Source organism: Streptacidiphilus pinicola, from assembly GCF_003258295.1.
GTDB classification, from domain to species: Bacteria; Actinomycetota; Actinomycetes; order Streptomycetales; family Streptomycetaceae; genus Streptacidiphilus; species Streptacidiphilus pinicola.
The window spans coordinates 1-113,778 of sequence record NZ_QKYN01000061.1 but is presented as its reverse complement, the minus strand read 5'-3'; the positions used below and the strand labels follow the sequence as shown (position 1 = coordinate 113,778).

102 protein-coding genes and 2 pseudogenes (1 of these 104 only partly in view) are annotated in these 113,778 nt (G+C 71.6%); 49 read left to right on the top strand and 55 right to left on the bottom strand.

The window, feature by feature from the left end:
- Window positions 1–4, bottom strand: the 5' end (the start) of a protein-coding gene (locus tag DN069_RS16100) for an MGMT family protein (protein WP_424556288.1). Its footprint begins 356 nt before the window's first position; the window shows 4 of its 360 coding nt (coding positions 1–4); it begins with the start codon at window positions 2–4; the stop codon falls past the left edge of the window.
- Window positions 5–294: 290 nt separating this feature from the next.
- On the opposite strand from DN069_RS16100, the gene DN069_RS16095 reads away from it, so the two are divergent.
- Window positions 295–2,985, top strand: coding sequence for a lysylphosphatidylglycerol synthase transmembrane domain-containing protein (locus DN069_RS16095; RefSeq protein WP_243639288.1), 2,691 nt, complete (start codon window positions 295–297; stop codon window positions 2,983–2,985).
- A 102-nt stretch (window positions 2,986–3,087) separates the two neighbouring features.
- Here the strand turns inward: DN069_RS16095 and moeZ are convergent, their stop codons facing one another.
- The 5 genes from moeZ to DN069_RS16070 all read right to left on the bottom strand — a co-directional run bounded on the left by moeZ (window position 3,088) and on the right by DN069_RS16070 (window position 9,409).
- A complete protein-coding gene (moeZ, locus tag DN069_RS16090) occupies window positions 3,088–4,266 on the bottom strand; it encodes an adenylyltransferase/sulfurtransferase MoeZ (RefSeq protein ID WP_111501673.1) in 1,179 nt (392 codons plus the stop codon).
- 152 nt (window positions 4,267–4,418) lie between these two features.
- On the bottom strand, window positions 4,419–5,330 hold the full coding sequence (locus DN069_RS16085) for an NAD-dependent epimerase/dehydratase family protein (protein ID WP_111501672.1): 912 nt from the start codon (window positions 5,328–5,330) through the stop codon (window positions 4,419–4,421).
- Window positions 5,331–5,407: 77 nt separating this feature from the next.
- Window positions 5,408–6,580 (bottom strand): hypothetical protein, encoded by a 1,173-nt coding sequence (locus tag DN069_RS16080; protein ID WP_133259938.1) that lies wholly within the window; start codon window positions 6,578–6,580, stop codon window positions 5,408–5,410.
- Window positions 6,577–8,037, bottom strand: coding sequence for a DUF3492 domain-containing protein (locus DN069_RS16075; protein ID WP_111501670.1), 1,461 nt, complete (start codon window positions 8,035–8,037; stop codon window positions 6,577–6,579). The genes DN069_RS16080 and DN069_RS16075 overlap by 4 nt, the downstream gene beginning before the upstream one ends.
- Before the next feature lie 358 nt (window positions 8,038–8,395).
- Entirely contained in the window at window positions 8,396–9,409 is a 1,014-nt protein-coding gene (locus DN069_RS16070) for an alpha/beta fold hydrolase (protein WP_111501669.1), read from the bottom strand.
- Window positions 9,410–9,494: 85 nt separating this feature from the next.
- Here DN069_RS16070 and DN069_RS16065 point away from each other — a divergent pair, with 85 nt between their 5' ends.
- The 4 genes from DN069_RS16065 (at window position 9,495) to DN069_RS16050 (ending at window position 11,265) form a co-directional block, all read left to right on the top strand.
- On the top strand, window positions 9,495–9,695 hold the full coding sequence (locus DN069_RS16065; RefSeq protein WP_111501668.1) for a hypothetical protein: 201 nt from the start codon (window positions 9,495–9,497) through the stop codon (window positions 9,693–9,695).
- A gap of 146 nt (window positions 9,696–9,841) precedes the next feature.
- On the top strand, window positions 9,842–10,483 hold the full coding sequence (locus DN069_RS16060; RefSeq protein WP_111501667.1) for a TetR/AcrR family transcriptional regulator: 642 nt from the start codon (window positions 9,842–9,844) through the stop codon (window positions 10,481–10,483).
- A 122-nt stretch (window positions 10,484–10,605) separates the two neighbouring features.
- Complete coding sequence (locus DN069_RS16055) at window positions 10,606–10,830, top strand: DUF3107 domain-containing protein (protein ID WP_111501666.1); 225 nt, start codon at window positions 10,606–10,608, stop codon at window positions 10,828–10,830.
- Between the two features lie 162 nt (window positions 10,831–10,992).
- The gene (locus tag DN069_RS16050; RefSeq protein ID WP_111501665.1) at window positions 10,993–11,265 is read left to right on the top strand and encodes a hypothetical protein; all 273 of its coding nucleotides are present in this window, start codon (window positions 10,993–10,995) and stop codon (window positions 11,263–11,265) included.
- A 32-nt stretch (window positions 11,266–11,297) separates the two neighbouring features.
- Here the strand turns inward: DN069_RS16050 and DN069_RS16045 are convergent, their stop codons facing one another.
- The gene (locus DN069_RS16045) at window positions 11,298–12,041 is read right to left on the bottom strand and encodes a ferritin-like fold-containing protein (protein ID WP_111501664.1); all 744 of its coding nucleotides are present in this window, start codon (window positions 12,039–12,041) and stop codon (window positions 11,298–11,300) included.
- A gap of 562 nt (window positions 12,042–12,603) precedes the next feature.
- On the opposite strand from DN069_RS16045, the gene DN069_RS16040 reads away from it, so the two are divergent.
- The 6 genes from DN069_RS16040 to DN069_RS16020 all read left to right on the top strand — a co-directional run bounded on the left by DN069_RS16040 (window position 12,604) and on the right by DN069_RS16020 (window position 19,185).
- The gene (locus tag DN069_RS16040) at window positions 12,604–15,639 is read left to right on the top strand and encodes a DEAD/DEAH box helicase (RefSeq protein WP_243639287.1); all 3,036 of its coding nucleotides are present in this window, start codon (window positions 12,604–12,606) and stop codon (window positions 15,637–15,639) included.
- 150 nt (window positions 15,640–15,789) lie between these two features.
- On the top strand, window positions 15,790–16,674 hold the full coding sequence (locus DN069_RS16035; RefSeq protein ID WP_111501662.1) for an alpha/beta fold hydrolase: 885 nt from the start codon (window positions 15,790–15,792) through the stop codon (window positions 16,672–16,674).
- Window positions 16,675–16,796: 122 nt separating this feature from the next.
- Window positions 16,797–16,949 (top strand): hypothetical protein, encoded by a 153-nt coding sequence (locus tag DN069_RS40075; RefSeq protein ID WP_165845517.1) that lies wholly within the window; start codon window positions 16,797–16,799, stop codon window positions 16,947–16,949.
- Window positions 16,950–17,045: 96 nt separating this feature from the next.
- Window positions 17,046–17,684, top strand: a complete 639-nt coding sequence (locus DN069_RS16030) for a DUF6758 family protein (RefSeq protein WP_111501661.1) — start codon at window positions 17,046–17,048, stop codon at window positions 17,682–17,684.
- Between the two features lie 70 nt (window positions 17,685–17,754).
- On the top strand, window positions 17,755–18,603 hold the full coding sequence (locus DN069_RS16025; protein ID WP_111501660.1) for a PHP domain-containing protein: 849 nt from the start codon (window positions 17,755–17,757) through the stop codon (window positions 18,601–18,603).
- Window positions 18,604–18,714: 111 nt separating this feature from the next.
- Window positions 18,715–19,185 carry a hypothetical protein gene (locus DN069_RS16020; protein WP_111501659.1) on the top strand — a complete coding sequence of 157 codons (471 nt, stop codon included), beginning with the start codon at window positions 18,715–18,717 and terminating at the stop codon, window positions 19,183–19,185.
- A 21-nt stretch (window positions 19,186–19,206) separates the two neighbouring features.
- On the opposite strand, the gene DN069_RS16015 is transcribed toward DN069_RS16020, so the two are convergent.
- Together DN069_RS16015 and DN069_RS16010 are read right to left on the bottom strand one after the other, a co-directional pair.
- Window positions 19,207–19,827 carry a suppressor of fused domain protein gene (locus tag DN069_RS16015; protein WP_111501658.1) on the bottom strand — a complete coding sequence of 207 codons (621 nt, stop codon included), beginning with the start codon at window positions 19,825–19,827 and terminating at the stop codon, window positions 19,207–19,209.
- A 57-nt stretch (window positions 19,828–19,884) separates the two neighbouring features.
- Window positions 19,885–20,886: a DMT family transporter gene (locus DN069_RS16010; protein WP_111501657.1), complete on the bottom strand. Its 1,002-nt coding sequence runs from the start codon at window positions 20,884–20,886 to the stop codon at window positions 19,885–19,887.
- Between the two features lie 164 nt (window positions 20,887–21,050).
- On the opposite strand from DN069_RS16010, the gene DN069_RS16005 reads away from it, so the two are divergent.
- From DN069_RS16005 to DN069_RS15990, 4 genes are all read left to right on the top strand, one after another.
- Window positions 21,051–21,590 carry a hypothetical protein gene (locus DN069_RS16005; protein WP_111501656.1) on the top strand — a complete coding sequence of 180 codons (540 nt, stop codon included), beginning with the start codon at window positions 21,051–21,053 and terminating at the stop codon, window positions 21,588–21,590.
- Between the two features lie 185 nt (window positions 21,591–21,775).
- Window positions 21,776–23,095 carry a magnesium transporter MgtE N-terminal domain-containing protein gene (locus tag DN069_RS16000; protein WP_111501688.1) on the top strand — a complete coding sequence of 440 codons (1,320 nt, stop codon included), beginning with the start codon at window positions 21,776–21,778 and terminating at the stop codon, window positions 23,093–23,095.
- Entirely contained in the window at window positions 23,079–23,645 is a 567-nt protein-coding gene (locus tag DN069_RS15995; RefSeq protein ID WP_111501655.1) for a DUF1003 domain-containing protein, read from the top strand. Before DN069_RS16000 ends, DN069_RS15995 begins: the two co-directional genes overlap by 17 nt.
- Before the next feature lie 57 nt (window positions 23,646–23,702).
- Window positions 23,703–24,857, top strand: a complete 1,155-nt coding sequence (locus tag DN069_RS15990; RefSeq protein WP_111501654.1) for an Mrp/NBP35 family ATP-binding protein — start codon at window positions 23,703–23,705, stop codon at window positions 24,855–24,857.
- Window positions 24,858–24,945: 88 nt separating this feature from the next.
- On the opposite strand, the gene DN069_RS15985 is transcribed toward DN069_RS15990, so the two are convergent.
- The 5 genes from DN069_RS15985 to sigE form a co-directional block, all read right to left on the bottom strand.
- A complete protein-coding gene (locus DN069_RS15985; RefSeq protein WP_243639286.1) occupies window positions 24,946–25,599 on the bottom strand; it encodes a hypothetical protein in 654 nt (217 codons plus the stop codon).
- A gap of 105 nt (window positions 25,600–25,704) precedes the next feature.
- Window positions 25,705–26,154, bottom strand: a complete 450-nt coding sequence (locus DN069_RS15980) for a sec-independent translocase (RefSeq protein WP_111501653.1) — start codon at window positions 26,152–26,154, stop codon at window positions 25,705–25,707.
- Between the two features lie 111 nt (window positions 26,155–26,265).
- Window positions 26,266–27,624: a S1C family serine protease gene (locus DN069_RS15975; RefSeq protein ID WP_111501652.1), complete on the bottom strand. Its 1,359-nt coding sequence runs from the start codon at window positions 27,622–27,624 to the stop codon at window positions 26,266–26,268.
- 199 nt (window positions 27,625–27,823) lie between these two features.
- Window positions 27,824–28,753, bottom strand: coding sequence for an anti-sigma factor family protein (locus tag DN069_RS15970; protein ID WP_116513683.1), 930 nt, complete (start codon window positions 28,751–28,753; stop codon window positions 27,824–27,826).
- Window positions 28,750–29,589, bottom strand: a complete 840-nt coding sequence (gene sigE / locus DN069_RS15965) for an RNA polymerase sigma factor SigE (RefSeq protein ID WP_243639285.1) — start codon at window positions 29,587–29,589, stop codon at window positions 28,750–28,752. The genes DN069_RS15970 and sigE overlap by 4 nt, the downstream gene beginning before the upstream one ends.
- A 186-nt stretch (window positions 29,590–29,775) precedes the next feature.
- Here sigE and DN069_RS15960 point away from each other — a divergent pair, with 186 nt between their 5' ends.
- Window positions 29,776–30,432 (top strand): O-methyltransferase, encoded by a 657-nt coding sequence (locus DN069_RS15960; RefSeq protein ID WP_424556289.1) that lies wholly within the window; start codon window positions 29,776–29,778, stop codon window positions 30,430–30,432.
- Window positions 30,433–30,561: 129 nt separating this feature from the next.
- Here DN069_RS15960 and DN069_RS15955 read toward each other — a convergent pair whose 3' ends face one another.
- Window positions 30,562–30,729, bottom strand: coding sequence for a DUF3117 domain-containing protein (locus tag DN069_RS15955; protein WP_075003713.1), 168 nt, complete (start codon window positions 30,727–30,729; stop codon window positions 30,562–30,564).
- A 336-nt stretch (window positions 30,730–31,065) separates the two neighbouring features.
- Here DN069_RS15955 and DN069_RS15950 point away from each other — a divergent pair, with 336 nt between their 5' ends.
- Complete coding sequence (locus DN069_RS15950) at window positions 31,066–31,866, top strand: enoyl-CoA hydratase-related protein (RefSeq protein WP_111501685.1); 801 nt, start codon at window positions 31,066–31,068, stop codon at window positions 31,864–31,866.
- 117 nt (window positions 31,867–31,983) lie between these two features.
- Here DN069_RS15950 and DN069_RS15945 read toward each other — a convergent pair whose 3' ends face one another.
- Window positions 31,984–32,553, bottom strand: coding sequence for a DNA-3-methyladenine glycosylase I (locus tag DN069_RS15945; RefSeq protein ID WP_111501650.1), 570 nt, complete (start codon window positions 32,551–32,553; stop codon window positions 31,984–31,986).
- On the bottom strand, window positions 32,550–32,969 hold the full coding sequence (locus tag DN069_RS15940; protein ID WP_111501649.1) for a DivIVA domain-containing protein: 420 nt from the start codon (window positions 32,967–32,969) through the stop codon (window positions 32,550–32,552). The genes DN069_RS15945 and DN069_RS15940 overlap by 4 nt, the downstream gene beginning before the upstream one ends.
- An 88-nt stretch (window positions 32,970–33,057) precedes the next feature.
- Between DN069_RS15940 and folP the strand changes: the two genes are divergently transcribed.
- Window positions 33,058–33,933 (top strand): dihydropteroate synthase, encoded by an 876-nt coding sequence (gene folP / locus DN069_RS15935; RefSeq protein WP_111501648.1) that lies wholly within the window; start codon window positions 33,058–33,060, stop codon window positions 33,931–33,933.
- Between the two features lie 12 nt (window positions 33,934–33,945).
- Here folP and DN069_RS15930 read toward each other — a convergent pair whose 3' ends face one another.
- Entirely contained in the window at window positions 33,946–34,773 is an 828-nt protein-coding gene (locus DN069_RS15930; protein ID WP_111501647.1) for an LOG family protein, read from the bottom strand.
- A 55-nt stretch (window positions 34,774–34,828) separates the two neighbouring features.
- Complete coding sequence (gene dapE / locus DN069_RS15925) at window positions 34,829–35,941, bottom strand: succinyl-diaminopimelate desuccinylase (RefSeq protein ID WP_111501684.1); 1,113 nt, start codon at window positions 35,939–35,941, stop codon at window positions 34,829–34,831.
- A 200-nt stretch (window positions 35,942–36,141) separates the two neighbouring features.
- Between dapE and DN069_RS15920 the strand changes: the two genes are divergently transcribed.
- Window positions 36,142–37,140, top strand: coding sequence for a hypothetical protein (locus DN069_RS15920; RefSeq protein WP_111501646.1), 999 nt, complete (start codon window positions 36,142–36,144; stop codon window positions 37,138–37,140).
- A 291-nt stretch (window positions 37,141–37,431) separates the two neighbouring features.
- On the top strand, window positions 37,432–38,133 hold the full coding sequence (locus DN069_RS15915) for a hypothetical protein (RefSeq protein ID WP_111501645.1): 702 nt from the start codon (window positions 37,432–37,434) through the stop codon (window positions 38,131–38,133).
- Between the two features lie 683 nt (window positions 38,134–38,816).
- Here DN069_RS15915 and dapC read toward each other — a convergent pair.
- The gene (gene dapC / locus DN069_RS15910; RefSeq protein WP_111501644.1) at window positions 38,817–39,965 is read right to left on the bottom strand and encodes a succinyldiaminopimelate transaminase; all 1,149 of its coding nucleotides are present in this window, start codon (window positions 39,963–39,965) and stop codon (window positions 38,817–38,819) included.
- A gap of 1 nt (window position 39,966) precedes the next feature.
- Entirely contained in the window at window positions 39,967–40,293 is a 327-nt protein-coding gene (gene fdxA / locus DN069_RS15905; protein ID WP_111501643.1) for a ferredoxin, read from the bottom strand.
- Between the two features lie 110 nt (window positions 40,294–40,403).
- Here fdxA and DN069_RS15900 point away from each other — a divergent pair, with 110 nt between their 5' ends.
- Together DN069_RS15900 and DN069_RS15895 are read left to right on the top strand one after the other, a co-directional pair.
- Window positions 40,404–41,435, top strand: coding sequence for a GNAT family N-acetyltransferase (locus DN069_RS15900; RefSeq protein ID WP_111501642.1), 1,032 nt, complete (start codon window positions 40,404–40,406; stop codon window positions 41,433–41,435).
- A 40-nt stretch (window positions 41,436–41,475) separates the two neighbouring features.
- Window positions 41,476–42,339, top strand: coding sequence for a transglutaminase family protein (locus tag DN069_RS15895; RefSeq protein ID WP_243639284.1), 864 nt, complete (start codon window positions 41,476–41,478; stop codon window positions 42,337–42,339).
- A gap of 66 nt (window positions 42,340–42,405) precedes the next feature.
- Here DN069_RS15895 and DN069_RS15890 read toward each other — a convergent pair whose 3' ends face one another.
- The 5 genes from DN069_RS15890 to DN069_RS15870 form a co-directional block, all read right to left on the bottom strand.
- Window positions 42,406–43,011, bottom strand: a complete 606-nt coding sequence (locus DN069_RS15890) for a response regulator transcription factor (protein WP_111501641.1) — start codon at window positions 43,009–43,011, stop codon at window positions 42,406–42,408.
- Entirely contained in the window at window positions 43,008–44,267 is a 1,260-nt protein-coding gene (locus tag DN069_RS15885; protein ID WP_111501640.1) for a sensor histidine kinase, read from the bottom strand. Before DN069_RS15885 ends, DN069_RS15890 begins: the two co-directional genes overlap by 4 nt.
- Before the next feature lie 17 nt (window positions 44,268–44,284).
- Window positions 44,285–45,004 (bottom strand): ABC transporter permease, encoded by a 720-nt coding sequence (locus DN069_RS15880; protein ID WP_111501639.1) that lies wholly within the window; start codon window positions 45,002–45,004, stop codon window positions 44,285–44,287.
- Window positions 45,005–45,006: 2 nt separating this feature from the next.
- Window positions 45,007–45,918, bottom strand: coding sequence for an ABC transporter ATP-binding protein (locus DN069_RS15875; RefSeq protein WP_111501638.1), 912 nt, complete (start codon window positions 45,916–45,918; stop codon window positions 45,007–45,009).
- A gap of 144 nt (window positions 45,919–46,062) precedes the next feature.
- The gene (locus tag DN069_RS15870) at window positions 46,063–48,216 is read right to left on the bottom strand and encodes a S9 family peptidase (RefSeq protein WP_111501637.1); all 2,154 of its coding nucleotides are present in this window, start codon (window positions 48,214–48,216) and stop codon (window positions 46,063–46,065) included.
- A gap of 264 nt (window positions 48,217–48,480) precedes the next feature.
- Here DN069_RS15870 and DN069_RS15865 point away from each other — a divergent pair, with 264 nt between their 5' ends.
- The 4 genes from DN069_RS15865 to DN069_RS15850 all read left to right on the top strand — a co-directional run bounded on the left by DN069_RS15865 (window position 48,481) and on the right by DN069_RS15850 (window position 52,852).
- The gene (locus DN069_RS15865) at window positions 48,481–48,675 is read left to right on the top strand and encodes a hypothetical protein (RefSeq protein WP_042365063.1); all 195 of its coding nucleotides are present in this window, start codon (window positions 48,481–48,483) and stop codon (window positions 48,673–48,675) included.
- A 236-nt stretch (window positions 48,676–48,911) separates the two neighbouring features.
- Window positions 48,912–49,868 (top strand): N-acetyl-1-D-myo-inositol-2-amino-2-deoxy-alpha-D-glucopyranoside deacetylase, encoded by a 957-nt coding sequence (gene mshB, locus DN069_RS15860; RefSeq protein ID WP_111501636.1) that lies wholly within the window; start codon window positions 48,912–48,914, stop codon window positions 49,866–49,868.
- Window positions 49,865–50,416 carry a DUF6113 family protein gene (locus tag DN069_RS15855; RefSeq protein WP_133259937.1) on the top strand — a complete coding sequence of 184 codons (552 nt, stop codon included), beginning with the start codon at window positions 49,865–49,867 and terminating at the stop codon, window positions 50,414–50,416. Before mshB ends, DN069_RS15855 begins: the two co-directional genes overlap by 4 nt.
- Window positions 50,417–50,563: 147 nt before the next feature.
- Window positions 50,564–52,852, top strand: coding sequence for a peptidoglycan binding domain-containing protein (locus DN069_RS15850; RefSeq protein WP_111501634.1), 2,289 nt, complete (start codon window positions 50,564–50,566; stop codon window positions 52,850–52,852).
- Between the two features lie 89 nt (window positions 52,853–52,941).
- Here the strand turns inward: DN069_RS15850 and DN069_RS15845 are convergent, their stop codons facing one another.
- The 10 genes from DN069_RS15845 to typA form a co-directional block, all read right to left on the bottom strand.
- Window positions 52,942–54,645, bottom strand: a complete 1,704-nt coding sequence (locus DN069_RS15845; RefSeq protein ID WP_111501633.1) for an ABC transporter family substrate-binding protein — start codon at window positions 54,643–54,645, stop codon at window positions 52,942–52,944.
- Window positions 54,646–54,712: 67 nt separating this feature from the next.
- The gene (locus tag DN069_RS15840) at window positions 54,713–56,794 is read right to left on the bottom strand and encodes an ABC transporter ATP-binding protein (RefSeq protein ID WP_165845516.1); all 2,082 of its coding nucleotides are present in this window, start codon (window positions 56,792–56,794) and stop codon (window positions 54,713–54,715) included.
- On the bottom strand, window positions 56,791–57,810 hold the full coding sequence (locus tag DN069_RS15835) for an ABC transporter permease (RefSeq protein WP_111501632.1): 1,020 nt from the start codon (window positions 57,808–57,810) through the stop codon (window positions 56,791–56,793). Before DN069_RS15835 ends, DN069_RS15840 begins: the two co-directional genes overlap by 4 nt.
- 43 nt (window positions 57,811–57,853) lie before the next feature.
- Entirely contained in the window at window positions 57,854–58,819 is a 966-nt protein-coding gene (locus DN069_RS15830) for an ABC transporter permease (RefSeq protein ID WP_111501631.1), read from the bottom strand.
- A gap of 703 nt (window positions 58,820–59,522) precedes the next feature.
- The gene (locus DN069_RS15825; protein WP_111501630.1) at window positions 59,523–60,668 is read right to left on the bottom strand and encodes an ABC transporter ATP-binding protein; all 1,146 of its coding nucleotides are present in this window, start codon (window positions 60,666–60,668) and stop codon (window positions 59,523–59,525) included.
- Window positions 60,661–61,719, bottom strand: a complete 1,059-nt coding sequence (locus tag DN069_RS15820) for an ABC transporter ATP-binding protein (RefSeq protein WP_111501681.1) — start codon at window positions 61,717–61,719, stop codon at window positions 60,661–60,663. The genes DN069_RS15825 and DN069_RS15820 overlap by 8 nt, the downstream gene beginning before the upstream one ends.
- A gap of 19 nt (window positions 61,720–61,738) precedes the next feature.
- Window positions 61,739–62,767 carry an ABC transporter permease gene (locus DN069_RS15815; protein ID WP_111501629.1) on the bottom strand — a complete coding sequence of 343 codons (1,029 nt, stop codon included), beginning with the start codon at window positions 62,765–62,767 and terminating at the stop codon, window positions 61,739–61,741.
- Complete coding sequence (locus tag DN069_RS15810) at window positions 62,760–63,683, bottom strand: ABC transporter permease (RefSeq protein WP_111501628.1); 924 nt, start codon at window positions 63,681–63,683, stop codon at window positions 62,760–62,762. The genes DN069_RS15815 and DN069_RS15810 overlap by 8 nt, the downstream gene beginning before the upstream one ends.
- A 96-nt stretch (window positions 63,684–63,779) precedes the next feature.
- Window positions 63,780–65,420, bottom strand: a complete 1,641-nt coding sequence (locus DN069_RS15805) for a peptide ABC transporter substrate-binding protein (protein ID WP_111501627.1) — start codon at window positions 65,418–65,420, stop codon at window positions 63,780–63,782.
- A gap of 416 nt (window positions 65,421–65,836) precedes the next feature.
- Window positions 65,837–67,741 (bottom strand): translational GTPase TypA, encoded by a 1,905-nt coding sequence (typA, locus tag DN069_RS15800; protein WP_111501626.1) that lies wholly within the window; start codon window positions 67,739–67,741, stop codon window positions 65,837–65,839.
- A gap of 227 nt (window positions 67,742–67,968) precedes the next feature.
- On the opposite strand from typA, the gene DN069_RS15795 reads away from it, so the two are divergent.
- Window positions 67,969–69,180: a tetratricopeptide repeat protein gene (locus tag DN069_RS15795; protein ID WP_111501625.1), complete on the top strand. Its 1,212-nt coding sequence runs from the start codon at window positions 67,969–67,971 to the stop codon at window positions 69,178–69,180.
- A gap of 20 nt (window positions 69,181–69,200) precedes the next feature.
- On the opposite strand, the gene DN069_RS15790 is transcribed toward DN069_RS15795, so the two are convergent.
- Window positions 69,201–70,934 (bottom strand): ABC transporter family substrate-binding protein, encoded by a 1,734-nt coding sequence (locus DN069_RS15790; RefSeq protein WP_243639283.1) that lies wholly within the window; start codon window positions 70,932–70,934, stop codon window positions 69,201–69,203.
- Window positions 70,935–71,182: 248 nt separating this feature from the next.
- On the opposite strand from DN069_RS15790, the gene DN069_RS15785 reads away from it, so the two are divergent.
- The 4 genes from DN069_RS15785 to DN069_RS15770 are packed head-to-tail and all read left to right on the top strand — an operon-like array spanning window position 71,183 to window position 75,048.
- Window positions 71,183–71,416 carry a hypothetical protein gene (locus DN069_RS15785; protein ID WP_111501624.1) on the top strand — a complete coding sequence of 78 codons (234 nt, stop codon included), beginning with the start codon at window positions 71,183–71,185 and terminating at the stop codon, window positions 71,414–71,416.
- A gap of 45 nt (window positions 71,417–71,461) precedes the next feature.
- On the top strand, window positions 71,462–72,298 hold the full coding sequence (locus DN069_RS15780) for a hypothetical protein (protein WP_111501623.1): 837 nt from the start codon (window positions 71,462–71,464) through the stop codon (window positions 72,296–72,298).
- A 21-nt stretch (window positions 72,299–72,319) separates the two neighbouring features.
- Window positions 72,320–74,284: a fumarate reductase/succinate dehydrogenase flavoprotein subunit gene (locus DN069_RS15775; protein ID WP_111501622.1), complete on the top strand. Its 1,965-nt coding sequence runs from the start codon at window positions 72,320–72,322 to the stop codon at window positions 74,282–74,284.
- A complete protein-coding gene (locus tag DN069_RS15770) occupies window positions 74,281–75,048 on the top strand; it encodes a succinate dehydrogenase/fumarate reductase iron-sulfur subunit (protein WP_111501621.1) in 768 nt (255 codons plus the stop codon). The genes DN069_RS15775 and DN069_RS15770 overlap by 4 nt, the downstream gene beginning before the upstream one ends.
- Window positions 75,049–75,242: 194 nt before the next feature.
- Here the strand turns inward: DN069_RS15770 and DN069_RS15765 are convergent, their stop codons facing one another.
- The 5 genes from DN069_RS15765 to DN069_RS15745 all read right to left on the bottom strand — a co-directional run bounded on the left by DN069_RS15765 (window position 75,243) and on the right by DN069_RS15745 (window position 82,925).
- Entirely contained in the window at window positions 75,243–77,681 is a 2,439-nt protein-coding gene (locus DN069_RS15765) for a SpoIIE family protein phosphatase (RefSeq protein ID WP_243639291.1), read from the bottom strand.
- 234 nt (window positions 77,682–77,915) lie between these two features.
- Entirely contained in the window at window positions 77,916–80,510 is a 2,595-nt protein-coding gene (locus tag DN069_RS15760; protein ID WP_243639282.1) for a SpoIIE family protein phosphatase, read from the bottom strand.
- A gap of 237 nt (window positions 80,511–80,747) precedes the next feature.
- Window positions 80,748–81,155, bottom strand: a complete 408-nt coding sequence (locus DN069_RS15755) for a (deoxy)nucleoside triphosphate pyrophosphohydrolase (protein WP_111501678.1) — start codon at window positions 81,153–81,155, stop codon at window positions 80,748–80,750.
- A gap of 122 nt (window positions 81,156–81,277) precedes the next feature.
- Entirely contained in the window at window positions 81,278–81,721 is a 444-nt protein-coding gene (locus DN069_RS15750) for an RpiB/LacA/LacB family sugar-phosphate isomerase (protein ID WP_111501620.1), read from the bottom strand.
- Window positions 81,722–81,740: 19 nt separating this feature from the next.
- On the bottom strand, window positions 81,741–82,925 hold the full coding sequence (locus tag DN069_RS15745) for an acyltransferase family protein (RefSeq protein WP_207892167.1): 1,185 nt from the start codon (window positions 82,923–82,925) through the stop codon (window positions 81,741–81,743).
- 301 nt (window positions 82,926–83,226) lie between these two features.
- On the opposite strand from DN069_RS15745, the gene DN069_RS15740 reads away from it, so the two are divergent.
- Together DN069_RS15740 and DN069_RS15735 are read left to right on the top strand one after the other, a co-directional pair.
- Window positions 83,227–84,228 (top strand): glycosyltransferase family 2 protein, encoded by a 1,002-nt coding sequence (locus tag DN069_RS15740; protein WP_111501619.1) that lies wholly within the window; start codon window positions 83,227–83,229, stop codon window positions 84,226–84,228.
- A 10-nt stretch (window positions 84,229–84,238) separates the two neighbouring features.
- Window positions 84,239–86,611: a hypothetical protein gene (locus DN069_RS15735; RefSeq protein ID WP_111501618.1), complete on the top strand. Its 2,373-nt coding sequence runs from the start codon at window positions 84,239–84,241 to the stop codon at window positions 86,609–86,611.
- Window positions 86,612–86,652: 41 nt separating this feature from the next.
- Here DN069_RS15735 and DN069_RS15730 read toward each other — a convergent pair whose 3' ends face one another.
- Window positions 86,653–87,327, bottom strand: coding sequence for a TetR/AcrR family transcriptional regulator (locus tag DN069_RS15730; RefSeq protein ID WP_111501617.1), 675 nt, complete (start codon window positions 87,325–87,327; stop codon window positions 86,653–86,655).
- A 117-nt stretch (window positions 87,328–87,444) separates the two neighbouring features.
- On the opposite strand from DN069_RS15730, the gene DN069_RS15725 reads away from it, so the two are divergent.
- The 8 genes and pseudogenes from DN069_RS15725 (at window position 87,445) to DN069_RS15690 (ending at window position 96,001) form a co-directional block, all read left to right on the top strand.
- Window positions 87,445–89,685: an MMPL family transporter gene (locus DN069_RS15725; RefSeq protein WP_111501616.1), complete on the top strand. Its 2,241-nt coding sequence runs from the start codon at window positions 87,445–87,447 to the stop codon at window positions 89,683–89,685.
- Window positions 89,686–89,851: 166 nt separating this feature from the next.
- Window positions 89,852–90,397, top strand: coding sequence for a DUF6230 family protein (locus DN069_RS15720; protein ID WP_207892166.1), 546 nt, complete (start codon window positions 89,852–89,854; stop codon window positions 90,395–90,397).
- 225 nt (window positions 90,398–90,622) lie between these two features.
- The gene (locus tag DN069_RS15715; protein ID WP_111501614.1) at window positions 90,623–91,258 is read left to right on the top strand and encodes a DUF6230 family protein; all 636 of its coding nucleotides are present in this window, start codon (window positions 90,623–90,625) and stop codon (window positions 91,256–91,258) included.
- The gene (locus tag DN069_RS15710) at window positions 91,249–92,973 is read left to right on the top strand and encodes a DUF6114 domain-containing protein (RefSeq protein WP_111501613.1); all 1,725 of its coding nucleotides are present in this window, start codon (window positions 91,249–91,251) and stop codon (window positions 92,971–92,973) included. Before DN069_RS15715 ends, DN069_RS15710 begins: the two co-directional genes overlap by 10 nt.
- 56 nt (window positions 92,974–93,029) lie before the next feature.
- A pseudogene (locus DN069_RS15705) lies at window positions 93,030–93,233 on the top strand (DNA/RNA helicase domain-containing protein); the annotation flags it as partial.
- Between the two features lie 61 nt (window positions 93,234–93,294).
- Entirely contained in the window at window positions 93,295–93,564 is a 270-nt protein-coding gene (locus tag DN069_RS15700) for a type II toxin-antitoxin system Phd/YefM family antitoxin (protein ID WP_111501612.1), read from the top strand.
- A complete protein-coding gene (locus DN069_RS15695) occupies window positions 93,557–93,820 on the top strand; it encodes a type II toxin-antitoxin system RelE family toxin (protein WP_111501611.1) in 264 nt (87 codons plus the stop codon). Before DN069_RS15700 ends, DN069_RS15695 begins: the two co-directional genes overlap by 8 nt.
- 492 nt (window positions 93,821–94,312) lie before the next feature.
- Entirely contained in the window at window positions 94,313–96,001 is a 1,689-nt protein-coding gene (locus tag DN069_RS15690) for an APC family permease (RefSeq protein ID WP_165845515.1), read from the top strand.
- Here DN069_RS15690 and DN069_RS15685 read toward each other — a convergent pair.
- The 4 genes from DN069_RS15685 to DN069_RS40925 all read right to left on the bottom strand — a co-directional run bounded on the left by DN069_RS15685 (window position 95,998) and on the right by DN069_RS40925 (window position 99,828).
- Window positions 95,998–97,758 carry a hypothetical protein gene (locus DN069_RS15685; RefSeq protein WP_111501609.1) on the bottom strand — a complete coding sequence of 587 codons (1,761 nt, stop codon included), beginning with the start codon at window positions 97,756–97,758 and terminating at the stop codon, window positions 95,998–96,000. The two genes, DN069_RS15690 and DN069_RS15685, sit on opposite strands and share 4 nt — an antisense overlap.
- Window positions 97,755–98,780 carry a hypothetical protein gene (locus tag DN069_RS15680; RefSeq protein WP_111501608.1) on the bottom strand — a complete coding sequence of 342 codons (1,026 nt, stop codon included), beginning with the start codon at window positions 98,778–98,780 and terminating at the stop codon, window positions 97,755–97,757. The genes DN069_RS15685 and DN069_RS15680 overlap by 4 nt, the downstream gene beginning before the upstream one ends.
- A gap of 1 nt (window position 98,781) precedes the next feature.
- Complete coding sequence (locus DN069_RS15675) at window positions 98,782–99,168, bottom strand: hypothetical protein (protein WP_133259936.1); 387 nt, start codon at window positions 99,166–99,168, stop codon at window positions 98,782–98,784.
- A gap of 456 nt (window positions 99,169–99,624) precedes the next feature.
- A complete protein-coding gene (locus tag DN069_RS40925) occupies window positions 99,625–99,828 on the bottom strand; it encodes a hypothetical protein (protein ID WP_133259935.1) in 204 nt (67 codons plus the stop codon).
- A gap of 78 nt (window positions 99,829–99,906) precedes the next feature.
- Here DN069_RS40925 and DN069_RS15670 point away from each other — a divergent pair, with 78 nt between their 5' ends.
- Window positions 99,907–101,481: an FG-GAP repeat domain-containing protein gene (locus tag DN069_RS15670; protein ID WP_133259934.1), complete on the top strand. Its 1,575-nt coding sequence runs from the start codon at window positions 99,907–99,909 to the stop codon at window positions 101,479–101,481.
- A 529-nt stretch (window positions 101,482–102,010) separates the two neighbouring features.
- Here the strand turns inward: DN069_RS15670 and DN069_RS15665 are convergent.
- On the bottom strand, window positions 102,011–102,955 hold the full coding sequence (locus DN069_RS15665) for a hypothetical protein (RefSeq protein WP_111501605.1): 945 nt from the start codon (window positions 102,953–102,955) through the stop codon (window positions 102,011–102,013).
- A gap of 117 nt (window positions 102,956–103,072) precedes the next feature.
- On the bottom strand, window positions 103,073–103,453 hold the full coding sequence (locus DN069_RS15660; protein WP_111501604.1) for a DUF4328 domain-containing protein: 381 nt from the start codon (window positions 103,451–103,453) through the stop codon (window positions 103,073–103,075).
- A gap of 208 nt (window positions 103,454–103,661) precedes the next feature.
- Here DN069_RS15660 and DN069_RS15655 point away from each other — a divergent pair, with 208 nt between their 5' ends.
- Both DN069_RS15655 and DN069_RS15650 read left to right on the top strand, forming a co-directional pair.
- Complete coding sequence (locus DN069_RS15655; RefSeq protein ID WP_111501603.1) at window positions 103,662–103,853, top strand: hypothetical protein; 192 nt, start codon at window positions 103,662–103,664, stop codon at window positions 103,851–103,853.
- Between the two features lie 81 nt (window positions 103,854–103,934).
- On the top strand, window positions 103,935–104,255 hold the full coding sequence (locus DN069_RS15650) for a hypothetical protein (RefSeq protein WP_111501602.1): 321 nt from the start codon (window positions 103,935–103,937) through the stop codon (window positions 104,253–104,255).
- A 34-nt stretch (window positions 104,256–104,289) separates the two neighbouring features.
- Here the strand turns inward: DN069_RS15650 and DN069_RS15645 are convergent, their stop codons facing one another.
- Entirely contained in the window at window positions 104,290–105,504 is a 1,215-nt protein-coding gene (locus DN069_RS15645) for a Fic family protein (RefSeq protein ID WP_243639279.1), read from the bottom strand.
- A 223-nt stretch (window positions 105,505–105,727) separates the two neighbouring features.
- A complete protein-coding gene (gene ychF / locus DN069_RS15640; RefSeq protein WP_111501600.1) occupies window positions 105,728–106,801 on the bottom strand; it encodes a redox-regulated ATPase YchF in 1,074 nt (357 codons plus the stop codon).
- Window positions 106,802–106,958: 157 nt separating this feature from the next.
- Here ychF and DN069_RS15635 point away from each other — a divergent pair, with 157 nt between their 5' ends.
- Window positions 106,959–107,468, top strand: a complete 510-nt coding sequence (locus tag DN069_RS15635; RefSeq protein WP_133259933.1) for a DUF6542 domain-containing protein — start codon at window positions 106,959–106,961, stop codon at window positions 107,466–107,468.
- Window positions 107,469–107,489: 21 nt separating this feature from the next.
- On the opposite strand, the gene ppgK is transcribed toward DN069_RS15635, so the two are convergent.
- The 3 genes from ppgK to DN069_RS41580 form a co-directional block, all read right to left on the bottom strand.
- The gene (ppgK, locus tag DN069_RS15630) at window positions 107,490–108,242 is read right to left on the bottom strand and encodes a polyphosphate--glucose phosphotransferase (protein WP_111501676.1); all 753 of its coding nucleotides are present in this window, start codon (window positions 108,240–108,242) and stop codon (window positions 107,490–107,492) included.
- Between the two features lie 78 nt (window positions 108,243–108,320).
- Window positions 108,321–109,301, bottom strand: a complete 981-nt coding sequence (locus DN069_RS15625) for a 4-hydroxy-3-methylbut-2-enyl diphosphate reductase (RefSeq protein ID WP_111501598.1) — start codon at window positions 109,299–109,301, stop codon at window positions 108,321–108,323.
- Between the two features lie 100 nt (window positions 109,302–109,401).
- The gene (locus tag DN069_RS41580) at window positions 109,402–109,584 is read right to left on the bottom strand and encodes a hypothetical protein (protein ID WP_243639302.1); all 183 of its coding nucleotides are present in this window, start codon (window positions 109,582–109,584) and stop codon (window positions 109,402–109,404) included.
- Between DN069_RS41580 and DN069_RS15620 the strand changes: the two are divergent.
- Both DN069_RS15620 and xseA read left to right on the top strand, forming a co-directional pair.
- A pseudogene (locus tag DN069_RS15620) lies at window positions 109,508–110,765 on the top strand (APC family permease). The gene DN069_RS41580 and the pseudogene DN069_RS15620 overlap by 77 nt on opposite strands.
- Window positions 110,766–110,860: 95 nt before the next feature.
- Window positions 110,861–112,096 carry an exodeoxyribonuclease VII large subunit gene (gene xseA, locus DN069_RS15615; protein ID WP_111501597.1) on the top strand — a complete coding sequence of 412 codons (1,236 nt, stop codon included), beginning with the start codon at window positions 110,861–110,863 and terminating at the stop codon, window positions 112,094–112,096.
- Window positions 112,097–112,126: 30 nt separating this feature from the next.
- On the opposite strand, the gene DN069_RS15610 is transcribed toward xseA, so the two are convergent.
- Window positions 112,127–112,627, bottom strand: coding sequence for a GNAT family N-acetyltransferase (locus DN069_RS15610; RefSeq protein ID WP_111501596.1), 501 nt, complete (start codon window positions 112,625–112,627; stop codon window positions 112,127–112,129).
- 57 nt (window positions 112,628–112,684) lie between these two features.
- Here DN069_RS15610 and DN069_RS15605 point away from each other — a divergent pair, with 57 nt between their 5' ends.
- Window positions 112,685–112,960, top strand: a complete 276-nt coding sequence (locus DN069_RS15605; RefSeq protein ID WP_111501595.1) for an exodeoxyribonuclease VII small subunit — start codon at window positions 112,685–112,687, stop codon at window positions 112,958–112,960.
- A gap of 118 nt (window positions 112,961–113,078) precedes the next feature.
- On the top strand, window positions 113,079–113,675 hold the full coding sequence (locus tag DN069_RS15600; protein WP_111501594.1) for a malonic semialdehyde reductase: 597 nt from the start codon (window positions 113,079–113,081) through the stop codon (window positions 113,673–113,675).
- The last annotated feature ends 103 nt before the right edge of the window (window positions 113,676–113,778 follow it).

Below are 113,778 nucleotides of genomic sequence, written 5' to 3'. Positions count from 1 at the left end.
TCACAACCCGCATTCTGTCGCACGCCTCCGACAACGCGTGCGGAAGCGCGACACCCTCGGGGGACGACGGCGGGGAACGTCCTCGCTCACCCAGCCGGGGGAATGTAGCATCCGCCGAGGGTCGGCACGGGGACACCTCACCGCCGCGCGCTCGATCCGACCATGCCACCCTTGAATGACCTGAGGGGCCCTGATGACGGGACGACGGCAGGCGGACGGACAGAAAGCACACGGGGAGCGATGACCGGACCGAGGGCCACGAGCGCGGCGGGCTCTGCCGACGCGCCCCGAAGCATGCCCGAATCCGAGGGCGGCGACCCCGTGGACCTGTCCGAACCCGAGCCCGAACCGGCCGAGGAGGCCCCGAAGCCCCCACCCCCCGTCGATCTGGTGAAGCGTTCCTCCTCCGCCGTGGCGGCGACAGGAGAGGCGGAGGACAGGGCGGACGACGAGGCGAACGGCAAGCAGGACGAGCCGGGCGAGAAGAGCGACGCGTTCGAGGGACCGGGCCCGGACGAGGTGACCCTCGCGGTCAACGAACCGCTGCTGCCCGCCCGCGCCCACCGGCCCTCCGACCTGCTGCGCTTCCTGCTCGGCGTGCTCGGGATCGGCGCCGTGCTGGTGCTCGCCAGCATCGCCCAGTCCACCACCAACGGACTGACCACCGACATCAACTCCGGCGCCAACCGGCTGCCCAGCTTCCTGGTCACGCTGACCAGCTTCTTCTCCACCGCCGCCGTGCTGATCGTGCCGGTCGCGTTCGCCGTCGAGCGGCTGATCAAACGCGACGGACTGCGCGTGGCCGACGGCGTGCTCGCGGCCGTGCTGGCGCACGGCATCTCGCTGGGCGTGGACCTGTGGGTGCTGCGGGCCGCGTCGGCACCCATCCAGGGTGCGCTCATGGTGTCGCACAACGGCAGTCCGGCCTCGGACCCGGTGCACGGCTACCTCACGCCGGTGATCGCCTACATGACCGCCGTCGGCATGTCGAGCCGACCACGCTGGCGGGTGGCGCTCTGGGTGGTCGTCCTCCTGGACAGCCTCTCCGAGCTGGTGGGCGGGAACACCACCCCGCTCTCGATCGCGATCACCATCCTGCTCGGCCTGACCGTCGCCTACGGCACCCTCTACGCCGTCGGCAGCCCCAACGTGCGGCCCACCGGCGAGCACCTGCTGGCCGGACTGCGCAAGGTCGGCTTCGACCCGATCACCGCGCACCGCTCCCCCGACGGCCCCGAGGGCACCCGCCGCTACCTGGTGGTGCAGCAGGTCGGCCCGCCGCTCGACGTGCACGTCATCGACCGGGAGCAGCAGGCGTCCGGCTTCTTCTACCGGCTCTGGCGACGGCTGCGGCTGCGCGCCGTGGCGACCCGTTCCAGCCCGCAGTCGCTGCGCCAGGCACTGGAGCAGGAGGCGCTGATCGCCTACGCGGCGAACACGGCCGGCGCCCGTTCGCCGCACCTGATCGCCACCTCCGAGCTGGGTCCGGACGCGGTGATTCTCGTCTACGAGCGGATCGAGGGGCGCGGCTTCGCGGACCTGGCCGACGAGGAGATCACCGACAAGATCCTCGCCGACGCCTGGACCTCCGTCCGCGCGCTGCACGACCGCAGGATCGCCCACCGCCAGCTCACCGCCAAGGCGCTGCTGGTCACCGAGGACGGCGGCACCTGCCTGGTCAACCTGTCCGGCGGTGACATCGCCGCCGGCGACCTGGCGCTGCGCATGGACGTGGCGCAACTGCTCACCACTTTCGCGCTGCGCGTCGGCCCGGAGCGCGCGGTGGCGTCCGCGACGGAGGCGCTGGGCACCAACCGGACCGCCGCCTCGCTGCCGATGCTGCAGCCGGTGGGCCTGAGCCGCTCGACCCGGCAGGACCTGAAGGTCTACCACCGGCAGGCCAAGGCCGCGGTGCAGGCCCAGCGCGACGCGAAGATCGCCGCCGGGGTCAAGGTCGAGGAGGCGCTGGAGGCGCACCCGGACCCGACGGACCTGCTCTCGCTGATCCGCGAGCAGATCCTGGCCCTGGTGCCGGCCGCGCCGGTCGAGCCCGCCAAGCTGGAGCGTCTGCGGCCGAAGACCCTGATCAGTCTGGTGGCCGGCGCCTTCGCCGCCTATCTGCTGGTCGGCCAGCTCACCAACAACCCGCTGACCAAGCTCGCGCACGCGCAGTGGGGCTGGATCGCGATCGCGGTGGGCGCCTCGGTGGCCAGCTACGTCGGCGCCGCGATGAGCCTGGCCGGCTTCGTGCCGGAGCAGCTGCCGTTCTGGCGGACCTTCGCCGCGCAAGTCGCCGGGTCCTTCGTGAAGCTGGTCGCCCCGGCCGCGGTCGGCGGCGTGGCGCTGAACGCTCGGTTCCTGCAGCGCTGCGGGGTCCGCCCGGGGCAGGCCGTGGCGAGCGTCGGCGCCTCCCAGCTGGTGGGCCTGGGCATGCACATCCTGCTGCTGCTCGGCTTCGGTCTGATCGCCGGCTCGGCCAGCAGTTCCGACGTGCCCTCGGCGCGGACCGTGATCACGGTGCTGCTGGTGGCGGCCGTCGTGGTGCTGATCGTGACGGCGATCCCGCAGCTGCGCCGCTGGGTCTTCCACCAGCTGCGGACACTGTTCATCGGCGTGATCCCGCGCATGCTGGACCTGCTGCGCACCCCGTCCAAGCTGGCCACCGGCTTCGGCGGCATCATCCTCGTCTCGCTGGCGTTCATCGCCTGCCTCTACACCTGCGTGCTGGCCTTCGGCGGCTCGGCGGGGTTCGCCGCGGTCGCCGTGGTCTACCTGGCGGGCAACGCGGCCGGGTCCGCGGTCCCGGTGCCGGGCGGCATCGGCACCATCGACGGCGCGCTGATCCTGCTGCTCACCTCGGCGGCGGGCGTGCCGGGCGCGATCGCGGGCCCGGCTGTGCTGATGTTCCGTCTGCTCACCTTCTGGCTCCCGGTCCTCCCGGGCTGGGGCTGCTTCAGCCACCTGCAGCGCAAGGGCGCGCTGTAGCGCTGCAGCGCTGTCACGAGGCCCGCAACGACACGAGCGCCGATCATTCCCCGCGAGTGCGGGGAATGATCGGCGCTCGTGTCGCAGTCGGGTGACCCGCTGTCAGTAGACGGGCTTCTCCGGCTCGATCTGGTTGACCCAGCCGATGACGCCGCCGCCGACGTGGACCGCGTCGGCGAAGCCGGCGGAGTGCAGGACGGCCAGGACCTCGGCGGAGCGGACGCCGGTCTTGCAGTGCAGGACGATCTTCTTGTCCTGCGGCATCTTCTCGAGGGCGTTGCCGAGCAGGAACTCGTTCTTCGGGATCAGGGTGGCACCCGGGATGTTGACGATCTCGTACTCGCCCGGCTCGCGGACGTCGATGAGGAAGATGTCCTCACCGGTGTCCTGCCACTCCTTGAGCTGCTTCGGCGTGATCGTGTTGCCCGCGGCGGCCAGCTGGGCCTCCTCGGAGACGACGCCGCAGAAGGCCTCGTAGTCGATGAGGTCGGTGACCGTCGGGTTCTCGCCGCAGAGCGCGCAGTTCGGGTCCTTGCGGACCTTGACCTGGCGGTACTGCATCTCCAGGGCGTCATAGATCATCAGACGGCCGACCAGCGGCTCGCCGACGCCGGCCAACAGCTTGATGGCCTCGGTCACCTGGATGGAGCCGATGGACGCGCACAGCACGCCCAGCACGCCGCCCTCGGCGCAGGAGGGGACCATGCCCGGCGGCGGGGCCTCCGGGTAGAGGCAGCGGTAGCAGGGGCCGTGCTCGGCCCAGAAGACCGAGGCCTGACCGTCGAAGCGGTAGATCGAACCCCAGACGTACGGCTTGCCGAGCAGCACGGCCGCGTCGTTGACCAGGTAGCGGGTCGCGAAGTTGTCCGTGCCGTCGACGATCAGGTCGTACTGGGCGAAGATCTCCTTGACGTTGTCGACGTCGAGGCGCTGCTCGTGCAGGATCACGTTGACATAGGGGTTGATCTCCTTGACCGAGTCACGTGCGGACTCGGCCTTGGAGCGGCCCACGTCGGACTGGCCGTGGATGATCTGGCGCTGCAGGTTCGACTCGTCGACGGTGTCGAACTCGACGATGCCGAGCGTGCCGACACCCGCGGCGGCGAGGTACATCAGCGCGGGCGAGCCCAGGCCACCGGCGCCCACACAGAGCACCTTTGCGTTCTTCAACCGCTTCTGCCCGTCCATCCCGACATCCGGGATGATCAGGTGGCGGGAGTACCTGCGGACCTCGTCCACGGAGAGCTCGGCAGCGGGCTCGACCAGGGGTGGCAGCGACACGGGGGACTCCGGTGGTGGTCAGGCGATGTGTTTCCCTGGCCAACAGTGCCACGCGCGCGGCTATTCCGAAGCCCCCGGTCCAATGTGCGAGACATTTGGTGAGACGCTGGTGAGACACCTCACTCGCGCCCCTGGTCAGACGCCGACCCTGGTCAGACGCGGCAGGCGGTCTCCATCCAGATGTCGGCGAGCGACTCCTCCAGCGGCACGCGCGGACGCCAGCCCAGCCGCTCCCGGGCGGTGCGGATGTCGGCCTGGCGCCACAGCACCTCGAGCGGGCGGTCGGCGGCGTCGGCACCCGAGATCGGGCCGCGCGACTCCTCCATCAGCCGTCCCTCGAAGCCGGAGGCGCGCACCAGCAGCCCGGCCGCGTCGCGCATCCGCACGCCGGCGCCGCCGCCGATGTTGATCACGCCCGTCGCGGCGGAGACGGCGGCCGACTGGACGGCGCGGGCCACGTCGCGGACGTCGACGAAGTCTCGGAATGCGGACAGATCCGCGGTACGGACGTGGGCTTCGCCGCGCTCCAGCGCCCGCCGCAGCCCCTCCGACAGCCGCCCGAAGAGCGAGCCCGCGGGCACGCCGGGACCGACCACGTCGAAGATGCGGAGTACCACCGCGTCCAGCCCGGAGGAGAGCGCGAGCTCCGTCCCGGCCAGCTTGGTGACCCCGTAGGGACCGAGTGGTCGCGGCTCGGCGGTCTCCGCCGTCGCCGTCCCGATCGGGACCGGGCCGTACTCGGCCGCGGAGCCGACGTGGACCAGGCGGGCCGGGTCGTGGCTGCGGCGGATGGCCTCGCAGACGGTGGCGACGGCCTGGGTGTTGGCCCGCACCAGGTCGCGCGGGCTGCCGTAGGTGGCGCCCGCGCAGTTCACCACCACCCGCGGCATGACCGCGTCGAGGAACCGGGCCAGCGCACCGGGGCTGCCGGCGGCCAGGTCGAAGCGGATGTCCGCCGAGTCGCGCCGACCGAGGACAGTGACCTGGAGCTCCGGGTCGGCGAAGAGTCGATCGGCGACGCGACGGCCGATGAAGCCGTCGGCGCCCAGCAGCAGCACCCTCATCAGGTGGTCCTTCCGTACGTAGTGCGGTTCGTTGCTCGGTCGGGTGGACGGGCGCGGTAGACCTGGCGGCGCAGGCTCTAGGGGCCCGGCTCGGCCGCGTCCGTGACATCCGGACCGGCGGGCGGGGGGCGGTGGGCTGCCGGACTGAGGAGCGTGATCCAGGCGTAGGGCAGGAGGGATCCCGCCGTCAGGGCGCAGGCCCAGGTCGTCAGATCGGGGTGCGGCGGCACCACGCGGGCCAGCCCGACGCAGCCGCAGGCGGCCGCGAGGGCGGCGAGCCCGGTCGGGGTGCGGTCACCGTGGCGGAGCAGCAGGGTGAGCAGCAGCGCCACGCCCGCCCCGCCCTGGGCGGCCCAGACCGCCCCCTGGCTCCTCCAGCCGGCCTGCGCGGCGTAGCTCGCATGCGCCGCGTGAGCCACCTGGGCCGCCGCGCCGGGACCGGCCACTGCGGCTGGGAGGGCGAGCGCCGCGGCGGTGAGCCCGGCCAACACGGCCAGGTACACCAGGGCGACGGCGGGCAGCACCGGCCGCATCCGCGAGCGGAACTCGCGGGAGGACCGGGCCCGGACGTGGCCCGCGCCGAGGTGGCGGTACCAGCGGGCGCACCACTCGGCCGCGCCGACGCCGACCGCCAGCGCGAGCTGCGGCGGACCCGCGCCCTGGCCGAGGGCGAGCACCCCGCCGACGCCGAGGGCGAGCAGAGCGCGCTCGGGCAGCGGGAGGCCCCGGCCCACCGTGGGCACGGCGACGGCCGTGAACACCGCCACCTGCGCGCCCGGCGGGACCGGCAGGTCGAGCGCCCGCAGACCCCAGAGCAGCAGGGCCACCGCCGCGAACGCGGCCCCGGCGGCGACCGCGGGCGTGGCCCTGCGCTGCCAGGCGCCCACGACGGGCGGGGGCTCGACGGCGCGCCGCGGCACCCGAACGTGCAGCTCCTCGGCCAGCGAGAAGACGTCCCCGTGTCGGTAGCGGCCGGCGGTCTGCGGGCCCACGCCCGAACGCTCCAGGCCCTCGGCGATGTCCAGCGGGTCGACCGCGTCCGCGTAGAGCTCCTGGTGACGCTCCATCAGGGCCTGGACCGGATCCGCGGCGGTGCGCGGCCGGGCCGGCGGGGCGGAGCGTGCGGGCCGGGGCGACCCGGCGTGGCGGCCCGGCCCCGGCGTGGACCGGGTGGCGGACGCGTGCTGCCCGGCCGTGTTGCCGCCGTGGCGGGGCGGGTGACCGCCGCGCGAGGCATGACGAGGGCTCATCGGGCGGGCACCCCCTTCGGGAAGGCGCCGACCCAGTACTCGGCGGGACGGGCGAAGGGCTGACCGGTGCGCTCGGGCGCGGGGGCGGGCAGCTCGGCAGCGAGCTCCAGATAGAGCGTCCGGAAGGCGTCGACGGCCGGCTCGACGGCGTAGAGCTCCTGGGCGCGCAGCCGCCCGGCGTGGCCGAGGCGCTCGCGTCGCTCCTCGTCGCCGAGCAGCGCGCTGCAGGCCGCCGCGAGCGGCGCGGGCTCGCCGACCGGGACCAGCAGACCCGTGGGGCCCAGCACCTCGCGCGCCGCGCCGGCGTCGGCGGCCACCACGGGCCGACCGCTGAGCTGAGCCTGCGCCAGCAGCTGCGGCCGCACGCCCGCGCTGCCGGAGAAGACCAGGACGGTGGCGTGCTCGTAGACCGAGCGCAGCCGCGGCGGGCAGCCGTCGAAGGAGACGGCGGCGACGGCCTCGGCGCCGAAGAGGCGGCGGGCGAGCGCGCGGCAGTGCTCCTCGTAGGCGGCGGCCCCGGCCGGGGCCTCTCCGTGGACCCGCAGCACGGCGCTCGGCAGCTCCTCGTGGACCAGGGCGAAGGCCCTGATCATCGACTCCAGCCCGCCCGACGGCTCTATCGGCCCGAGCCAGGCGAGCGTCGGCCGCTCCGGCTCCGCGCCGACCGGCGCCTCCTCGGCGAGCGGCGTGGCCTCGTAGACCACCCGGATCCGCTCGCGCTCGGCGCCGCAGTACTCCTGCCAGCGCTGGTCGAAGGCGCTGCCCGGGGTGATCACCCCGGCCTGGGCGTAGCCCTCCTGCGCCAGCAGCCGGTGGAAGGCCAGCAGCAGCGAGCGGACCGGCCAGCGGTAGCGGGAGTCGCGGTAGCCCCGGTAGCGCTCGCGCAGGTGCAGGCTGTGCTCGGTGAGCAGCAGCGGCAGGCCGAGGCGTCGCTTGGCCACCAGGCCGGCGAGCAGGGCGGAGGGGCCGTCGACGACGTGGCACACGTCGGTGCCGGCCAGCGCGCCGCGCGCGCCGAACCAGGGCAGCGTGAGCGGCCGCAGCGCGCGTTCCAGCAGGTCGGTCGCCACCAGGGCGTCCTGCACGAGCGGGAGCCCCGCGTCCCCCGGCCCGGCCGCGACCGCGGCCGCCGTGGAGCCGAACCAGGTGTGTTCCAGGGTGCGCAGGGCCGCGCCGGAGCGCAGCAGGGCGGGGAGGCCGCCGCCGCGCACCTCGTCGACCAGGGCGCCCAGTGCCTCGCCGAAGCCACCCGCGGCGCGCGGCTCGACCAGGCACCGGACGAGCTCCCCGTAGGCGGCGAGGACGCGTCGTCTGCGCGCGGCCACCGGCGGGGCGGAGCGCGGACGCTCGGCCGAGGCCGGGGAGACCCGGACGAACTCGTGCTCGGGCAGGGACGCGATCAGTCGGTCGCTCCACGCGACGGAGGCGACACTCTCAGTGACCAGTGCGATGCGCATGGGACCTCCGTCCGGAAGCTGACGACGACAGGAACGACGACAATCGGGGAGGACCGTGCGCACACAGCCGCGGAGCGGCCCGTCCGGCCGCAGGCTCCCCCACCAGCACTCGCCGACCGCGGTTAACCCCGAAGCGGGGACGCGTGTTCGGCCGACGGAACGAAACTACGGCGCGCCACCGACACCCAGTCGGCCATCCGGCCCCCTACCACCCGAAGGAGTGAAGCCCCGGGAATCGCACACACGACGCGGCCGCGAGCCTGCTGCGCGCGCCGGGGGCGCGGGGCTCCGCCGCATGGGCGCGGCAACCACCCACGGGGTGCCTCGGGCCGAAGGCCGGGGTGGGCCACCTCCCGGACTAAGCCGGCGGCTGTCGCGTCCACGCGGCGGAGTCGCGCATCGGCGGAGCCTCGCGCTCCTGGAGGTGCAACCCGCCCGCGACCTCCGTCAGGAAGTCCTCGACGCGGGCCGCGACCAGGTCCGGGTACTCCATCATCGCGACGTGGCCGGCCTCGGGCAGGACCAGGAGGCGGGAGTCGGCGAAGGCCTGGGACGCGCGGCGGGCCATGCGGTAGCCGACGAGCCGGTCCTTCAGGCCGTAGACCAGCAGGGTCGGCGCGGTGACGCGTTCGGCCTGCCGCCACAGCGAGTGCGCGCCGCGCTCGGTGTAGGCCCGGACGATGCCGCGGGCGCTGCGGGAGAGGACGTCGAGCGCGTACGGGAGCTGCGCCCGCCTGCGGTACTCCGAGACCATGACCGCGCGCCGCTCCGGCGGGATGTTGCCGGGGTCGCCGTAGCAGAGCTCCAGCAGGGCCTGGGTCTGGGACTCGAAGCTGCTGCCCCGCGCGACGCGGCGGACGACGCCGGACGCGCCGGGCAGCGCCAGCATCGCGGTCGGCCAGGCGGTGGTCTGCGGTGGCAGCTCGGGCAGGGCGGGCGAGATGAGGGTGAGGGTGCGCACCAGGTCGGGCCGGAGCGCGGCGAGCCGGGTGACCACGGCGCCGCCGAGGGAGTTGCCGAAGAGGTGGACCGGGCCTCGACCGCTGCGTTCGAGGTGGTCGACGACGGCGCGCATGTGCGCGTCGAGGGAGAGGTCCGCGTCGTCCGGCGGCGGGGACTGGCCGAAGCCGGGCAGGTCGACGGCGTGGCCGTCGACCGCGTCGGCCAGCCCGCCCATCAGCAGTTCCCAGTTGCGCGTGGACCCGCCGAGGCCGTGGACGAACAGGGCCGGCGGCAGCCCCGACCGGCTCGGCGGCTGGGCCTCGGCGTAGAGCGGGCTGCCGGGAACCTGCACCGGGTGGAGGCCGTCGCCGTCCGGCGCGTCGCCGCCCCTGGCGATCTCGGCCTCGAATGTCTCGCGCAGTCCACTCATGGGGACGATGCTAAGAGGGCGATGCTCCGAGAGCACCGGAAGACTTACGCGGACCTCACAGAACCACGCTCAGGGAGGCCACACCATGTCCCAGGTCAACGACGCCGCGCTCGACTCCCTGGACGTCGCGGAGGCGGACGAGCGACCGGAGGTCGAGCCGGAGGGGAACGGCGAGGGGGAGGAACTGAAGAGCCTCACCGAGGACGATCTCGCGCTGGAGTCGCCGGAAGCGGACACGGCCGAGCAGAAGGTCGAGGTCCGAATCGACGAAGACGAGTACCGGTGACGGGATCCTTGTGGAATCCTCACAACCCTCGGCCAGGACTTTCGGGCCCGGACCTGCAGTCACCGGCATTACCCGAAAGTAGGATGGCCGCAAGCGCCGCCCCGATCGACGGCGCCCGCAAGACCAGACGTTGAGTGAGGAGCACCGTGACGGCTATCCAGGACACGGCCGAGCGCCCTCGCGGCACTCGCCTGCCGCGCAGTGCCCGCCGCAACCAGCTGCTCGGCGCCGCGCAGGAGGTCTTCGTCGCGCAGGGCTACCACGCCGCCGCGATGGACGACATCGCCGAGCGCGCCGGCGTCAGCAAGCCGGTGCTCTACCAGCACTTCCCGGGCAAGCTGGAGCTCTACCTCGCGCTGCTGGACAAGCACTGCGAGGCCCTGGTCGAGGCGATCCGCGCCGCGCTCGAGTCGACCACGGTCAACAAGAACCGTGTGCTGGCGACCACCGAGGCCTACTTCGACTACGTCTCCTCCGAGTCGGGCGCTTTCCGGCTGGTCTTCGAGTCGGACCTGACCAACGAGGAGGCGGTCCGGGAGCGCGTCGAGCGCGTCACCCGGGACACCGCCACCCTGGTCAGCAAGGTGATCGCCGAGGACACCGACCTGCCCGAGGAGGAGTCCATGCTCCTCGCCGTCGGCGTCTGCGGCCTGTGTCAGATCACCGCGCGGTTCTGGCTCGCCCAGGGCGCGACCATCCCGCAGGACGAGGCGGTGCGCATGGTCTCCAGCCTGTCGTGGCGGGGCCTGAAGGGCTTCCCGATGCACGGCGGCGACTCGGCGCACTGATCGCCCCTGGCTGACCGGCCCCGCTGACCGGCTCGGTAGCCGTATGGTGGGCCGTACGGCACGTGGTCGGTCGGCCACGTGTGAACGACAAACGCCTGTGATGGGCCCGGAGGGACGAAGCCGTGGAGGTCAAGATCGGCGTGCAGAACGCGGCTCGGGAGATCGTTCTCGAGAGCACGCAGACTGCCGACGAGGTCGAGAGCGCTGTCGCCGCTGCGGTGGACGGCGGCAAGCTGCTGAAGCTGACGGACGAGCACGGCCGCAAGATCCTGGTCCCGGCCGACCGCCTGGCGTACGTCGAGATCGGCGAGCCCGCCCGTCAGAAGGTCGGCTTCGGCACGCTCTGAGCGAACACCACGAACGCCCCGCTCACCCCGGTTGTCCGGGAGGAGCGGGGCGTTCCGCGTGTCCTGGTATGTCCCGGCCTCGTTGTGGGTAGGGCTTTCTCGACCGCGTTCCACACGCAGCTCACAGAGAAGCCGCAGCAACCCGCCAGGGAGGCCGTGACCATGACCGTCGAGCTGATCGCCTTCGCGATCGCCGGACTGGCCGTCGGGCTGGGCGCCGTCCTGTTGCTGGGCGACCTGTTCCCCGCGCCACGACCGGTGACGGTGCTGACCGGGCTCTGCTCAGCGCTGCTGCTGGGCGGGGTGGCCCATATCGCCTTCGGCGACGGGCACGGCCTGGAGACCGTCGTCTGCGCGGTGCTGGGCTCCGCGGCGATGGTCTCGCTGCTGGCCCGCCCCGACCAGCGGTCAGCGCACCATCCGCGGCACGCCTGACCGCGGTCACCACCGTTCCGGGGGCCCGCTCCTCAGGAAGCCAGGCCCAGCGCTGCCATGCGCTTGGTGTGCGCCTCGGTGATCCGGTTGAACATCTTGCCGACCTCGACCAGGTCGAAGCCGCGCACCTCGGTGCCGCCGATCAGCAGGTTGGACAGCGCGTCGCGCTCGGCGACGACCCGCTGGGCCTGGCTCAGCGCCTCGCCCATGAGCCGACGGCCCCACAGCGCCAGCCGTCCGCCGATGCGCGGGTCGGCGTCGATCGCCTCGCGGACCTTGCCGACGGCGAACTCGGCGTGCCCGGTGTCCGCCATCACGCCGAGCACCAGCTCGCGGGTGTCGTCGTCGAGCCGGACCGCGACCTCGCGGTAGAAGTCCGCGGCGATGGAGTCGCCGACGTAGGCCTTGACCAGGCCCTCCTCCCAGTCCGCGGGCGCGGTCATGCGGTGGAAGGACTCCAGCGCCTCGGCGAAGGGCTGCATCGCCTCGGCCGGGCTCTCACCGATCCCGGCGAGACGGTCCGACAGGACGCGGTAGTGACCGAACTCGGCGGCCGCCATGCCCGCCAGCGCCGCCTTGTCCTCCAGGCTGGGGGCCAGCTTCGCGTCCTCGGCCAGCCGCTCGAACGCGCTGAGCTCGCCGTAGGCGAGCGCGCCGAGCAGGTCGACGACAGCCGCGCGGTACTGCGGATCAGCCGAGCAGCTCGCCCAGTCGCCGATGGACGGGTACGCGGCCGTGTCCGTCTCGTCCTGCTTGGGTGCTTCAGGGGTCTCCATACGCGGCACCTTAGTGGGCCCAGGAGGGCGCGAGACGCACGAAAGCGGGCAGGAAGGAGCCCGATGTCGTCCGCGTCACATGTTCGATCTTCGACTTGACGGTATGGTGGTAGCGAGGCCCGGTGTGTTTCACGACCAACACGGTGGTGGATGAACGCCGCGCCTCACGCACGCGGATGCCCGGTCGGTCGCACGATCGGCTCCGACCGACCCCGCAGTGGCCGAGCGAGGGCCGCCGCAGACCGCGCCATCGCGGTCCCGCGCCGGGCCTCCCATGCAGTGCCGCTCTCTGCGCCCCGTCGAGTCCGCTCCCCGCGGACGCGTCCCGGACGAACACGTCCGCGGACGGTCACCCGACGAGCCGGCGCGTGAGCCGCCGCGAGGCAAACCGGTAGCGGTCAGCGTGCCCGTCCCAAGACGGGTACCCGGCCGCCCCGCGATCGGCCGCACCACATCCGGAAGAGGCACAGCCCTGACTACGTTCCGTGAACTCGGGATCCTTCCCGAGACCGCAGAGGCCCTCGAGGCCGTTGGCATCATCACTCCCTTCCCGATCCAGGAGATGACCCTCCCGGTGGCCATGACCGGCCACGACGTCATCGGCCAGGCCAAGACCGGCACTGGCAAGACCCTGGGCTTCGGACTCCCCATCATCGACTCCGTCCGCGTCGCGGCCGACGTGGACGCCGGTCGCCTCACCGCCGCCGAACTGCCGACCGCGCCGCAGGCGCTGGTCGTCGTCCCGACCCGAGAGCTGTGCACCCAGGTCACCAACGACCTGCTGGTCGCCGGCAAGGTCCGCAACGTGCGGGTCCTCTCGATCTACGGCGGTCGCGGCTACGAGACCCAGATCGAGGCGCTGGAGCGCGGCGTCGACGTCATCGTCGGCACCCCCGGCCGGCTGCTCGACCTGGCCCGCCAGAAGAAGCTCGACCTCTCCGCCGTGCGCACGCTCGTGCTGGACGAGGCCGACGAGATGCTCGACCTGGGCTTCCTGCCCGACGTCGAGAAGATCATCGACCTGCTGCCGGCGCAGCGGCAGACCATGCTGTTCTCGGCGACCATGCCGGGCGCGGTCATCGGTCTGGCCCGCCGCTACATGAGCCGCCCGACGCACATCCGCGCCACCGCGCCGGACGACGAGGGCGCGACGGTCGCGAACATCTCGCAGCACATCTTCCGCGCGCACTCGCTCGACAAGGTCGAGATGATCGCCCGCCTGCTGCAGGCCGAGGGCCGCAACCTGGCGATGATCTTCTGCCGCACCAAGCGCACCACTGCCGACGTCGCCGAGCAGCTGACCAAGCGCGGCTTCGCCGCCGGCGCCGTCCACGGCGACCTGGGCCAGGGCGCGCGTGAGCAGGCGCTGCGGGCGTTCCGCAACGGCAAGGTCGACGTGCTGGTCTGCACCGATGTCGCCGCCCGCGGCATCGACGTCGAGGGTGTCACCCACGTGGTGAACTACCAGTGCCCCGAGGACGAGAAGACCTACCTGCACCGCATCGGCCGTACCGGCCGCGCGGGCGCGTCGGGCACCGCCGTCACGCTGGTCGACTGGGACGACATCCCGCGCTGGCAGCTGATCAACAAGGCGCTGGACCTGAAGTTCAACGACCCGGAGGAGACGTACTCGTCCTCCGCGCACTTCTACGAGCAGCTGCACATCCCGGCCGGGACCAAGGGAGTGCTGCCGCGTACCGAGCGCACCCGCGCCGGTCTGGACGCGGAGGAGATCGAGGACCTGGGCGAGCCGGGCGGCGGTCGCCGTCGCGGCGCGACCAAGCCGGCGGGCCGCGGCGAGGGCCGGGGTCGCGATCGCGAGACCGAGCGCGAGACCGAGCGTCCGGCCGGACGCCGGGAGCGCGACCGCAAGCGTCGCCGCACGCGCGGCGGCGCGGACTCCGGCGCGGAGGCGACGGCCGAGCAGACGGCGCAGCCGACGCAGCCCGCACTCGACGACACCGCCGAGGGCACGGACGCGCCCGGGCGCCGTCGTCGGCGCCGCACGCGCGGCGCCGAGCAGGACGCTGCCGCGGTCGAGGCGACTCCGGTCGTCGAGGCCGTCGTCGCGGAGACGGCCCCGCCGGTCGTCGAGGCCGTGCCGGTCGAGACCGAGGCGGCTCCGGCCGAGCCGCGTCGTCGCCGCACCCGCGCCGCGAAGACCACCGCCGAGGCAGTGGTCGAGCCGGCCCAGGACGTCGTGGTCGAGCCGGCTCCGGCCGTCGAGCCCGTCGCGGTCGAGACCGTCGTCGAGGACGCCCCGGCGCCGCGCAAGCGGACCCGGGCCACCAAGAAGGCCGTGGCCGAGACCGCCGTCATCGAGGCGACCCCGGTCGCCGAGGGCGTCGTCGCGGAGATCCTCGCCGAGGAGACCCCCGCGCCGCGCACGCGGACGCGCGCCACCAAGAAGGCGGTCGAGGTCGTCGCGACCGAGGCCGTGGTCGAGGACGCCCCGGCGCCGCGCAAGCGTGCCTCCCGTGCGGCCAAGGCCGTCGCCGAGGTGGCCCCCGTGGCCGTCGTCACCCCGGAGGCCCCGGCCGCCGAGGAGACCCCGGCCCCACGCAAGCGCACCCGCACGGCCAAGCAGGCCGTCACCGAGACGCTGGTCGAGACCGTCCTGGCGGAGACTGTCGCCGAGGAGACCCCGGCCCCGCGCAAGCGGACCCGGGCGACCAAGAAGGCCGTCGCCGAGACCGCCGTCATCGAGGCGACCCCGGTCGTCGACACCGTCGCGGTCGACGCCGTCGCGGAGACCCCCGCGCCGCGCAAGCGCACCTCGCGTACCGCCAAGGCCGTCGCCGAGGTGGCCCCCGTGGCCGTCGTCACCCCGGAGGCCCCGGCCAGCGAGGAGACTGTCGCCGAGGAGACCCCGGCCCCGCGCAAGCGGACCCGGGCGACCAAGAAGGCCGTCGCCGAGACCGCCGTCATCGAGGCGACCCCGGTCGCCGAGACCGTCGCGGTCGACGCCGTCGCGGAGACCCCCGCGCCGCGCAAGCGCACCTCGCGTGCCGCCAAGGCCGTCGCCGAGACGCCCGTCGAGGCCGTCGTCACCCCGGAGGCCCCGGCCGCCGAGGAGACCCCGGCACCGCGCAAGCGCACCCGCACGGCCAAGCAGGCCGTCACCGAGACGCCGGTCCAGGCCGTCGTCGCGGAGACCGTCGTCGAGGTCGCCGCTCCGGTGCAGCCCGCCCCGGCCGCGCCCGTCGCTCCCACCGCTCCGGCGGTGGCGCCGCGCAAGCGGCGGCGGGCGACGTCGGGTGTGACCGACACCAGCGCCAAGGCCGCGGGCCTGCCCACGGAGAAGGCCGAGGAGGCTCCGGCCGCTCCGGTCGAGGCCACGTCGGTGCCCGCGCCGCGCAAGCGGCGGCGGGCGACGTCGGGTGTGACCGACGCCACCGTCAAGGCCGCCGAGCGGTCGGCGGCGAAGGCCGCCGAGCCGGAGGTCCCGACGCAGCGCGTGGAGGCGGCTCCGGCCGCCGCCGAGGAGGAGCGGCCGAAGCGCAAGCGGCGCAGCGTCCGCCTCGCCGAGGCCGCCGCCGCGTCCGCCGCGGCGGAGGCCGCCGAGACCCCGGCCAAGCGCACGCGCAGCCGCGCCTGACGCACGCAACGACGGCGCGGCGGGATCCCCCACGGGGCCCGCCGCGCCGTCGGCGTTTCCGGGGACACGGCACAGGCGCAGCGACATCTGCCGGACATCTCGTCTGGCTAGGCTCGACTCGCACGCCGTCCCGCCAGGAGGTCTCCCCGGATGAGCACGCCGCCGTTCCTCACGCTGCCCGCCTGTGCCCGCAGCGTCCGTCTGCGCACGGCCAGAGGCGAGTTCGCCGCGCTGCACGCGGTGCCGCAGGGACGGGACGCCACGGCGACGGCGCTGCTCGTGCCAGGGTTCACCGGCAGCAAGGAGGACTTCATCGCGCTGCTGGAGCCGCTGGCCGAGGACGGCCTCGAGGTGGTTGCCATCGACCAGCGCGGTCAGTACGAGACGGGCGGGCCGGACGACGTCGCCGCGTACGCGCTGGAGGAGTTGAGCCTCGACCTGCTCGCGGTCACCGCGGAACTGCGGGAACGCACCGCCGCGCGGCCGCTGCACCTGCTGGCGCACTCCTTCGCCGGGTACGTCGCCCGGGACGCGGTGCTGCGCGCGACGGGGACGCCGCTGCCGTGGTCCTCGCTGACGCTGCTGAGCACCGGCCCGGCCGCCGTCGGGCACGGGGAGACGGAGCGCGCAAAGCTGCTGCTGGCCGCCCTGCCGGCGATGACGCTGGAGGAGATCTGGCAGGCCATGCAGGAGATGGACGAGGCCGGCGGCGCCAAGGTCCGGCTGGAGCAGGACATCGCGGAGTTCCTGCACCGGCGCTGGCTGGCCAACGTCCCGGCCGCGCTGGCGGCGATGGCGCAGCGGCTGATCTCGGAGCCGGACCGGGTGGACGCCCTGGCCAAGGTGTCGCTGCCGAAGCTGGTCGTCTCCGGCGAGCAGGACTACGCCTGGCCGGTGGAACTGCAGGCGCAGATGGCGCTGCGGCTGTCCGCGGAGCACGTGGTCGTCCCCGGGGCCGGGCATTCGCCGAACGCGGAGCGGCCCGCGGGCACGGCGGTCTCGCTCTCGGCCTTCTGGAGCAACGTGCTCGCCTGACGTGGCGTCAGCCCGGTGAGCCGTACCGATACGTACGTTTAACAGAGCGCTAACGGGCGCGCAGCAGGCGACCCGCAGGATGGTGTCCGTAGCCGGGTTGGTCCAGCTGAAGGGAGAGGTCCATGCGCTTCGAGATCCTCCGCCTCGACGAGAGCGGAACGCCGGTCGGGGAGAGCCAGATCGCCGAGGCGGACGCGGTCCGTTCCATCGTCGACCACGCCGCCGCGACGGGCGATCGCCTCTATATCCGACCCCTCGCGAACACCACGGTCTGACCGCTCCGCAGGCCTCGGGGATCCCTCGAAAGAGGGGTCGCCCGCGCGGGTGATCGTCCTTGACGGACCGGGCGGGAGAGAGGACCGTGGTCCTCTATGAGGGGCGAGCCCAGTTGCCCGAGGTGCGGGGGCCGAGTCCGCGCCCCGGGGTTGTTCACCGACACGTGGCAGTGCGACAGACACGGGACGGTCTATCCCCTGCAGCCGATCGTCCCGCCCAGCGTCGAGGCGCTGGGCGTCGCTGTCGCGAGGGCCGAGGTGCCCGTCTGGCTGCCCTGGCCGCTGCCGGTGGGCTGGCTGTTCACGGGCATCGCACACGCTGGTGACGATGTCTCGGGAACGCGGGCGACGGCCGTCGCCTGCTCCGGGCCGGGTCCGCTGGGCGGGCCCGGAGAGCTGCTGCTGATCGCCGAGGAGCTCGGCGTCGGCCTGGGCGCGCGCTACGCCGGGCTGTCCGGGCCCGATCCGGGCGACGCGATCGCGGTGAACCGCCCGCCGCACGCGAAGGTCCTGGCGGCGGGGCGCCCGACGGCGCTCTGGCACGTCCCGGACGCCCCCGACGACCGCGCCGTCTTCGTCGGTGAGGCGCGCGGGCTGTGGCTGTGGGCGGTGGTCTGGCCGGAGCGCTCCGGCCTGCTGATGTACGACGAACTGGTGCTCACCGACCTCCGCGACGCGGGAGCGGAGCTGGAGCTGCTGCCCTGCGGGGCGCTGTCGCCCCGCATCCTGAAATAGCAGGGCGGCGAGAGGCAGCGCAGCGAGACAGCCGCCCCGGTTGTCGGGGCGCTCCCCTACGCTGGACGGCATGCGCATCGATCTCCACGCCCACAGCAACGCCTCCGACGGCACGGACTCCCCCGCGGAGCTGGTGCGGAACGCCGTGGCCGCCGGGCTGGACGTCGTCGCGCTGACCGACCACGACACCACGGCCGGCTGGGCCGAGGCCGCCGACGCGCTGCACGGGACGGCGTTGACGCTGGTGCCGGGCGCGGAGCTGTCGTGTCGCGTCGAGGGCATCTCGATGCACATGCTGGCCTACCTGTTCGACCCGGAGGAGCCGGCGTTCGCGCGGGAGCGCGAGCTGGTGCGGACGGACCGGGTGCGGCGGGCGCAGGCCGTCGTCGAGCGCTGCCGTGCCCTGGGCGCGCCCATCACCTGGGAGCAGGTGCTGCGGATCGCGGGCCGTGGCGCGGTGGGGCGGCCGCACGTCGCCTCGGCGCTGGTCGAGGCGGGGGTCGTGGCGGACGTGGACTCCGCCTTCAGCAAGGAGTGGCTCGCCAACGGCGGGCGGGCGGACGTGCCCAAGCGGGAGACCGACCCGGCCGAGGCGGTCGCGCTGGTCCGCGGGGCCGGCGGCGTGACGGTGTTCGCGCACCCGGGGGCGTCCAAGCGCGGCCGCACGGTCTCGGAGGCGACGATCGCGGATCTGGCCGCGGCGGGTCTGACGGGGCTGGAGGTCGACCACCTGGACCACGACGAGGAGACGCGCGCCCGGTTGCGCGGGCTCGCGGCCGAGCTGGGCCTGCTGGTGACGGGTTCCTCGGACTACCACGGCAGCCGAAAGACCGTCAGGCTCGGCGCGGACACCACGGATCCGGCCGCCTACGAGGCCCTGGTCGGGCTCGCCACGGGGGCCAAGCCGATCACCGGCTGAGGCGGTCGAACCCGGCCATACTCGCTGTCCTAAAACCTGCTAGCCTCTGGCGTCTCTCGACGGGCGCCGGGGAATCGCGCCCGTCCCTTTTCTTCCTCCCGGGGTGGGTACATGGCGATTCGCCGTGCAAAGCAGAAGCAGCAGGTCATCGAGAAGCTCTCGCAGGTGGCTCCTCCCGGTGAGCAGTTCATCGCGTGCGTGCACGTGGAGACCGGGCCGAGCCCGTGGCTGAACGCGGTCTTCGACGAGGTGCCGGTGCTCGGGCTGGTCGTCGCGCTGACCCGCAAGTTCTACTTCCTGACGCTGACCAACACCTCGATCGTGGTGAACTCCGCGAGCCGCTTCACCAACCGCCCGGGCGAGGTCGTCGCCGCCTACCCGATCCCGGCCTTCCCGGCCAGCCGGATCAAGCGGGCCACGGTGTGGAGCTCGATGTACGTCGAGATGACGCCGGGCACCAAGCCGACCCGTCTGAACATCCACCGCTACTGGCGGGGCGAGCTGGACCAGCTGCTGGCCGCGCTGCCGCAGGCGCAGGTCCCGGCCCAGGGCGGCGCGCCGGCCGGTCAGCCGCAGTACTGACCCCGATGGTCTGATCCGGCGTCACATGTCGCCGAGGGGCACGGACTTGCGCTGCTGATCACGCAGGTCCGTGCCGTGGCGCAGCCAGCGCTCCTGGAGCTCGGCGGCGCCGTGCACGCGCTTGTGGGCGGCCTCGTTGGGGGTCATCGGCAGCAGCGGCAGGAACCGGACCGGCTCGGCGGGCTCGGGGAGCTCCAAGTCCTCCACCAGTCCGCCCGGTTCGGCGACCAGGAAGCCCGTGAAGGGCGCATTCGGCCAGAGCGGTTCGCCGAGGTCCAGCGAGGCACCCGGAGCCACGACCAGCCCCTCCACCTGCGGTGCGGCGGCGAGCGTGGCCAGCGGGCGCAGCAGCCCGTCCTGACCGCCGCGGACGGTGACCACGAGCTCGACGCGCGGTCCGGCGACCGGGTCGGCCACCAGCGCCGTCGGGTCCGTCATCGGCGCGGCGGACATGCCGAGGGTGGCGTACCGGTACAGGCCCTCGGGCTGCGGGAAGCGCAGCACCTCGATCCGGTCGGTGCCGAGGAAGGTGATCGCGGCGCGGCCGTCGGGCTCACCGAAGGTGCTGATCAGACGCGCCTCGACGGCGGCGAGGACGGCGTCCGGCGCGGACGGGACGGACGAGTCGGCGGCGTGCGGCATACGCAGAGCCTACGTCCTGGTCACCGGGGCCCCGGTCGGGGCCGGCCCGGCAACAGCTCAAGCGCCCTGCCCGGAGCGGCTGCTGCTGCCACGGATGATGAGCAGCAGGCCGGCCAGGATCATCGCCACGGCCGGGTAGACCGCGACCGGCGGCAGCTGGCCGAGCCAGACGGCGGCGATCAGTGCCGCGCCCGGGGTCTCCAGCAGGATCGCGGTGGAGACGAACGACGGTCCCAGCGTGCGCACCACTCGGTTGCTCAGCGAGTGCCCGAGGAACTGCGCGGACGCGGTGAGCAGCACGATCTGCCACCAGGCGGTGGGGCTGTAGCCGGTCAGCGACTGCCCGGAGAGCAGGCAGGCCACCAGCAGCAGCACGGCCGTCGTCGCGTAGCAGACGAAGGTGTAGGCGGTGGTGCTGACGGTGCGTCGCACCTCGCTGCCGAGCAGGAAGTACCCGGACGCGGCCATGCCGGCGCCGAGGGCGAGCAGGTCGCCCAGGACCGCGCGCGAGGAGAGCGTCAGGTCGAAGCCGGTCAGCAGCACCACACCGGCGAAGGCGAGCCCGATGCCCACCCACACCACGCGCGGCGGACGGTGCCCGCGCAGCCGCAGGTAGAGCGTGGTCCACAGCGGGGTGGCGGTGCACAGCGCGGTCGAGGTCGCGACGGAGGTCAGCCGCAGGCTGGGCAGCCACATCGCGAAGTGCAGCGCGAGGAACGCGCCCGCGGCGAGCGAGAGCCCGACCGTGCGCCTGGTCATCGCCCGCAGCTCGCCGCGGTGCCGCAGCAGCGCGATCGGCGCGAGGATGCCGGTGGCCATGCAGTTGCGCCAGAACGCGATGGCGACGGCGGGCGCGGCGATGGCACTGATCAGCGGCGCGGACAGCGCGACACCGGCGACGGCGAGCGCGAGCAGCACGAAGTCGATGCGCGGCACGGCCGACAGGTCCGGATGCAGGCCGACGGCGGCCGGACCGGCGCCCGGCTGAGCGGCGCCCGCCTGCCGGGACGCGACCGCGGGCGCGGCGGGCGAGCTCGCGCTCTCGGCGGTGCTGGACACGGGCCACTCCTCGGCACGACCACGCGGGAACCGACGCAGAAGAGGTCGGTAAGGGGCGTTTCGATGGTAGGTGACTGACAGGCTCGGCTTCCACGGAGTTCCACGCCCTGGACGTTCCACGTCTCGGGGCCGAGACGCCGCCGGAGACCCAATACCCTGTGGGCATGACTGCTGAGCCGAGTGCCGAGCTGCTGGATCGCGCGCTGGTCGAGGAGGCCGCGAGGAAGTCCGGCCTGCTGTGGGTGCGACGCGACGGCGGACGCGACCGGGCGCTGTGGCACGCGTGGGTGGACGACGCGGTGGTGCTCGTCGGCGACGGCGGCGAGCAGCCGTTGGAAGGCCTCGCCGAGGGCCAGGACGTCGTCGTCACCCTGCGCAGCCGGGACAAGTGGGGCCGACTGGTCGCCTTCCGGGCACGGACCGAGCTGCTGGCCCCGCGCTCCGAGGCGTGGCAGGCAGCCGTGGACGAACTCAAGGGCAAGCGGCTCAACGCGCTGGACCACGACGGGGTCGAGGAGCGCTGGGCCCAGGACAGCCGGGTGCTGCGGCTGGCACCCCAGGGCCACAGCGTCGAGCACCCCGGCGCGATGCCGGACGGCGCCCACACGGCGCCGCCGGTGCCGACCGCCGCCACGACCCGGCGGCCCATCCCGGCCGCGCTGCCCAAGCTGCTCCTCGGCCGTAAGCGCCGCCGCCAGGCCTGACCGCCCAAGGGCTGCCCGCGCCCGCCGGAGGCCCGCTCGGCCGACCGCGCCCACGCGGGGCCCGTCCCGGTGACCCCTCGCGCGCACGCGGGGTGCAAAAGGGGGCAGACCTCTCATACCAGGTAGCCTGGCCCCCTGGAGCGGGTTGTCCGTCGGGCGGGGTCATTGGGAGGTATCGCGTGAGCGTGGGCGCCGGTGCCTCGCGGGTGTTCGTCTCGCATCTGGCGGGGGTGGCGGTCTTCGACCCCAACGCCGACAGCGTCGGGCGGGTCCGCGACCTGGTGGTGACCCTGCGGCTCGCCGGACGGCCGCCGCGGGTGCTCGGGTTCGTGGTCGAGGTGCCCGGCAAGCGCCGGGTCTTCCTGCCGATGAACCGCGTCACCAGCGTGGAGTCAGGCCAGGTGATCATGACCGGCGTGATCAACATGCGCCGCTTCGAGCAGCGCCCGACCGAGACGCTCTGCCTCGCCGAGCTGCTGGACCGCCGGGTCACCCTGCGCGAGTCCGGGCCGTACGGCGAGGAGGGCGAGACGGTCATCGTGCTCGACGTCGCCATGGTGCGCGCCAAGGCCCGCGACTGGGAGATCGACAAGGTCTTCGTCGAGAAGGGCCGCGGCGGCCGGCTGCGCCGCAAGGGTGAGACCTTGGTCGTCGAGTGGTCCGCCGTCACCGGCTTCGCGCTGCGCGAGGAGGACCAGGGCGCGGCCAACCTGCTCGCCACCTTCGACCGGCTCCGCCCGGCCGACCTGGCCAACGTGCTGCACCACCTCTCGCCCAAGCGCCGCGGCGAGGTCGCGGCCGCGCTGGACGACGAGCGTCTGGCCGACGTCATGGAGGAGCTGCCCGAGGACGACCAGGTGGCGATCCTGGCCGGGCTGCACCAGGAGCGCGCCGCCGACGTGCTGGAGGCGATGGACCCCGACGACGCGGCCGACCTGCTCTCCGAGCTGCCGGACGAGGAGGCGGAGCAGCTGCTCCAGCTGATGGAGCCGGACGAGGCCGAGCCGCTGCGCCGCCTGCTCACCTACGCGGAGCACACCGCCGGCGGTCTGATGACCACCGAGCCGGTCGTGCTGCCGCCGGACGGCACGGTCGCCGAGGCGCTGGCCCGGATCCGCCACGAGGACCTGAAGCCCGCACAGGCCTCCGTCGTCTACGTGTGCCGGCCGCCGCTGGAGACGCCGACGGGCAAGTACCTCGGGCTGGTCCACTTCCAGCGGCTGCTGCGCGAGCCGCCGTTCACGCTGGTCGGCTCGCTCGTCGACCGTGACCTCGACCCGCTCACCCCCGCGACCGAACTGCCGAGCATCACCAGCTTCCTGGCCACCTACAACATGGTGGCCGCGCCGGTGGTCGACGAGGCCGGCAACCTGCTGGGCTGTGTCACCGTCGACGACGTGCTCGACCACCTGCTGCCGGAGGACTGGCGCGAGTCCGCGCTCCACGGCGGCGCGCCCCGCACCCACCACGGCGAGGAGGTGACCTCCGATGGGTCCCACAGCTGAGCAGAAACCGAACCAGCCGCAGCCGCTGAAGCAGAAGCGGCTCCGGCTCGACCAGCCGCAGCGGCCTTCCCGGCTCGGTCTGCCGCAGCCCGACCCCGACGCGTTCGGGCGCTTGTCGGAGCGGTTCGCCCGCTTCATGGGCACCGGGCGCTTCCTGGTCTGGATGACGATGGTGATCCTGCTCTGGATCGCCTGGAACGTGGTCATGCCGTCGGCGGTTCGCTTCGACGAGTACCCGTTCATCTTCCTGACCCTGGCCCTGTCGCTGCAGGCCTCCTACGCCGCGCCGCTGATCCTGCTGGCGCAGAACCGGCAGGACGACCGCGACCGGGTCAACATGGAGCAGGACCGGGCCCGCGCCAGCCGCACCGTCGCGGACACCGAGTTCCTCACCCGCGAGGTCGCCGCGCTGCGGCACGGCCTCGGCGAGGTGGCCACCCGCGACTTCCTGCGCAGCGAACTGCAGCAGCTACTGAAGGAGATGGACGCCCGCGACGGCGACGGCCGGGGCCCGGAGGACCCGCGTGTCGTGGCGTCCGACCTGGTGTGATCTGCTCCACGCTACTGACGGGTCAGCGGGCCTCCCGGCCCGCCGTACCATTCGGGTATGGCAACCGACACTGAGGCGACCCCCATCGAGGAGTCCGTGCGCGCCGCGCTGGCGAAGGTGCAGGACCCGGAGATCAACCGGCCCATCACCGAGCTCGGCATGGTGAAATCCGTGGCGGTCGACGCCGCGGGCGGCGCGAAGGTCGCCGTCTGGCTGACGGTGTCCGGCTGCCCGATGCGCGACACCATCACCACCCGCGTCCGCGACGCGGTCTCCGCCGTCCCCGGCATCTCCTCGGTCGAGGTCGAGCTGGACGTGATGAGCGCCGAGCAGCGCAAGGAGCTGCAGACGACGCTGCGCGGCGGCCAGGCCGAGAAGGAGATCCCCTTCGCCAAGCCCGGCTCGCTCACCCGCGTCTACGCGGTCGCGTCCGGCAAGGGCGGCGTCGGCAAGTCCTCGGTGACGGTGAACCTCGCCGCCGCGCTGGCCGACCAGGGCCTGAAGGTCGCCGTCGTCGACGCCGACATCTACGGCCACAGCGTGCCGCGCATGCTGGGCGCGGAGGGCCGGCCGACGCAGGTCGAGAACATGATCATGCCGCCGTCCGCGAACGGCGTGAAGGTCATCTCGATCGGCATGTTCACCCCGGGCAACGCGCCCGTCGTGTGGCGCGGACCGATGCTGCACCGCGCGCTGCAGCAGTTCCTCGCGGACGTCTACTGGGGCGACCTCGACATCCTGCTGCTCGACCTGCCGCCGGGCACCGGCGACATCGCGATCTCGGTCGCCCAGCTGATCCCGAACGCGGAGATCCTGCTGGTCACCACCCCGCAGCAGGCCGCGGCGGAGGTCGCGGAGCGGGCCGGCACGATCGCGCTGCAGACGCACCAGACGATCGTCGGCGTCATCGAGAACATGTCCGGCATGCCGTGCCCGCACTGCGGCGAGATGGTCGACGTCTTCGGCACCGGCGGCGGCCAGACCGTCGCCGACGCCCTCACCCGCGCCACCGGCGCGAAGGTCCCGGTCCTCGGCAACATCCCCATCGACGTCCAGCTCCGCCAGGGCGGTGACGAGGGCAAGCCCATCGTCCTCTCCGACCCGGACTCCCCGGCCGGCAGCGCCCTCCGCGCCATCGCCACCAAGCTGGCCTCCCGCCAGCGCGGCCTCTCCGGCCTCTCCCTGGGGCTCACGCCGAAGAACAAGTTCTGACGACGACCGGCCCGACCGGCTGCCACACGAACGCCGACCGCTCCTCTCGACGGGGCGGTCGGCGTTCGTCGTCGGGAAGCCGCTGCGGCTAGCCCGCGTAGGGCGTGAAGTCCGTGATCACCGTGAAGCCCAGGCCGTAGGCGCTGACGCCGCGGCCGTAGGCGCCGAGGTGGGCGTCGTCGGCGTTGCCGGCGAGGACCCAGCCGTATTCGGACTCGCGGTAGCGGAAGGGCTGGGGGGTGCCGTTCACCGGGAGGGTGAGGGAGGACCAGGCGGGGCCGTCGAGGTCGTCGGCGAGGTCCCAGGCGAGGGCCGTCTGCTGGTCGAGCCAGTCCTGGCGGAGCGAGCGCTCCATCGGGGCGTGCTCGGTCGCGGTGAGCAGGCCGGAGCCGGCCAGCCAGGCGGCCGCGGAGACGGAGGTCGCCTCCAGCATGCCGGTGCCGTTCTCGAGGCGGCGGGCCTCGCGGCGGGCGACGGTCACCACGACGGCGAAGCGCCGGCCCTCGGCCGGGTCCTGGGCCAGGTAGGAGCGGACCGGCTCGTCGCCGTGGCCGAGGAAGCCGTAGTCGACGGTGCGGCCGTCCGGCGAGGTACCGGTGGTGCCGTACCAGCGGCGGCCGGTCCAGGCGTCGTCCAGGCCGTACCAGGGGAAGTCCACCCCGCCGAAGCCCGGTCCCGCGGGCTTCGCCTCCGCCCGCGGCTGCTGGTCCTGCTCGGCCACGGTGTCGCTCGTGGTGTCCATTTCGGCCCTCCTCTTGGTCCGCCCCGGCAGAAGATTACCGGGGCGGACGGGGACGACCGTGTAGGGAAGGGCTGACGCGCGCCTGAGCCTCCGTCAGAGCCTGCGTCAGGTGGCCTCGAGGTCGTAGGGAGGCCGCTCGTCGGGAGTGGCGGCAGTGGCCGGAGCCGCGGGCGCGGCCGGGGTGCCGTTGCCCTCGGCGGCGACCTGGCCGAGCGGGTCGTTGCGGACCGACTTCACCGCCGCGGCGGCGTCGCTCGCGTCGCGGGTGAAGCCGTTCTTCAGCTCCTGGATGTCGCCCAGGCCGAACTCGTCGCCGTGCCGCTGCATCTGCTTGCGCACGAAGGTCTTCGGGTTCAGGTCCTGGAACTCGAAGTCCTGGTACTCCGGGCCCAGCTCCTTGCGGATGTCCTCCTTGGCGCTGTCGGAGAACTCGCGGATCTTCCGGATGATGCCCATCGCGTCCTGGACCAGCTTGGGGAGCTTGTCGGGGCCGAAGATGACCACGGCGAGGACGACGAGCACCACCATCTCGAGCGGGCTGATGTCGAAGAACATGCGGTCGGCTCCCCTGCTGACGTGTGGACGGCTCCAGCGTAATCGCCCGGACGCCAAGACGTACCCGGTGCCCCGTGAACCGGGGGTGTGAAAAGGGGAACGGGGACGGCCTCAGGCCTTGGTCGAGGTGCTGTCGGTGGGTTCCGAGGTGAGCTTCGCCTCGATCTTCAGGCTCGCGCCGTCGCGCAGCACGGTGAGCTCGGTCGTGCCGTTCGGCTTGCGGCCGCGGATCAGTGCGATCAGGTCGTCCGCGTCGGTGACGGCGACCCCGTCGGCCGCCGTGATGACGTCGCCCGCCTCCAGCTTGGAGCCGCGCTGCTGCACGTCGGTGACCTTGGCGCCGCCGTCGAAGCCGCGGTCCAGGGTGACGCCGAGCATGGGCGGGGTGGCCCGGCCGACACCGATCAGCTGCGCGGCGACCTCGGTGGCCTGGTCGATCGGGATGGCGAAGCCGAGCCCGATGCTGCCGCTGGTGCTGTCGCTGCCGTAGGGGTCGGAGCTGTCCGGGTCGGAGGAGCGGATGACGGTGTTGATCCCGATCACCGTGCCGCTGGCGTCCAGCAGCGGGCCGCCCGAGTTGCCGGGGTTGATCGGCGCGTCGGTCTGCAGCGCGTCGAGGTAGGAGTGGCCCGCGGGCGAGTCCAGGCTGCCGGACATGATCGGCCGGTCGACGGCGCTGACGATGCCGGAGGTGACCGTGCCGCGCAGGCCGTAGGGTGCGCCGATCGCCATCACCGACTCGCCCACCTGCACGTTGTCGGAGTCGCCGAAGGTCGCGGGGGTGAGCCCGGAGACGCCCTCGACACGCAGCACGGCGAGGTCACTGCCCACGTCCCGCCCGACGAGAGTGGCCGGGTGGTGCTGACCGGTGCTGAAGGTGACCGTCACGGTGCCGACGGCGCCCTGCGGGGCGATGACGTGGTTGTTGGTGAGGATGTGCCCGTTGGCGTCCAGCAGGATGCCCGTGCCCGCGCTGCGCTGGCCGCCGGCGTCGACCTGGAGGTAGACCACGCCCGGCAGCACCGCGTGCAGCACCTTCGCGGTGCGGCTGGACTCGGCGGACGCGGCGCCCGACTGCTGGTGCAGGGTGAGCCGGCCGCCTTCCGCGGCCCCTTCGACCCCGACTCCGAGGCCGCCGCCTATCAGGCTGGCGACGACCACGACGAAGGCGATGATCAGCAGCCCCCTGGGCGAGCTGAGCGCGGGCGTGGTCCGGCGCCGCCGCGGCCCGGCAGGGCCGCCCCACGGCTCCTCGTTCGACCGCTGCGTCGGGATGCTCCCGCCGTCGGCCCCGCTGTCCGTCGCGCCACTCGTCGTGCCGCTCGACCCGCCGTCCTCGGCGCCCGTGGGCCCCCCGAAGATCGCGCCGCGCCGCGCTGCCGCGCCGCCGGGGTGGCTCCACCATGCGGGCGCGGGCCGCCCGGCACGCTGCGGCGCCTCCGGCTCCTCCACCTGGTGTTCCGCTGCCATGCCGAACTGCTCCTCCACGCCTGCTGCCCTGGCATTGAAACAGGTCGGGGGCGATCGAGGCTATGCCCGAGTGAATGTTCCCAGTTAACGAACAGGTGACTGAACAGCACACCGACAAAAAGCCGTCGGCCCGCACCGCGGCTGTCGCGGTACGGGCCGACCAGGCAAAAAAGCCTGCGGTGGCCGACTCACCACCAGGTCACTGGCGGAACTGGGAGGCCGGATAGAGGTTGGGCGCCGCGGTCGGGCGGGCCGGCGACGGGTGCGCGGCGGTGCCCGCGTGCTGGCGGGAGTCGTCGATGCGCGAGGCGTCATAGGCCAGCTGACCGGTGGAGGGCACGTAGTTGCCCGCCGGCGCGTAGTTGTTGCTGCCCGACAGCGGGGCGACACCGTGGGGCGCCTCCGAAGTGGCGGTGACCCCGGTGAGCGCGGTGCTCAGCGTGACCGCGGCGACGGAGAAGGCGCCGGCCGCGGCGAAGACCAACCGACGGCCGCGCGGCGCGGCGGGCGCGCTCGGCGCGACCGCGACCACGGGCTGGGCCGGGGCCATCGAGCCTGCGGGGTCGGACCCGGAGCGCAGCCGTGCGGCTATCGGACGCTCGGCACGCGGCTCACGGCCGCGCTCACGCCGGGCGCGCGGGTCGACGCCGGGCAGCGGACGGTCCGCGCCGAGCGCGCCGTTGCCGAAGCTGCTGCCGCGCAGACCGCCCCCGCCGAGCCCGCCGGTGGCGCCGAATCCGGGGCCCTGGGCGGCGGAGCCACCGAAGAGGGATCTGACGCGCGAGGGCGTGCCCTGGGGTGGGCCGCCCGCGTCACCCTCGTCGTCGGCGGCGGAGATGGACATCAGGCGACTGAGGAAGACGTCGCTGGGCGCGGGTGGCAGGACCTCGCGCAGTCGCGACTTGAGCCGGCGCTCCTCCTCCGCCTCGGCCAGGCAGTCGGGGCAGGTGGCCAGGTGCGCCTGGACGCGCTCACGGGCGCCGTGGTCGAGCTCGCCGTCGACGAACGCGGCGAGGCGGTCGCCGAGGTGGTGCTCCTGCGGAGCCGGGGCGTTGACGGCCACGGAGACCTGGGTCACCCGCAGCTCGCCGACCTCCGGCCGCGGGGCGCGGCGGGGCTGCTCGCTCACGAGGACCGCCCCCGATCGAGGGCGTCCGCGGCCAACAGCCGGGCCTCGGCCTCGACGTCCACGCCACCCCGGCGCTCACGGCCCTCGCCCGCGCCCGGGGCGCGGTGCTGCAGGGCGGCGCGCAGGTGCGCACGGCCGCGGTGGATGCGGCTGCGGACGGTGCCGAGCTTGACGCCGAGCGTCGCGGCGATCTCCTCGTAGGACAGGCCCTCGATGTCGCAGAGCACCACGGCGGCCCGGAACTCCGGCGCGAGGGAGTCCAGCGCGTGCTGGACGTCGGCGTCGAAGTGGGTGTCGTGGAACTGCTGCGCGGGCGACGGCTCCCGGCTGGGCAGCCGCTCGGCGGCGTCCTCGGCCAGGGCGTCGAAGCGGATCCGCTGCTTGCGGCGGACCATGTCCAGGAAGAGGTTGGTCGTGATCCGGTGCAGCCAGCCCTCGAAGGTGCCGGGCGTGTAGGTGGAGAGCGACCGGAAGACGCGGACGAAGACCTCCTGGGTGAGGTCCTCGGCGTCGTGCTGGTTGCCGGTCAGGCGGTAGGCGAGGCGGTAGACGCGGGCGGAGTGGGTCTGGACGATCTCCTCCCAGCTGGGCGGGGTCCAGGCAGCCGTCGCACCGGACTCGTCGAAGGACGCGGTCTGACCCTCGGCGACGCCCTCCAGGGCGGCCGGGAGACCGTTCGACTCCGTCGCGTCGACGGGCGCGTTCTCGGGCTGCGACTCACTCATCACGGGCTTCGGCCTGTGGGCCGGCGCGGGGCCGCGAAGATCGCGCGAACGGGCGCCCCCCTCAGCCACACCTCCTCGATCGGCTCTTCTGCCTAGCAGGGCCACCACCATATCCGCACCACCCGTTAGCACCGGATAAAAGCCAAACAACCAACGATCCACCTGCGGCGCTCCGTGCACAGCCGGTACAACGAAGGCGCCGACGGCCGGGACGAACCCGGCCCTCTTTCCAATCCAACGGCCGGGCCTTGATCCCGGTTCCGCCTCTCTCCACTAACCTGTGGCCAGAAATCGACACTGGTCAGTACGGATCGGTGGAGAGGCACACAACTCGGCTCGGCGCGGGAGGAAGGCATCAGCGGCTACGGGCAAGCGGACGCGGCCCTCGCCGACGCCTACGCCGTCGAGGACGCCGTGCTCGAGCGTGCCCGCGAACTCTCGCTGCTCTCCTCGGTCCGGCCGGTCTCCCCCGGCAGCGGCGCGGCGCTGCGGCTGCTGGCGGCCGCGACGGGCGCGCGGGCGGTCGTCGAGATCGGCACCGGCGCGGGCGTGTCGGGCATCTGCCTGCTGCGCGGGATGCGCGCGGACGGCATCCTCACCACCGTCGACGTCCAGCCGGGACTGCAGCGGCAGGCCCGCGAGGCCTTCGCCGCGGCCGGCTTCGCGCCGAGCCGGGCCCGGCTGATCCCCGGCCCAGCCCTGGAGGTGCTGCCGCGGCTGGCGGACGGACAGTACGACCTGGTCTTCTGCGACGGTGATCCGGCGGAGACCACCGGCTACCTTGCTGAATCGTTGCGCCTGCTGCGACCTGGGGGAACGGTCTGCTTCGAGGGCGCGCTCGGGGTCCGTACGGCGGCCGTGCGCGAGCTGATGCGGCAGGTGCGCGAGCACCCGGACCTGATACCCGCGCTGCTGCCGGTCGGCGACGGCCTGCTGGCCGCGGTCCGCCGCTGAGCCCGGCGGGGCCGGGCGGGACTCGGCGGGAGTGGGCCGGATCGGGCCGGATCGGGCCGGGGATGGCCGAAGGCCCCTCTCCCGCGAGCGGGACAGGGGCCTTCGATGGAGGATGTGAGCGGGGTGGGCTCAGCCGCACACCTTCTTGAGAGCGTCGCCGAGCGCCTCGGCCTCGTCGGGCGTCAGCTCGACGACCAGGCGGCCGCCGCCCTCAAGCGGAACGCGCATGACGATGCCCCGCCCCTCCTTGGTCACCTCAAGCGGGCCGTCGCCCGTCCGCGGCTTCATGGCCGCCATGCTCGTTCCCCTTCCTGCACCTGCTCCACCGGAACCTGCGGCCCGTCCACCGCAGGTTTCGAACGCACTGATCGGAGTACCAGTATCCCGCATTCAACCGTCCGATGACCAACGTCACGCATCTCGCCAGCCCCAGCGGCCTCCTCCGTGCACGTTCCGACAGGTTCGAACACGCTCGCCGACCGCACCTCAGTTCCCCTCCCCCACCGGGCACCTGCGGGTGCGTGAGCTCCCCTCGTGTTCCCCCGGTCGGACGCGCGAAAGTGGGCTACGTCACATCTTCTCAGAGGTACCGGATCCGTCATGCTGACCAGAACGAACAGTGAGGAGACCGACGTGTCCGACAGCGTCCTGTACGAGATCGAGGACGGGCTGGCGACCCTGACCATCAACCGCCCCGAGGCGATGAACGCCCTCGACACGGCGACCAAGGTGGCCCTGCGCGACGCCGCGACCGACGCGGCGGCCAACCCCGCGGTCCGTGCGGTGCTGCTGACGGGCGCCGGCGACCGCGCGTTCTGCGTCGGCCAGGACCTGAAGGAGCACGTCGGCAATCTCGCTGCCGCGAGGGAGGGCGGCGGCCCCGCGCTGTCGACCGTCCGCGAGCACTACAACCCGCTGGTCACCGCGCTGGCCACGATGCCCAAGCCGGTCGTCGCCGCGGTCAACGGCGTGGCCGCGGGCGCGGGCGCGGCGCTGGCGTGGGCCTGCGACTTCCGCTTCCTCGCCGCGCACGGCGGCTTCAACACGTCCTTCGCGGGCGTTGCGCTCAGCACGGACTCCGGCGCGTCGTGGACCCTTCCGCGCCTGGTCGGCCAGTCGCGGGCGATCGAGCTGCTGATGTTCCCTCAGACCGTCAAGGCGGAGGAGGCGTTGGCCCTCGGCCTCACGCACCGCGTGCTGCCGGGCCCGGAGCTGCTGGACGAGGCCCGCGCGTTCGCTCGCAAGCTCGCGCAGGGCCCGACGGTCGCCTACGGCGCGATCAAGTCCGCGGTGGCCTACGGCGCCGGCCACACCCTCGTGGAGACCCTCGCCAAGGAGGAGGAACTCCAGACCCTGGCGGGCGACTCGGCGGACCACACCATCGCCGTGGAGGCGTTCCTCGCGAAGGAGACCCCGCGCTTCACCGGCCGCTAGGCCCACCGGCGTGCGGATGGCCCTGAGCGTTGAGGACCATCCGCAGATGGGTGGCTTGTCGCGCAGTTCCCCGCGCCCCTGGAGAGTGCATGGTCCCCGCCGCCCGAAAGGCGAGCTTCAGCGGGCGAAGCAGTCCGTGAAGTGGTCGTTGACGAGGCCGCAGGCCTGCATCATGGCGTAGGCCGTGGTGGGGCCGACGAAGCGGAAGCCGTGGCGCTTGAGGGACTTGGCCAGGGCCGTGGATTCCGGGGTGACTGCCGGGACGTCCGAGAGGGACTTCGGGGCGGTGGGGGCCGGGTCCGGGGCGTGGCTCCAGATGAGGGCGTCGAGGGTGGTGCCGTCCAAGGCGAGGAGGGCGCGGGCGTTGGCGATGGTGGCGAGGATCTTCGCCCGGTTGCGGATGATGCCCTCGTCCGCGAGCAGGCGGGCGACGTCGGCGTCGCCGTACGCGGCGACCTTCACCGGGTCGAAGCCGTCGAAGGCCCTGCGGAAGCCTTCCCTGCGGCGCAGGATGGTGATCCAGGACAGGCCCGACTGGAACGCCTCCAGAGCGAGGCGCTCGTAGAGCGCGGTGTCGCCGTGGACCGGCTTGCCCCACTCGGTGTCGTGGTACTCGACGTAGTCGGGGGTCGACAGACCCCACGGGCAGCGCAGCCGGCCGTCCTCGCCGCGGATGGCCTCGGTCACGGCTCGTCGTCCTCGTGCGTCTCGTCCGCCCCGGGAGCGGCCTCCCGCGGCGCGGGCGGGAGCGCCTGCGTCGGCTCGTAGGCGACACGCCGCTCCGTGGCGAGCGAGCCGGCCGCGCCGGGGGAGGCGAGCGCCGCGGCCAGCGCGGTCTCGAGCTCGTGGACGCGGTGCTCGCGCTCGCTCAGCTCTGCGGCCATGCGGTCGAGGGCGTCGTCGACCTCGTCCATGCGGTAGCCGCGCAGCGCCATCGGGAAGCGCAGCTCGTCGACGTCCGCGCGGGCGAGCGGGCGGTCCTGCGGGAGCCGCGCGGCGAGGCGGTCGCGCTCGGCGTCGGGGAGCGAGCCGCCCGCGCCCAGCGCGGCCAGCGCGGCCGCGCCGACGACCAGCACCATCAGGACGAGGATCAACCAGAACACGGGCCCACTCCAGGCTGCCGGTGGGGGATCATGGACGAACCCCAAACGTAACGACAGCCATCATGGCAGCACCAGCCCGGGAGGACGCATGGCCCGCACGGCCTTGAAGCTCGGTCCGCGAACGTTCGGACCCGACGAGCTGGTGATCATGGCGATCGTGAACCGCACGCCGGACTCCTTCTTCGACCAGGGCGCCACCTTCGCCGACGAGCCGGCGTTCGCCGCGGCCGACCGCGCGGTCGCGGAGGGAGCGGCGATCCTCGACATCGGCGGGGTGAAGGCCGGGCCCGGCGAGGAGGTGACGGTCGAGGAGGAGCTGCGCCGCACCGTCCCCTTCGTCGCGGCGCTGCGCGAACGGCACCCGGACGTGGTGCTGAGCGTGGACACCTGGCGCCACGAGGTGGGCGAGGCCGTCTGCGCGGTGGGGGCGGACCTGCTCAACGACGCCTGGGGCGGCGTCGACCCGGAGCTCGCCGAGGTCGCCGCGAAGTTCAAGGTGGGGCTGGTCTGCACGCACGCGGGGGGCGCGGAGCCGCGCACCCGGCCGCACCGCGTGGAGTACCCGGACGTGATGGCCGACATCCTGGAGCGGACGGTGCACGGCGAGGCGGAGCGGGCGCTCGCCTTGGGCGTGCCCCGGGAGTCGATCATCATCGACCCCGGGCACGACTTCGGCAAGAACACCCGCCACTCGCTGGAGGCGACCAGGCGGCTGCCCGAGATGACCGAGACGGGCTGGCCGGTGCTGGTCTCGCTGTCCAACAAGGACTTCGTCGGCGAGACCCTGGACAAGCCCGTCGGCGAGCGGCTGCTCGGCACTCTCGCCACGACCGCGGTCTCGGCCTGGCTGGGTGCGCGGATCTACCGGGTGCACCAGGTGGCGGAGACCCGCCAGGTGCTCGACATGGTCGCCTCGATCCGCGGCACCCGCCCGCCGGCCGTCGCCCGCCGGGGCCTCGCCTGATCCGCGCCGCCGCTACTCCGGACTGTGGGCCGGCTGCGCGTGGCCGTTGGTGCGGCTCACCTCGAGGATCTTGATGGCCTCCTCGACGGAGTCCGTGCAACTGATCAGCTCCAGGTCGCCCAGGGAGGCCTTGCCCTCGGCGACCAGGGTGTTGCGCACCCAGTCCAGCAGGCCGGACCAGTACGCGGTGCCGAAGAGGACCACCGGGAACTTGGTGACCTTGTGCGTCTGGACCAGCGTGAGCGCCTCGAAGAGCTCGTCGAGCGTGCCGAAGCCGCCTGGCAGCACGATGAAGCCCTGGCTGTACTTGACGAACATGGTCTTCCGCACGAAGAAGTAGCGGAAGTTCAGGCCCAGGTGGATGTAGTCGTTCAGGCCCTGCTCGAAGGGGAGCTCGATGCCGAGCCCGACGGAGGTGCCGCCTGCCTCGAACGCGCCGCGGTTGGCCGACTCCATCGCCCCCGGGCCGCCGCCGGTGATCACCGCGTAGCCCGCGTCGACCAGCGCCCGGCCGATCTGCATGCCCGCCGCGTACTCCTCGGAGTCGACCGGGGTGCGGGCCGAACCGAAGACGCTGATCGCCGGGCCGAGTTCGGCGAGGGCGCCGAAGCCCTCGACGAACTCCGACTGGATCCGCATGACCCGCCAGGGGTCGGTGTGCAGCCAGTCGACCGGACCGGCCGAGTCCAGCAGGCGCTGGTCGGTGGTGCTGTTGTCCACCTGCGGACCGCGCAGCAGCACCGGGCCTCGGTGCTTGATCCGCGCCTTGCCGCGGAGGCGGTTGCCGTTACTGGCCCCGTTGGTGGGCTCGACTGGGTGGATGCTGCGGTCGTCTGTCATACCTCCGCAGCGTACGACGATCAATCGACGCATGGGGGTATGACAGACGGCGACTTCAGGACTGCAGCCAGGCCCGCAGGCGCTTCTCGGTCTCCTCGATGGCGGACAGCGAGCAGTGCTCGTCCCGCTTGTGCGCGTAGTTCGGGTCGCCGGGGCCGAAGTTCACCGCGGGGATGCCCAGCGCGGAGAAGCGGGCCACGTCGGTCCAGCCGAACTTCGGGTTCGGCGTGGTGGCCGTGGCCTCGACGAACGCCGCGGCCGCCGGCTGGGACAGGCCCGGCAGCGCGCCGGCGGCGAAGTCGGTGACGACGACGTCGAAGCCGTCGAAGACCTCGCGCACGTGCGCCTCGGCCTGCTCCGGGGTGCGGTTCGGGGCGAACCGGAAGTTCACCACGACCAGGCAGTCGTCCGGAATCACGTTGTTGGCGACGCCGCCCTCGATGCGGACCGCGTTCAGTCCCTCGTGGTACTCCAGGTCGTCGATGACCGGGCGCTCCGGCTCGTAGGCCGCCAGCCGCGCGAGGATCGGGGCGGCCTTGTGGATCGCGTTGTCGCCGAGCCAGGCGCGGGCCGAGTGGGCGCGCTGGCCGGTGGTGCGGATCTCGGCGCGCAGGGTGCCCTGGCAGCCGCCCTCGACCTGGGCGTTGGTGCCCTCCAGCAGCACCGCGAAGTCGGCCGCGAGCCACTCGGGGTGGTTGCGGGCCAGCCGGCCGAGGCCGTTGCGGCGCGCCTCGACCTCCTCGCAGTCGTAGAAGACGAAGGTGATGTCCCGGTTCGGCTCCGGCACGGTCGCCGCGATGCGCAGCTGGACCGCGACGCCCGACTTCATGTCCGAGGTGCCGCAGCCGTACAGCAGGTCGCCCTCGATGTGGGAGGGCACGTTGTCGGCGATCGGCACGGTGTCCAGGTGCCCCGCGAGCACGACCCGCTCGTCCCGGCCGAGGTTGGTCCGCGCGATCATCGCGTTGCCGTCCCGCTCCACCGTCAGGTGCGGCAGCTTGCGCAGCGCGGCCTCGACGGCGTCGGCGATCACCTGCTCCGACCCGCTCACGGAGGGGATGTCGACCAGGACTCGGGTCAACTCCCCACCGGTCATGTTCAGGTCGAGCTCGGGGACGACGGTCGCGGCGGCGGGCTCGGCGGACTCGGGGGCATCAGGACGGCTCATGAACATCCAGCCTACGTGGGATCCGCACAGGTTCGCCTCAGCTCCCGCTGGAGCGCGGTGCAGCTCACAGATACGCAGGCGAACCGTAGTCCCAGGTGGACCGTCCCAGTCGGTAGGGTGACCAGTCGGCCGGACCTGGCCGACTGTGCCGACCGGAACGGCGCACCGTACGACATGCGCCGTCGGAGAAAGGACGCCGGGTGAGTCTGAGCGAGATGATGGGCGCGGGTGACGACACCCCGACGCCGCGCCGGCGCCGGCGCCGCTGGCTGGGCTGTCTGCCCGTGCTGGTGCTGCTGGTCGTCGCGGCCGTCGTGGTGGGGCTGCTGATCGCCAAGGGCCGCAACTTCCTGCCCGGACCGATCTCGGAGGGCTGCGAGGTGGACACCACCGACGGCATCGTCCCGCTGAGTCTCGACCAGATGCAGAACGCCAGCACCATCGCCGCCGTCGCGACCGCGCGCAACCTCCCGGAGCGGGCGGTGCAGATCTCGCTGGCGACCGCGATGCAGGAGTCCCGGCTGACCAACCTGTCCGGCGGCGACCGCGACTCGATCGGCCTGTTCCAGCAGCGCCCCTCGCAGGGCTGGGGATCCCCGCAGCAGATCGCGGACCCGGTCTACGCGACCAACAAGTTCCTGGACAAGCTGGTCGCCATCCCCGGCTACGCCCAGCTCCCCCTCACCGAGGCGGCCCAGGACGTCCAGCACAGCGGCTTCCCCGACGCCTACGCCCAGCACGAGGCCGACGCGATGACCCTGTCGTCCGCGCTGACCGGCCGCGTCCCCGCGGCGATGAACTGCACCGTGGACGGCGTCGGCACCTCTCCCTCGGGCAGCGGCGGAACGACCCTGCAGGCGGAGCTGAAAAAGGACTTCGGCCGCGTCGTCTCCACGACGGACCTCGGCGCGAGCACGGACTCCGGCGGCTCGTCCTCCTCGTCCTCCTCGGCGTCGCCGCAGCACCTGCTGTCCGTGGCGGTCCACGGCAGCGCCTACGTCTCGGAGCGCGGCTGGGCCGTGGCGCAGTGGTCGGTGGCCCACGCCAAGTCCCTGCACATCACCGAGGTCGACTACGCCGGCAAGACGTGGAACAGCTCCGCGTCCGACAAGGGCTGGGTCTCGACCAGCTCCGCCTCCCCCGGCACCACCGCCGCCTCGTCGGACTCGACGAGCGGGCTCCGCATCACCGTGGCGTAGCGCGGCCACCCCTGCGGGGTGAACGGCCCCGCACAGGGTTGACGAATGCGGCCATTCGGGTCGAGACGGCCGAATTTTCTCGGATCACCCGGGCAATCCCTTGTCGGGCATACGGAGAAACCTTTTGCTGGCTGCGGCGACGTGGTTCGACATACCCGGCATCAGCGGACAAAAAGCCGCTCCGCTTGGGGAACTCTTTACCCGGCGGGCCCGCAACCTTCTTGCTCCTGGGGCGGTAATCACCACGTCCGCCCGGCGGACGGGTTCTGTCGTCCCATCTCAAGGAGCACCATGTCTCTCCCCATCTCGCGCCGGATCGTCCAGGCCGCGGTCGTTGTCGCCGCCGGTGCGGTCCCGGCGGTCGCGGCGGGCACGGCGATGGCCGCCCCCGCGCTGCCGGCGGTACCCGACCTGGGTGGGCTCAGCCAGGTCAACTCCGCTCCCGAGCTCGGTAGCTCCCTCCAGAGCACCGCGCACCAGACCGGCGAGCTCGCCGGCAACGGCGTCGGCCAGGCCGCGAGCACCGGCCTCCCGGTCGTCGCCGACGCAGCGGGCCGCGCGGCGAACGACGCCGTCCCGGTCGCCAACCGCTCGCTGGGCTCCTCCGCGCTGGGCCTGCTCGGCACGGCCGGTCAGGCCGTCAGCCTCGCGCACGGTGCGGGCGTGGCCCGCAGTGTCCCGGCCGCGGCGCAGGCCACCGGCGCGCTGCCCGGCGACGTCCCGGCCGCTCCGGCTGCCGCGCCGGCGGGTCCGCTGGGCTCGCTCCCGATCGCGGGCAGCCTGCCCGTCAACAGCCTGCCGCTGGGTGCGGCGCAGGGCGCGCTGGGCGGGGGCACCCGCAGCATCGAGGCTCCGTCGCAGCGCCTGGGCGGCCTCCCGGGCATGGGCGGCGCCGCCGCCGACCAGTCCCCCCTCAGCACCGTCACCAACACCGTCCCCGGCCTCAACGCCCTCCCCCTGGGCAACCTCCCCGTCGACGGCATCCCCCTGTAGGGAAGCTCCGCTTCGGACTCCCGCAGGTAGTTGCACGACCAAGGGGCGCGAGGCGCGCGGGCGCGACAAGCCCCGCTCCGAGCTCTCACAGGTCGATGCAACAACCAGGGGCGCGAGGAACTGCGCGACAAGCCACCGTGTGTGGTGAGTCGCTCAGCGAGCAGGGCCACCCTCACAGGGTGGTTGCTCGCGCAGTTCCCCGCGCCCCTTGGCGTGCTGCAACGTACCGTGGGCGCGAACCAGACCGGCTCGCGCCCACGCGGCGTAGCCGCACATCGTGCACAGCCCCGCGCCCCTTGGCGTGTTGCAACGTACCGTGGGCGCGAACCAAACCGGCTCGCGCCCACGCGGCGTAGCCGCACATCGTGCACAGCCCCGCGCCCCTTGGCGCGTTGCAACTGACCGTGGACGCGAACCAAGCCGGCTCGCGCCCACGCGGCGTAGCCGCACATCGTGCACAGCCCCGCGCCCCTTGGTGTGCTGCAACCGACCGTGGACGCGAACCAAACCGGCTCGCGCCCACGCGGCGTAGCCGCACATCCTGCACAACCTCGCGCCCCATGGCGTGCTGCAACTGACCGTGGACGCGAACCAAACCGGCTCGCGCCCACGCGGCGTAGCCGCACATCGTGCACAGCCCCGCGCCCCTTGGCATGCTGCAACCGACCGTGGACGCGAGGCCGTCAGGCCGTGAGGCGGGAGACGGCCGATGCCACGCGTTCGTCCGTGGCGGTGAAGGCGACGCGGACGAAGTTGGCGCCGGCGGTGCCGTAGAACTCGCCGGGGGCGGCGAGGATGCCGTGCTTGGCGAGGTCCGCGATGGTGTCCCAGCAGGGTTCGTCGCGGGTGGCCCAGAGGTAGAGGCTTGCCTCACTGTGCTCGATGCGGAAGCCCGAGGCCGTCAGCGCGCCCCGGAGGGCCTCGCGGCGCGCCGCGTAGCGGGCGCGCTGCTCGGTGACGTGCGCGGTGTCGCCCAGCGCGGCGACGGTCGCGGCCTGGACCGGAGCCGGGACTATGAAGCCGCTGTGCTTGCGGATCTCCAGCAGCTCGCCCAGGACCGCCGCGTCTCCCGCGGCGAACGCCGAGCGGTAACCGGCAAGGTTCGAGCGCTTGGAGAGCGAGTGGACCGCGATCAGGCCGTCCACGGACCCGTCGCAGACGTCCGGGTGCAGGACGGAGACCGGCTCGGCCTCCCAGCCCAGTTCGAGGTAGCACTCGTCGCTGACCACGAGGATCCCGTGCTGTCGCGCCCACGCGACGATCCGGCGCAGCTCGTCCACGCCCAGGACCCGACCCGTAGGGTTGGACGGGGAGTTGAGCCACAGCAGGCGCAGGCCCTCGGGGTCGAGCTCGGTCGGGTCGTCGTAGACGACGGCCTCCACGCGGGCGAGGCGCGCGCCCACCTCGTAGGTGGGGTACGCGAGGCGCGGGAAGGCGACGCGGTCGCCGGGGCCGAGGCCCAGCTGCCACGGGAGCAGGGCGACGAGCTCCTTGGAGCCGACCACCGGCAGGACGTTGCGGTGGGTCATGCCACGTGCGCCCAGACGCCCCTCGACCCAGCCGACGAGGGCGTCCTTGAGCGCGGTGGCGCCCCACACCGTGGGGTAGCCGGGGCTGTCCGAGGCGGCGGCCAGCGCGTCCTGGACCAACTGCGGCACGGAGTCGACGGGCGTGCCGACCGAGAGGTCGACGATGCCGTCGGGGTGGGCCGCCGCGATGGCCTTGTAGGGCTCCAGCCGGTCCCACGGGAACGGCGGAAGCAGGGCCGAGACGCGGCGCGCCGCCCCTCCGAGGAGGGACGGCGCGGCGGAGTTGTCCTGCGAGGAAGTCAACTCAGTGGTCCTGGTTCTGCGGCGGGAGCGCCGAGATGAACGGGTGGTCCTTGTCGATCACACCGAGCTTGGAGGCGCCACCGGGCGAACCGAGGTCGTCGAAGAACTCGACGTTCGCCTTGTAGTAGTCCTTCCACTCGTCCGGGGTGTCGTCCTCGTAGAAGATGGCCTCGACCGGGCAGACCGGCTCACAGGCGCCGCAGTCGACGCACTCGTCCGGGTGGATGTACAAGGACCGCTGGCCCTCGTAAATGCAGTCGACCGGGCACTCTTCGATGCACGCCTTGTCCTTCACGTCGACACAAGGCTGCGCGATGACGTAGGTCACGCTGTCATTCCTCCTAGTAAGGGCCTATCGCGCAAGGGAAGCGCGGCGTCGTCGATGCCCGCCTCTAGTATCGCCGGTCGAGGGCACCGAATGTAACGGAGGTAGGCATCATGGCGTCCCAAGCGACCGAAGTCGATCGGTCGGGATTCCGACTCACCCCCGCTGACCTGGGCCGACGGGTCATGGTACGGCGTGTTGTGGGGATCTTGGAAGGCCGTCCTCAGTTCTCCGACACGCTCGGCGTGCTCACATCCTGGGATTCCGAGCGCCAGAGCTTGACGGTGGTGAACCGCGCGGGGCAGGACGTCGAACTCCCGGTGGCGGCGCTGGTGGCAGGAAAGCCGGTGCCCCCGGCCCCGTTGCGCCGTTCGCTGGCCGCGCCGCCCGAGCCGACGCCGGCGGAGCTGCAGCGGACCGCGGCGCGCGGCTGGGCCGCGCTGGAGCAGGAGCCGCTGGGCGACTGGCTGCTGCGGTCCTCCTCCGGATTCACCCGACGCGGCAACTCGGCGCAGACGCTGGGCGATCCGGGCCTGCCGCCCGCAGAGGCGCTGGACCGGGTCCGGGACTGGTACGCGGCGCGCGGCCTGCCCGCCTACGTCGAGGTGACGTTGCCCGGGTCCACGCCGGGCCTGGAGGCCGCGCTGGCCGAGCGCGGCACGGTGGAGGCGTACACCGAGGTCCGCACCGCGCCGCTGGCCCGCCTGGCGGCGCCTGCGGCCGCCACCGCGGCAGCGGATGTCCGGCTCTCGCGGACCGCCGACGCGGCCTGGCGCTCGCGCTACCAGCGGGTCGACGCGGACGAGGCGCGGACCGCCGCCGCGCAGGCGCTGCTGCACAGCGGCCCTTCGGTCTGGTTCGCCTCCGTCTTCCTGCCGGAGGTGCCGGACGGCCCCGCGGCGATCGGCCGCTGCGTGGTGGACGGCGCGTGGGCGGGCTTCGGCGCGATCGAGGTGCTGCCCCAGGCGCGCAGGCGCGGCCTGGCGAGCGCGGTGATGTCGACGCTGGCGGCGCGCGCCGCCGAGGAGGGTGCGTCGGGCGCGTATCTGCAGGTCGAGGCGGAGAACGAGGTCGCCCGCGCCATGTACGACAAGCTCGGCTTCGAGGTGCGCTACCGGTACTGCTACGCCAGGCTCCACGTGTGAGACACGATCAGGTGGCGCGACACGCATAGAATCCTCGCCCGTGAGCGAGGAGAGCAGAGCGCGGTTCGCCGCCGAGGCGCGCGGGGAGCAGCCGAGCCTCGCGCTGCTGTGCCTGCTCATGGGCTTCGAGGTGGACCTCGAGGCCCGTCCGGGCCACCTCGACGAGGCGCTGGCGCCCGCGTTCGACGCGCTGGAGCGGCTGGCCTCGGTGGTGCGCGCGGCCCTGCGCGAGGCCTGCCCCGGCGGCGCGACGGGGCTGTCGCCCACCAGGACGGCGGCCGTGCTGGCCGGCGCGCTGGCCGGTTCGGCGGATCTGCGGGGCGGGCCCGGGGTCTACGGCCGCCTCGAGTCCTCGCTGCTGCACGAGGTGCTGCGGCGCGGACGGGGCCTGCCGATCACCGTGGCCACGGTCTGGATCGCGGTGGGCCGGATGGTCGGCCTGCCGGTCCACGGCGTGGCGCTCCCCGGCCACTTCGTGGTCGGCGTGGGCGATCCGGCGGGCGAGCACGTCCTGGTGGACGCCTTCCACAGCGGCCGGATCCTCTCCGACGAGGACGTCGAGTCGCTGGTCGCCCAGGCCGGTTACCGCCTCACTCCGGACCTGCTGCGTGCGGCGGAGCCGCAGGACGTCGTGCTGCGCACCCTCGCCAACATCCGCAACTGGGCCGCGGCGCGGCCCGAACACGCCCGCACCCAGCTGTGGGCGACGGAGCTCTCGCTCCTCCTCCCCCGCCACCCGGCCCAGCTCCGCCTGGAACGGGCGGAACTCCTGGTGAAGACCGGTCACTTCCTGGAGGGCGCGGCCCAGATGGAGGAGTACGCCACCATCCTCGACGCCTTCGACCCCGACTCCGCCAAACGCGTCCGCTCCGAGGCCAAGACCGCCCGGTTCCGCCTCAACTGACGTCCGGTTGCCACCCCTTGAAGGTGCGAGGGGCGCGAGAAACCCTCGCGCCCCTGGAGAGTGCGGCTACAGCCAGCCCTTTTCCATGGCGATGCGTACCGCTTCGGTGCGGTTGCGGGCACCTGTCTTCTGGATCGAGGCGGAGAGGTAGTTTCGGACCGTGCCCTCGGAGAGGTGGAGGCGGGCGCCGATGTCCGCGTTCGCGCTGCCGTCGGCCGCGGCGGAGAGGACGTCGCGTTCGCGGGAGGTCAGGGGGTTGGCGCCTTCCGCCAGCGCGGCCGCGGCCAGGGTCGGGTCGATGACGCGCTCGCCGCGCAGCACGCGGCGGACCGCCTCGGCGAGTTGGGCGGCCGGGGCGTCCTTCACCAGGAACGCGTCCGCGCCGGACTCCATCGCGCGGCGCAGGTAGCCGGGACGGCCGAACGTGGTGAGGACGACGATCTTGATGCCCGGACGGGCCTTGCGCAGCAGGCCCGCGGCCTCGATGCCGGTGAGGCCCGGCATCTCGATGTCCAGCAGGGCCACTTCGACCTCGTGGGCCTCGGCGGCGGCCACCACCTCGTCGCCGCGCGACACCTGCGCGACGACGTCGATGTCCCCCTCCAGCCCCAACAGGGCCGCCAACGCCTCACGGACCATGGCCTGATCCTCGGCCAGCAGAACTCTGATCACTCCTGCACGGTACCGGCCGCGGGCTGTTCCTCGGGATCCTTCGAGGTGAGCTCGGCGCGCAACGGGACCGTCGCGCGCAGGACGAAGCCGTGTCGGCCCGACGCCGGACCGGCGTCCAGCGTGCCGTCGGCGAGGGCCAGGCGCTCGGACAGGCCGGTGAGGCCGTTGCCGGGCGGCTGGTGGCGGGACTGCTTGCCGAGGTTGCCGTTGTCGGCGACCTCCAGGGTGAGCACCCGGCCGGGGCGGCCGTCGGGGGCGAGGTCCTCGATCAAGCGGATCCGGCACTCGGTCGCGCCGCTGTGGCGGACCACGTTGGTGACGGCCTCGCGCAGCGCCCAGCCCAACGCCCCCTCCTCCTCGGCGCCGAGACCCGGGCGCGGGTCGGCGAGCGAGAGGGGGGCGTCGATGGTGACGTCCGCCGCGGTCAGCGCGGTGCGCGCGGCGGCGATCTCGACGGCGAGCTTGGGGCGGCGGTAGCCGCCGATCGCCTCGCGGACGTCGACGAGGGCCTGGCGCGAGACCTTCTCGATGTCGTTGACCTGGGCCCGCGCCTCCTCGTAGCGCTCCTGGTCCATGAAGCGGGAGCTGAGCTCGCTCTTCAGGGTGATCAGGGAGAGCGAGTGACCGAGCAGGTCGTGCAGGTCGCGGGCGAGGCGCAGACGCTCGTCGGAGGCCGCGAGGGCGGCCACCGCCTGCCGCGCCTCGCGCAGTTCGGCCATGGTGCGCACCAGCTGCTGCAGGCCCGTCATCGCCAGGCCGCCGAGGAGGCCGCCGAGGGCCATCCCGGCCAGCCCGGTGCGGTCGATGTGTGTTGTCGTCAGGCCGAGTGCGACCTGGGTGGCGACGACCGCGACCACCCCGATCGCGGCGACCCGCTGCGGCAGGACGATGCCGGCCGCGACCGCGGTGTAGGTGAACAGCGCGAGCCAGTTGGCGTCCAGCACGACCGAGGTGGAGACGGCGGTCAGGAACATCGCCGCCAGCACGGCCCCCTGCCACCGGTCCCACTTGGAGGCCGCGCCGGTGACCTGGCGGCGCAGGACCAGCGAGACGTAACAGGCCAGGAAGAGAACGAGCAGGACCCAGCCGAACACGGTCTTCCCGAGGCCCACCCGACCGAACAGGTCGGAGATCGGATAGGCCAGGTAGAGCATCCAGACCAGCATCCAGCAGAGCTTCACGAACAGCTGCCGGCGGTTCTCGGGGGGCACCCCGACCCGGGGCGCCCTCGACCGGGCCTCGCTCTTCTCCGTCATTGTCCGTCCCCCGTGTCTCAGACTGCCTTGCGGTCGCGCTGGTACAGCCAGGCCGCGAGGGCCGCGAAGGCGGCGAGGTAGGCGGCGAGGCCGATCACCTGCGAGGCGCCCACCGAGACCCCGTTGACGGGGTACTTGGCGAGCTCGTTGTAAAGGTAGACCGGAGTGTACTGGCCGACCGACTTGAGGCCCCCGGACAGCGGGAACCAGGAGCCGCCGAGGAAGGCCAGGCCCATGTAGCTGACCATGGTGATCGGCTGCACGGTGTCCGGCGCGGCCGCGTAGCCGAGGGCCACGCCCGCCGCCGAGAAGACGAACCCGCCGGCCCAGACGGCCAGGCCCATGCCGAGCCAGGTGGTGACCGGGAAGTGCACGCCCTCGGCCATGCCGGCGGCGAAGACGGCGAGCACGGCGGGCAGGGTGACGGCGCCGGCCGCGGCGACCTTGGACAGCACGTAGGCCCAGCCGGGCAGGGCCGTCAGCCGCAGCTGCCGGGTCCAGCCGCTCTTGCGCTCCAGCGCGATGCGCATCGCGGTGTTCAGGGCGGCGCCGACGGTGCCGAAGGTGGCCATGGAGACCATGTAGTAGGTCTTCGGCGTGACACCGTTGAAGGTGGTGGTGCCGAAGTTGGTCGACGCGTAGAAGAAGAACATCATCACCGGGAAGATCACGGTGAAGAAGAGGTAGCGGCGGTTGCGCAGCACCCGCAGCACCTCGAGCCGGATCAGCGAAGACATGGTCAGTTCCCCTCGGCCGCAGTGGCTTCCGCAGTGATGGTGATGAAGGCCTGCTCCAGGCCGACCCCGGTGACCTCCAGGCCACGGGGGTAGAGACCGGCGCGGTAGACGGCGGCCATGGTGGCGTCGGCGTCCGACGTGGAGATGCGCACGGTCGAACCGCTCACGTCGAGCGCGGTGATCGCGGGCAGCGCGTTCAGCAGCGAGGCGTCGCCGCCGTCCTGCGGGTGCAGGTCGAAGGAGATGCGGCGCTGGCCGGCCCGGGCCTTGATCTCGGCGGCGGTGCCGTCCGCGATCAGGCGGCCCTTGTGCATCACCAGGACGCGGTCGGCGATCGCGTCCGCCTCCTCCAGGTAGTGCGTGGCGAAGAGGATGGTGCGGCCGGCGTCGGCCTGGGCCTTCATGACGGACCAGAAGGCCTGGCGGGCGTTGACGTCCATGCCGGTGGTCGGCTCGTCCAGGACGATGAGGTCGCTGTCGCCGGAGGTGGCGAGGGCGAAGCGGACGCGCTGCTCCTGGCCGCCGGAGAGGCGGTCGACCCGGCGGTCGGCCAGGTCCTGGATCTGCGCCGTCTTCAGCACGTCGTCGACGGCGTAGCCGCGCGGGTGCACCTTGCAGGAGAAGCCGACCAGCTCGCGGACGGTGACCTCGGGCAGCAGGCCGCCGCTCTGCAGCATGACGCCGACCCGGCCGTCCATGATCGCCTGACGCGGGGTGCCGCCGAAGAGCGTCACCTGGCCCTCGCTCGGGTCCTTCAGGCCCAGCAGCATGTCGATGCTGGTGGACTTGCCGGCGCCGTTGGGGCCGAGGAACGCGACCGTCTCGCCCGGGTGGAGCGTGAAGGAGCTGCCGCTGACCGCCTTGACGGCGCCGAAGTGCTTGCTGACGTTACGGAACGCCGCGACCTCGTGCATCGGGTGGCCGTTCGCCCCGCGGATCGCGGAACCCTTCCGGTCCGCCCCCGTGACTGTTTCGGTGGAAGTCGTCATGCAAGAAGAATCGCAGGTCAGGAAGGCCCGGCAGCAGTGCCGCGCCTCCATGACCAGGCATGACAGATGTCACGGCCGGGGCAGTGACCTCCGCAGGAAGTCGACCTGCAGGAGCAGCAGGTTCTCCGCCACCTCCTCCTGCGGCGTCATGTGGGTGACGCCGGAGAGCGGCAGCACCTCGTGCGGGCGTCCGGCCGCGAGCAGCGCGGAGGAGAGGCGCAGGCTGTGCGCGACGACCACGTTGTCGTCGGCCAGGCCGTGGATGATCTGCAGCGGCCGGGTCAGCCGGGACGCGTCGGTCAGCAGCGAGTGCGCGGCGTAGACCTGGGGTTCCTCGGCCGGGAGGCCGAGGTAGCGCTCGGTGTAGTGGGTGTCGTAGAGCTCCATGTCGGTGACCGGGGCGCCGGCGACGGCCGCGTGGAAGACGTCCGGTCGGCGCAGCACGGCGAGCGCGGCGAGGTAGCCGCCGTAGGACCAGCCGCGGATGCCCACCCTGCCGAGGTCGAGCGGGAAGTCGGCGGCGAGCGCCCGCAGCGCCTCGACCTGGTCGTCCAGGGTGACCCCGGCCATGTCCCGCATGATCGCCTTCTCCCAGGCGGGGCTGCGGCCGGGGGTGCCGCGCCCGTCGGCGACGACGACGGCGAAGCCCTGGTCGGCGAACCACTGCGCGGACAGGAAGATGTTCTGCGCCGCGACCACCTGCTGGCCGTGCGGACCTCCGTAGGGGGCCATCAGCACCGGCAGCAGGCCGTCGCGCTCCCGGTCGTAGCCGGTGGGCAGCAGCACCGCCGTCGGGATCCGGCGATGGCCGGCCAGGGTGAGCGTCGGACGGGCGGTGAGCACCGGCACCTCGGCGTGCGAGGCGATCCGGGCCACCTCGGCGCTCGCGCCGTCCTCGGTGCGCAGCACGCGGACGAGCGCGCCCGGCCGGTCGACGGCAGCGGAGCTCAGCACGGTGACGGGGCCGCCGCGGACCGCGGAGTGGTAGCCCGGGGCGTCGCTGATCCGCTGCACCGTGCCGTCCGCGCTGTCGACGCGGTAGACGTGCACCTCGCCGACCTCCGGCGCACCGGCCTCCTCGCCGGCCGAGGCGGTGAACAGCACGTCCTCGGCGGTGACGTCGACGACATGCCGCACGTGCAGCGAACGGTCCGTCAGCACCCGGTCGCCCACCACGAGGACGCGCGCGTCGGCGGCGCGGTCGTCCGCGACGCGGACCAGGCGGCCGTCGGGCGTCCACGCCGGCACGCCGGGGAAGAGCTCGACCCAGTCCGGGTCGCTCTCCTCGTGCAGCGGGCGGGTCCGGCCGGTCGACGGGTCGACGGTCAGGACGACCTGGCGGCGCTGGTCGCGGGTCTGCACCAGCAGCAGCGGGGCGCCACCGGCGGACCAGTGGACGCGGGCGAGATAGGGGAAGGCCGTGCGGTCCCAGCCGACGTCGACGCGGCCGCCGTCGAGGTCCAGCAGAGCGAGGGAGACCTCGGCGTTCGGGGTGCCGGCCTGCGGGTAGGCGATCTCCAGCGGCTGCTGGTCCGGGTTGGCCGGGTCGGCGATCCACCAGCGGCGGACGGGCCGGTTGTCGACGCGGGCGGCGAGCAGCCGGTCGCCGCCCGGGGACCACCAGAAGCCGCGGCTGCGGTCCATCTCCTCCTGGGCGATGAACTCGGCCTGGCCCCAGGTGACCTCGGGGTCGTTCTCGTGCGCCAGCACCCGGTCGCCGCCGCCGTCGGCGGCGATGACGCGCAGCGCGCCGTCGGTGGTGGCGTAGGCGATGTGCCGGCCGTCCGGCGCGGGTCGCGGGTCGAGCACGGTGCCGTGGCCGGGCAGCTCGGCGGCGTCCTCACCCGGGCCCGCCAGCAGGGAGGCCCGGAAGAGCCGGCCGGAGAGGCTGAAGGCCGCCATGGTCAGCGCGGCGTCGGTGGCGTACCCGATCACGCCCGCGGAGCCCTCACGGGCCCGCTCGCGGCGCGCCTGCTCCTCGGCGGACAGGTGCTCCTCGCCGCCGCCGAGCAGGGCGACCGGGTCGGCGGCGACTCGCTCGAACGGAGCAGCTTCGTTCGAAAGGTCGAGCACGAACAGCAGGTTCGCCCGTTCGGTCCCGCCGCGGCTCCGCAGGAAGGCCACCCTTCCGCCGTCCGGGGACACCGAGAAGGACCGCGGAGCGCCGAGCGAGAAGCGCTGCGTGCGCGAGAACTGACGGGGGAACGTGATCTCCTGGGCCATGTTCCGACCCTAGCGGCGAGGCCCCGGACAGAGCCGGATTCCCGGCAAACACCCCGCGCTCCCTCCTCGCCCGTTCGGCTCCCCCACGTACCCGCGCGCACCCGCGTGGGAGTCGCGCCCGCGCGCCGGGGTCGTGCATCGGAGCGACGGGCTAGGCATGATGACGGAAAGTGACCTACCCATCACCCCGCGGGTATCACCTGTGTGCGCCCGTCCTGTGGGGCGGCAGTCCCCGCCGCCCAAAACCGAGAGGTGTGAGACGCGATGGTTCTGCCCATTTCCGCAGCGGTGCTGATGCTGATCATCGTGGGAATCCTGGTCAAGCGGTCCGGCCTGAAGCTCTGGCATGCGTTCGCCTGCACGCTGCTCGGCTTCTACCTGGCGTCCAGCTCGATCGCCCCGTCGATCAAGACCGTGACCACGAGCGTCGCCGGCATGCTGACCGGCATCAAGCTGTAGATCCTCCGTTGTGGGGTGCTGTCGGCCCGACCGCAGGGCCTGTCTCACGGGTCAGGTCGGATCAGCCCGCGGCGTCAGGGTGCGTGGATCGCAAGGCGGAGGAGGGAGTCCATGCGGAGCATCGGCGACCGACGACAACGCAGCGGTGGGGGCACCTCCCGGCCGAAGGCTGGGGGAGCGTGCCCTGACGCCGCGGGCCCGGCCTGACCCGCGAGACAGGCCCTAGGCTGAGCGCCATGACGGATACTTCCCGGGCCGCCCGCGCCGAGAGGCGCCTGCTCCTCGTTCACGCCCACCCCGACGACGAGTCGATCGGCAACGGCGCGACGATGGCCCGCTACGCCGCGGAGGGCGTCGGCGTCACCCTCGTCACCTGCACGCTGGGTGAGGAGGGCGAGGTCATCGGCGACGACCACGCCCACCGCGTGGCCGAGCGGGAGGACAGCCTCGGTCCGCACCGGATCACCGAGCTCGCCGAGGCGATGCGCCGGCTCGGCGTCCTGGACCACCGCTTCCTCGGCGGCCCGGGCCGCTGGCGCGACTCCGGGATGATGGGCGTCGCCAGCAACGCCCGTCCCGACGTGTTCTGGCAGGCCGATCTGGACGAGGCCGCCGCCGAGCTGGTCGCCGTCGTGCGCGAGGTGCGCCCGCAGGTCCTGGTCACCTACGACCCGAACGGCGGCTACGGCCACCCCGACCACATCCAGGCGCACCGAGTGGCCATGCGCGGCGCCGAGCTCGCCGCCGACGCCGGCTTCCAGCCCGAGCTGGGCCCGGCGCACGCGATCGCCAAGGTCTACTGGAACGTGGTGCCGCGCTCGGTGGTCGAGGCCGGCTTCGCCGCCCTGCGCGCCGCCGGCCAGGACGCCCCGTTCCCCGGCGTCGCCTCCCTGGACGACGTGCCCGGCGTCGTCGACGACGCCGAGGTCACCGCGGTCGTCGACGGCACGGCCTACGCCGACGCCAAGACCGCGGCGATGCGCGCGCACGCCACCCAGATCGCGGTGGAGGAGCCCTTCTTCGCCCTCTCCAACGAGCTGGGCCAGCCGCTGCCCGCCGTCGAGTACTACCGGCTGGTCCGCGGCAAGCCCGGCCCCGTCGACGCGGACACGGGCTGGGAGGCCGACCTCTTCGCCGGCGTGGACACCGCGTCGGGGCGGGCGTCCGCGAGCCCGGCCGGGGCGGGCGCATGAGCGGCGGTCAGCCGCCGGGCACGGCGCCGGGCTCGGGAAGCTCCGGGCGCGGGCGCGCCGGAGGCTCGGGCGGCAGCGGTGGCGCGGCCCGGGTGCCCGCGCCGCGCAGCGGTTCGCCGCTGCCTCCCGCACGGTCCTACCCGCTGGGCCGCCCCGCGCGGATGACGGTCTATCTGCTGCTCGGCGTGCTCGGCGCGGCCGTCGGTCTGGCCGGGGCGCTGATCGTGGACCTGTGGAGCGGCGGCGGCCTGGTCCTCGGCACCGCCGGGATCATCGCGCTCAGCTACGGCGGCAGCACCGTGACCGGCACCAGGACGGGCGCGGTCGTGCCGACCGCCACCTGGCTCGGCGTCCTGCTCGTCGCCAGCGTCAGCACACCCAAGGGCGACCTGATCTGGGGCGGAAGCGCGACCAGCCTCGCGCTGCTCTTCCTCGGCCTGCTCGGTTCGGTGCTGTCGCTGGCCCGGCCGTCGCTCTCGCCCTTCCGCCACGGGCCTTCAGGCTCCGTTCTGCCTCCGGCAAGTCCGCGTCGGGACGGCTCCCAGTAAGGTGGTCCCCGCAACGCTGGAGACCGCGGTTCCACACACCGCAACCGCAACCCCACGGGACGCGGGGAACAACGATCCACAACCGCGCGCCGCCACTCAAACGGAGCGCGAACCGGAGCAGCAGTGAGTCGAGAATCCGACAATCCGATGTCGCCTCGTCAGGGCGGCGAGTCCTACCCCTCGGGTACGCCGCCCTACGGCGTCCCCGGTGACGCGGCGTTCTCCCGCTCGGGGCAGCCGCCACAGGCCGGTCGGCCGGGCCCCGGGGGTGCCGCGCAGCCGGAGAACGGGGCCGACGCCCCGCACCGCGACGAGCCTCGCACCGAGACCACGCTCACCACGCGCATCAAGATCAATATCCCCGGCGCGCGACCGATCCCCGAGGTCGTCGTCCGCAGCCCGCTGAACGAGGAGACGGGCGAGCAGCCCGCCCCGCGGCGGCGCCGCGCGGACACCTCGGGCTCCCCCGTGCTCGGCGTCATGGACTCGGGCGCGGGCACCACCACGCCCCCTGACCTGCCGCCGGAGTGGCTCGCCCCGGGCGCCTCGGAGCAGCCGACCTCGTCGGCGCAGGACGCACCCTCCGCCCCGGCCGGGGCGGACGGCGGCGGGACCCCGCCCAGCGAGTGGTTCGCGCCGCGCAAGAAGTCGGCGCCGCCGGCCGCCGCGTCGGCCCCGGCGTCCCCCGCGCCGCCGCCCGGCCAACCGCTCTTCCAGGAGCCTCCGGCCGCGCCGCCCGTCGCGCCGACGCCGGGCTTCGAGGCGCAGCAGCCGCAGTCGCCCCTGGCGCCGTCCCCGGACCGGTCCCCGCAGCCGCCGATGCCGAAGCGGCGGGGCAAGGCAGCGCCGACGCCGACCGGTCCGAGCGCCGACGGCAGCATGCCGCCCGGGTACGACCAGCCCTACGGCAGCGGCCGGGACGCACTGCCGGACGCCCAGCCCTGGTCGGGCGGGGCGCTGCCGCAGCGGCCCCAGCCGACGCCGGGCCAGCAGCCCCCGCAGGGCCAGCAGGCGCCCCCCGGGCCGACCCTGCCGCCGCGTCCGGTGCCGGGCTCCATCGCCGCGCGCCTGGGCGGTGCGACGGCCGAGGCGCCCGCGAGCACCACCGGTGTCCAGCCGACCCTTCAGTTCCGCTCCCCCGCAGACCAGCTGACGGACCCGCAGACCGGGTTCCCGCCGGCTCCCCCGATGCCGGGGGAGGCCGTCGGCGCCCCGATAGCCACCCCGACTCCGGCCGGCCCCGGCCCGCAGCCGGGCCAGCACCGCCAGCAGAAGGGCGGCAAGGGCGGTCAGCAGCAGGGCGCCAAGGCAGCGAAGGGCGGCAAGGCCGGCGGCGGGAACGCCGCGGGCCAGACCGCGACGCTGCCCCCCGTCCCGCGGCCGCAGCCCATCGCCGACGGCTTCGCGGGCGGGACCGGCGGCGTCAGTGCCGACCCGCGTCCCGAGCCCGCCGGTGGCGGCCAGGGCACGGGGGCCTCCACCGCGCCCTCCGGCAAGGCCGGCCGCGCCAAGCGTGGCGGCGGCAAGGCCCGCAAGCTGGCCGGCTACGCGGTCGGCGTGGTGGTCGTGGCCGGCGCGGGCGCCTACGGCGCCGGGCTGATGATGAACCAGGCCGACATCCCCAAGGGCACCACGGTGCTCGGACAGGCGATCGGCGGCGACACCCGGGACCAGGCCCTCGACGCGCTGGAGCACACCCTCGGCCCGCTCTCGGCGCGCCCGATCCAGGTCTCCATCGGGGGCAAGCCCGCGACGCTGAACCCGTCCGTGGCCGGTCTGACGATCGACGCGACCGCGACGGTCGACAGCGTGGCGCACCACGACTACAACCCGGTCACCGTGGTCCAGTCGCTGCTCGGCACGGGCAAGGCCGTCGCCCCGGTGGTCACCATCGACCCCGACAAGCTGCGCTCCGCGCTGCAGCAGCTGGCCGCGTCCAGCAGCGGCAACTCGGCCGGCGTGCACTTCGTCGCGGGCAAGGCCGTGGTGACGCCGCCCAAGGCCGGCAGCGGCCTCGACGTGGACGCCGCGATGCCGCTGGTCGAGCAGGCCTTCCGGGCCCGCGCCAACGGCGGCCAGGTCGGCGTGGTCGCGCTCTCGGTCACCACGGTGCAGCCCAAGGGCTCCGCGGCGGCCGCGGACGCGGCGGCGCGCACCATCGGCGCCTGGGCCATGAAGCAGCCGTTCCAGGTGACGGCGGGCGGCAAGACGGTGCTCTTCGGCAAGAACACCTTCAGCCAGGCGCTGACCCTGCGTCCGGACGCCTCCGGCGCCTTCGTCCCGGTCTTCAACCTGGCCAAGCTGAAGGCCGCCTACGGTCCCGCCTTCGACGGCGTCCAGACCAAGGACGGCCGCCCGGTCACCCCGCAGGACGTGGCGATCGCCCTGGTCTCCCTGCTGTCCAAGCCCGACGGCAGCACCAGCGTCGGCATCTGACGCCCGGCCCAGCGCGGGCCAACGAAGAACCCCCGAGCCGGAAGGCTCGGGGGTTCTTCGTTCGGCGTCAGCCGGACGGTTCAATCAGCTCACTTGGTGAAGCCGATCTTGGTCCAGTCGATGTCCTGGAAGCCGTTGGCACCGAAGTTGGCCAGCGTGCTCTTGGTGGCGACGATCTGCGGACGCTGGTACAGCGGCACGTGGATGGCCATCTGCCAGACCATGGCGTCGGCAGCGTTGACGTCGGCGAGGTACTGGGTCGGGTCGGTGTCCGAGCCGGCCTTGTTCATCGCGGCGTCCAGCGCGGGGCTGCCGATGCGCGAGTAGTTCGAGCCGATGCCCGCGGAGGTCGGGTTGAGGAAGTTCGGCTCGACGTTGCTGATCGGGAAGTACGGCAGCGAGCCGAGCTCCGAGAAGACGGTCAGGTCGAACTTGCCGGCCTGGACGTCGTTGAAGAACTGGTCACCCACACCCTGGGTGGTCTTCACGCTGATGCCGACGTCCTTCAGCATCGCGGTGAGCAGCTGCGCCTCGTTGGTCGCGACCGGGGTGCCGGCCGGGATCTCGAGGGTGAGGTCGAACTCCTTGCCGTCCTTGGTGCGGAAGCCGTTGGAGCCCATCTTCCAGCCCGCGGCGTCCAGCGCGGCCTTCGCGGCGGTCGGGTCGAACTGACCCAGGGCGCCCGCGTTGTCCTTGTAGCCGGACGCGTTGTTGACCAGGAAGTTGTTGTTCAGCAGCTGCACGTCCCAGGGCAGGCCGCTCAGGTCGGACTTGCCGATCGCGACGCGGTTGATCGCCTGCATGACGGCCTTACGGACGTTGACGTCCGTGAGGTTCGGGCTCTTGCCGTTCAGCCACATCTGGCGCAGGTTCGGCGCGCCGGCCACGCGGATGGAGGCGCCGGCGACCTGCTTGGCCTGCTTGTAGATGGACGGGGACGGGCCGATGTCCTCCCAGTCGATCTCACCGGAGGCGAAGGCGCCCGGGGTGGAGGAGGCGTCCAGGGTACGGAAGTTGATGCTGTCCAGGACCGGCTTGTTGCCCCACCAGTTGGGGTCGCGCACGACGGTCACGACCTTGGTGGTCGGGTCCATCTTGCCGATCTTGAACGGACCCGCGGTGACCGGGATCTTGTTCTTGTAGGAGTTGTTGAAGCCGTCGACCGTGCTGATCTGCGAGGCCGGGTAGAGCGGCGAGAAGAGCGCGGCCCAGTCGGAGAACGGGGTCGCGTAGGTCACGACGGCCTCGAACTGGTCCTTGCCCTGGACGACCGAGGCGATCTGGCTGTAGCCGGTCGTCTGGGTGTCGTTGAACTTGGGGTTCTTGCCGTTCTGGACGGACCAGTCGGCCTCGATGTCCTTCCAGGTGATCGGGGTGCCGTCCGACCACTTGGCCTTGGGGTTGATGTCGTACGTGGTGACCTGCTTGCCGCCGGTCATCGTGTTGGTGATGCTGCTGAAGTAGTCCGTGTCGACGGCCAGCTTGTTGTCGGCCGTGGTGTGGAACTCCTGCGGCATCACGGACTCCATGGTCCACACCGTGGACTGCTCGTTCTGGGAGTCCGCGTTCAGCACGTTCCACTGGCTGGAGTACTGGTCCACCGGGAAGTTGAAGGTGCCGCCCTGCTTGAGCTGCGAGGGGTCGACAGCGTTGATCTGGTTCAGGTTGGCGTTGATCGGCTTGGCCGACGGCGCGGCGCTGGAGCCGCTGCTGCTGGAGCAGGCAGTGGCGGACAGCACGAGACCGGCGGACAGCGCGACGGCTGTGGCCAGCTTGACGGTGTAGCGGGACAAGGCGGGTCCTCCCCTTGAATGGCTGAGTTGAACGTGCACGACTGCCTGTGGGCCAAGGCCCTGATGGTCAGACGACTTCGAGGGCCGCAGCGTAGTGGCAGGCGGCGGTGTGGTCGGCCCCCAGGGCCTGGACTGCCGGGTCCTCGGTGTGACACCTCTCGGCGTCAGCCGCGGAGAGCCCACCGATCTTCGGGCAGCGCGTCCGGAAACGGCAGCCCGAGGGGACGTCGGCGGGGCTCGGCAGGTCACCCGTCAGCAGGATCCGCCGACGCTCGCGCTCCTTGCGCGGGTCGGGCAGCGGAACCGCCGAGAGCAGGGCCTGGGTGTAGGGGTGCGAGGGCTGACCGAAGACCGAGTCCGCATCCCCGAGCTCGACGATCCGTCCCAGGTACATGACCGCGACGCGGTCAGCGATGTGACGGATCACCGAGAGATCGTGAGCGACGAAGAGGTAGCTCAGGCCGAGCTTGACCTTCAGTTCGTCGAGGAGGTTGATGACACCCGCCTGGATCGACACGTCGAGCGCGGAGACCGGCTCGTCGAGGACGATCAGCTTGGGGTCGAGGGCCAGCGCGCGGGCGATGCCGATGCGCTGACGCTGGCCGCCGGAGAACTCCGTCGGGTAGCGCTCCGCGTGCTCGGGCAGCAGACCGACGAGGCTGAGCAGCTCGGGGACGCGGGCCGCGATGCGGTCCTTGCTCCAGCCGTGCGTCTTCATCGGCTCCGCCAGGATGTCGCCGATCGGCATGCGCGAGTCGAGCGAGGCCATCGGGTCCTGGAAGACCACCTGCATGTCACGACGCAGCTCGCGGCGGCCCTTGCCGTTCAGCGACTTGGTCTCCTTGCCGAGCACGACGACCGAGCCGGCCTGCGCCTTCGGCAGCTCCAGGATCTGCAGCAGCGTGGTGGTCTTGCCGCAGCCGGACTCGCCGACCAGGGCGAAGGTCTCCCCCTCGCGGATGTCGAAGTCCAGGCCGTCGACGGCGCGGACGGTGCCCACGCGGCGCTTGAAGACCGAGCCCTTCATCAGCGGGAAGTGCTTGATCAGGCCGTCGACCTTCAGCACCGCCGGGCGGCTCTCGCGGGGCGAGCGGTCGTGCGCGGGAACGTCCGGGGTCGGGAACATCTCCTCGCGCGGCACCGAGTCGCCGATCTCCGTCGACCGGTGACAGGCGCTCAGCAGACCGTCGGCGGAGGCCTTCAGCTCCGGCTCGACCTCACGGCAGACGTCGACCGCGATCGGGCAGCGCGCCGCGAAGGGGCAGCCCTGCGGCAGCGACACCATGGACGGCGGGTTGCCCTCCAGCGGGGTGAGCGCCTTCTTCTCGCCGCCCTCGTCCATCCGCGGCACCGCGCTGAGCAGGCCGATGGTGTAGGGCATGTGCGGGGTGTAGAAGACGTCGTCGGCGAGGCCGGACTCCACCGGGCGGCCGGCGTACATGACCTGGACCCGGTCGGCCATCCCGGCCACCACGCCCAGGTCGTGCGTGATCATCAGGATCGCGGCGCCGGTGACCTCCTGGGCCTTCTTGAGGACCTCGAGCACCTGGGCCTGGATCGTCACGTCGAGGGCCGTGGTCGGCTCGTCGGCGATGATCACCTTGGGGTCGTTGGCGATCGCCATGGCGATCACCGCACGCTGCCGCATACCGCCGGAGAACTCGTGCGGGAAGGCGTCGATCCGGCGCTTCGGGTCCGGGATGCCGACGAGGTCGAGCAGCTCCAGGGCCCGCGCACGGGCGGCCTTGTCGTTCAGGTCCTGGTGCACCTGGAGCGCCTCGACCAGCTGGGTGCCGATGGAGAAGACGGGCGTGAGCGCGGACAGCGGGTCCTGGAAGACCATGCCCATCTCCTTGCCGCGGATCTTGGACATCTCCCCGTCGCTCAGGTGGAGCAGCTCGCGGCCCTCCAGCCGGACGGAGCCCGAGACCTGCGCGCCCTCCGGCAGCAGGCCGAGGACGGAGGTCGCGGTCACGGACTTGCCGGAGCCGGACTCGCCCACCAGGGCCAGGGTCTCGCCGCGACGCAGCGAGAAGTCGATCCCGCGCACGGCCTGGACCAGGCCGGCCTCGCTGGGGAACGAGACGCGCAGGTCGCGGACGGCGAGCACCGCGTCGGAGGCGAGGAGAGAAGAGGCGGGGGTGGTCACGAGGCGAGTCCTTCCTCGGCACGAGCGGTGTTGCTGACGACGTCCTGGGCCGGCGAGCCGGCGATCGGGCCCTTGGCCCGCTTGATGCTCTTCACGACGGCCTTGGCACCGGCCGCGGTCGGGTCGAAGGCGTCGCGGAGGCCGTCGCCGATGAAGGCGACGCACAGGCCCATGAGCACCAGGAAGCCGGCGGGGAAGAAGAACATCCAGGGCGAGGTGGTGGCGTCCGGCTGACCGTCGGCGATCAGGGTGCCGAGGGAGATGTCGGGGGCCTGGATGCCGAAGCCGAAGTAGGACAGACCGCTCTCGGAGAGGACGACCGCGCCGACCTGGATGGTGGCGTCGACGATGAGGATCGAGGCCACGTTGGGCAGGATGTGGCGGAAGATGATGACCAGCGGGTTGACGCCCATGTAGCGGGCGGCGAGCACGTACTCGCGGTCCTTGAGGGTCTGGGTCATGCTGCGCACCACACGTGCGGTGATCATCCAGCCGAAGGCGGAGAGCAGCACCACGAAGTAGAGCCAGGTGCCGCCGGCCAGGCGCGGCGCGATCAGCGCCAGCAGCAGGAAGCTCGGCACGACGAGCATGAGCTCGAGCACCCACATCAGGATCCGGTCGATCCAGCCGCCGAAGTAGCCGGCCGAGGCGCCGACCAGGGCCGCGATCAGCGTGGTCAGCGGACCGCCGATGAGGCCGATGACCAGCGACTTCTGCAGGCCGCGCATGGTCAGCGCGAGCATGTCGACACCGGGGTGGTTGGTGCCGAACCAGTGGGTGGCGTCCGGCGCGGTGCCGAGCGCGTTCCAGTCGTTGTCGGTGTAACTGAACTTCAGGAAGTACGGCAGCACGTAGGCGCCGACCAGCAGCACCGCCAGGATCCCCACGCCCACCATGGCGAGCCGGTTGCGGCGGAAGCGGCGGCGGACGAGCGCGCCACGGCTGAGGGTCCTGGTCTTCTTCTGCTTCTCTTCGGGCAGGACGTCTGCGGGCACGTCGGGAACGAGCTGGGTCATCGGGTCATCTCCTCTTGGTCGTCGTGGTCTCTGCGCTGCGGGGTCAGCTACGGACCCGCGGGTCGAGCGCGGCGTAGACCAGGTCGGACAGGAGGCCCGCGATCAGGACGAGGACCGCGGTGAAGACGGCGATGGCACCCACCGCGTTGACGTCGTTCTGGGTGATGGAGTCGACCAGCCACTCACCCATGCCGTGCCAGCCGAAGATCTTCTCGGTGAAGGTGGCACCGGTGAAGAGCAGCACGATGTTGTAGACCAGCAGCGGCATCACCGGGATGACCGCCGTGCGCAGACCGTGCTTGAGGACGGCCTGGCGACGGGTGAGGCCCTTGGCGCGGGCAGTGCGCAGGAAGTCAGAGCCGAGCACGTCCAGCATGGTGCCGCGCTGGTAGCGGCTGAAGAGCGTGGCCTGGATGAGGAAGAGCGTGATCGTCGGCAGGATCAGGTGTTGCATGTTGCTCGTGATCACGGACCAGGTGCCCTGCGCTCCCGGGTCGTACATGCCGGTGTACTGCACCGGCACGCCCATCCACTGGTCGACGGTCTCCAGCGAGATGGCGATGACCGGGGTCGGCGTGGCCAGCAGCAGGTAGGACACGACGGTCGAGATCCGGTCCGAGGGCCGGTACTGCCGCAGCGCGTTCCAGGCGCCCCAGGCGACACCGGAGACGGTGCTGACCAGGGTGGCGACGAGCAGCAGCTCGGTGGAGACGAAGATCCGGCGGCCCATCTCGGAGTTGACCGAGTTGCCGTCGAAGGTCTGACCGAAGTTCCCGTGGAACAGGATGTTGGTGATCCAGGTCCAGTAACGCTGGACCAGCGGGGTGTTCGGGTCGAGGTTGCGCGACCGCAGGATGTTGTGGATCGAGCTCAGCGGTGGCTGTGGGTGCTTGCTGAGGAAGTTGACGATGGGTTCGAGATAGCTGGATGCCAAGAAGTAGGTAAAGGAGGCTGCGATGAAGACGAGGATCACGTAGTTGACCGCTCGCCTCAGTAGAAACCGCCCCATGCCGCGCCCCATCGTCGTTTGGCCGCGACGCCGGGGGGCGCTCGCGGCAATCCTTACTTGAGCCCCCCGCCCGGCCGCCGTCGGGTGACGACAACTTTGCGCTTGTCGGGCCTGTCGACCTGTGGATCGACCTGGCATCAAATCATGGCGTCGTCCGGGCTTCGTGACTACGGCCCATTGGTGAAGTTTCAGTAACGCACGCTAATGAGCCACCTCGGCAAGTCCCCCGAGCCGGTGCGATCTGACGACCAATCTGATGTCGTATGTCCACTTACGTCCCCCCTGGCCAGCACACTGAGTCGCCTCCGGTAGTGAAGACATCACCAGCCGTGAATGTTCCTCCGTAAGCGGTGCGAGAGGCTGCACCCCTGTCAGTGGTGCCACAAAGGCGCGAATTAGATCACGCCTTCAACAATCCGAGTGGAACGCATCGGGGAAAAGTCTCGGAATGACAACGCGCAAGAATCCCCCATTCAGGGGGAGGCTGTACCGACGTTCGGGGGTGGCGGTCGCGGCCCGGGCAGGCTGCAGCGTCGCCGCAGCTGGGGCGGGAGTCAATCGGCGGGGCGGCCGAGGCTCCGGGCGGTCGGCTCCAGTTTGGCATGAACGCATCGGGCAGCGGGGTGAATTCCGGGACCCGGAAAACGACGGCAGGGCCGCCCCCTCCTCGGGGCGGCCCTGCTCTGTGCCGTCGGTCCGGCGGTCAGGCCTCCGGCGTCTCGCCGCCGTCGCCGTTGGCGTCGCTGCCGTTGGCGCCGTTGCCCTTGGCGCCGACGACGTCGACGTCCTCGGCGAAGTGGCACGCGGACTCGTGCGCGGCCGGGGTGTCCTGGCCGCGGAACCACTCCGGGATCGCCAGCAGCGGCTCCTCGACGGCGCACCTCTCCTGCGCCTTGAAGCAGCGCGTACGGAAGCGGCAGCCCGAGGGCGGATTGGCCGGCGAGGGGATGTCACCGGCCAGGATGATCCGCTCGCGGCCCTCACGGCCCTCCGGGTCCGGCACCGGCACCGCCGAGAGCAGCGCCTGGGTGTAGGGGTGCGTCGGGTGCTCGTAGATCTCCTCGTCCGTGCCGATCTCGACGAGCTTGCCGAGGTACATCACGCCGACGCGGTCGGAGATGTGCCGCACGATCGAGAGGTCATGGGCGATGAACATGTACGAGAGGTTGAACTCGTTCTGCAGCTGCTCCAGCAGGTTGATGACCTGCGCCTGCACGGAGACGTCCAGCGCCGAGACCGGCTCGTCGCAGATGATGATCTCGGGCTTGAGCGCCAGGCCGCGCGCGATGCCGATGCGCTGACGCTGGCCGCCGGAGAACTGGTGCGGGTACCGGTTGATGTACTCCGGGTTCAGACCCACGACGTCCAGCAGGTCCTGGACCGCCTTGCGGCGGTCGCCCTTGGGAGCCACCTCGGGGTGGATCTCGAAGGGCTCCCCGATGATGTCGCCGACCGTCATGCGCGGGTTCAGCGAGGTGTACGGGTCCTGGAAGACCATCTGGATGTTCCGGCGGATCGCCTTGAGCGCCCGGCCGGACACCCCGGCGATGTCCTCGCCCTTGTAGAGCACCTGGCCGGCGGTGGCCGGCTCCAGGTTCATCAGCACCTTGGCCAGCGTGGACTTGCCACAGCCGGACTCGCCGACGATGCCGAGGGTCTCGCCCTGGTGCAGGTCGAAGCTGACGCCGTCGACGGCCTTGACCGCTCCGATCTGCCGCTTGATCAGGATGCCCTGGGTCAGCGGGAAGTACTTCTCCAGATTCCGGACCTGCAGGATCGGCTCGCCGCGCTCGACCGGCTTCTCCATCACGGCCTCGATGGCCACCTCGGCGGCGGTCGGCTCAGCCATGGATGGTCTCCTTCCAGAAGTGGCAGGCGCTGCCGCGACCCTCGATCGGGGCACCGTCGGCCTCCGTCACCGCGTGCAGCGGCGGGACCTCCGAGCGGCAGATCTCCTGGGCCATCGGGCACCGCGGGTTGAACGCACAGCCGGAGGGGATGCGCAGCAGGTTGGGCGGCAGGCCCTTGATCGCGTAGAGCTCCTGGCCCTTCTGGTCCAGGCGCGGGATCGAGTCCAGCAGACCGCGCGTGTACGGGTGCGCGGGGCGCTTGTAGAGCTCGTGCACGGGGGCGGTCTCGACGATCCGCCCGGCGTACATGACCGCGATCTTGTCCGCGACGTCGGCGACCACGCCCAGGTCGTGGGTGATCAGGATCAGGCCCATGTTGTACTCGCGCTGCAGATCCGCCAGCAGCTCCATCACCTGGGCCTGCACGGTCACGTCCAGGGCCGTGGTGGGCTCGTCGGCGATGATCAGGTCGGGCTCCAGGGCCAGCGCCATGGCGATCATGATGCGCTGGCGCATACCGCCGGAGAACTGGTGCGGGTACTGGTTGACCCGCTCCTTGGCGGCCGGGATGCCGACCCGCTCCATCAGCTCGACGGCCTTCTTCTTGGCCTCGGCCTTGGAGGTGCCGCGATGGACCCGGAACATCTCGCCCAGCTGCGTGCCCACGGTGTGCACCGGGTTCAGCGAGGAGAGCGCGTCCTGGAAGATCATGGCCATCTGGGTGCCACGGATCTTGCGGCGCTGCTCGCTCGAGAGCTTCAGCAGGTCCTGGTCCTTGAAGACGATCTCGCCGCCGGTGACGAAGCCGGGCGGGCTGTCCAGGATGCCCATGACGGCCTGCGAGGAGACCGACTTGCCGGAGCCGGACTCGCCGAGGATGGCGAGCGTCTCACCGGCGCGGACGCTGTAGTTGACGCCGTTGACGGCCTTGGCCAGACCGTCGCGGGTGCGGAACTCCACGTGGAGGTCCTTCACCTGCAGCAGCGGGGCGTCCTCGCTGTCCGCGGTGCGGCCGCGCCCGTGTTCGGCGGTGACTTCGGTTGCATGAATACCCACGGTTCCGCCTCTCTCAGCGCAGCTTGGGGTCGAGAGCGTCGCGGACCGCGTCGCCGAGCATGATGAACGCCAGGATGGTGATGCAGAGCGCACCGGCCGGGAAGAGCAGCATGTGCGGCGCGTTGCGGAACGTGTCCGCGGCGGCCGAGATGTCGATGCCCCACGAGACCGTCGGCGGCTTCAAGCCCACACCCAGGTAGGAGAGCGTCGCCTCCAGCGAGATGTACGTGCCGAGCGCGATGGTCGCCACGACGATGATCGGCGCCAGCGAGTTCGGCAGGATGTGACGCAGCATCAGTCGCGGGTTGCCGGCGCCCAGGGCGCGGGCCGCGGTGACGTAGTCCTGCTGGCGGGCGGTGATCACCGCACCACGGGCGATACGCGCGATCTGCGGCCAGCCCAGCACCACGATGAACGCGACCACGATCCAGATCGACCGGCTCGGGATGACCGAGAGGAAGACCAGACCGCCGAGCAGGATCGGGATACCGAAGAAGATGTCCGCGATGCGCGAGATGACCGCGTCGAGCGGGCCGCCGAAGAAGCCGGCGAGGCCGCCCATGATCGTGCCGAGCAGCGCGGTGCCCAGGGTCGCGAAGACACCCACGGTGATCGACGCCCGGGCACCGTAGATGGTGCGCGCGTAGACGTCGCAGCCCTGGGTGTCGAAGCCGAACGGGTGGCCGGAGGTCGGGCCGTTCTGGGACTTCGACAGGTCGCACTTGAGCGGGCTGGTCGAGTCGAAGAGCCCGGGAAAGAACGCCACGATGATCAGGAAGATGATCAGGATGCCCGAGATGATGAAGATCGGGTTGTGCCGCAGCTCACGCCAGGCGTCCTGCCACAGGCTGCGCGGCACCTCGCGGTCGGCCACGGCCACCGTCTCGGTGGACTGCTCCGGCGCGTGGGTGAGGTCTTCCTTCTCCAGCATGCCCTCCACCTCCATGGCGCCCAGGGTGGGCGTCTGCGGGAAGGCGCTGGACAGCTCGGTGTTCGCGTCGTCGGGGACGCCGTTCGGCTTGTTCGGCTGCTGGTCAGGCATAACGGATCCTCGGGTCCAGGACCGCGTAGAGCAGGTCGACGAGCAGGTTGGCGAGGAGGAAGACGATGACGAGGACGGTCACGAAGCCGACGACGGTCGGCGTGTTCTGACGCAGGATGCCCTGGTACAGGTAGTAGCCCACGCCGTGGATGTTGAAGATGCGCTCGGTCACCAGCGCGCCACCCATCAGGGCGCCGAGGTCGGTGCCCAGGAAGGTGATGACCGGGATCAGCGAGTTGCGCAGCAGGTGGTGGGTGACCACGCGGCGGCGCGGCAGGCCCTTGGCGACGGCCGTGCGCACGTAGTCGGCCTTGCTGTTCTCCGCGATGGTGGTGCGGGTCAGACGGGCGACGTAGGCGAGTGAGACCGAGGCGAGCACGATGCCCGGCAGGATCAGCGACTGGATCGGCGCGCCCTCGGGGACGGTGGCATCCGCGATGCCCCACTTCACACCGAACAGGTACTGCAGCACGTAGCCGATGACGAAGGTCGGGATGGAGATGACGATCAGGGTCATCACCATCACGCCGGTGTCGGCCAGCTTGCCGCGACGCATGCCGCTGATCACGCCCAGGCCGATGCCGATGATCACCTCGAAGGTGAAGGCCACCAGGGTGAGCTTCAGCGTGGTCGGGTAGGCGGTCTTCAGCAGCTCGGTGACGGGCTGGCCGCTGAAGGTGGTCCCGAGATCCCCGGTGAAGATCCCCTTCATGTAGTTGCCGTACTGCACGATCAGCGGGTCGTTCAGCCCGAGCTGCTGCCGGATCTGCGCGGCAACGGCCGGGTCGGGAGCCTTGTCGCCGAAGAGTGCGGCAACCGGGTCACCGAGCGCGTGCACCATCGCGAAGATGATGAACGTGGTCCCGATGAACACCGGGATCATTTGGAGCAGTCGTCGGATGACGTAGCGCCCCATGGAACCTCCAGGGATTCGTCGCGGCGGCGGCCGGGAATCGCGTGGATTCCCGGCCGCCGTCCGGCTCGCGCGGCGATCGGCCGGCGGACCGACGACTTACTTGTTGACGGTGATGTCGGTGTAGACCGGGACGCTGAAGACGTCCAGCGACACGTTCGACACCTTCGAGGACCAGCCGACCGTGCCGTTCTGGTACCACAGCGGGATCGACGGCAGGTCGGTGACCAGGAGCTTCTCGGCGTTCTGGAAGTCCGAGACGGCCGCGGACTTGCTGCTGGCGGCGTTGGCCTGGTTGACCATGCTGTCGAACTGCGGGTTGCTGTAGTGCGAGTCGTTCGACGCGGCGTTGGTGTAGAAGATCGGCTGCAGGAAGTCCTGGATCAGCGGGTAGTCCATCTGCCAGCCGGTGCGGAAGGCGGAGGTCATCTGCTTGTTCTGGATCTGGTTGCGGAAGTCCGCGAAGGTGCCGACCGGCTTGCCGACGCAGGCGTTGGTGTTGCCCAGCGCGTTGTTGATGCTGTTGCAGACCGCGTCGACCCACTCCTTGTGCGGGCCGTCGGCGTTGTAGCTGATGGTCATCTGGCCGTGGGGGATGCCACCGCCCTGCTGGATCAGCTGCTTGGCCTTGGTCGGGTTGTAGGTGCAGACGTCGCCGCAGAGCGTGCTGCTGTAGCCGCCCTCGGCGCCGAGGACCGGCGAGGTCCAGTCGGTGGCCGGGGTGCGGGTGCTCTGGAAGATCACCTTGGTGATGGTCGGGCGGTCGATGGCCATCGAGATGCCCTCGCGGACCAGCTTGGCGCCGGCGGTGTTCCAGGCCGGGTCGTACAGCGGGAAGGCGACGGTCTGGTTGATACCCGCCGGCTGGTTCAGGTAGCGACCGTTGAGGTCGGACTGGACCGTCTTCAGCGCGGTGTTGGACAGACCGTTGTCGATGTCCAGGTTGCCGGCCTGCAGGTCGGCGTAGGCGGCGTTCGGGTCGGTGTAGACCTTGAGGTTGATGCCGCCGTTCTTCGGCTTGTAGTTGCCGGAGTACGTCGAGTTGGGGGTGAGCTGCATGCCCGTGCCCTTGGTCCACGACTTGATGACGTACGGGCCGTTGCCGACCGGGTGCGCCTCCCAGGCGGCCTGGTTGGTGAAGAACGACTGCGGCAGCGGGTAGAAGGCCGAGTAGCCGAGGGTGTCCGGCCACAGCGAGAACTTCTGGGTCAGCGCGACGGTGAAGGTGGTGTCGTTGACGACCTTCAGGCCGGACATGGTCTGCGCCGTCGCCGAGCCGCTGGCCGGGTGGACCGCGTCGTAACCCTGGATGGAGGTGAAGAACGGGTCCGTGTTGTTCTGCGCGTGCGGCAGGTACGCTCCCCAGTTCCAGGCGTCCACGTAGGAGTGGGCGGTCACCGGGGTGCCGTCGGAGAACTTCCAGCCCGGCTTCAGCGTGATGGTGAAGTGCTGCTGGTCGGTGGTCGTGATCGACTGCGCGTTGGCCAGCTCGGCCACACCCGTCTTCGGGTTGTAGTGCTGCAGGCCGTCGAAGATCATGTTCAGCACCGCGCCGCCGTTCACCTCGTTGGTGTCCGTCGGGATCAGCGGGTTCTGCGGGTCACCCCACCATGCGGTCACCACGCCGTTGGCGTTGCTGCCGGAGCCGGAGCTGCTGGAACTCGAGCTGCTGCAGGCCGTGGCGGCCAGGGCGATGGCGATGGCCCCGGCGGCGAACTTCGCTTGCGTGGCTCCACGCATGGACGTGCCTCCTCTGACGTGCTGTTTGCACTCGTTCAGTGGCGCCCTCGCCCACCCCTGGGCGACGGCACCGAGCTCGCGAGCCCGGTGGCCGTGGTAGGCAGCGGGCCCGGTGACCCGAGCGTCGTGGTCTCTACTATCCGTCACTCTCGGCGATGCTTCCGACCAAACGACATTGCGGTTTGATCACACGCCCCTGAGCTGCGTCTCGCAACTTGGGCATCCCCAGGTGGGTGCAACAGATGTCGAATCGGACATGGAATACCGCCAACAGTCATCGTGTCACCGATATCCGTACAGTCCGGCACTGACACTCGGCCGGAATGTCATCACAATGAGTGACGGTCATACGGCGTAAGAAAACCGCCGGAGGGAGTACCCTCCGGCGGCTCTCTTCGCTCGGGCGAAGCTGCGGGTCAGCCCTTCGAGGCGCGACCGCGGGTGCGCGCGCGGGTCTGCGCGTCCAGCACCACCTTGCGGATGCGCACCGTCTCCGGCGTCACCTCGATGCACTCGTCCTCGCGGCAGAACTCCAGCGACTGCTCCAGCGAGAGCTTGCGCGGCGGGACGATCGACTCGGCCACGTCAGCGTTCGAGGAACGCATGTTGGTGAGCTTCTTCTCCTTGGTGATGTTCACGTCCATGTCGTCGGCGCGCGAGTTCTCGCCGACGATCATGCCCTCGTACACCTCGGTGCCGGGGTCGGTGAACAGCACGCCGCGCTCCTGCAGGTTGGTCATCGCGAAGGCGGTGACCACGCCGGAGCGGTCGGCGACCAGGGAACCGTTGTTACGCGTCGTCAGCGTGCCGAACCACGGCTCGTGGCCCTCGTGGATCGAGTGCGCGATGCCGGTGCCGCGGGTGGAGGTGAGGAACTCCGTGCGGAATCCGATCAGACCACGCGACGGGACGACGAACTCCATGCGGACCCAGCCGGAGCCGTGGTTCGACATGTTGTCCATCCGGCCCTTGCGGACACCCATGAGCTGGGTGACGGCGCCCATGTGCTCCTCGGGCACGTCGACCGTGAGGCGCTCGACCGGCTCGTGGGTCTTGCCGTCGACCTCCTTGGTGACGACCTGCGGCTTGCCGACGGTGAGCTCGAAGCCCTCGCGGCGCATGGTCTCGATGAGGATGGCCAGCGCCAGCTCACCGCGGCCCTGCACCTCCCAGGCGTCCGGGCGCTCGGTGTCCAGGACGCGCAGCGAGACGTTACCGATCAGCTCGCGGTCCAGCCGGTCCTTGACCTGACGGGCGGTGACCTTGCGGTCGACCTTGGCGCCCGACTTGGCGTCCGCGCCCTTGCCGGAGCCGCCCCTGCCGACCAGCGGCGAGGTGTTGGTGCCGATGGTCATCGAGATGGCCGGCTCGTCGACCGTGATCAGCGGCAGCGCGATCGGGTTCTCCGGGTCCGCCAGGGTCTCACCGATCATGATCTCGCCGATGCCCGCGACGGCGCAGATGTCGCCCGGACCGGCCTGCTCGGCCGGCTTGCGGGTGAGCGCCTCGGTCATCAGCAGCTCGCTGATGCGGACGTTGGAGATGGTGCCGTCACGCTTGATCCACGCGACGGTCTGCCCCTTCTTCAGGTAGCCCTGCTCGACGCGGAGCAGCGCGATACGGCCGAGGAAGTTGTCGGCGTCCAGGTTGGTGACGTGGGCCTGGAGCGGCGCGTCCTCGTCGTAGGTCGGGGCCGGGACGTGGTCCAGGATGGTGGAGAAGAACGGCTCCAGGCTGTCGCTGTCCGCCGGCACGGTGCCGTTCTCCGGCTTGGTCAGCGAGGCGATGCCGTCACGCGCGCAGGCGTAGACGATCGGGAACTCGATCTGGTCCTCGTCCGCGTCCAGGTCCAGGAAGAGGTCGTACGTCTCGTTGACGACCTCGTCGATCCGGGAGTCCGGACGGTCGGTCTTGTTGATGCAGAGGATGACCGGCAGCTTGGCCTGCAGCGCCTTGCGCAGCACGAAGCGGGTCTGCGGCAGCGGGCCCTCGGAGGCGTCCACGAGGAGCACGACGGCGTCGACCATGGACAGACCGCGCTCGACCTCGCCACCGAAGTCGGCGTGGCCGGGGGTGTCGATGATGTTGATCGTGATCGGGTCGCCACCACCCTTGGGGTGGTACTTGACCGCGGTGTTCTTCGCGAGAATGGTGATGCCCTTCTCGCGCTCCAGGTCGTTGGAGTCCATCATGCGGTCGTCCAGGTGCTGATGCGCCGCGAAGGCGCCCGCCTGCTTCAGCATGGCGTCCACCAGCGTGGTCTTGCCGTGGTCGACGTGCGCGACGATGGCGACGTTCCGGATGTCATTGCGCGTGGGCATACGGAGTACAGTTCTCCCGAATCGACTGGGCGTGGCACCCGCCGAGCACGGTTCAAAGTGCCGCCGGTCCACCCACCGGGCATCTGAACATGCCACGGCTTTGTCCTATGGTACGTGGTTGGGCCCGGGCCCTCGCGCGCTGCCCGGCGAACGGCGGATGGCCGCGGGCCGAACGGGCCGTGCAAAGCCGTGGTACGGCCGGCCAGGAGCTGGCATGATCGCCCGCCGTGACCCAGTCCTCCCAGACCCCTGCACCCCACGCGGCACGACGGGCCAGACGGACACGCCTGATCTTCGTCGTCCTGATCTGGCTCCTGATCGGCCTGGAATCCGCCGCCGGCCCAGGACCGCTCTCCCACTCGCCCGGCGCCGCCGGCCTCGGCGCCTTCGTCGGCATGCTGGCCGCCATCCAGCTCCAGCAGCTCGTCACCCTGGCCCTCGGCCGGTCGGGCGGCATCGCCCCGACGATGTTCTTCCTCGGTAGCGGCCGCTGGCTGGCCGCGCGCCGCCTCGGAGCCCTGACGCTGGTGCTCCGTACCGTCCCGCTGATCCCGCTGCAGGCCGGGCAGGCCATCGTCGCCGGCCCCGCGCTGCGGCTGCGGCTGCTCCTCGGCGGGCTGTGCCGGATCGGATCCGTCATCGCCCTGGGCGTGCTGCTGATCATGCAGGGCGACTTCGCCGTGGTCTTCGCGGGCCTCGGCGCCCTTTTCTACGCGTTCCTGCTGCTGATCGGCGGGCCGAGGAAGCCGGGGACGCTCTCCTGGATGATCTTCAGTGCGCCCTTCGCCGACCCCCTCCTGCTGCAGGGCCTCGCCCGGGGCCGCGCCGAGGTCCGCGCCGAGCGCGCGCTGCTGGGCGCGCGATACGCCGAAGCGCGTGAGGCCCTCTCCGCCGATCCGCTCCCGGTTCCGCTGACGCCGGACCGGGTGGTCGCGGCGCGTGCCTGGGCGGCCGTCGAGATCGGCGAGGGCCGCTACGAGGACGCCCGGCGAACCCTCGACGCGGTCCGCGAGAGCGGCCCGAGCGAACAGGTTCCCGCCGGCGAGCTGCTGCTCGCCCGCACGATGCTGTTCAGCCTCGAGGACGGCACGACCGCCCGGGAGGAAGCCCTCCCCGCCGCGCAGGCGGCGATCGCCACGGCCCAGCAGCGCATGCCGCGGCTCTTCGCCGCGACGGAGGTGCTGGCCACGCTCGCCCTCCTGAACGGGCGCGGCCAGGAGGCGCTCGAGATGGCCCGCGAGGGCCTGCGCCGGGCCACCGACCTGCAGATCCGCGCCCACACCCTCTGCACGCTCGCCGGCGCGCAGGCCGTCACCGGCGACTTCCCCGCGGCCCGCGCGACCCTCGCCGAGGCCCGCGCCCTGGCCCCGGAACTGGCCCGCGTCGCCACGGTGGAACGTCTGGTGGGCGAGCTGCCGCTGACCCGCGACCGGGTCTGAACACTCCCCTGCTTCCGCGCCTACTTCTGAGCCGCGAACCCGATGTCCTGGAAGCGCGGGACGGCGAAGCCGAAGGCGCCCGCGTTGCGGACGTTCGAGCGGATGCCGACCAGCTGCGGTGACTGGAAGAGGGGGAGGGACGGCGCCGCCTGCCAGATGCGGACGTCGGCCTCGTTGGTGAGGCGGGTGGCGTCGGAGGGGTTGGTCGCGGCGACGGCCTGGCCGAGCAGGGAGTCGATCTCGTCCGTGCCGGTGCCGGAGAGGTTCTGCCCTACCGTGAGCGAGCCGTCGGAGTTGACCTGCGGCTTGGCAAAGAGCGCGCGCTCGTCCGCGACGGGGAAGCGCGAGGCCGGCCAGGTGACCAGGGCCAGGTCGAAGTCGCCGGCGGCGACGTGCTTGGTGAAGAAGTCCGCCTCAGGGACCGGCTTGGTCGTGAGGCCGACGCCGACCTTGGCCAGCTGCGCGGTGAGCAGCTTGGCCAGGGCGGCGTCCCGCGCGGAGCCCGCGCGGGTGAGGAGGGTGAGCGCCAGCGGCTTCGTGCCGTTGATCCGCGTCGCCCCCGACGCGGCGTCGCTGTGGGCGCCGAGGCGCCAGCCCGCCGCGTCGAGGAGCTTGGCGGCGGTGGCCGCGCTCGCGCCGAGGGCCGCCGCGTCGTCCTGGTAGCCCTGCTGGTCCTCCATCAGCAGGTGGTTGCCGAGCGGCACGGCCGGCAGGTTCAGCGGCTTGAGGACCGCGTCCGCCAGCGCCTGGCGGTCCACGGCGTCGGCGACGGCGCGCCGCACCTGCGGGTCGGCCAGCAGGCCGGTGCCGCCGTTGAAGGCGAGGGCGAGGTAGCCCGGCGCGGAGGCGCGCAGCACCTCGGTGCCCGAGGTGGCGTCGGGGGTGTTGCCGGAGTCGTCCGCCGCGCGGCTCAGGTCGGCCACGTCGACCCGGTGCGAGGCGAGCGCCGACGCGGCGTCCCCTGGGGCGACCGCGGTGAACGCGATGGCGTCGAGCTTGGCGCGGTCGCCCCACCAGCGCGGGTTGCGGGCGACGGTCAGCGTGTTCTGGCCGTCCACGCCGGGCGCGCCCTTGAGGGTGAACGGGCCGGCGTCGGCGGCGAGAGTGCTCTTCAGCCCGTCGGTGAACGCCTGTGGTGAGGCGGTCGCGGCGGCGGGGTAGAGCGGGGCGAACAGCGAGCGCCAGGGCGCGTAGGGGTGTGCGAAGACGACCTTGACCTGGTTCGGCTTGGCGCCCGCCGCGACCGAGGCGATGCTGTCGTAGCCGTCGGCGTGCGCCGCGCCCGCCGCTCCGAACGCCGGGTCGGCGCCGCTCAGCGCGTGCCACTGGCCGGCGAAGTCGGCGACGCCGAGCGGCTTGCCGTCGCTCCAGACCGCCTTGGGGTTGAGCGTGTAGACGACCGTCTGGGGGGAGGCGGAGACCTGGTCGGCGCTCTGCAGGTAGTCCTGGTCCACGGACGCCTTGCCGGCCGCGTCCAAGGTGAAGAGCGTCGGCAGCAGCGCCTCGTCGGCGAGTGTCGTCGCCGGGCTCGCGTCGGCGGCGAAGGCGTTGAGGGTGGTGGGCACCGCGTCGACCGCCCAGTGCAGGGTGCCGCCCTGGGCGACGGCGGAGCGGTCGGCGTGGGCCATGTCGTCGGCGCGGACGGCGGGGGCGCCCGAGCCCGAGCAGGCGGCGAGCACCAGGGCCGCCGCCGCGACCAGCACCGCCGCGGAGGTCTCGCGGGGCGCACGGAGGTTTGCGTTGCGGTACACCACGGTGCCACTCAAGGGCTCAGGGACGCAGTTCGCCTGACGACACGTCGGAAAGGGCTCCGGAGCCACTCGATCGGGCCAGCGGATTGCGCCGGGCGGGGGCGCGCAGCGCGCGGGTGTAATCCGCCAATCGTGAGCAAAGCCTTTTCAGGTGAGGGTGATCGGGGCCACACTCGCTTCCGCGCGTTCCTGACAGGACATCAGGAATCGAATACCCATGCGCGTCGAGGCGCGTGGAGGGGAGCTGACTCATGCCCTCGAACACCATCGATCCCACCGCCCTGGCGGAGGCCCACCGACGGCTCGCGGAACTCGACCGCGCGGTCGACGAGACCCGGCTCGCCCTGGCCAAGCTGCGGGACTGCCTGCCTTCCTGCGGCACGCCCGAGCAGTGCGGCAGCCCGATCGAGATCCCGGACAGCCAGTACGACCCCGCGATGTGGCACGGCGCCGAGGACGAAGGCATCGGCGGACACCGCCACTGACCCGGAGAGAACTCCGGACCCGCCCAGGAGAGGACGAGAACAGCAGTGACGACGGAGACGAGGCCCCCCGAGGCCGCGGAGACAGCCGCCCGGGGGGTCCACTCCCCCGGGCGCGCGGCGATCGCACAACGGCATCTGCGGCTGGACCGCTGGTGGCTCCCCCAGGTGATGACCGCAGCGGGCCTGCTGCTCTTCATCGGCTACTCGACCTGGCGGGCCTTCTTCGGCCTGCACACCTCCTACGCCGCGCCGTACGTCTCGCCGTTCTACTCGCCCTGCCTGGCCGCCAACTGCCCGACCATGAAGGGCGGCGCGGACTGGGCGCTGTTCGGCAGCTGGTGGCAGCTCTCCCCGGCGCTGATCGTGCTGATCTTCCCGCTCGGCTTCCGGCTGACCTGCTACTACTACCGCAAGGCCTACTACCGGTCCTTCTGGTCCTCCCCGCCGGCCTGCGCGGTCGCCGAACCGCACGCCAAGTACACCGGTGAGACGCGGCTGCCGCTGATCCTGCAGAACGTGCACCGGTACTTCTTCTACTTCGCCATCCCGGTCGCCGGCATCCTCACCTGGGACGCGATCCTGGGCTTCCGCGACGCGCAGGGGCGCTGGGGGCACATGGGCCTCGGCACGCTGGTGCTGCTCGTCAACATCGTGCTGATCTGGGGGTACACCGCCTCCTGCCACTCCTGCCGGCACATCGTCGGCGGCCGGCTGCGGCACTTCTCCAAGCACCCCGTGCGGTACCGGATGTGGACCTGGGTCAGCAAGCTGAACGCCCGCCACATGCAGCTGGCCTGGGCCTCCCTGTTCAGCGTGGGCCTGACCGACCTCTACGTGTACCTGCTGGCGAGCGGCGCCTTCAGCGACCCGCGCTTCTTCTAGACGAGCTAAGGGAACAACTTCATGACCGAGGTGGAGCGCCACGGCTTCGACGTGGTGGTGGTGGGCGCCGGCGGCGCCGGGTTGCGGGCGGCGATCGAGGCCCGCGAGCACGGCAAGCGGACCGCCATCATCTGCAAGTCGCTCTTCGGCAAGGCCCACACCGTGATGGCCGAGGGCGGCATCGCGGCCAGCATGGGCAACGTCAACGACCAGGACAACTGGCAGGTGCACTTCCGCGACACCATGCGCGGCGGCAAGTTCCTCAACCACTGGCGGATGGCCGAGCTGCACGCCAAGGAGGCTCCCGAGCGGGTCTGGGAGCTGGAGACCTGGGGTGCGCTCTTCGACCGCACCAAGGACGGCCGGATCTCGCAGCGCAACTTCGGCGGCCACGAGTACCCGCGTCTGGCCCACGTAGGGGACCGCACGGGCCTGGAGCTGATCCGCACGCTGCAGCAGAAGATCGTCAGCCTGCAGCAGGAGGACTTCCGCGAGTTCGGCGACTACGAGGCGCGGATCAAGGTCTTCCAGGAGTACACCGTCACGCGCGTGTTGAAGGGCGGAGACCGCGTCAGCGGCGTCTTCGGCTACCAGCGCGAGTCGGGCCGCTTCTTCGTCATCGATGCCCCCGCCGTCGTGCTGGCCACCGGGGGCATCGGCAAGTCGTTCAAGGTGACTTCCAACTCCTGGGAGTACACCGGCGACGGCCACGCGCTGGCGCTGCTGGCCGGCGCCAACCTGATCAACATGGAGTTCGTCCAGTTCCACCCCACCGGCATGGTCTGGCCGCCGTCGGTCAAGGGCATCCTGGTCACCGAGTCCGTGCGCGGCGACGGCGGCGTGCTGCGCAACAGCGACGGCAAGCGGTTCATGTTCGACTACATCCCCGACGTCTTCCGCGAGAAGTACGCGCAGACGGAGGAGGAGGGCGACCGCTGGTACCAGGACCAGGCCAACAACCGTCGCCCGCCGGAGCTGCTCCCCCGCGACGAGGTGGCCCGCGCCATCAACAGCGAAGTCAAGGCCGGTCGCGGCACCCCCCACGGCGGGGTCTTCCTGGACGTCTCCACCCGCCTGCCGGCCGAGGAGATCCGGCGCCGGCTGCCGTCGATGCACCACCAGTTCAAGGAGCTGGCCGACGTCGACATCACGGCCGAGCCGATGGAGGTCGGCCCGACCTGCCACTACGTCATGGGCGGCGTCGAGGTCGACCCGGACACCGCGTCGTCCAGCGTCCCCGGGCTGTTCGCCGCCGGTGAGGTCGCGGGCGGCATGCACGGCTCCAACCGGCTGGGCGGCAACTCCCTCTCCGACCTGCTGGTCTTCGGCCGCCGCGCGGGCCTGCACGCCGCGCAGTACGCGGACGAGGCCGCCGAGGACCGGCCGACCGTGGACCAGGAGCAGATCGACGCGGCGGCGGAGGAGGCGCTCGCGCCCTTCTCGGCCGACGGCGGCGAGAACCCCTACGGCCTGCACCAGGAACTGCAGCAGTCGATGAACGACCTGGTCGGCATCATCCGCCGCGAGGGCGAGATGGCGGAGGCCCTGGAGCGGCTCTCCGCCCTGCGGGAGCGGGCGGAGAACGCGGCCGTCGAGGGCCACCGGCAGTTCAACCCCGGCTGGCACCTGGCCCTGGACCTGCGGAACATGCTGCTGGTCTCCGAGTGCGTGGCCCGCGCGGCACTGGAACGCCAGGAGAGCCGCGGCGGCCACACCCGTGAGGACCACCCGGCGATGGCCGCCGAGTGGCGGCGCGTCCTGCTCGCCTGCTCGCTCGCCGACAAGCCCGCCCCCGGCGACGGCGCGATCACGCTGCAGCGCAAGGCCAACCCGCCGATCCGGGAGGACCTGCTGGCCCTCTTCGGCGTCGACGAGCTGAAGAAGTACCTGACCGAGGACGAGCTGCCCGGCGCGGAGGCGGACCTGCCGCCGCAGCGCGCGGACGCGGACGCCGAGAAGAAGACTGAGAACGGAGCGGAGCATTGAGCTACGAGGCCACGTTCCGCGTCTGGCGCGGCGACGCCGAGGGCGGGGAACTGACGGACTTCCAGGTGGAGGTCAACGACGGCGAGGTGGTCCTCGACGTCGTCCACCGCATCCAGGCGACGCAGGCGCCGGACCTCGCGGTGCGGTGGAACTGCAAGGCCGGCAAGTGCGGCTCCTGCAGCGCGGAGATCAACGGCCGCCCGCGGCTGATGTGCATGACCCGCATGTCGACCCTGCCGGCCGGGGAGACGGTCACGATCACCCCGATGCGCACCTTCCCGGTGCTGCGCGACCTGGTCACGGACGTGGGCTTCAACTACCAGAAGGCCCGCGAGATCCCTGCCTTCGTCCCCCCGCAGGGCGTGAAGCCGGGCGAGTACCGGATGCAGCAGGCGGACGTGAACCGCTCGCAGGAGTTCCGCAAGTGCATCGAGTGCTTCCTGTGCCAGGACACCTGCCACGTGGTCCGCGACCACGAGGAGAACAAGCCGGCTTTCGCCGGGCCGCGCTTCCTGATGCGGATCGCCGAACTCGACATGCACCCGTTGGACGCCGCCGCGGACTCCGGCCTGGACCGCAAGGCCACCGCCCAGGACGAGCACGGCCTCGGCTACTGCAACATCACCAAGTGCTGCACGGAGGTCTGCCCGGAGGGCATCAAGATCACGGACAACGCGCTGATTCCGTTGAAGGAACGGGCGGTTGACCGAAAGTACGACCCGCTGGTCTGGCTGGGCAGCAAGATCGGCCTGAGGCGAGGTTAGGCACGACCTCAGGGGCGCGAGGCTCTGCCGATATGCGGCTCCGCCGCGTGAGCGCGAGCAGTCGGATTCCCGCCCGCAGCCAGTTGCACCATCAGGGGCGCGAGGAACTGCGCGACAAGCCACCCACGTGGTGAGTCGCCGAGCGCACAGGGCCATCCGCACAGGGTGGTTTCTCGCGCAGTTCCCCGCGCCCCTCAGGAAGTTGCAGGGATCCCCAGTTCGAACCAGACGGCCTTGCCGTTGGGAGTCCGCCGACTCCCCCAGCGGTCGGCGAGCAGGCTGACCAGTTGCAGGCCGCGGCCGCCCTCGTCCGTGTCGCGGGCGCGGCGCTGCCTGGGTTGGGCGTAGCCGTTGTCCCAGACCTCGCAGACCAGGACGGAGTCGCGCAGGAGGCGGACGCGGATGTCGCCGCGGCCGTGGCGCAGGGCGTTCGTGGCGAGCTCGCTGACGAGCAGTTCGACGGTGTCGACCAACTCGTCGAGGCCGCAGGCGAGGAGCCAGCCGCAGGCGAGTTCGCGGGCGCGGGCCACCGACGTGGGCTCGGAGGGCAGGACCCAGTCCCCCACCGAGTTGCTGGGCAGGGCCCGGACACGGGCCATCAGCAGGGCGATGTCGTCCTCGCCGTGGTGCGGGTCGAGCTCGGTCAGCAGCTGGTCGCAGAGGGCTTCCAGCGGGCGCTGCGGGCCGCTCAGCGCCGCGCGCAGCGCGGAGAGGCCGTCTTCGAGCTGGTGCTTACGGGATTCGACCAGCCCGTCCGTGTAGAGCCCGAACAGCGCGCCGTCCGGGAGTTCGACGGTGACCTCCTCGAACGGCTCGCCGCCCACGCCCAGCGGGAGGCCCTCCGGGACCTCCAGCATCAGGGCCGGGCTGTCACCGCCGGCCGGGTCCACCACCACCGGGGGAAGGTGGCCCGCGTTGGCGATCGTGCAGCGACGGGTGACCGCGTCGAAGACGGCGTAGACGCAGGTGGCGAGGTAGAGCTCGCCGGACTCGCCGCCGTCGGACTCCGGGTCGGCGGACAACCCGCGGGCGATCTCGTCGAGTTGGGTCAGCACGTCGGCCGGGTCCAGGTCAAGCAGGGCCAGGGTGCGCACCGCGGTGCGCAGTTGGCCCATGGCGACAGCGGCGCGCAGGCCGCGGCCCATGACGTCGCCGACCACGAGCGCGGTGCGGTTGCCGGGCAGGGGGATGACGTCGAACCAGTCACCGCCGACCTCGGTGCCGCTGCCGGCGGGACGGTAGCGGCAGGCGATCTCCAGGCCGGAGGCCTCGGGGTTGCCCGGGGGCAGCAGCGAGCGCTGCAGGATCAGCGCGCGCTCGTGCTCGCGCCGGTACAGGCGCGCGTTGTCGATACAGACCGCCGCGCGCGCCACCAGCTCCGTGGCGATGGCGACGTCGCGGGCGTCGAAGGGCTCGCTGCCCTTGGCGCGGGAGAGCTGGACCAGGCCGAGCACCTTCTCGCGGGCGACCATCGGCACCACGACCGCGCTGTGGATCAGCGGGTTCGGGTCCGGGTTGCCCGGGCCGATCAGGGTGAGGCTGCGGCCGGTGCGCAGCGCCTTCGCGTACGGGGAGCGCGGCGGGTAGCAGAACGCGCCGCCCACCTCCGCGACGGGCACGGGCGCGCCCTCGTGGGTGGGCGCGTCGTGGTGGACGGTGCTCGCGGAGGCGACGCGGCGCAGCTCGCCGGTGCCGTCGCCGTCGTCGACCCGGCGGCCCTCGGCGTCGGCGGTGAGCACGGCGTTGTAGAGGTCCACGGTGGCCACGTCGCAGAAGCCGGGGACGGTGATGTCCAGCAGCTCGCGGGCGGTGGTCTCCAGGTCGAGGGTGGAGCCGATGTGGCCGCTGGCCTCGTTGAGCAGGGCCAGGCTACGGCGGGCGCTGGCGGCCTCGCGCTCGGCGCGGGCGCGGCCGGTGACGTCGACGACCTGCCCGGCCACGCCCATCGGCCGGTCGCCGGTGCTGAGCAGCCGGTAGAGCGAGATGGACCAGCGCCGTCTGCCGCGGGTCGGCAGCTCGCCGGTGAAGGTCAGGTCGACCACGGGCTCGCCGCCGGCCAGCACGTCGGCGACGGCCCGGCCGAGCCGGGCGGCGTCGCGCGGGGCCATCAGGTCGTCGGGGAGCAGCCCGACCAGATCCTCGGCCGGCAGGCCGAGGACCTCGGCGAAGCTGTCGTTGACGCGGCGGATCCGGCACTCACGGTCGAAGAGCACGAAACCGGTCGGCGCCTGGCCGAACACGGCCTCGGAGGCCGCGAGTTCGGTCTCGATCGCGCGCAGCTTGCGCAGGTCCACGGCCAGGCAGACGACGCCGGAGCGGCCGTCGCGGCCCCGGGTCGGCATCAGGTAGAGCTCGGCGGCGCGTTCCTGCCCGTCCTTGTCGCGGTAGGGCGCGGTGCCGACCCACTCCTTTCCGGCCAGGATCTCCTGGATCCGCTCGCGCCCGCTGCGCCACAGCTCACGGGGGGCGAAGGTGGTCACCGGGTCGGTGCCGACCACCTCTTCGGCGCGCAGGCCGAAGAACTGGGCGGCCCGTTCGCTCCACTGCGAGATCAGGCCGTCTCCGTCGAGCGCGAACGCGGCCACCTGTATGTAGTCGTAGACGGAGCCCGGTTCGCCGTGGTGTCCCCACAGGCTCCGCGCCTGGTCTTGTGGGAGATCAGTCTGCGGCCGCTGCTCCCCGGCCGGATGCGGGATGACGGCGTCCGCACCGACCCCGGGCGTGAACGCGGCCGCCTCGGCGGCCTCACGTGACGGCGTGTCGCTCAACTACCGACTCCTGTGGCGATCTGCGCTGCGCTGGTGTCCGGAATCGGAACCTTACGCCTCGCTCCGGCCGAACGGGAGGTGTCGGAGGTGTCCAGTTGATCAAGAAGTGGTGGAAACACCACTCTCACCTGGAACATCGGACCGCATTTGTTCGAACCAGACGACTTTTCCCTCGCCTTCGGCCCGAGTCCCCCAACGGTGCGCGAGCCGGTGCACCAGCTGCAGTCCGCGGCCGCCCTCGTCGGTCCCGGCCGCCTCGCGCTCCCGCGGCGGGTCCGGCAGCGGGTCGGCGACCTCGACCAGCAGCGTCTCCTCGCGCAGCGCCAGACGCAGCCCGATCGGCGCGCTCGCGTACCGGACGGCGTTCGTCACCAGCTCGCTGACCAGCAGTTCCGTGGTGTCGAGCAGCGACTCCTGCCCCCAGTCGTGCAGGGCCCGGCGCACCAGCCGGCGGGCGTACGCGGGGGCGGACGGCTCGGCGCTGAGTGTCCAGCGCTCCTCGCGCAGCGCGGTCGGCTCGGGCACGCCGCCGAGGCGGGCCAGCAGCAGCGCGACGTCGTCCGGCTCCTGCCCCTGGTCGAGGGTCCGCACAACCGCTTCGCACGCCTCCTCGACGGAGGCGTGCGGAAGCTCCAGGACGGCGCTCAGACGACGCGTGCCCACATCGATGTCCTCCGTGCGCGACTCGACCAGCCCGTCGGTGTACAGCGCGAGCAGGCTTCCCTCCGGCACCACGAGCTCGGTCACCTCGAACGGGACCCCACCCACGCCGAGCGGCGCGCCCGAGGGCAGCGTCAGCACGTTCGCCGCGCCGCCGGCCAGCCGGCCCGTGGGTTCCTCCGGGGTGGCGGGGGTGATCAGCAGCGGCTCGGTGTGGCCGGCCTTGGAGAGCACCAGTTTGCGGGTCGCCGGGTCGTAGACCGCGTACACGCAGGTGGCGATCAGCGCCTCGTCCGGCCCCTGGGCCAGGTCGTCGGCGAGGTCGTGCACCTTCTGCAACAGCCGGTGCGGCGGCAGGTCCAGCCCGGCCAGGGTGCGCACCGCGGTGCGCAGCCGTCCCATCGTCGCCGCCGCGCGCAGGCCGTGGCCCATGACGTCGCCGACCACCAGCGCGGTGCGGCCGCGCGGCAGCGGGATCACGTCGAACCAGTCCCCGCCCACCTCGGCGCCGCTGCTGCCCGGCACGTACCGGTAGCCGACCTCCATGCCCGGCGGCTGCACCACGGTCTGCGGCAGCAGGCTGCGCTGCAGCATCAGCGCGGCGGCGCGCTCGCGGGCGTAGAGGCGGGCGTTGTCGAGCGAGGCCCCGGCCCGGTCGGCCAGCTCGGTGGCGAAGACGACGTCGTCGTGGTCGAAGCCCTCCCGCCGCCCGGCACGGTCCAGGATCAGCAGGCCGAGCACGATGCCGCGCGCCCGCAGCGGCACCACCAGCATCGAGTGCACGCCCAGCCGGTAGGCGGCGCGGACCCGCGGGTCGCCCTGCCCCGAGACCTCCTCCAGCTGCGTCGCCGCGTCCATCGTCTCCGGCATGCCGGTGCGCAGCACCCGGCCGAACAGGGAGTCGTCGGTCATCTCGATCGGCGCGCCCGGCGTCTGCATCGCCTCCGCGTCGGGCCCCGGGACGACGGCGGCGGTCGCCGCCATGATCAGCGGGGTGAGCCGCGAGTGCGTGTGCCGCGGCAGCTCCGCGCCCTCCAGCACGGCCTCCAGCAGGGCGACCCCCGAGTGGTCGCCCAGCCGAGGCACGAGTGCGTCGGCCAGCTCCTGCGCGATCAGCTCGCCGTCCAGCAGGTCGCCGATCCGGCTGCCCACCTCGTTCAGCAGCGCGAGCCGCTGCCGGGCGCGCTCGACCTTGGCGACCGCGCGGTAACGGTCCGTCACATCCATGATCATGCCGGTCAGCCCGAGGATCCGCCCCGCGCGGTCGTGCAGCCGTGAGTAGGAGACGGATCGGTAGCCCGGATCCCCCGGGTCGGCGCTGTTGACCGTCACGTCGATCACCGGCTCGCCGCTGGCCAGCACCTGCCGCTGCACCGCCATCACCTCGTCCGCGGCGAGCTGCGGCAGCGCCTCGCCGGCGGTCCGCCCCAGATGCTCCTCGGCCGGCAGGCCGTTCATCCGCGCGAGCGTCTCGTTGACCCGCACGTAGCGCAGGTCGCGATCGAAGATCGCCAGCCCGAGCGGCGACTGCTCGAACAGCGCCTCCTGCACGGCGAGCCCCTGCTCCAGCCCGAGCAGTGCGGTCGCGTCCGCGAAGCGGCAGAGCAGAAACGGTACGCCATCTCCGTTCTCCAGCAGCGAGAGCCGCGCCTCCAGCCGCACGCGCGGCCCCTCGCGGTGCCGCAGCCGGACGATCCCCGACCAGGAGTCACCATCGCGCAGCACGCGCGCGATCGCCTCGTGGGCCACCTTGAACGCCTCGGCGTCGTCGCCGATCAGCACGTCGATCTCCCGGCCGACCAGGGTGTCGCTCGGCCAGCCCAGCAGTTCTTCCGCGGCCTGGCTCCAGAGCATCACCCGCCCCTGCTCGTCCAGCAGGGCGATCGCGACCCGCACCACGTCCAGCAGGCTGCCGGACCGGCCGCCGAGCCCCTCGTCCAGCTCCGCGCCGACGCCGAGCGCGTCCGGAAAACGCGCGGGCGTGGCCGCCCGCGACCCGGCACGACGGACGATCCCCCCGACACCACCCGCCACCGGCCTCCGCCGCAGGCGCGCACGCGCGTCAGCTCGCCTCACGTCTCCCCAGTCCCGGCCGCCGCTCCGCTGGGCAGCCGGATACTGACATACCCACCTGAAACATCCCGTACCCCGCCGGATGGGTCATCTTCGAGCAGGCGAGCAGGTGCACTCTCCAGGGGCGCGAGGAACTGCGCGAGCGCCCGCGCGGCGGAGCCGCACATCAGCAGACCCTCGCACCCCTGGGTGGTGCAACTACAGCATCTGCTCGACGTGCGGCAGCGCGAAGCGGTCCTGGGGGAGCCAGTCCACCGAATCCAGCGTCGTGGCGTCGAGCCAGCGGAGCTGGTCGTGGTCCTCCAGGGGGTGGGGGTCACCCGCCAGTAGGGACGCAGTCCAGATCTGGAGCTCCAGCCCCGGGCGGACCTCGCATGCGCCCGGGAGGCGTTCGCCGGCGCGGGCGACGACGCCCAACTCCTCGCGGAGCTCCCGCTCCAGCGCCGCCGGCACGGTCTCACCGGGTTCGACCTTGCCGCCAGGGAACTCCCACCGGCCCGCCAGGGCCTCCGGCGCCGAACGGCGGGCCGCGAGGACGTGACGCCCCGAGGCGTCGAAGAGGGCCGCGCCCACCACCACCCGAACCGCGGGGGTCACCCAGTACATCTGCTTGTGCCCCCGCGCCTCGAACTCCGTCGCAGCAGCCTCCGCCTCCGCGCGGGCGTCGAAGCGCGCCATCTCGACACGGTTGCCGTTGTCGTCCTGGCGCATCAGGATCCATCCGCCGCTCATCCCAGGCCGATCCGGCCGAGATGGGCGATGTTCTCCTGGTCGTCCGGTTCCTGGCTGGGCGCGGCGTCGAACCAGGCGTCGAGGATCTCCGAGAGCAGCGCCGCCGAGGTCAGCCGCAGGCTCAGCGCAAGGACGTTGGCGTCGTTCCAGCGGCGGGCTCCGCCCGCGGTGTAGCCGTCGGTGCAGAGCGCGGCGCGGACGCCGGGGAGCTTGTTGGCGGCGATGGACGCGCCCGTGCCGGTCCAGCAGCAGACGACGGCCTGGTCGGCGCGGCCCTCGACGACGTCGCGCGCGGCGGCCTCACTGCAGAAGGCCCAGTCGGCCTTCTCCTCGGGCTGGAGCGCGCCGTGCCGCAGCACGGAGTGCCCGCGTCGCTGGAGCTCCGCGACCAGCAGGTGCGCGACGCCCTCGTCCATGTCGGAGGAAACCGAGATCCGCATACGGGAAGCGTAACTTCAGTCAGCCGGCCTGGGCCGGTTCCCCGTTCCGCCGGACCGCGGCGAACGACGCGGCCAGGCCGCGCTTGAGCAACGGTGCGAAGGGCCGCTCCACGAGCCGGTGCAGCGCGTACGCGACGGTCAGCATGATCGCCAGCGAGACGGCGACGGTCGGGTACGGCGGCAGGTACCGGCTGAGCCGGGTGATGAGCTCGAAGCCGATCTCCTGGTGGATCAGGTAGAGCGGGTAGGTGAGCGCGCCCGCGACGGTGAGCCAGCGCCAGTTGATCCGGTTGAACGCGCCCACCGCGGCCAGGCCGACCAGCGCGAAGGAGAGGGTGACGACGCCGGCCGCGAGCTTCCACGACAGGGGGTGGCCCGCGCCGTACTCGTTCGTGTGCAGCATGATCGTGATCCGGTTCAGCGCCATCAGCCAGCAGAAGCCGACGATGCCCCACAGCAGCAGGTTCTGGCCGAAGCGGTACATCAGGAAGAACGCCATCCCGGCGATGAAGTACCAGGAGTACTGCGACTGCACCACGGCGTCGAGCAGCGGGAAGTTCACCGAGGCCGAGATCAGCGAGAGGAATCCCCAGACACCGCAGAACGCCAGCACCCGGCGGTAGGTGAGGCCCATGGCCACCACCACGCCGAAGATGATGTAGAAGCGCAGCTCGATCCAGAGCGTCCAGTAGACCGCGTCGATGTCGTTGACACCCAGGGGCGCGTGGGCCATCGAGAGGTTGGTCAGCACCCGCATGAGCGAGGGCCTGCTGGTGTCGTTGCCCCAGCGGTGCGGCGCGAAGTACAGCACCGCCGAGGTCAGCAGCACGGCGACCCAGTAGGCGGGGAAGAGCCGGGTGACCCGGGAGGTCACGAAGTCCCCGACGGAGCGGCCCCAGCAGCTCATGCAGATGACGAATCCGCTGATCAGGAAGAACAGTTCGACACCGAGCCAGCCGTAGGAGCCGAGCGCGTGGCCGGCCGGCATCAGGTGCGCGGTGGTGCCGTGCCAGATGTCCGGCCACCGCTGGACGCCCATCCAGTGCCAGGAGAGCACCCCGAGCGCCGCGACCAGCCGCAGCCCGTCCAGGACGTAGAGGCGCGGACGGCGCGTCGACTGCGCCGGCCGTTCCGGACGCTGGGGGGTCGCCCGCACGTCGACGTTCCGGTCGGCGGCGAACGCCTGCTGAGGGATGGTGGTCACAACTGTCTCGCATCCGACCGTAGGCGAAGGGAGTTCGACCTCCCTCGTGAGCCCCAGAGGATACGACAGTCGGACGAACGCATCGAGTGGCCGAACCGTGCAGCCTGTACCGGAACGGCCTGTGTCACACCTGGCGACCCGGTAAGAATTCGGGAAGAGGTATTCGAACCAGTCATCACCAATCGGTCAAACGCAGTGATTTCGCGGCCGTTCCGTTCACGGAGGGAGTGCTCGGAACTGGTATTTTGACGCCCCCTCGCCCGCCGGGCGCCCCTCGAAGACGGAACGGGTCTCCTCACTCATGTCCGGTCCAGCCCCGCTGCTCTCCGTCGTCATACCGATCTACAACGAGCAGGACGCGCTGCCGCTGACCGCAGCGCGGCTGCGCCCGATCCTGGACGGCATCGGGGGCAGCTACGAGGTCGTCGGCGTGGACGACGGCAGCGGCGACGACACCGCGCAGGTCCTCGACCGGCTGCAGCTGGAGTGGCCCGAGCTCCGCGTGGTGCGGCTGCGCCGCAACTCCGGCCACCAGGCCGCGCTCACCGCGGGCCTGCACCGCGCGCTGGGCCAGTACGTGGTCAGCATCGACGCCGATCTCCAGGACCCGCCAGAGAAGATCGTCGACATGCTGGCTCTGGCCCGCGACGAGGGCTTCGACATCGTCCAGGGCGTCCGCGACGACCGCAGCTCGGACACCTTCTTCAAGCGCAGCACCGCCGCCGGCTACTACTCGGTCATGCGCCGCCTGGTCGGCCGCGAGATACCCAAGCACGCCGGGGACTACCGCCTGCTCAGCCGCGCCGCCGTCGACGCGCTGAAGTCGCTGCCGGAGACGCAGCCGGTCTACCGGCTGCTGGTGCCCTGGCTCGGCTTCCGCAGCACCTCGGTGACCTTCCAGCGCGAGGAGCGCGTCGCGGGCACCACCAAGTACCCGCTGTCCAAGATGGTCCGGCTGGCCGTGGACAGCATCACCAACTTCTCCGCCGCCCCGCTGCGGCTGGCGACCTGGCTCGGCCTCGGCAGCTTCCTGCTGGCCGCCGTGCTCGGCGTCTACACCGCCGTCGAGCAGATCCGCGGCGCCACCGTGCCCGGCTGGGCCTCGCTCTTCATCGCCGTCGTCTTCTTCGGCGGCGTGCAGTTGGTCTGCGTGGGCCTGCTCGGCGAGTACGTCGGACGCATCTACTCCGCCGTGCAGGGACGGCCCGGCTACTTCGTCGGCTCCGACTCCGCGGACGTCAGACCGTCGGCGGTCGACGAGGCGCCGCAGGCCCAGGTGCACATCCCCACCCAGGTCGGCTGACGAGACCCCGATGGCCACACCACAGGTGGACGCACCCGTCCCGACGACCGTCGACGAACCCGCACCCGCGGCGGTCCGCTCCGGCGGCGTGTCCCGCTGGCTGCCGGCGGGCACCGCCCTCGCACTGCTCTACGCGGCGCTGCTGGCGAGTCACACGGCTCCGCTCGACCTCGCCAAGTACACCTTCTACGCGGGCTGGGCGGTGCTGCTGCCCGGCACCCTGGTCTACCGGGCGCTGCGCCGGACCCCGCACACGCTCGTCGAGGACCTCGGCCTCGGGGCCGTGACCGGCCTGGTGCTGGAGCTGGCGGCGTGGGCGGTGTTCACCGGGCTCGGCATCCAGTCGGCCGCCGTCGTCTGGCCGCTGGCCGTCATCGGCCCGTTCGCGCTCGTTCCGCGCCTGCGCCGGCACTGGCGGCCACGGAGCTGGGCGGCGACGCCGTCGCTCGGCTGGTCCTGGGCCGTGGCCGGCACGGTCACTTTCACCACCGTCTACGTGTACCGGGTCTTCCTCGCGGTGAACCCGGTGCTCCCCGACCCGGCCGCCGGGGAGCACAACCGCCAGTTCATCGACCTCTCCTACCTGCTCTCGCTCGCGGGCAACGCCAAGCACCACGTCCCGCTGACGCTCCCCCAGGTCGCCGGCGAACCGCTGGCCTACCACTGGTTCACCTTCGCGCACATGGCGATGAGCAGCAGCATCGGGCACATCGACCTGCCGGTCGTCGAGATGCGGCTCATGGTCCCGGCGTTCACCGCGCTCACGATGATCGTGACCGCCGTCGTCGCGTGGCGGCTCAGCGGCCGCCCGTGGGCGGGTCCGGTCGCCGGGCTGCTCTTCTTCGCCATCGGCGAGTTCAACGCCGTAGGCGGCCCGGGCAGTTACCCGTTCGGCTCCCCCGAGACCTCGGTGATGGTCTGGGCGAGCCTGTCCTTCACCTACTGCCAACCGCTGCTGCTGGCCCTGGCGGTGGCGATCGGCGACGGCCTGACCGGCGCGGGCTCCCCCCAGCCCGGCCAGCGCTCGGTCCCGGCCTACGGCCGTGGCGGACGCTACGCGCTGGTGGCCCTGTTCGCGCTCGCATCGAGCGCCGCGAAGGCCACCTCGCTCCCGGTCACCCTCGGCGGTCTGGCGCTGGTCGGCCTGGTGCTGCTGGTCCGCAACCGCCGCGTCCCGTGGGACGTGGTGATCCTCGGTGCGATCGTCGCGGCCGCCCAACTCCTGGCCACCGCCGTGATCTTCGACTTCCAGAGCTACGGCCTGGCCGTCCGGCCCTTCGCCAACCTCGACTTCTACTGGTCGAACCCGCACCAGCTGCGGTCGACGGCCGGTCAGGCCGTGGTCGCGGCCGGGGTGTGCCTGGCCTTCCTGCTCAACACCCAGCTCCGCGTCGCGGGCATGCTGCCGCTGCTGACACGCCGTCGGCTGCGCCTGGAGCCCGTGCAGTGGCTGCTGGTGGGCAGCGCGGTGGCGGGTCCCGCCGCCTACGTCGCGCTGAACGGCTGGAACGCGAGCTACTTCACCCACGCCGGGCTCGCCTTCGGGGTGATCGCCTCGGCCTGGGGCTACTGCGAGGCCTTCGAGCGGGCCGCCTACTCGCCCCGCGCCAAGGCCCTGCTCGCGACCGCCTCGGTCGCCGGCGTCGTCGCGCTGACGGTGCTGCTCGACCTCGGCGCGCACCGCTGGCAGGTGGTCACCGCCGACCTGCTGGCGGGCGGCCAGAAGCCGCGCTCCTACAGCGCCCTGCTCCCGATGCTGGGCCTGGCCGCGTCCCTGGCCCTCCTCGCGCTGGCGGGCGGGCTGCTCTGGCGGCTCGCGTCCCGGCGCTTCGCCTGCCTCCGCGGGCGCGGTGGCGTCGTCCTGCTGACCGGCGCGCTGCTGGCGGGGTCACCGACCCTGCTGCTCGACCTGGCCCACCCGACGGACGGGCTCTCCTCCTTCGGCGCCTACCCGCTCCCCGCCTCCCGCGTGGACACGGCCCGCTGGATCCGCGACCACAGCTCGCCGGACGACGTCCTGGCCACCAACTCCCACTGCGTCACCCGGGACGACTTCGCCCGCCCCGACGAGCCCTGCGCCACGATGGAGTCGTTCTGGCTGAGCGGCTACTCGGAGCGCTCGGTCCTCGTCGAGGGCTGGGCCTTCGCCCCGCGCGTCCAGGGCGGTTCACCCGACCCGGCGTTCTGGGACCCGGCGCTGCTCGCCCTCAACGACCAGGCGGTCACGGCTCCGACGGCGTCCCTGCTGCAGCAGCTGCACACCCGGTACCACGTGCGGTTCGTCGTCGTGGACCGGCGGATCGGGCACGAGTCCGCGGCGCTCGGGAGGCTGGCGGCCCGGGTGTACGACAACGGCCGCATGGCGGTCTACCGGATCGGCTGACGCCTCCCGCCGAGGCCCGCGCTCGCCGCTTCGGCGTCGGCTCAGGCCTCCGCGTCGAGGCAGGCGAAGGCCTCCCGGACCAGCTCGGCGGGGTCGACGGACGAGCGCTCCGCCTCCGGCAGCCGCCCGTAGGCCAGCCGCACCGCCCGCAGCACGCCGACGCCGGCCCGGCTGAGCACCGAGGCCCGCAGGGACGCGGCCTCCGCCGTCGCGTCCGCGCCCTCCCTCACCAAGCGGTCGGTGAGGGCTGCGGCCACCGCCTCCTCCATGTCGAAGAGCAGGTGCCGGTCACCGCTTCCATCGGTCGGTGTGACCACGCGCAGCGGGCCGGAGGCAGCGAGCAGTACCGCGGGGTTGGCGCCGTTGCGCCGGGCGACCTCCAGCACGGCGTTGCGCAGCGCGGCCAGCGGCGGCTCGGCGGCGGGCCGCCGGCGGATCTCGGCGGCAAGCAGCGGCACCAGGTCCCGGACCTGCTGCAGGACCAGGCTCTCCTTGCTGGGGAAGTAGCGGAAGAAGGTGCGCTCCCCCACCCCGGCCGCGGCGGCGATGTCCCGCACGGTCGTCGACTCGAAGCCGCGTTCCTGGAAGAGCTGTCCGGCCGCCTCGATCAGCGCCTCGTGCGTGCGGCGCTTGTTCCGTTCCCGCCGCCCCTCGGTCTGCTCGGTCTGCTCGGTCTGCCCGCTCAGGGGCGGGACTCCTCCTGCGGTCGTGTCCACACGGCGAGTATCTCAGCCTTGAGGATGAAACTGGCAGTTCTGCCACTTTGCTAGCGTGGCAGAACTGCCAGTTTTTTCGCGAGACTCCTGTCTTCCGGATCCCCGAGCGGAGCCCCCATGCCCACCCTTCTCCACCGCCTCGGCAGGTTCGCCTACCGCCACCGACGCAGCGTGCTCGCGCTCTGGCTGGCCGTGGTGGCCGCCGTGGTCGCCTGCACCGTCGCCTTCGGCGGCAGCGGCAAGTTCGACAACACCTTCTCGATCCCCGGCTCCGAGTCCCAGCAGGCCCTGGACCGGATGAAGACCGACTTCCCGACCTCCTCCGGCACCAGCGCGCAGATCGTCTTCACCGCGCCGGCCGGCCGGCAGCTGACCGACCCGGCGGACGCGGCCGCGATCCGCTCCGCCCTCGCCGCCGCCTCCTCCGCGCCGCAGGTGGCGCGGGTGATCAGCCCGTTCGACGCGCACACCGTCTCCCCCGACGGCAGCACCGCCGTCGCGCAGGTCCAGTACGAGGTGCCGAGCAGCGGTCTCGGCTCCGGCTCGCTGGACGCGCTGCAGTCCGCCGTCTCGGTCGCGGGCACCGACCGGCCGGGCCTGACGACGGAGGTCGGCGGCGCCGCGTACGGCAACGCGCCGGGCAAGTCGAACAGCGATCTGATCGGCATCGGGATCGCGCTGGTCATCCTGGTCATCACCTTCGGCTCGCTGCTCAGCGCGGGCATACCGCTGGCGACCGCGGCCTTCGGGGTGGCCACGGCGATCTTCGGGCTGCTGTCGCTGACCGGGGTCGTCGCCATCTCCTCGACCGCGCAGAGCCTGGCCCTGATGATCGGGCTGGCCGTGGGCATCGACTACGCACTCTTCATCGTCACCCGTCACCGCTCCCAACTCGCCCACGGCATGGACCCGGAGGAGTCCGCGGCGCTGGCCGTCGGCACGGCCGGCAGCGCGGTGGTCTTCGCCGGGCTCACCGTCGTCATCGCCATGGCGGGCCTCACCGTCGTCGGCATTCCGTTCCTCACGGCGATGGGCCTGGCGGCGGCGGGCGCGGTGCTCACCGCCGTCCTGGTCGCGACCACCCTGCTGCCCGCGATCCTCGGCTTCGCCGGCGCCCGCCTGACACCCCGTCCTGGCTCCCGTGCAGCCCGCCGGGAGGCCGCGGCGGACGGCCACGCCCCCGCCGCGCGCCAGGGCAGGGCCGCCAACGCCGCCGAGGGCTGGTTCCGCCTGGTCACCGGCCGCCCGCTGCTCACCCTCGTCGCCGTCGCGTTCGCGCTGGGCGCGCTGGCCTGGCCGGCGCACTCGACCAAGCTCGCCCTGCCCGACAACGGCACCGCCCCGTCAGGGAGTTCGCAGCGCGTCGCCTACGACGAGATCAGCAAGGAGTTCGGGCCCGGCTTCAACGGCCCGCTGCTCGTCCTCGCCGACACCGGCGCGAGCGCCGACCCGCGTCAGGCCGCCGGGCAACTCGCCTCGACCCTGCGCGCCCTGCCGGACGTCGCGGCCGTCGGCAAGCCCGTCCTCAACCCGGCCACCCACTCGGCGCTGATCCAGGTGGTCCCCAGGACCGGCCCCAGCGACGACGCGACCAAGACCCTGGTCACCACCATCCGCGACGACCGCGCCGCGATCCAGCGCCAGACCGGCGCGACGATCCAGGTCACCGGCAGCACGGCCGTCCAGATCGACGTCGCCGCCAAGCTGAACGCGGCGCTGCTGCCCTTCGCCTCGGTCGTGGTCGGGCTCTCGCTGCTCCTGCTGCTCCTGGTCTTCCGCTCGGTCGTGGTCCCGCTGAAGGCCGCCGCCGGCTTCGTCCTCTCCGTCGCGGCCACCCTGGGCGCGGTCGTCTCGGTCTTCCAACTCGGCTACCTGGGCGGCCTGTTCGGCCTCGACACCACCGGCCCGATCAGCAGCTTCCTGCCGATCCTGCTGCTCGCCGTCCTCTTCGGCCTCGCCATGGACTACGAGGTCTTCCTCGTCTCCCGCATGCGCGAGTCCTACACGGCCACCCGCGACCCGCTCCGGGCCATCCACTCCGGCGCCCGCCACAGCGGCCGCGTCGTCACGGCGGCGGCCCTCATCATGATCTCCGTCTTCGCCGCCTTCCTCGGCACGGACAACCTCATGCTCAAGCAGATCGCCTTCGCCCTGGCCACCGGCGTCCTCCTGGACGCCTTCCTCATCCGCATGACCTTCGTCCCGGCCGTCCTCGCCCTCACCCGCCACTCCGCCTGGTGGCTCCCGAAGTGGCTCGCCCGGCTCCTGCCGAACCTCGACATCGAGGGCGAGCGCCTCCAGCACGCGACCACGCGTCCCGCCGCGGACGACGGTTCCCGGGTGCCGGAGGCCGTGTGAGCCACAGCTGGAGCAGTCCGCATTGCCGATCGGCAGGGCAGCGGCTGCAATGAGATGACCGACGCCTCTCGATGGGCAGGTGGTCGCAGTGAAGACCCCGGGCTTCCGCCGAACCGGCCATACGAACTGGAAACGCGCGGCCCTCGTGGCGGTTCCGACGGGGATCGTGTCCGCCGTCGTGATCGCCGGAGTGGCCGCCGGGGCCGTGCCCGTCGCCCTGGCGGTGTCCCCGCAGGCCTTGTCGCTCTCCGGGCAGACCTTCCAGATCTCCGCCGACCGCCTCGACGGGCAGGGCTTCACCCAGTACATCGCGGTGGACCACACCCGCGGCGACCACCCGCTGGCGCTGTCCGGCATCGCCTCCGCGGACCTGCACAACCTGTGCCAGTCGGTGGTCGCCGACATGCCCGGCGTCGGAAAGGTCACGCTCCGGATCACGGCGGGTGGCGGCGACAAGCCGGCGCACGCCGACCACCTGGTGGTGCACACCGACGACCTGGCGGGCGACACCTCCTTCCAGGACATCGTCATCGGACAGGACGCCTCGACCCTCAGCGGCCTCGCGGGCGGCCCGGCCGGTGGGTTCGGCCTGCAGGCCGGACACGTCCACATCGACCACCTCCGCCAGCGGGCGACCGGGGTGAGCGCCGGGACGTTCCAGCTCACCGGGCTGCACCTGACCGTCAAGTCCGGTGCGGACCCCTGCTACTGAGCAACTTCTGCGACGCGCCGCACTGGTCCGTTCGGGTCGGACCGGTAGCGCGTCAGGGTGGCGCCCGGGTCAGGCGGGTGACCGAGGGCGGCGCGTCCGCGTTGGCAGAACGGCGCAGCCGCAGGTTCTGACGGACTGGGATCTCCGCCCCGGCCTCTCCTCGCGTCACGGAAGCGGCGACTGCTGCTCCCGACATCCGCTGCCACGTGACCAGGAAGCCCGAAGATGACCGGTTCGCAGGAGGCCCGCCCGCAGGGCCGTACCCGCTGGGCGCGGTTCGCCCTCGTCATGGTGCCCACGCTGGGGGTGTCCGGGCTGCTGCTCGGGGCGCTGGCGAGCGGAGCACTGGCCGCCTCCTTCGGGGTCTCCGCCAACTCGTTCACGGTGTCCGGGCAGAGCTTCCAGATCAGTGCCGACCGGCTCCAGGGGCGTGGCTTCGAACAGTTCGGAGTCGTGGACCAGGGGCGGGAGAACTCCTACCCCGAGGCGCTCACCGGGATCGACTCGGCCGATCTCTACAACCTCTGCCAGTCGGTGGTCCAGGACGTGCCGCTGCTCGGCAAGGTGACGCTGCGGCTCACCTCGGGCACGGGGGAACAGCCCGCCCACGCGGACCGCCTGGTCGCGGACTCCCACGACCTCAGCGGCGACGCCACGTTCAGCAACATCGACATCGGCCAGGACGCCTCGACCGTCACGGCCGTTCCGGGCGTGAGCGGCGGCGAGGGCGGCTTCGCCCAACAGGCCGAGACCATGCGGATCGACCACCTGAGGCAGCAGACGCGGTCCGTCAGCGCGGCCACCTTCAAGCTGCCCGACCTGCACCTGACGGTCGGCCAGGGAGACAATCCGTGCTTCTGACCGTGCGCGCCGCCTTCCGGGAGTGGCGACGCAGCCGCCCGTTCTGGGCCGGACTGTGGACGGTCATGGCCGGCGTCGAGATCCTCTCCATCCCGCTGGCACCGCTCGGCCTGCTGATCCACGAGGGCATCGCCGGCGTCTCCGGCGCGCTGATCGGCGTCTTCCTGGTGATCCTCGGGATCACTCTCTGGCTGGCACCCGCGTACCGGGTCTTCGCCGGGATCGCCACGCTGGTCTTCGCCGTCGCGTCGCTGGTGCTCTCCAATCTCGGCGGCTTCCTGATCGGCTTCCTCCTCGGCGTCGTCGGCGGCTGCCTCGCGGTGAGCTGGGTGCCCGGCGGCAGGCCTTCGGACGGCGACGGCGACGGTGACGGCGGCTCGGACGTGCCGGGCCGTCCGGCGCCACGCCCGGCCCCCGGCCCGTCAGCCGGTCCGTCAGTCGGCCCGTCAGCCACCCCTGAGGGAGCACCGGCCAAGGGAGGGAGTGGCGTCCAGCGAACCGCCCGGCTGGGGACCCTGGGCATGCTGCCCGTCGGCGCCCTGCTGGCGACGGTCCTGCCCCCTCACTCGCCGACCGCCCACTCGGCGTCCGCCGTCGACGCGGCGGCCGGCCCGGCGTACCCGGCGGCGGCATCCGGGCAGGACCCACGGACCCGACAAGGGCTGTCCGTCTGCTCGTTGCTGAACGGGCTGCTGGCGGCGGTCGGACCGACCAGGAACGGAGTCGGCAGCGGCCTCACGCTCGGGACCGCGACGCCTGGCGGCAGCCGCACCGGTCGCCCAAGCGTCCACGCCGCGATTCCGGCCCAGCGCACCGACAGGCCGGACGCGAGTCCGCCCTCACCCGACGCCCCGCAGGGAACCGTCCACCCGCCCACGCTGGGCGGGCTGTTGTCCGGGGTCACCGGCCTGCTCGGCCTGCACGCGCCTCCGGCGGCCGGCGGGCTCGGCTCCTCGTCGGCGTCCGTCGACGTGTCCCTCCCCACGCTGCCCGGCGACGGCGGGATGAACGTCCTGGCGTCGGTGTTCCCGCTGCACCTTCACCTGGGGACCGGTCAGCAGTCCTCATCCGGCTGCACGTCGGACCTCTCCCTCGGCCTGTCGGCCGACGCCCAGCGCATCGCCGCGCGAGCGGCGGCGCAGCCCGCCCGGGTGCGCACCCCGCTGCTGGTGCTCACCGGCCTCACCTACCACGGGATCGGCGAGACACCGACGGCGTTGGGACCGCAGCGCGTCCTCGTCTTCACGGCGTACCAGGTCGACATCGACGCCCTGCGGCAGACCGCGCCCTTGCTGCCGCCCTCGTGCGGGCTGCCGAAGGGCTCCTCGTCCTCGGCCCTCCTGCCGCCGTTCGCCCCTTTCACGGGCATCCCCGGCATCGGCCTGCCCGTCCTGGGGATCGGCCTGCCGGGCATCGGCCTGGTCGACCCGAACGCCCCCGGCCCGTGGTTCCCGTGCCAGGGCACCCTGGAAACCGACGGCGCCCCCAGCGGCACCACGACGGCCTCCGGCCCGGTCGTGCTCCTCACCCGCGTCCTCAGCGGCAACCTCCTCGGCCTCCTCCCGGTCACCTTCACCCCGGACATGCCCCCACCCCTCCCGCCCGGCCTCACGCTCCCGATCCCGCTCTTCTTCACGGACGTCACCGCGTTCAACCAGTCCCTGCAGGCCCAGGAGTTGGACGTCCCCGAACTGCACCAGACGGCGTCCCGCTGACGACCGCCCACCGCGCGCGAGACAGGTTGGGCTTCCCCTCCGCCACGCGGAGAAGCTGGGTCACCGACCGCACGGCGTCCAAGGATCCGGTCTTCAAGAAGTCCACCCCGGACACGGACGTGGACCGACTGATCCGCAACACCTACAAGGTCCTGCTGACGCGCGGAATGATCGGCACAATCGTGTACTCGATCGACGCCGAAACCCGGCAGAAGCTGCGCGACCTGACCGGCGCAGTCTCAAGCCACGCGGCGGTGTGACCTCTCCGAAGAATCGGTGGAGCCGTTGTGTACACATGAGACACTCGGTACGCTTGGGCACATGACACAGCCCCTGCCCATAGAGTCCATCCGCGATGTCCGGGCGCACCTGGCCGAGGTCGTGGAACGAGCCGACCGTGACGACGTACCCACGGTGATCACGCGCCGAGGCAAGCAGGTGGCCGCTGTGGTCTCCATCGACGTGCTCCGGAAGTACCAGCAATGGGAAGAGCGCGAGATCAACCGGATCATCGACGAGCGCATGGCCAATCCGGCGCCCGGCATCCCGATCGAGGACGTCATGAGCGAGACACTGGCGCGCAGTGAGTGAGTACCGCACCGTCTTCCGGCCCGAAGCTCAGGCCGAACTTCGCAAGGTCCCGCGCGACATGGCCCTCCGAATTCTGGCGAAGCTGACCGAGCTGGAGAGTGACCCTCTCGGATTCAACACCGCCGCCCTCGTCTCCCAACCCGACCGTCACCGCCTACGTGTGGGCGACTACCGCGTGATCTACTCGATCGACAACGGCGAGCTCGTGGTATGGGTCCTGCACATCGGGCATCGCTCCACCGCGTACGACACCTGAGCACGCCTGACGTCGGAGCAAAAAAGATCCATGGCCGATCCTGCGCAGGACGGACGAAGGGGCCGGACTCTCGCGAGTCCGGCCCCTTGACGCGATCACACGTTGAAGCGGTACATCCGGTCCAGCGCAGTCACCTTCGGAATCGCCCGCGCTCGTGGCCGTACCCAGCACCGATCCAGCACCGTCGGTTCCGTCCGTAGCGCGGCGTCAGGCGAGTGCGGGCCTGCCGCAGCCCTTCCTGTACTTGTGGCCCCAGTCGCACCAGCACGGTCCGTTGCGGGCCGGCGGCCAGGGCATGGCCCGGCCGAACTGCCCGAGGTCTGCCGCGTACTGAACACGAGCTTCGGATGCGTCGGGCGCGACGCCGAACGTCTCGGTGATCCGCATGGCCCTGTGCCTGACGAAGCGTCACTCATACCGTGTCGCAGTGGGTACGCTGTGGACGCCGTGCGGGGCGCAGAGGGGCAACCGCGAACGCCGAGGGAGGGCCGGTTGAGCGTCCAGGAGACGCGCCGCGACAACAGGCGTGCAGCCGCGCGGACCGAGGACGAGCAGCGGCGGCTGTCCCTTCTCCAGCTTGTCGGCCTGGCGGCCGGAGGCGTCTTCGGCTCCGGGTGGCTGCTCGGTGCGCACAACGCGTACGACACGGCCGGCTCTACCGCCTGGATAGCCTGGCTGGTCGGCGGTTCGCTGATGCTGTTGGTCGCCTGGGTCATGGTCGAATTGAGCAGCGCGGCGCCCAAGACCGGCGGGCTGATCTTTCTGCCGCTGCAGAGCAGTGGCCCGCTGGTCGCGACCGTGGTCGCCGCCGGCCTGTGGATCTTCTACTCGATCAACCTGGCCAGCGAGGCCGTGGCGATGACCCAGGGCCTCTCGTGGAACGTCCACCGACTCCTGGTGCGTCACCAGCACAGCACGACGCTCACCCCCGCCGGCTGGGCCTACACCCTGGCCTTCATGGCGGTGATCTCCGCCGTCAACCTCATCGCCCCACGGATCCTGTTCCGGCTCTACACCGGCCTGACGGCCGCGAAGCTGGTCGTTCCGGTGTTGACGGTCGCCCTGCTGGTCGCGCCCGGCATCCACCACGACGGTCTGCCCCCCAGCCCTGACCACGGCGGGGGCGGTTTGGGAGCGGTGCTGCCCGCAGTGGTCAACAGCGGCGTGATCTACGCTTACGTGGGCTTCCAGGCGCCGCTCGACTTCGCCGGGAACATCAAACGGCGGGGAATGGGCGAGGCCGCCCGACTGCGCTGGGCGGTCTTCGGGACGATAGCCGCCTCGACCGCGCTCTACTGTGCACTCCAGGTGGTGTTCACCAGGTACCACCTGTCCTGGTCCCCGGACAATCCCGAGTCGCCCTACGCCCATTTCGCGTTCGCCGCCTCATTGACCTGGCTGGGCTGGCTGCTGCGGATCGACGCCGTGGCCTCGCCCTTCGGCGCCGGGCTCGTCTTCGCCCAGGCTGTCACCCGGGAGGTGGCCGCGCTCAGCCGTGCCCACCTCACCCACCGGGGCCTGCAAAGCGCCCGCAACGCCTCCCTGAAACAGCGTTACGACGTCTACTGGCTCGTGCTCCTGGTGGATTTCTTCATCGGCGTGATCGTGCTGGAACTGGTCGGCGGCGACTGGGACGCTCTGGTCGCGATCACCGGCATCCTCACACTGATCGTCTACGCCTTTCCCGGCGTGGTTCTCGTTTCGCTGCAGAGCCAGCTGGCACAGCACTCCCGACGGCGGCGCGATCTCAACACCGTGCTGGCACGACTGAGCTTCGCCCTGATCGCCCTGATCCTCTACGGCGCAGGCTGGGCGTCCATGTGGCGTGGCATGGTGGCCCTCGCCTCCGGCAGCCTGCTGCTTCTGTTGCTCCCCGTCCTCTCCCGCCAGGTTCCGGCCCTCGGGCGCGTCTACGACGCCAAGGAGCACGTGTCGCAGCTGGCCCGATGGCGCACCGAGCCGCCCGCCAGGGCAGCATTTGGACTGATCGTTTACCTGGGCGCCTTGATGCTGCTGACCTTGTTGGGCAACTCCTCTGTGCGAGCGGACCGAGAGTTCCCGGTCGGCGTGTGCGTCTTCTTCCTGGCGCTCGCGGCCTTCGAGTTCCTGGTCAGGACCTCGCGGGCACACATTCGCAAGGAGGCCCCCGTGCTGCCTGCCCCGCGGCCTCCCACCGACTAACGCAGCGAGCGGACGACCTCCTCGGCCTCGTCGTCGTATCCGTTGTCCTGCAACAACTCGACCGCTCGCTCCCGGGCGTGTGTGTCCGACCAGCGGCCCACCGTCGCACGCAGTAGCAAGAGCCTCCGCTGCTCGTCCAGTGCGACGCCGGACTCCCGTAGCCGTTCCACGACGATCAGGACGTCTTCCGGACGGATGCGCTGCTCGTTCTCCAGGTAGCGCTCCAGCAGGTCCCAGCCGTCGTTGTCCGACCCCGCGGCGAACAGAAGCAATGCGATCTCCGCGACGGCCCGCGCGGACCCGGACGGTGCATGCATCGAGTCGGACGGGTCGGCCAGCTCCTTGAGAGCGAGGAAGACACCGTCCCGGCGACCGTCCGCGCGCAGCTCGGTGAGGTACCTGACGAACGTTTCGAAGTCGGCGTCGCTCACGCTCACAAGTGTGCGCGCGGTGAGCTTCCGGGCGATCGTGCGCGCCACTCGGTAGCGGTCCCGGGAACGGGCGACTTTGCCGAGCAACTGGGCCAGAGCGGTCCCGGACCAGCCCTCGACGTGCTCCGCCGCCGCGATCCAGAGCAGCTGCCGGCAGTCCGCCTGGCCGGTCTCCGGGAGGAAGTTGCCCAACGTCCCGTCCAGTACCTCGAGCCTGCGCAGGGCGCGCTTCTCCTTTTGCTCCTCGGTCTCCTCCTGCATCGTGCTCCCCGGACCGCAGGCGACGATGTCGGTCAGCAGGTCCTTGGTCGACCTGCTGAGGAGAGCTGAGCTGTACCAGGCGGTGACCAGCTCGGCCAGATCGCCGATATCGGGGCGCGACGCCGCATGCTTGCGGATCTCCTCGCACTTCTCAGGGCTCACCCGCGTCAACTGTCCGCAGATGTCGACGACGTGGTGTCGGGACAGACGAGTGCCCACGTGCTCGACCAGGAGTCTGGGGCGATCCGTCTCGCTCGCGATCAGCCGAGCGACGATGCGCCTCGTCTGCTCAACGAGATCGGAGTCCTCCAACTGCACATCGACCCAGTGCTCCAGAATCTTCTCAGCGGGGCTGAGCTGGTAGAGCGCCCCGACCAGGTCGTGGAACTCCGCCGGGTCGGTGTCTGAGGCCTGCGTGGTGCCGTGCTCGTCGATCGCAATCAGGGTGAGCTGGAGCAACGTGGCGGCCTCTACGACGCAGCCCTCATCGCGCAGCAGCAAGTAGAGCAGGGCCTTGTCGAGATTGGTCCGCCCGGAACTGGGCCGCGCGAAGACGCGCAGGGTCTTGTCGACCAACTCACCTTTCCCTCGGCACTCCCGGACGAAGACCGCCACGTCCGGGGCGGTCCGTTGGCAGGCGACATCGTGGACGATGCTGTCCGTCAGCGGCGTGCCTTGACTCGAGGCATCGCTCCGCTCGACATCCCACTGTTTGCCTGCCAGCTCCGCGGCGCTCTCCGGGCTCCGACACAGCGCGGCGGTGGCCAGCATGTTGGCGGAGTCCCAGTAGCTGAGCCGTCCCTCCTCAGAGGGAGCCCCGGATCCGGATGCCGAGGGCCCCGACGCCGCCTTGAGCAGGTCGTCGATGGGGCGCCCGATAGCGAAGGCGTGAAGCAGCCGGAGCGCGGTGGCCGGCTGGGGCTCCTCGCCGTCCGGACCGACCCGGATGGCCTGGACGCGCTTCACGAAGCTTCCGATCGAGCCGTTGCGCACCCAGTTGGGACCGAACACCGGACCGCCGGTGGGCACGCCCGCGGAGCCCCTGCTCGCCTGCTCGTCACTCATGCACGCCGCGCCTGTTCCACCCGGTTCCAGTAGCGGGCGAAGGTGTTCGGCTTCTTGAACCGCTGGTCGGCCTGCTCATCGAGATGTCCCGCGAGGCGCTGACTCGCTTCGTCCTTCCGCCTGCTCAGACGACCGACCACGTCCCCAACCATCTCCTCGTTCCTGAACAGTTCGTCGAGGAGATAGTCCTGGTCGAGCATCAGGTGCTTGATCCAGTCCTCCACGTCCGATGGAACCCGGCTTCGGTCGCGGTGGAGGCGATGCTTCCGGTTGGTGAACAAGGGGATGTTCTCGCTGGCGTCGTTTAGAAGCATGCCCGGCCGATTGTGGTCATGCTCGGTCATCTTCAGCTTCACCGCCTCGCGCAGCAGCCCGATGGTGAGCCGGTCCTTGGGGTCCGTGGTGCCGTCCCGCAGGACGTGCAGTAGGTGGCCGCTGAACGGCGTGCACTCTCGCAGCGCGTCGGGCAGGCTGGCACACCCCTCGGCGTCCGCGGCCTCCACGTCTTTGACGGCCGTGAAGACACAACTGCCCTTCTCGCGCCGGCCAAGCACGCCAGGAAGAACCTTCCCGTCCTCGTCGCCACCCAGGGTGGGCAGCATGTTCGAGTAGCAGCAGTCGGCAATCAGGACCTTCAAGCCAGCCCTGGCCTGGCGCATGGCGCGGTACAGATACCAACTGGAGAGCCATGTCCAGGGCTTGTCCTTGTACGACGACCCCACCGAAAAGTGCACCTGACTGCCGGGGATGTCACTCCAGTACCGGCCGTGGCCGACGTAGACGACCAGGAGGATGTCGGCCTCCTCCGTCGCGGCGGCCTCCTCGTGGAGCGCGTCCATGACGCCGCCGACCGTTCGGACCTCCTTGGCACTGAGGACGCGACACCGCTCAGGGCCCCACATCCCGTCGTCGGCAAGCACCTTGCCGTACATCTCAGCACTCGCGAGGATCGTGGGATGGCCGGGAATGCCCGAGCTCTCGGCGTACTCACTCGGTCCGATCACCAGCGCTCGGGAAGCCATCTCAGTCGTCCGACGCGTCCAAGTCCGACCCGTCCGCGTCGGCCTCGGGTGTGTTCTCCACCTGGACTGTCGCCTGCGGCGGGTCCAGCCGCTCGGCCCGAAAGCGATCGACGACCTGCTTCGCCCGCTCCACGGCTGCCTCGTAGGCCATCTCCGTCGTCTTACTCGCCACCGCAACCAGCAGGATCTCAACCAGCCCGCCACTGAGAGTCTTGGCGTCGCCAGCCGACTCCTCATACCAGGCCAGGCCCGTCTTCGCCTCGAGCTCGCTGATCAGCCGCGCTGGATCATCCAGTCCCATCGGCCCCTTGAGCGACACCGAAATCCTGGTTCCCACTCCCGCCCCCCATCTCGGCACCGGCCGGCATCCACCCAGGATATCCGTCATGATCAGTCCTCACAGCTGACATTGACGAACAGTCAGCCTCCTGACCCCGATGATCCTCCGGCCTCGAATCCGCAAGCTCCTGAGCAATCTGGCAGGTGGACTCCGAGCATGTTCTCTGGCGTGAAGGCCACGGATGACCGCAACCACCCGGAGCACACCCCCGAGTGGCTGCCCCCAAGGGAGCGTCGGCGCCACATCCACAGCCGGCTCGACAGCGCCGCCCTCCCAGTCGCAGAGCGAACCCGACGCCCAGGACGGCCGCACACCCTCGCCCTCACCAAGTCCCAGGAACTGTTCATCCGCGAGGGGTGAATCCGCACTCGGGCAGCCACCGACAGCGCCCGGCTCGCCTCGGCCTGGACGTGATCCTGAACCCGATCACGACACCTGATGGAGCATCAGTTCAACCAGCACCGACCCAGCACCGTATTCGATCAACCCAGAGCGCACCTCGCTTCATACGAAGCGTGGGCTGACCACCTCGGCGTGCCCTTCAAGGCCACCCTTGCCCGCGCCGCAGAGCGAGCCACCACCGAGATCGCCGATCACGGCCGGTTCACGATCAGCTGCCTCGGCGGCATCCACTTCGGCCGACGGCACCGAGCACCAGAGCCGTCGCCGCCGGCTGTTCGAAAACTGATGGGAAGACCGGATGATCAAAGGTGTACAGTCCCTGCGCCCGCACCGCGCGCGGCCCACCGATCCGGTCCTGGGGGGACTGTGACCCTTCGTTCCATCTTGTCTGATTCCACCTTCTCCAGGCGCGCTCTGCGGCGCCTCGCCACACTCGCGACCGGCGCCGCCCTCGCCCTCAGCGCCCTGCCCGGGTCCGCCTCGGCCACAGGAGGCGGCTGGGCCGAGCCCAGCATGCTGACGGTCGCCGAGCTCGGAAACACCGGCTTCTACTCCATCGGCACCCTCGGCGACTACCCCGTCGTCGACGGTTCGCCGTCCAACGCCGCATACCAGCAGCTGCTGGACATCGGCAACATCAGCGGCGGGAAGGGCGAGGACTTCCTCGCCGTCACCGCCTCCGGCCAGATGCGGCTGTTCCCGTCCACCTACGCCCGACCCAGCAACAAGTACATCGTCATCGGGTCCGGATGGCAGGCGTACAGCCAGATCTTCGTCGTCGGCGACCTCAACGGCGACGGCCGGGCCGACCTGATGGCCCGTGACCACCAGGGACGACTCTGGTACTACGCCAGCCGAAACAGCCTGACCTCCCCGTTCCACGGCCGGGTGCTCGTCGGCAGCGGCGGTTGGAACGGCTACGACCAGCTGATCGGTGCCGCGAACTTCGACGCGGGCGCCGCGGCCTCCGTGCTCGCCCGCGACTACCAGGGCCGGCTGTGGGCCTACGACGCCGGCGCGAGCGGCGGTCTCTCGGGCCGCCGACTGATCGGCTCCGGGTTCGGCCGCTACAACCAGTTGCTCGGGCTGGACTGGAACAAGGACGGCCACGGGGATGTCGTCGGCCGCACCGAGTCCGGCGACCTGTACCTGCACGCGGCCAACGGCGCAGGCGGACTCGCCCAGCCGGTCAAGATCTCCTCCGGTTTGGGCCAGGTCGGATTCCTCGGCAACCAGGGGCACCAGCCCGTCTTCGGCAAGGGCGAGATCCTGGCCCGGTACGGCAAGGACAGCTTCTGCTGGTACGCGGGCAACGGGGACGGCACCCTCGGCTCTCCCGGGTGCGGCAACTCCGTCGGACCGTACGCGGTCCTGGCCGCGACCGTCTCGCCGAACGACACGGGCTTCGTCGGCCTGGCGGGGATCGACCCGACCGGACACCTGACGGGCATCTTCCCCGGCGGCGACCTCCAGTACCCGCAGACCTCGTACAACATCCTCGTCGGCCCCGGCGACCTGACCGGCGACGGCAAGGCCGACCTGGTCGCGCGGGACCGCGCCGGGCGCCTCTGGCTGATCCCTGGTGACGGCACGGGTTCGGTGGACCGCAGGCCGGCCCTGCTCGGCTCCGGCTGGAACCAGTACCGCTGGATCGTCGGCGCGGGCGACTTCACCGGCGACGGCATCCCGGACCTGATCGCCGTCACCCCCGGCGGTGTCATGTACCTCTACCCGGGGCTCGGCAACGGCCACTTCGGCAGCCGGGTCCTCCTCGGCAGCGGATGGCAGCACTTCACGCACCTGGTGGCCCCCGGCGACCTGACCGGCGACGGCAAGGCCGACCTGGCCGCGGTGGACTCCACCGGGCGCCTCTGGCTCTACCCGGGCAACGGCAACGACACCTTCGGCGCGCGCGTCCTGCTGGGCACGGGCTGGAACAAGTTCCGCGACCTGTCCTGAGCTTGATCCTCAACCATCGGGCCCGTTCAGGGCTGCGATCGCTGTGGTCTGACCCGGTCGCGTTCGAGCAGGGTCTCGGGTCGTTTGACGGTTTGCCCACGTCATGGCGGGTGGCCCGGTGATGATTCGGGCACGTCCGACGGACCCATCGGACGGAGGCTGGCGGGGCTCATTACGTGCGCTTCCAGTGCACTGGGCACCGGAAAGCAGCTGGCAGCGGTGAAAACCAACGAAAGGCTCCGCCGCAGGTCAAAGGCCATTTGAGAGGATCACCCCAGGTCAACGACCTGGGGTGATCATTCGCTGCACGAGTGGCAGGACTTCGCGAACCAGCTCCACGACGCCGGGCACCAGCTGTACTGCCTGACGTGGCCCTGAGCCGGAGGTCTGCTTGATCCACGGGGTTGGCCGAAGCGCCGTGGCGGCCCCGCACCGAGCCCCGCGTCACGCTCCTCGTCAACCCGAAGCCGGGGACGGCAAGGACCAGGCCTCTACGGTTGAATGCCGGCCCCGCGACATCGGCGCCGAATCAGCTGGCAGCGGTCGGCGTCGAAGTCTCCGGGCGGGCCCGGCGGCGGTGATACCGCTTCGCCCAGTTGGCGCTGAGCAACCCGTTCATCGCCAGTATCGGGAACACGGTCCCGCTCCAGGCGAACAGCAGGTTCTGGTACCAGAGCCCCCGGCCTACGAGGTGGATGTAGAAGGCTCCGACGAACACGCTGACACACGGGGCCAGTAGGAGAAACGGCAGCACGGCCGCGACCCGGAAGGCGTCGTCGAAGGCGGCGACCGCCGCGGCAGGCTGCCCCTGCCCCGTCTGCCGCCGGGTGTTCAGCATCCACAGCTGCGCACGCTCGACCGACCACGAGATCAGACCGCACACCGGTGCCAGGGCAACGAAACCGAGCGCCAGGCCCGTTCGGCGCTGCGCCGCACAGGCAAGTGCGGCCAGGAGGGCGGGGCTCACGGCGAGCACCCGGGCCGCCCAGACCAACCAGAGGGGCACGATGTTTCGCAGCCGAATCGCCACAGGCGGCTGAGGCAAGAAGGCCGCTGCCGTGGCCGCTTGCCGGCGGACACGGGCCAGCTCCCAGACGCTCTCCAGCGCAGTCATCAAGACCCCGAAGACCGGGCCTATGACGATCGCCGCCGGACCCGGGAAGCGCACAGCCTGGAAGTCAAAGCGGTCGACCGGCGTGTCCAGCGTGGCCACGAAGGTGCCGACCAGATAGCCGAGGACCGGCCCACCCAGCAGGGCGGACACGGTCAATGCCAGCACGGTGCGCTGACGCAGCCGTGCAGCGACCGAAGTCACCATCTCCTCGGGCAGGTACAGATCCATCTCGCGCGCGAACCGGTCAGCGCGCTTGAAGTCACTCTTGGGGCTCCGCCATCGGTGCGCCACCCACGCGCTGATCGCGAAACCGGCCGAGCTGAGCGCGCCCGTCGTCACCCCCACCATTACCGCCGACATGTCCTGACCTGCCCGTTTCTGCCGCCCGCGCTTTCCGCGCAATCTGACGCGAGGGTTCTAGCACACCCAGACCAGGCCGCCAACCTTCCGATCCGCACAAGGAGCTGGCCTCCCAACTCAGCCGGCTCGCGCTCCCCACCCATTGCGCATGCGGTCAATCCGGCGGACCACAGCAAGGGTCAGTGCGGCCATGCCGACGTAGAGAATCTCGCTCAGCGCCAGGTGATGCAGAGCGTCGCGAGCGGTGCTCGCCGTCGCGCGCTTGAGCAGTGAGAAGCCGTCCGCCCACTGTCCTGCAGCAAGGACCGCGAGCCACCACGCGGTGAGGAGCGGATGGCCCCGACATCGCCGCTCGACGGGCTGGGCGGCGGCCCACAGATCGTTCATGAACATCTTCGGCACGAACACCTGCGCTACCGGGACAAACCAGCCGAAGAGCAGCCACGCGCGATGGCGTCGCTGCCCCTCCGGCCAGATCTCATCCGCGAAGGCGCACATGTCCTAGACCCAGACGACAACTGGGAGCCGGCGACACCGGCCCCAGCAACTGCCCCCAGAACGGCGACGGCGGGTTCGGGCAATCACGACTTGTCTGGGACGGGCCGACCGGCGGGTTGAACACCAACCACATCCCTACACCGACAACAGCAGTTACCATGTCGCGATCTTCACCACGAGTAGCACCAGTGGCAGCACCCACACCGATGTGTGGTCCGACACCAACTGGGGCCCGAGCAGTGGGTTCGTGGTTGCCCGCGACTTCAACGGCGACGGCAAAACCGACCTCGGTCTCTACTACAACGACGCCACGGCCCCGGGTGCTGTCTTCACACTGACCGCCGACAGCGACAGCGACGGCGGCTTCTCCGCCCCCGTCCGCCGCTCCAACAGCCTGTAGGACAGCAGCCCGGCATCCACAACCACCCGAGGTGGCCCGGCCCTCCAGCCGGGCCACCCCTCCCCGACATCGGACCACCCTGTGGCGACACGCCGCTACCACCAAGCTCTTCTCACCAGCGCCACAGCCATCGTGGCAAGCCTGGCGCCGCTGAACACGGCCACCGCCGACACCACCGGCCCGGCCATCAGCGTGACCGTGCCGGACAGCATCGACCTCAACGGGCCAGGCGGCGATATCACCCTCCACATCTCCAATCCGCCCACCAGCGACGCCTACGTCCAGCTGTCCCTGTCAATCGGCACCGGACTGACCGTCACCGACACAAGATCGCTCTTGGCGCCGGAGCCAGGGCGGGGCAGCGCCTCCGCGATCACGAACGCGATGCCCTTGGAGTGGTGAACGTCGTCAGGCAACCGGGCCGACACGAATCGTGTCACTGCACCGCGTAGGGATCGCAAAGAGGGCCGATGTGCTGCGCGACCAGATCGCGAACCGGGTTCATGCGTGTGCCTGCGGTATAGAACGTTCCCCGGGCCTTACCGTGCTGCATCAGCCACCCGGCATCGCGAAGCTGCCGGATGTCCCGCATCGCGCTGGCCTCTCCGAGTTCGGCGTCCGCCTGGTACAAGGCCCGACGGACCCGGTGCCCGACGAAGGCGGGCAGCAACGCGTAGAGGTAGCGCTCGGCCAACTCCTCGTCGATGCCAGTGGCCCGCAAGGCATCGAGCAGGGCTGACCAGCCCTGGTTCTGGCGGCGAACCAGATGTTGTGCGTCCTGCGCCTGCTGATGGTGCGCACGCAGGCAGAACCGGATCCACGGATGCGTGTCCCGATCCGGGGAGTACACCGGCCCGCCGACCTCGGCCAGCACGTCGTAGTAGCGCACCGTGTTGGCCGGGTAACCGAGCCATTCCTCGATCGAGGAGAACTCCGGCGGCATCAGTTGTTCCCGCGCAAAGACCAAGGTGGACAGCGCCCGTGACATCCTGCCATTGCCATCGTGCCACGGGTGGATCTTCACCAGATTCAGGTGCGCCATCGACGCGCGCACATGCACCGGTGCCTCCAGGTCGCCGTCATTCAGCCAAGCCACCAACTCATCCATGAGCGCTGGGACGTGCTCCGGATCCGGAGCCGTGTACGCGCGCACGTCCGGTCGGCCCGGCTCATTGATCCACACCTCGCGACTGCGCCACCGCCCCGGACGCTTGGCCAGATGCTTGGACTGCATCATGAAGTGCAGCGCGTTCAGACCTTCCACCTCATAGGTGAAGTGAGGGGCGTCCGCGAGTGGCTGGACGTACGTCAGCGCCAGCTGATAGCCGGCGATCTCCTCACGCACGACATCGGATGCCTCCAGCGGCTCCTCGCCGCTCATCATCGCCTCGACATCGTCGACGGTCGCCGCATACCCCTCGATGGTGTTCGACCCCGCCACGGCCCGAACCGTCATGTGCCGAAGCAACGGTCGGCCCCAGCGCGGCCGCACCGCGAGCTGATGCCGCAGCGCCGCGCGCATCGCCTCGATCTCCTCCAGGACCCGGAGATCGTCGGCATTCAGGGTAGGGGTGGCATGCAGCAATCGGCAGCCAGGGAAATTGTGGCCGCCCAGGCGGCATCGATAGCCACCCTGGGGAGCTGATGGCATGTCAGATTATCCAGTGCCAATCCAGCACCGTAGTCGATCAAGTCAAGCATTGCCCCGCGCGCCACACCGCACCCACCGACGCCCACCTGCCCTTATAGACACCAGTTCGAAATCGCAGGACATCTGAACATTCCGGCGCAACATGCGAGGCCAGCGCCGCTGAACCTACAAATCAGCCCGCTGACCTGCGGTTTCGCAAGCGAGCGGGCCAATTGTCTGATCATCACACGTTGAAGCGGAACTCCACCACGTCGCCGTCCTGCATGACGTACTCCTTGCCCTCCATGCGGGCGCGGCCCTTGGCGCGGGCCTCGGCGATGGAGCCGAGGGAGACGAGGTCGTCGAAGGAGACGATTTCGGCCTTGATGAAGCCGCGCTGGAAGTCGGTGTGGATGACGCCGGCCGCCTCGGGCGCGGTGGCGCCCTTCTTGATGGTCCAGGCGCGGGCCTCCTTGGGGCCGGCCGTGAGGTAGGTCTGCAGGCCGAGGGTGTCGAAGCCGACGCGGGCGAGAGTGGCCAGGCCCGGCTCGGTGACGCCCATCTCCTGGAGGAGCTCCAGGGCCTCGTCGTCCTCGAGCTCGATCAGCTCGGACTCGATCTTGGCGTTGAGGAAGATGGCCTCGGCCGGGGCGACCAGGGCGCGCTGGGTGTCCTTGAAGGCCTCGTCCGCCAGCTCGGCCTCGTCCACGTTGAAGACGTAGAGGAAGGGCTTGGCGGTCAGCAGGTGCAGGTCGCGCAGCGGGGCCAGGTCGAGGCCGGCCGCGAAGACGGTGGTGCCGGACTCGAGGACCTTCTGGGCCTCCTCGACGGCGGCCAACTGCGAGGCGGTCTCCTTCTTCAGACGCGCCTCCTTCTGCAGACGCGGCAGGACCTTCTCGATGGTCTGCAGGTCGGCCAGGATCAGCTCGGTGTTGATGGTCTCGATGTCGTCCTTCGGCGAGACCTTGCCGTCGACGTGGACCACGTCCGGGTCGCTGAAGGCGCGGATGACCTGGCAGATCGCGTCGGACTCGCGGATGTTCGCGAGGAACTTGTTGCCCAGACCCTCGCCCTCGCTCGCGCCGCGGACGATGCCGGCGATGTCGACGAAGTCGACCGTCGCCGGGAGCTTGCGCTGCGAGCCGAAGATCTCGGCGAGCTTGTCCAGGCGCGGGTCCGGCACCCCGACGACGCCCACGTTGGGCTCGATGGTGGCGAAGGGGTAGTTGGCCGCCAGCACGTCGTTCTTGGTCAGGGCGTTGAACAGGGTCGACTTGCCGACATTCGGCAGGCCGACGATTCCGATCGTGAGCGACATGGTGGCGTGAGTCCCGGGTTCGAGGGGGCGAGAGCGTACAGCCCCCCAGTCTACGGTTCGCAGCGGTTGCGCCCGAACGGCTCAATCACATGCCCCGCATCGCTCAACCGCGTGTCTCTGCCCTTGTCCGGCGTTCATCCGACCGTACGTTGGTCACGTGGAGTACCGAACCAGCCGGGCACAGCCCGGGACGGAGCGGAACATGGCCCTGCCCAAGCCCGCACGCTCGCCCGAGGCCGTGGTCCCTACGGCCCGACCGGCGGCCGCCGCCCCGACCGCGCGGGCGCCGCAGCGGCTGACCGCGATCGGCTGCGGCGTCCTGCTGCTCGTCACCTGCCTGGCCGCCGGCGCGCTGGACTCGATGCTGTTCGACAGCTCGGGCGTGCTGCTGGGCCTGGTCTACGTCGCAGCGAGCTTCCAGGCGTCGGTGAAGGTCCGCTCCTCCGATCTGGCGGCCGCGCCGATCAGCGGCCCGATCTGCTTCGCCCTGGCCCTGCTCTTCTTCGGCCCCGCGGCCGGCCCCGGCTGGGGCGGCCACGTGATCGGCCTGGCCGAGGCCCTCGCGCTCGACGCGGGCTGGCTCTTCGCCGGGACGGCCCTCAGCGTGACGATCGCGCTGGCACGCCACTTCTCCCTCTCGCACGCGCGGAAGAAGGCGCCGTTCTAGCCTTCCGGCTCGGCGGCCCGCTCAGCCCACCGTGGCCAGGCGGGAGGCCTGCATCGCGGCCCCGATGATGCCGGCGTCGTTCTGGAGCTGCGCCGGCACGATCTCCGCCTGCAGCGGTTTGAGCAGGGGGAGGAACTTGTCCGCCTTACGGCTGACACCGCCGCCGATGATGATCAGCTTCGGCGAGAAGAGCATCTCCACGTGGGCGAAGTAGTCGTCCAGGCGGGAGGCCCACTGGGACCAGGAGAGGTCGTGCTTCTCCCGGGCGGCGGAGCTGGCGTGCTTCTCGGCGTCGTGGCCGTTGAGCTCCAGATGGCCGAGCTCGGTGTTCGGCACCAGGTTGCCGTCGACGAACAGCGCGCTGCCGATGCCCGTGCCGAGCGTCATCATGAGCACCACGCCGTCGCGGCCCTTGCCCGCGCCGAAGCGCATCTCGGCCAGGCCCGCCGCGTCGGCGTCGTTGACGACGGCGACCGGGCGCCCGCCCAGGGCGTCGGAGAAGAGGCCCGCGGCGTCGGTGCCGATCCAGCGCTTGTCCACGTTGGCGGCGGTGCGCGTGTGGCCGTCGACCACCACGCCGGGGAAGGTGATGCCGACCGGCCCCTGCCAGTCGAACTGCGCCACGACACCCTTCACCGCGTCGGCCACGTCCTGTGGATCCGACGGCTGGGGTGTGAGCACCTTGACGCGCTCCTCGGCCAGCCGGCCGTTCTCGAGGTCTGCGGGCGCGCCCTTGATGCCGGACCCGCCGATGTCCACTCCGAAGACAGTCACGCTGTCCACGCTACGTGTGACAGGACGAACCCGCCCGTTACTCGGGCGGGTTCGTTGTGATGCGTCAACTCGGGACGGTCACTCCGTGGTGGCCGTGCCCGCCTCGGCGCGCAGGTCGCGCCGCAGCTCCTTGGGGAGCGAGAACTGCAGGTGCTCCTCGACGGACGTGACCGTCTGGACGTCACCGAAACCGCGCTCGGCCAGCCACTCCAGCACGCCCTGGACCAGGATCTCCGGCACCGACGCGCCGCTGGTGACGCCGATCGTGGCCACGCCCTCCAGCCACGCCTCGTCGACCTCGTCGGCGAAGTCGACCAGGTGCGCGTCCTTGGCGCCGGCCTCCAGGGAGACCTCGACCAGGCGGACCGAGTTGGAGGAGTTCTTGGAGCCGACCACGATCACCAGGTCGGCCTCGGCGGCGATCTGCTTGATGATCACCTGACGGTTCTGCGTGGCGTAGCAGATGTCGTCGCTCGGCGGGCTGGTCAGCAGCGGGAAGCGCTGCTTGAGGGCGTCGACGGTCTGCATGGTCTCGTCGACGGAGAGGGTGGTCTGCGACAGCCAGACGACCTTGGACTCGTCGCGGACCTTGACGTGTCCGACGTCCTCGGCGCCGTCGACGAGGTGGGTGCGCTCCGGCGCCTCGCCCATGGTGCCGATGACCTCCTCGTGGCCCTCGTGGCCGATCAGCAGGATGTCGTAGCCCTCGTCGGCGAACCGCACCGCTTCCTTGTGCACCTTGGTGACGAGCGGGCAGGTGGCGTCGATCGTCGCCAGCTTGCCGGCCTTGGCCTCGTCGTGGACGGACGGCGCGACACCGTGCGCCGAGAAGACGACGATGTTGCCCTCGGGCACCTCCTCCGTCTCGTCGACGAAGATCGCGCCCTTCTTCTCCAGCGTCTGCACCACGTACTTGTTGTGGACGATCTCCTTGCGCACGTAGATCGGCGACCCGTACTGCTCCAGGGCCTTCTCCACGGTGATGACGGCGCGGTCGACGCCCGCGCAGTAGCCGCGCGGGGCGGCGAGCAGGACACGGCGTGCAGCGGTAGCAGACATGGGCCCAGCCTACCGCCCGCCCCCGCGGCGAACCGCGCCGATCAGGGGCCCGGGAGGGGCCCCGGCGCGTCCTGCGGGGCACGCCCGGCCGCCCCGTCGATCATCGGACCATGGAACCCGCCGGGCCGCCCGCGTCGCCGTCGACCGACACCGCCGCGTCCTCGCTGCGCCGCTCCCTCGGCTTTCGGGAGCTGGTCGTCTTCGGCATGCTCTTCATCGCGCCGATGGCACCGGTCGGCATCTTCGGCGTGCTGGACGCGAAGAGCCACGGCGCGGTCTCCACGGTCTACCTGGTGGCCACGGCGGCGATGGCCTTCACCGCCTTCTCCTACGCGCAGATGCTGCGGGTGGTGCCGCAGGCCGGTTCCGTCTACGCCTACGCCCGCGCCGGGCTGGGCGAGGGCCCCGGCTTCGTCGCCGGGTGGATGGCCATGCTGGACTACCTGCTGATCCCGGCCGTCGCCTACGTCTTCTCGGGCATCGCCATGCACTCCTTGGTCCCGGCGGTGAACCAGTGGGTGTGGACGGCGATCGCGGTCGTCGTCACCACCGTGCTGAACCTGGCCGGGGTCCGGCTCGCCGCCCGGGTCGGCACGCTGGTGCTGGTCTTCGAGCTGGCGGTGCTGTTCGTCTTCATGGCCACGGCCGTCGAGGCGCTGGCGACCGGCACCGACCATCGGCCGCTGCTCAGCCCCTTCACCGGCATCGGCGGGTTCTCGCTCGGCGCGGTGATGTCGGCGGTCTCCGTCGCGGTGCTGTCGTTCCTCGGCTTCGACGCGATCGCCGCGTTCGCGGAGGAGCACGCCGGGCCGTCGGCCCGGGTCGAGGCGGGCGGTACTGCTCTGCCTGGCCCTGGCGGGCGTGCTGTTCGTCGCGCAGACGTACCTCGCGGGCCTGCTGGAACCGGACTCCCCGCAGTATCTGGCGGCACACCCGGAGGCCCAGGGCAGCGCGTTCTACGACACGGTGGAGGCCTCGATCGGCCACTGGCTCCACCTGCTGGTCGCGGTCAGCAAGGCCGTCGGCGCGGCGTTCGCCGCGCTGGCCGGTCAGGCGGCGGCCGGCCGGCTGATCTTCGCGATGGCACGCGACGGCCGCTTGCCGCGCCCGCTGGCCCGGATCGACTCCCGCACCGGCGTCCCCTTCGGCGCGCTGCTGGTCGCCGCGACGATCACGCTCGCGGCGGCGGTCTGGTCCGCGTCCCGCTCGGACGGCCTGGACCAGCTGACCTCGGTGGTCAACGTCGGCGCGCTCTCGGCGTTCGTGCTGCTGCACGCGTCCGTCGTCGGCTGGTACGCCGTCCGGCACGGGAGCCGGGCGTGGCTCCCGCACCTGCTCATGCCCGGAGTGGGCACGGCGGTGATCGTCTGGGTACTGGTCGCGGCGTCGCACACGGCGCAGATCGTCGGCGCGGCGTGGCTGGCGCTCGGCCTCGGCGTCTGGGCCCTGGAGCGGGCGCGTTAGGGGCGCGGAGCGCTTCTTGAGGGGCGCGGGGAACTGTGCCCCTGAAGTAGTGCCACGTCCCCGAGCTTGTCAGTTCCGGACCGTAGGCTCTGGGCATGGCACTTGAGACCTCGCCCGACGCGCCCATTCCCGTGAGCCGTGTCTCCGCGCTCATCGGTGGGTGGATCCAGCGGCTCGGCGCGGTCTGGGTGGAGGGCCAGATCACCGAGTTGAGCCCCCGTCCGGGCGCCGGAGTCGTCTTTCTGACGCTGCGTGACCCGTCGCAGAACGTCTCGATTTCCGTGACCTGCTACCGGTCCGTCTTCGACCCCGTCGCCACGCTGGTCCAGCCCGGCTCCCGGGTGGTCGTGTACGCGAAGCCCGAGTGGTACGCGCCACGCGGGACGCTGTCGCTGCGCGCGGCGGAGATCCGGATGGTCGGGCTCGGGGATCTGCTCGCGCGGCTGGAGCTGCTCAAGCGCAGCCTCGCCGCGGAGGGGCTGTTCGCGGCGGAGCGCAAGCGACCGCTGCCGTTCCTGCCGCAGTGCATCGGGCTGGTGACGGGCCGCGCCAGCGCCGCCGAGCGGGACGTGCTGCAGAACGCGCGCCGGCGCTGGCCGGCCGTGCGCTTCGAGGTGCGCAACGTGCCGGTGCAGGGCGCCTACGCCGTGCCGGAGGTGATCACGGCGATCAAGGAGCTGGACGCCCACCCCGAGGTCGACGTGATCATCGTGGCGCGCGGCGGCGGCAGCGTCGAGGACCTGCTGCCCTTCTCCGACGAGGCACTGATCCGCGCGGTCGCCGAGGCCCGCACGCCCGTGGTCAGCGCGATCGGGCACGAGCCGGACCAGCCGCTGCTCGACTTCGTCGCGGACCTGCGCGCCTCGACACCGACGGACGCGGCCAAGCACGTCGTGCCGGACGTGCGGGAGGAGCTGGCCCGTGTCCACGCCCTGCGGGACCGGGCCCGGCGGACCATAGAGGGCCGTCTGCACCGGGAGGAGGCGGGGCTGGCGAGCATCCGGACCCGCCCGGCGCTGGCCGCGCCGCACCGGCTGATCGACGACCGCGCGGCCGAGGTCCGTTCGCTGGTGGACCGCTCGCGACGCACGCTCGGTCACCGCCTCGACCGCGCCGCGACGGAGCTGCACCACACGCTCGCGCGCGTCGTGGCGCTCTCCCCCGCGGCGACGCTGCAGCGCGGCTACGCGGTGCTGCAGCGCACGGCGGACGGCGCGGTGGTCCGCGCCCCTGGCGAGATCGCCGTCGGCGAGGAGCTGCGCGCCCGCGTCGCGGAGGGCGCGTTCACGGTGGCGGTCAGCGCGGTGGAGGCCCAGGCCGAGGAGGAGTGACCGCGCTCTCGCGGGCGACCGACGCGTGGGTCAGCGCAGCGTCGTACGGGAGAGCGCGACCGAGTACTCGGTGAAGCCGAGGGCGCGGTAGAGGTCCTGGCCGAGTGGGCTGGCGTGCAGGTCGAGCCGGGTGGCGCCCTGCTTGTCGAACCAGTCCAGCAGCGCTTCGGTGCAGGCGCGGGCGTAACCGCGGCGCCGGCGGTCCGGATCGGTGCAGATGTTGAAGACAAAGCCGAAGAGGCCGTCGGGGTGACCGGGGGCGGGCAGCCGCTGCTCCAGCGTGCCCACCGCGCAGGCCGCGAGGCGGCCGGGGCGCTCCTCGTCGTCCACGACGAACACTCCGAAGACGGGACGGCCACCGCCTGCCTGGTCCGGGCTCAGGCCGGAGCGCAGGATGCTCTCGGTGAGCGGCTTCCAGTCGCCCGAGCTCTCCGCCGCGATCGTGCCGCTCTGCATGGAGGCGAACATGACCTCACGCAGACGGACCAGCTCGGGGGCGTCGTCGGGCACGGCGGAGCGCACAGTGATCATGGCCGGACCCTAGTCGCGCCCTCACGGGATGTCAGCCGCATTCCATAGGCTGAGCGCATGGCGAAGACGGAGCCCGGGGCGAAGCCGGGCGAGACCAACGGCGAGGACGTGCTGGGCTACGAGCAGGCTCGGGAGGAGCTGCTCGACGTCGTGCGCCGGCTGGAGACGGGCGGCGGCACGCTGGAGGAGTCCCTCGCGCTGTGGGAGCGCGGCGAGGAGCTGGCCCGGGTGTGCGAGCGCTGGCTGGACGGGGCCCGGGCCCGGCTGGACGCCGCCCTGGCCGCCGACGAGGGGCGCGAGGCCGCAGCCGACGAGGAGTCCGAGGACGAGTGAGCCCGATCACATAGCCAGTTACCTATTTGGGAAATAGTTGAAGCATCACCTACGTTGGAGATCGACGGTGACAGCGTCCGGTCACCGCCGACCGATCTTCTTCTGAGGTGTGAACACCATGACCGACATCCTCGCTCTCGACCCCGCGGCCCAGGACCTGCTGTTCCGCGAGGCACGTACCGCGAACACCTTCACCGACGAGCCCGTCACCGACGAGCAGGTCCAGGCCATCTACGACCTGGTGAAGTACGGGCCCACCTCGATGAACATGCAGCCGCTGCGCGTCGTCCTGGTTCGCTCCCCCGAGGCCCGCGAGCGCCTGGTCGACCTGATGATGGACGGCAACAAGGAGAAGACCCGCACGGCCCCGCTGGTCGCCATCCTGGCCACCGACCACGAGTTCCACGAGGAACTGCCGACCCAGTTCCCGCACTTCCCGCAGGCCAAGGACGCCATCTTCGGCGAGCGCCCGGTCCGTGAGTGGGCCGGCTCCTTCAACGCCGCCCTGCAGGCCGGCTACTTCATCATCGGCGTCCGCGCCGCCGGCCTGGCCGCGGGCCCGATGACGGGCTACGACGCCGAGGGCATCAACAAGGAGTTCCTCGACGGCGACCACGCCGTCCTGGCCGTGGTGAACATCGGCAAGCCGGGCGAGGACGCCTGGTTCCCGCGCGGCCCGCGCCTGGCCTACGACGAGGTCGTCACCACCGTCTGAGCCAGCCGGCACCGAGCGCCACAGCACGGAGCCCCGACCGAGTACCGCCCGGTCGGGGCTCCGTGCTGTGGCCGTGCTGTGGCGCCGGGGTCAGCGGCCGGCC

What these genes read in the sequence shown, in the direction of transcription:
- DN069_RS16095 (WP_243639288.1), top strand. Translation starts at nt 295, where the DNA reads ATGCCCGAATCCGAGGGCGGCGACCCCGTGGACCTGTCCGAACCCGAG.
- DN069_RS16085 (WP_111501672.1), bottom strand. Translation starts at nt 5,330, where the DNA reads ATGAGGGTGCTGCTGCTGGGCGCCGACGGCTTCATCGGCCGTCGCGTC.
- DN069_RS16080 (WP_133259938.1), bottom strand. Translation starts at nt 6,580, where the DNA reads ATGAGCCCTCGTCATGCCTCGCGCGGCGGTCACCCGCCCCGCCACGGC.
- DN069_RS16075 (WP_111501670.1), bottom strand. Translation starts at nt 8,037, where the DNA reads ATGCGCATCGCACTGGTCACTGAGAGTGTCGCCTCCGTCGCGTGGAGC.
- DN069_RS16070 (WP_111501669.1), bottom strand. Translation starts at nt 9,409, where the DNA reads ATGAGTGGACTGCGCGAGACATTCGAGGCCGAGATCGCCAGGGGCGGC.
- DN069_RS16065 (WP_111501668.1), top strand. Translation starts at nt 9,495, where the DNA reads ATGTCCCAGGTCAACGACGCCGCGCTCGACTCCCTGGACGTCGCGGAG.
- DN069_RS16050 (WP_111501665.1), top strand. Translation starts at nt 10,993, where the DNA reads ATGACCGTCGAGCTGATCGCCTTCGCGATCGCCGGACTGGCCGTCGGG.
- DN069_RS16045 (WP_111501664.1), bottom strand. Translation starts at nt 12,041, where the DNA reads ATGGAGACCCCTGAAGCACCCAAGCAGGACGAGACGGACACGGCCGCG.
- DN069_RS16040 (WP_243639287.1), top strand. Translation starts at nt 12,604, where the DNA reads ATGACCCTCCCGGTGGCCATGACCGGCCACGACGTCATCGGCCAGGCC.
- DN069_RS16035 (WP_111501662.1), top strand. Translation starts at nt 15,790, where the DNA reads ATGAGCACGCCGCCGTTCCTCACGCTGCCCGCCTGTGCCCGCAGCGTC.
- DN069_RS40075 (WP_165845517.1), top strand. Translation starts at nt 16,797, where the DNA reads ATGCGCTTCGAGATCCTCCGCCTCGACGAGAGCGGAACGCCGGTCGGG.
- DN069_RS16030 (WP_111501661.1), top strand. Translation starts at nt 17,046, where the DNA reads ATGAGGGGCGAGCCCAGTTGCCCGAGGTGCGGGGGCCGAGTCCGCGCC.
- DN069_RS16025 (WP_111501660.1), top strand. Translation starts at nt 17,755, where the DNA reads ATGCGCATCGATCTCCACGCCCACAGCAACGCCTCCGACGGCACGGAC.
- DN069_RS16020 (WP_111501659.1), top strand. Translation starts at nt 18,715, where the DNA reads ATGGCGATTCGCCGTGCAAAGCAGAAGCAGCAGGTCATCGAGAAGCTC.
- DN069_RS16015 (WP_111501658.1), bottom strand. Translation starts at nt 19,827, where the DNA reads ATGCCGCACGCCGCCGACTCGTCCGTCCCGTCCGCGCCGGACGCCGTC.
- DN069_RS16005 (WP_111501656.1), top strand. Translation starts at nt 21,051, where the DNA reads ATGACTGCTGAGCCGAGTGCCGAGCTGCTGGATCGCGCGCTGGTCGAG.
- DN069_RS15995 (WP_111501655.1), top strand. Translation starts at nt 23,079, where the DNA reads ATGGGTCCCACAGCTGAGCAGAAACCGAACCAGCCGCAGCCGCTGAAG.
- DN069_RS15990 (WP_111501654.1), top strand. Translation starts at nt 23,703, where the DNA reads ATGGCAACCGACACTGAGGCGACCCCCATCGAGGAGTCCGTGCGCGCC.
- DN069_RS15985 (WP_243639286.1), bottom strand. Translation starts at nt 25,599, where the DNA reads ATGGACACCACGAGCGACACCGTGGCCGAGCAGGACCAGCAGCCGCGG.
- DN069_RS15980 (WP_111501653.1), bottom strand. Translation starts at nt 26,154, where the DNA reads ATGTTCTTCGACATCAGCCCGCTCGAGATGGTGGTGCTCGTCGTCCTC.
- DN069_RS15975 (WP_111501652.1), bottom strand. Translation starts at nt 27,624, where the DNA reads ATGGCAGCGGAACACCAGGTGGAGGAGCCGGAGGCGCCGCAGCGTGCC.
- sigE (WP_243639285.1), bottom strand. Translation starts at nt 29,589, where the DNA reads ATGGTGGTGGCCCTGCTAGGCAGAAGAGCCGATCGAGGAGGTGTGGCT.
- DN069_RS15955 (WP_075003713.1), bottom strand. Translation starts at nt 30,729, where the DNA reads ATGGCGGCCATGAAGCCGCGGACGGGCGACGGCCCGCTTGAGGTGACC.
- folP (WP_111501648.1), top strand. Translation starts at nt 33,058, where the DNA reads ATGGCCCGCACGGCCTTGAAGCTCGGTCCGCGAACGTTCGGACCCGAC.
- DN069_RS15930 (WP_111501647.1), bottom strand. Translation starts at nt 34,773, where the DNA reads ATGACAGACGACCGCAGCATCCACCCAGTCGAGCCCACCAACGGGGCC.
- dapE (WP_111501684.1), bottom strand. Translation starts at nt 35,941, where the DNA reads ATGAGCCGTCCTGATGCCCCCGAGTCCGCCGAGCCCGCCGCCGCGACC.
- DN069_RS15915 (WP_111501645.1), top strand. Translation starts at nt 37,432, where the DNA reads ATGTCTCTCCCCATCTCGCGCCGGATCGTCCAGGCCGCGGTCGTTGTC.
- DN069_RS15900 (WP_111501642.1), top strand. Translation starts at nt 40,404, where the DNA reads ATGGCGTCCCAAGCGACCGAAGTCGATCGGTCGGGATTCCGACTCACC.
- DN069_RS15885 (WP_111501640.1), bottom strand. Translation starts at nt 44,267, where the DNA reads ATGACGGAGAAGAGCGAGGCCCGGTCGAGGGCGCCCCGGGTCGGGGTG.
- DN069_RS15880 (WP_111501639.1), bottom strand. Translation starts at nt 45,004, where the DNA reads ATGTCTTCGCTGATCCGGCTCGAGGTGCTGCGGGTGCTGCGCAACCGC.
- DN069_RS15875 (WP_111501638.1), bottom strand. Translation starts at nt 45,918, where the DNA reads ATGCACGAGGTCGCGGCGTTCCGTAACGTCAGCAAGCACTTCGGCGCC.
- DN069_RS15870 (WP_111501637.1), bottom strand. Translation starts at nt 48,216, where the DNA reads ATGGCCCAGGAGATCACGTTCCCCCGTCAGTTCTCGCGCACGCAGCGC.
- DN069_RS15865 (WP_042365063.1), top strand. Translation starts at nt 48,481, where the DNA reads ATGGTTCTGCCCATTTCCGCAGCGGTGCTGATGCTGATCATCGTGGGA.
- mshB (WP_111501636.1), top strand. Translation starts at nt 48,912, where the DNA reads ATGACGGATACTTCCCGGGCCGCCCGCGCCGAGAGGCGCCTGCTCCTC.
- DN069_RS15855 (WP_133259937.1), top strand. Translation starts at nt 49,865, where the DNA reads ATGAGCGGCGGTCAGCCGCCGGGCACGGCGCCGGGCTCGGGAAGCTCC.
- DN069_RS15850 (WP_111501634.1), top strand. Translation starts at nt 50,564, where the DNA reads ATGTCGCCTCGTCAGGGCGGCGAGTCCTACCCCTCGGGTACGCCGCCC.
- DN069_RS15835 (WP_111501632.1), bottom strand. Translation starts at nt 57,810, where the DNA reads ATGACCCAGCTCGTTCCCGACGTGCCCGCAGACGTCCTGCCCGAAGAG.
- DN069_RS15830 (WP_111501631.1), bottom strand. Translation starts at nt 58,819, where the DNA reads ATGGGGCGGTTTCTACTGAGGCGAGCGGTCAACTACGTGATCCTCGTC.
- DN069_RS15825 (WP_111501630.1), bottom strand. Translation starts at nt 60,668, where the DNA reads ATGGCTGAGCCGACCGCCGCCGAGGTGGCCATCGAGGCCGTGATGGAG.
- DN069_RS15815 (WP_111501629.1), bottom strand. Translation starts at nt 62,767, where the DNA reads ATGCCTGACCAGCAGCCGAACAAGCCGAACGGCGTCCCCGACGACGCG.
- DN069_RS15810 (WP_111501628.1), bottom strand. Translation starts at nt 63,683, where the DNA reads ATGGGGCGCTACGTCATCCGACGACTGCTCCAAATGATCCCGGTGTTC.
- DN069_RS15805 (WP_111501627.1), bottom strand. Translation starts at nt 65,420, where the DNA reads ATGCGTGGAGCCACGCAAGCGAAGTTCGCCGCCGGGGCCATCGCCATC.
- typA (WP_111501626.1), bottom strand. Translation starts at nt 67,741, where the DNA reads ATGCCCACGCGCAATGACATCCGGAACGTCGCCATCGTCGCGCACGTC.
- DN069_RS15785 (WP_111501624.1), top strand. Translation starts at nt 71,183, where the DNA reads ATGCCCTCGAACACCATCGATCCCACCGCCCTGGCGGAGGCCCACCGA.
- DN069_RS15775 (WP_111501622.1), top strand. Translation starts at nt 72,320, where the DNA reads ATGACCGAGGTGGAGCGCCACGGCTTCGACGTGGTGGTGGTGGGCGCC.
- DN069_RS15755 (WP_111501678.1), bottom strand. Translation starts at nt 81,155, where the DNA reads ATGTACTGGGTGACCCCCGCGGTTCGGGTGGTGGTGGGCGCGGCCCTC.
- DN069_RS15750 (WP_111501620.1), bottom strand. Translation starts at nt 81,721, where the DNA reads ATGCGGATCTCGGTTTCCTCCGACATGGACGAGGGCGTCGCGCACCTG.
- DN069_RS15740 (WP_111501619.1), top strand. Translation starts at nt 83,227, where the DNA reads ATGTCCGGTCCAGCCCCGCTGCTCTCCGTCGTCATACCGATCTACAAC.
- DN069_RS15735 (WP_111501618.1), top strand. Translation starts at nt 84,239, where the DNA reads ATGGCCACACCACAGGTGGACGCACCCGTCCCGACGACCGTCGACGAA.
- DN069_RS15725 (WP_111501616.1), top strand. Translation starts at nt 87,445, where the DNA reads ATGCCCACCCTTCTCCACCGCCTCGGCAGGTTCGCCTACCGCCACCGA.
- DN069_RS15715 (WP_111501614.1), top strand. Translation starts at nt 90,623, where the DNA reads ATGACCGGTTCGCAGGAGGCCCGCCCGCAGGGCCGTACCCGCTGGGCG.
- DN069_RS15700 (WP_111501612.1), top strand. Translation starts at nt 93,295, where the DNA reads ATGACACAGCCCCTGCCCATAGAGTCCATCCGCGATGTCCGGGCGCAC.
- DN069_RS15685 (WP_111501609.1), bottom strand. Translation starts at nt 97,758, where the DNA reads ATGAGTGACGAGCAGGCGAGCAGGGGCTCCGCGGGCGTGCCCACCGGC.
- DN069_RS15680 (WP_111501608.1), bottom strand. Translation starts at nt 98,780, where the DNA reads ATGGCTTCCCGAGCGCTGGTGATCGGACCGAGTGAGTACGCCGAGAGC.
- DN069_RS15675 (WP_133259936.1), bottom strand. Translation starts at nt 99,168, where the DNA reads ATGACGGATATCCTGGGTGGATGCCGGCCGGTGCCGAGATGGGGGGCG.
- DN069_RS15665 (WP_111501605.1), bottom strand. Translation starts at nt 102,955, where the DNA reads ATGTCGGCGGTAATGGTGGGGGTGACGACGGGCGCGCTCAGCTCGGCC.
- DN069_RS15660 (WP_111501604.1), bottom strand. Translation starts at nt 103,453, where the DNA reads ATGTGCGCCTTCGCGGATGAGATCTGGCCGGAGGGGCAGCGACGCCAT.
- DN069_RS15645 (WP_243639279.1), bottom strand. Translation starts at nt 105,504, where the DNA reads ATGCCATCAGCTCCCCAGGGTGGCTATCGATGCCGCCTGGGCGGCCAC.
- ychF (WP_111501600.1), bottom strand. Translation starts at nt 106,801, where the DNA reads ATGTCGCTCACGATCGGAATCGTCGGCCTGCCGAATGTCGGCAAGTCG.
- DN069_RS15625 (WP_111501598.1), bottom strand. Translation starts at nt 109,301, where the DNA reads ATGTCTGCTACCGCTGCACGCCGTGTCCTGCTCGCCGCCCCGCGCGGC.
- xseA (WP_111501597.1), top strand. Translation starts at nt 110,861, where the DNA reads ATGGCACTTGAGACCTCGCCCGACGCGCCCATTCCCGTGAGCCGTGTC.
- DN069_RS15610 (WP_111501596.1), bottom strand. Translation starts at nt 112,627, where the DNA reads ATGATCACTGTGCGCTCCGCCGTGCCCGACGACGCCCCCGAGCTGGTC.
- DN069_RS15605 (WP_111501595.1), top strand. Translation starts at nt 112,685, where the DNA reads ATGGCGAAGACGGAGCCCGGGGCGAAGCCGGGCGAGACCAACGGCGAG.
- DN069_RS15600 (WP_111501594.1), top strand. Translation starts at nt 113,079, where the DNA reads ATGACCGACATCCTCGCTCTCGACCCCGCGGCCCAGGACCTGCTGTTC.